Origin of the sequence: Achromobacter pulmonis (assembly GCF_002885955.2) — a bacterium.
Lineage (GTDB): Bacteria > Pseudomonadota > Gammaproteobacteria > Burkholderiales > Burkholderiaceae_B > Achromobacter > Achromobacter pulmonis_A.
The window spans coordinates 111,837-223,733 of sequence record NZ_POQS01000009.1; the positions used below are offsets into that span (position 1 = coordinate 111,837).

Below are 111,897 nucleotides of genomic sequence, written 5' to 3' on the forward strand. Positions count from 1 at the left end.
TGCCCGAATGGGCGCCGAAGCAGAACACCAGGTCGGCGTCGGCCAGGGCCTCGGGCAGGCGCGCCGCCATGGTGCCCAGCTTCATGGTGTTCGAGCGCGGCTCCAGCACCGCCAGGATGCGGGCCGCGCCGACCTGGCGGCGCAGCCCCTCGATGGTGGTGGCGATGGCGGTGGGGTGGTGCGCGAAATCGTCGTAGACCTTGATGCCGTTGACCGTGCCGCGCAGCTCCATGCGGCGCTTCACCCCGGCAAAGCGGGTGAGGGCCTCGATGCCCTGCGCCGCCGGCACGCCCACGTGCTCGGCGGCGGCCAGCGCGGCCAGCGCGTTCATCCGGTTGTGCTCGCCGCCGAGGTTCCAGCGCACCGTGCCAGCCGGCTCGCCGGCGCGCAGCACCTCGAAGGCGCCGTCCGCGTCCGGCGCGCTAGCCTGCCAGGCGCCATCGGCGCCGAACGTGACGGTTTCCGACCAGCATCCGCGCGCAATGACGCGGTCCAGCGCCTCGCAGTGCGTGGGCCGCACGATGCGCCCGGAGCCGGGAATGGTGCGCACCAGATGATGGAATTGGGTTTCGATCGCGGCCAGATCCGGGAAGATGTCGGCGTGATCGTATTCAAGATTGTTCAGGATGGCCGTGCGCGGACGGTAATGGACGAACTTGGAGCGCTTGTCGAAGAACGCCGTGTCGTACTCGTCCGCCTCGATCACGAAGGGCCGGCGGGCCGGATCGTAGCGGGCCGATACCTGCAGGTCCTGCGCCACGCCGCCGATCAGGAAGTTGGGCGCCAGGCCGGCAGCCTCCAGCACCCAGGCCAGCATGGAGCTGGTGGTGGTCTTGCCGTGGGTGCCGGCCACGGCCAGCACGTGCGCGCCGGGCAGGATGTTGTCGCCCAGCCATTGCGGGCCCGACACGTAGCGCGCGCCCGACTCCAGTATGGCCTCCATCAGCGGATTGCCGCGGCTGACCACGTTGCCGATCACGTACAGATCGGGCTTGAGCGCCATTTGTTCGGGGCCGAAGCCTTCGATCAGCTCGATGCCTTGTTCGGCCAGTTGCGTGCTCATGGGCGGGTACACGCCCGCATCGCAACCGGTGACCTTGTGGCCGGCCGCGCGCGCGATCAGCGCCAGGCCGCCCATGAACGTACCGCAGATGCCTAGTATGTGCAGGTGCATTGAAAACTCTCCTGCCCTGCATTGTATATATAGCGACCCGGCGCCTGCCGCGGCCTTGCGCGTGCGCAGCGACAAGAAAAGGCGCAAACGGTTATGATCGCGCCATGAATCGACGTCTACTCCTGTCCGCCGGCGTGGCCATCGCGGCCGCTGTCGCTGGCGGCTATACGTTCATGGGACGCAAGGCGCCGGCGCCCGCGGCAGGGCCTGCCGGCGGCGGCGACCCGGTAGCCGACCTGATGCAGCTGCAGCTGCCCGACCTGGCCGGGGCGTCCCATTCGCTGGCCGGCTGGAAGGGCCAGCCCATCGTGGTCAATTTCTGGGCGACCTGGTGCGCGCCCTGTGTGCGCGAGATGCCGGAACTGGACGCGCTGCAGAAAAAATACCCGGATATCCGCTTTGTCGGTATCGGTGTCGATTCCGCCGCGAACATTCAGAAATTCGTCGAGAAAGTGCAGGTTTCCTACCCCTTGTGGGTAATCGGCGCGGGGGCGATAGATACACTCCGCAAGCTGGGAAATCCCGCCGGAGGCCTGCCTTTTACTATTGTTTTCAATGCAGATGGCAGTATTAACCGGAAGATATTGGGTGAAATCCAGCCAGACGATCTGGACAAGACTTTATCTGGTTTAAAGGCGTAAGTCTGTTGGACAAATAGTAGGAATTGGCGTAAAAAGCTGGTTTATCGACTGTTTTGCCAACAATTGGCAAACCACTCTTGGTCAAGCGCATGGCGCAAAACATACTGGTATTGCATGGCCCGAACCTGAACCTGCTCGGCACCCGGGAACCTCATATCTACGGCAGCCTCACGCTGGCCCAGATCAATGAGGGACTGGAACTGCTGGCAGGCGAATTGGGCGCCACGCTGACAGCGTGGCAAGGCAACCACGAAGGCGCGCTGGTCGACCGTATCCAGGCGGCCCGGCAGGACGGCACTGACTTCATCATCATCAATGCGGCGGCCTATACGCATACCAGCGTTGCGATCCGCGATGCGCTGGCCGGGGTCGCGATCCCATTTATTGAAGTACATTTGTCCAATCTGTATAAGCGAGAGCCGTTCAGGCATCACTCTTATCTGTCCGATCTGGCGGTAGGCCTCATCAGCGGCCTCGGCGCGGACGGCTACGAGGCGGCGCTGCGTTACGCAGTGCGGCACTGATCTCGCACCAACTCACAGCAACTACATATCTTTACGGCGCGCGCCCGATGCAGGGACGTTGCCGACACTATCTCGGGAAGCAGCTTCTATGGACCTTCGAAAACTCAAAACCCTGATCGACCTGGTGGCTGAATCGGGCATCGCCGAGCTGGAAATCACCGAAGGCGAAGGCAAGGTAAGGATCGTCAAGTTCTCGCAAACCTTGCAGCCGGTCGCCTACCACCAGCCGGAAGCGGGCGTGCCCGCCGCGCCCGTGGCCCAGCAGCCCGCCGCCCCGGCCGCTCCCGCCGCCGAGGCCGCCCCGGTCATCCAGGGCCACGTGGTCAAGGCCCCCATGGTCGGCACCTTCTACCGCGCGCCGAACCCGGGCGCCGCGCCGTTCGTGGACGTGGGCGCCACCGTCAAGGAAGGCGACCCGCTGTGCATCATTGAAGCCATGAAGCTGCTCAATGAAATCGAGGCCGACAAGTCCGGCGTCATCAAAGAAATCCTGGTCGAGAACGGTGAGCCCGTCGAGTACGGCCAACCCCTGTTCGTCATTGGCTGATAGCTGAACATGTTCGAAAAAATCCTGATCGCCAACCGGGGCGAAATCGCCCTGCGCATTCAGCGCGCTTGTCGCGAGCTGGGCATCAAGACCGTGGTCGTGCACTCCGAGGCCGACCGCGAAGCCAAGTACGTGCGCCTGGCCGATGAATCCGTGTGCATCGGGCCCGCGCCGTCGCGCGAAAGCTACCTGAACATGCCGGCCATCATCTCGGCCGCCGAAGTCACGGATTCCGAGGCCATCCACCCCGGCTACGGTTTCCTGTCCGAGAACGCCGATTTCGCCGATCGCGTCGAGAAAAGCGGCTTCGTGTTCATCGGCCCGCGTCCCGACACCATCCGCCTGATGGGCGACAAGGTCAGCGCCAAGCGCGCCATGATCGAAGCCGGCGTGCCGGTGGTGCCGGGCTCGGAAGGCGCGTTGCCCGACGATCCGCAGGAAATCCTGCGCGTTGCGCGTGAAGTCGGCTATCCGGTCATCATCAAGGCCGCCGGCGGCGGCGGTGGCCGCGGCATGCGCGTGGTGTACACCGAGGCCGCGCTGCTCAACGCCGTCACCATGACGCGTTCGGAAGCGGGCGCCGCGTTCAACAACCCGGAAGTCTATATGGAGAAGTTCCTCGAGAACCCGCGCCATGTGGAAATCCAGGTGCTGGCCGACGGCGGACGCAACGCCGTGTGGCTGGGCGAGCGCGACTGCTCCATGCAGCGCCGCCACCAGAAGGTCATCGAAGAAGCGCCCGCGCCGGGCATCGCGCGCCGCTTGATCGAGCGCATCGGCGACCGCTGCGCCGACGCCTGCCGCAAGATGGGCTACCGCGGCGCCGGCACGTTCGAGTTCCTGTACGAAAACGGCGAGTTCTATTTCATCGAAATGAACACCCGCATCCAGGTCGAGCACCCGGTCACCGAGCTGATCACCGGCGTGGACCTGGTCCAGCAGCAGATCCTGATCGCCGCCGGCGAGAAGTTCACGCTGCGCCAGCGCGACATTTCGTTCAAGGGCCACGCCATCGAATGCCGCATCAACGCCGAAGATCCGTTCCGCTTCGTGCCCAGCCCGGGGCGCATCACCAACTGGCATACGCCGGGCGGCCCGGGCGTGCGCATCGATTCGCACGCGTTCAACGGCTATTTCGTGCCGCCGAACTATGATTCGATGATCGCCAAGGTCATTACCTACGGCGATACGCGCGACCAGGCGCTGGCGCGCATGCGCATCGCGCTGTCGGAAATGGTGGTGGAAGGCATCTCCACCAACATCCCGCTGCATCGCGAACTGTTGCAGGACGCCCGCTTCATCGAGGGCGGCACCAGCATCCACTACCTGGAAAACAAGTTGGCGCAGCGTCCCTGACCAACGATTCTGGGGCCTCACGGCCCCTTTTTGCGCCAAGGAACCCGTCTCTGCGGAGCCGCTCCAAAGCGATAGGGCCGACGGGCCGCGGCATGCGCCGCGGCCCGTCGGCCAGATGGAAGAACTATCATGCGTGAACTCGTGCTCCATTGCCTGGAGGCTCAGGCCGAGGCCCTGTCCGATGCGCTGCTCGAAGCGGGCGTGCTGTCGGTGTCGGTCGAAGACGCCGACCTGGGCACCGATGACGAGCGCCCCTTGTTCGGCGAGCCGGGCACCGAGCCCGACGTCCAGGCCTGGGACCGCAACCGCGTCGTCGCGCTGTTGCCCGATGGCGCCGATCCGGCCCAGATCATGGCCGAGGCCGCCGAGGCCGGCGAGCTCGACCCGGCGCTGTTCGCCGGCTGGAGCCTGCGCGAAGTCCCCGACGCGGACTGGGTGCGCCTGACGCAGTCGCAATTCGGCCCCATCCACATCGCCGAACGCCTGTGGATCGTGCCCAGCTGGCATCGCGACAATCCCGACGTGCCCGGTTTCGAGCCGGACGCGCCGGCGCAGGACGGCGCGATCCACATCGAACTCGATCCCGGCCTGGCCTTCGGCACCGGCAGCCATCCGACCACGCATCTGTGCCTGGCCTGGCTGGAAGCCGACATGCCGCAGGGCGCCACGCTGCTGGACTACGGCTGCGGCTCGGGCATCCTGGCCATCGCCGCGCGCAAGCTGGGCGCGGGTCCGACCCTGGCGGTCGACATCGACGCCCAGGCCGTGCAGAGCACGGCCTTCAACGCCGGGGTCAATCAAGTCGAACTCCAGGCCATGCTGCCCGACGCGCTGCCCGAAGGCACGTTCGGCGTGGTGGTGGCCAACATCCTGTCCAATCCGCTCAAGGTGCTGGCTCCCATGCTGGCCGGGCGCGTTGCCGCCGGCGGCCATCTGGTGCTGTCGGGCGTGCTCGAGCGCCAGGCCGAGGAAGTCGCCGCCGCGTACGCGCCCTGGATCGCCATGTCGGTCTGGCGCGCCCGCGACGGCTGGGTCTGCCTGCACGGCCGCAAGGCCTGAGCGCCCGCGCCGCGTGACCGCGTCATGGCACTGACCACCCGCTGCCCGCAGTGCGGCACCTCCTTCAAGGTGGTGCCCGACCAGCTTCGGGTGCGCAACGGCCTGGTGCGCTGCGGAGCCTGCGCGACCGTGTTCGACGGCCGCGCCTGCCTGCTGTCGGAGGCGGGCGCACCGCCCGTCGCGCCGCCGCCCGCGGCGCCGTCCGTGCCGCCCGCGCATGCCAACGCCGCGCCGGTGCTGACGCCGCCGGCCGCTCCCGTCGCCGCTCCCGCGGAAATCCCTCCCTGGGAAGACGAGCCGCACATTCCTGCCGTCGCGCCCGAGCCGCCGCCTGCCCCCGCGCCGTCGCCCGCCGTGCTGCGCGGCCGCGACGACATCCGCCGGCGCGCCGAACCCATGATCGGCCCGTATGCCGATCCGGACGGCCGCAGCCGGCACGTGGACGTGCGCGACGAAGCGCGCGACGACGAGTACGAGGACGAAGACGAATACGCGCAGGACCAACGCGAGGACTACGACGATCCGCGCGAGCCGGTGCTGGGCGACACGCGCACGCGCTATTCCAGCGCCACCGACGTGGGCCGCGCGCCGCCCGAGTTCCTGGACCAGGACCGCGAGGACCGCCGCAGCCTGATCGGCAAGCTGTGGGGCGCGGCCTGCCTGGCCGGCCTGATCGCGCTGGCTTTCCAGTTGCTGTACGTGTATCGCAGCGACATCGCCAACGCCGTGCCGGCCTTGCGGCCGGTGCTGGAAAGCGTGTGCCGGCCGCCCCAATGCACCGTGGGCTACGCGCGCCGCATCGAGCGCATCGCGATTTCGTCGTCGTCGCTGCAGCCGCCGGCCGGCGCCGCCGCCATCGACGACGGGCGCACCCGGCTGGTGCTGCGCCTGGTGCTGCGCAACCGCTACGACAAGCCGCAGCACTGGCCGGCGCTGGTGCTGGACCTGACCGACCTGTCGGACACGGTGGTCGTGCGCCGCGTGCTGATGCCCGAAAACTACCTGACTCCCGAGCAGCTGCGCGGCCCGTTCGCGCCGGCCGGCGAGCTGAAAGTCTCCGTACCCATTGAAGTGACCGGCGTGCAGGTCAATGGCTACCAAATCGATAAATTCTTTCCTTAAAGGATGACAAGCATGGCGACCCCCGTTCTGGTCTGCGGTTCGATGGCGTTCGACACCATCGCGGTGTTCGAAGGACGCTTCAAGGAACACATCCTGGCCGACCGCGTGCAATCCCTGAGCGTGTCGTTCCTGGTGCCCAGCATGCGCAAGGAATACGGCGGCTGCTCGGGCAATATCGCCTACAACATGCAGCTGCTGGGCGGCAAGCCGGTGCCGGTGGCCACCGTGGGCGAGGACGCCGGCGAATACCTGGAGCGCCTGTCCGGCCTGGGCATCGACGTCAGCCGCGTGAAGGTCGTGCCCGGCACCTTCACGGCGCAATGCTTTATCACCACCGACCTGGACGACAACCAGATCGCGGCCTTCCACCCGGGCGCCATGTCGCACTCGGCCGACAACGACCTGAGCGACGCCGACGCGGCCTGGGCCATCGTCGCGCCCGACGCCAAGGAGGGCATGTTCGCCCACGCCGAGCGCCTGAACAAACGCGGCATCCCGTTCATTTTCGACCTGGGCCAGGCCATGCCGCTGTTCGACGGCGCCGACCTGGAGCGCATGCTCGGACTGGCGCAGGCGCTGGCCGTCAACGATTACGAGGCCGGCGTGGTGGAGCAGCGCACCGGCCGCAGCATGGCCGATATCGCCCGCTCGCTGCAGGCCGTGGTGGTGACGCGCGGCGGCGAAGGCGCCACGCTGCTGACCGAAGGCAAGACCATCGAGATCGAGCCGGTGCGCGCCGCCGCCGTGGTGGACCCCACCGGCTGCGGCGACGCGCAGCGCGGCGGCCTGCTGTACGGCCTGACCAGCGGCTGGAGCTGGCAAGACAGCTGCCGCCTGGGCAACGTCATGGGCGCCATCAAGATCGCTTCGCGCGGGCCGCAGAACCATGCGCCGTCGCGCGCCGAGATCGACGCGGTGCTGCACGCCACGTACGGCATCCGCCTGCCGGCCTGAGCGGCCGGGAACCCGGCGGCGCGGGCCAGGTCGAATCATCGTCGGGACGGCCGCTGCGCGGGCTGCGCTGTTTGCAGCTTCTGGCCTTGAGTTTCAGTATGTTGCAGCAGCGTGAACCGTCCCTCGCGGGCAGAGTATGATCGAATAGTCGTCGGCCTTGCCGATCGAGGAGTCCAAATGAACCAAAGCAAATCCATTACCCTGGCCGCGCCGCGCACCGGCCGCTGGCTCGCCATCGCCGCCGTCGTCACCTCGCTGGCCGTGCTGGGCGGCTGCGCCAACCGCAGCGCTTCCAGCGGCGTCTACAGCTATGACCAGGCGCAGCGCGAACAGATCGTGCGCACCGGTACCGTCACCGGCGTGCGCCCCATCGTGATCCAGGACGACAAGTCCAGCGGCGTCGGCATGGTTGCCGGCGGCGCGCTCGGCGGCGTGGCGGGCAACGCCATCGGCGGCGGCACCGGCCGCACCATCGCCACCGTCGGCGGCGTCATCCTGGGCGCGCTGGCGGGCAACGCCGTTGAAAACCGCGTCGGCAAGAGCTCCGGCTACGAAATCACCGTGCGCCTGGACAACGGCGAAACCCGCGTGGTCGCCCAGGAAGCGGACGTGCCCATCAGCGTGGGCCAGCGCGTCCAGGTGATCAGCGGCTCCGGTCCCACCCGCGTCACGCCGATGTAAATTGCCGCCATCCCGGCGCCAAGCCCGCGCAAGCGGGCTTTTTTTCGGCCTGTCGCGGCGCCGCAACGCGGCGTCTCGGGACTTACCCGCAAGCGCCCGCCTACCGCAAAAGTTCAATGGCGGTCCGGCCTGCGTAGTGACATGATTGCGCCTGCGATCGACGCCGCCGCGCGTACATCATGTAACTATCTGCTTCGCGGCGTCGTTCATGGCGGGCTGGAATTTCAGTTCGGTTTCAGCATTTCCTCAGTAATCTCATCGTCCTCTATCCCAGGGCAGGGGACGTTCGCCCACAAGGCAACGCAACGCTGCACGAACCATGCATTCCGAGCAAGAACTCCACACCAGGATCGGCGAGATCGTCGAGTCGATCGTCATGAAGAAAGTCACTCCCGACACGCAGCTGATCGCCAGCGGCCTGGTCGACTCGCTGGCCGCCGTCGACATCACGCTGGCGGTCGAGTCGGAGTACGGTTGCAGCATCCCGGCTCCCGAGATCGCGGAGCATCTACAGTCGGTCCGCACGCTTGCCGGCTATGTCGCTGCCCATACTGCGTAATTCGCGCTTCTGTTCGCACGTCGCGGCCGCCGCGACGGCGGTGGCGCTGGCCATCGGCGCCTATTGCGGCGCCGACGAGCTGCTCAGCCGCATGGTGGTCCCCACGCAGCAGGCCGCGGTCGCGGCCGGCAGAAGCAACTACCTGCCCAACCTGGGGCCGGACTGGGGCACGCAGCACGTCAACCTGGAGCGCCTGGGCAACGCCCTGAGCGACGGCACGCTGGTCGTGCTGGGCTCGTCGGAATTGTCCAGCCATGACCTGCGCTTCGTGCCCTACCGCTTTTTCCCGCAAGAGCTGAAGGTGCCCACGCTGGCCTATGGCCACGCCATGTTCCAGTCCTACGGCATCGTCAGCGTGCTGGAGTCGGTGGCGGATTCGCTCACGCCCAACACGCGGCTGGCGATCATGCTCTCGCCGGCCTGGTTCGCCTCGGGCGGCCAGTTGCCGCGCAGCGCCTTCGCCGAGCACGTGACCGGCCCGGTCTGGGACCGCCTGTGGGACCGCCCCAGCACGCGCGAGCAGATGCAGAACTGGATCACCGACAACGCCAACTGGGGCCTGCTCTGGCTGATCGCCAACGGCCAGGTCGCCGAGCTCAAGGACAAGCTGGCGCTGTGGTGGCAGGCGCGCAAGGAGCCGGCGCCCGACCGTCCGCGCAGCAAGCTGTCGGTGCCGGCGCACCGCTACGTGGCCTGGCCGTCGGCGGCGCGCCTGGACGCGGGCCAATGGAGCCGGATCACGCACCAGGCCCGCGAAGTCGAGCGCAAGCTGGGCGGCCACAATCCCTACGACGTGCGCGACGATTATTACCAGCAGTACCTGGCGCCCCTGTATTCGCCGGCCCGCAACGAGTTCGCCGACGTCGATCCCATCACCCGGGCCGAACTGGGCGACCTGTCGCGCGTCATGGCCTTGCTGCAGAAGCGCAAGGTCCACGCCTATTTCGTCATCCAGCCGTTCAATCCCAAGCTCATCCTGGACGTCGAGCGCTTCGATCCGGTGGTGGCCGCCATCACCGGCATGTGCGCGCGCTACCAGATGGGCTGCCTGGACCTCTACAGCATCCCCTTCGAGCCGGGCATGCTGCGCGACGACATGCACCTGGCCGAGCTCGGCTGGGCGCTGGCCGACCAGGGCATTGCGGAGTACTTTTCCCGATGAACAAATTGTTCCACTGGGCCAGGCCCAAGACGGACGATCCCGCGCAAGAGCAGGCGGCCCGCAAGGCCGCCGCTGCATGGGGGCGGCGCTTCCTGTGGCACCTGTGCCTGTATCTCGGGGTGATCCTGGTGTTCGTGCTGCAGGCGCAGCCCACCACGGGCAGCGGCGGACCGATCAAGGTCGAATTCCAATACCAACAGTTCTGAGCCCGGCATGGAATTGTTCGCAAGCCTGAGTTTCTTCGGCGGCGCCCTGTGCGGCGGCCTGGGCCTGTTGGCGTACCGCTTCTTCGGCATGCCGATGCGCATCGGCTACCGGCACGTCATCGGCGTGGTCTGCCTGGGCGTCTGGATGGCGGTGTTCTGGGCGCGCCCCTACCAGCCCATCGCGCTGATGGCCATCGCCGGCGGCGCGCTGTGGGCGGTGCGGCGCGGCTACATCCCGACCTGGCTGGGCGTGATCGTGACGATGGCGCCGCTGCTGCTAGTGAAGACCGGCGTGTCGCACCTGGGCGCCATGCTGGGCCTGTCGTTCGCGACCTTCCGCGCCATCGACGTGCTGCTGTTCGCGCAGCGCAACGAGCGCGTCTCGCCGCTGGACTACTTTATCTACCTGTTCTTCCCGCTTACGCTGCTGGCCGGCCCCATGTACCGCTGGCGCAATTTCCAGGCGGATCTGAAGCGCGGCTACGAAGGCGTGAACCTCAACACCTGGCTGGCCGGGCTGGAGCTGATCATGCTGGGCGTGATCCAGAAGTTCGGCCTGGCCGAGCTGATCTGGCGCTACGGCCTGGCGACGCTGGACGCGCACGACTATTCGCTGACCGGCGTGGCGCTCAATGCCTCGCTGTACAGTACCTACCTGTTTTTCGATTTCGCCGGCTACTCGACCATGGCGATCGGCATCGGCATGCTGTTCGGCTTCACGCTGCCCATCAACTTCCGCAATCCGCTGGCGACGCTGAATCCGCAGGACTTCTGGCGGCGCTGGCACATCAGCCTGTCGGAATGGCTGCGCGACGTGGTCTTCATGCCCATCTACAAGGCGCTGAGCAAGACCGCGTACTTCTCGCGCCACCGCCTGGCCGCGCAGAACATCGGCATTTTCGCGACCCTGCTGGCCATGGGCGTGTGGAACGGCCTGTCGCTGCACTACATCGTCAGCGGCCTGATGTTCGGCGCCTATTCGGTGGGCCACAACCTGCTGGTCAACGCCGCGCGCACCCGTCCTGCATTGCAGGCCGCGCTGGCGCGCCCGTTCATGCGCCTGCTCGGGCGCGTGCTGACCCTGGCCCTGGCGGCGCTGGCGCTCTACGTGTTCAGCGGTCGCAGCCCTATTTGACGCCGGGAGCATCGGCATGCGTTTCGACCTGAAATCCTTCCGTTTCACGGATTCCGAACTCGCGCCCGAGGCGCTCGCCGTCGCCGGCGCCGACCGCAGCCTGAGCTGGGCGCAGCTGAGCGACGAAGCCACCGCCTGGGCAGAGCAGGCGCGCCGCCACGGGCTGGGGCCCGACGTGCCGGTGGCGATATACGGCCACAAGGAGGCGTCGTTCTTCGTCGCCATGGTCGGGGCGCTGTCCATGGGCGCGCCGTTCGTGCCGGTCGACACCATCTATCCCGCCGAGCGCCTGCGCCGCATCGTCGAGATCGTGCGCCCCGGCGCCGTTTACGACGCGGCTACCGGCGCGTTCGCGCCGCACGAGGGTGCCATGCTGCAGGAGCGCGGCCTGGCCTACGTCATGTTCACCTCGGGCAGCACGGGCGATCCGAAGGGCGTGCAGATCGGCCGCGAAAGCGTGGGGCTGCTGGGCGACTGGATGCTGGGCAGCTTCGGCCTGGGCGAGGCGCCGGTGTTCATGAACCAGGCGCCGTTCAGCTTCGATCTGTCGATGTACGAGGTGTTCGCCACTCTGGCCTCGGGCGGCAGCTGCGTGCTGAACGCGCGCGAGCAGATCGCGCAGGCCGCCGCCTGGGTGCCGCGCCTGGCCGCGCATGGCGTGACGGTCTGGGTGTCGACGCCGTCCTTCGCGCATCAACAGCTGGCCAACCGCGATTTCTCACCGGCCGCGCTGCCCACGCTGCGCACCTTCCTATTCTGCGGCGAGCCGCTGCCGGCGGCGCTGGCGCGCAAGCTGCGCCAGCGTTTCCCCGACGCGGTCATCCTGAACACCTACGGCCCGACCGAGGCCACCGTGGCCACCACCTGGATCGAAGTCACCGACGCCGTGCTGGCCGCGCACGACCCGCTGCCGGTGGGCCGCGCCAAGCCGGACAGCGTGCTGCTGGTCGACGAGGGCGGCGAGATCTGCATCGTGGGCGACCACGTCATGCGCGGCTATCTGAACCGCGCCGACCTGAACCAGGCCAAGCTCTACACCTATGCCGACGGCCGGCGGGCGTTTCGCACCGGCGACCTGGGGCAGATGGGGGAGGAGGGGCTGCTGTTCTGCCGCGGCCGCATGGACGATCAGATCAAGCTGAACGGCTATCGCATCGAACTGGCCGAGATCGACGAGGCGCTGCACGGCCTGCCGGGCGTGGAGGGCGGCGCCTGCGCCGTGCTGCGCCGGCCCGACGGCACGGCGGTGCGCCTGATCGGCTTCGTGGCCGGCGTGGCGCCGGCGGACCAGCCGGCGAGCCTGCTGGCGCCGCAGGCCCTGGATGACTGGAAGGCGCGGCTGGCGCAGCGCCTGCCGCCTTATATGGTGCCGTCCGAACTGGTGGCCTGCGCGGCGCTACCCATGTCGAACAACCACAAGATCGACCGCAAGAAGCTGGTCGAGATCTACAGCGCGATTCCGGTGTAGCTAGATGCCCATCATGCCGTAGCTCAGGCGGGCCAGGATCATCAGCAGGATCTGCGCGGCCACCAGCAGCACCAGCGGCGAGAAGTCGATCGAGGTGCGCGGCAGCACGCGGCGGATGGGGTTGAGCAGCGGGTCGGTCAGCGCCTGCAGCAGCGGCATCATGGGCGCCATCGGATTGACCCACGACAGCACCGCCTGGATCAGCGTCAGCCAGACCACCAGGTTGAGCGCCCATTTGGCCGCCAGGATCAGCGCCGAGCCCATGGCCGCGGGCAGCAGCTCGGCGGGAATCAGCGCGCCGATGGCCACCAGCCAGATCAGCACCAGGTAGACCAGCGCCGACAGCCACACGGCGACCAGGCTGGTCCAGTCGATCTTGTTGCCGGCGGGAATGATCTTGCGCAGCGGCGACACCAGCCAGTTGGTGGCCTGGTAGACCGCGCGGGCCAGGGGATTGAAGGGATGCAGCCGTATGGCGTGCATCCATGCGCGGGCGATTAGCGCCGCGCCGAACAGCGTGAACAGGATTTCGAGAAGGAAACGGAAGATTTCACCGAGCATGGACACGTTCACCCTGAAAAAGAGGAGTCAATTGTCGCACGCGCCACCGTGAAAAAAACCCCTCCATGCGGCCGGTGCAGACGGCCTCGCGACAAAAAAGCCGCCCGGCATGGGCCGGGCGGCTTCTGGCGAAGCTAGGGCTTCGAACCGTCCTGATTAGGGACGGCCACCGGTCGGGAACGGCCACGACGCGGCGGGGTTCAGCGCGGTCTTCGCGCCCGGGGCGGCAGCCGTGGACGGCGGCGTTACGGGCTTCTTCGGAGCGGCTTTCTTCGCGGCAGGCTTCTTGGCAGCGGCCGGCTTCTTGGCAGCAGCAGGCTTGGCGGCAGCGGGAGCCTTCTTGGCGGCGGGGGCCTTCTTGGCAACCGCCTTCTTGGCGACGGCCTTCTTGGCTACCGCTTTCTTGGCGACGGCCTTCTTGGCAGGCGCCTTCTTGGCGACGGCCTTCTTGGCTACCGCTTTCTTGGCGACGACCTTCTTGGCTACTGCCTTCTTGGCGACGGCTTTCTTGGCAACCGCCTTCTTGGCGACGGCCTTCTTGGCTACCGCTTTCTTGGCGACGGCCTTCTTGGCGGCAACCTTCTTGACTGCCGGCTTCTTGGCGGCAACCTTCTTCACTGCCGGTTTCTTGGCGGCGACTTTCTTGACGGCTACCTTCTTGACGGCAGCTTTCTTGGCCGGGGCGGCCTTCTTAGCTACTGCCTTCTTGGCGGCGGGCTTTTTCACCGCTTTCTTTACGGCTTTCTTGGCTGTTGCCATGGTCATGCTCCTTAGGTTCAGGGGTCCCAGAACTTAAACCCGTGCCCCGACCCACCCTTCGGCGGACCGTGCCCGGGCTATTCATCGGCGCATGCCGCTGTCCTGTGCGAGCAACAGCTACTACGGTTTGCGCTAATGAATTCGGCACAGCCATTTGATATGGCCCCCGCTCCTTTGGCGCGAGCCATTTCAAATGGCGCCGGCCGGCAGCCCGATCACGGGCCCCGACCGCTTGTTCTACGTGTTCGAAAACGATTCCGGAACACCCTGACCAGAGAGCGCATCATCGAGCCTGTCGCGAACGCGACGCCCCTGGTTCAGGGGCGTGCCCGCGCCGGGCCCGATGGCGTACTGCCTTACTCCCAGCTCAGCGTGCCACCGGTTTGGTATTCGATCACGCGAGTTTCAAAAAAGTTGCGTTCCTTTTTAAGGTCGATCATTTCCGCCATCCACGGGAAGGGATTCTCTTCCTGCGGGAACAGCGGCTCGATACCGATTTGCTGGCAACGGCGGTTGGCGATGAAGCGCAGGTAGGACTTGAACATGGGTGCGTTCAGGCCCAGCACGCCGCGCGGCATCGTGTCTTCGGCGTAAGCGTATTCGAGTTCGACCGCTTTGCGGAAGAGTTCTCGGATTTCTTCGCGGAATTCCGGCGTCCACAGATGCGGATTTTCCAGCTTGATGGTGTTGATGAGGTCGATGCCGAAGTTGCAGTGCATGGATTCATCGCGAAGGATGTACATGTACTGCTCGGCCGCGCCGGTCATCTTGTTCTGGCGGCCCAGCGCCAGGATCTGCGTGAAGCCAACGTAGAAGAACAGGCCTTCCATCAGGCAGGCGAAGACGATCAGCGACTTCAGCAGCGTCTGGTCGGCTTCGGGAGTGCCCGTCTTGAAGTTGGGGTCCGCGATCGCGTCGATGAACGGGATCAGGAATTCGTCCTTGGCGCGGATGGACGGGACTTCGTTGTAGGCGTTGAAGATCTCCGCCTCGTCCAGGTCCAGGCTTTCGACGATGTATTGATAGGCGTGCGTGTGGATCGCTTCCTCGAACGCCTGGCGCAGCAGGAACTGGCGGCACTCGGGCGCCGTGATGTGGCGGTAGGTGCCCAGCACGATGTTGTTCGCGGCCAGCGAGTCGGCCGTGACGAAAAAGCCCAGGTTGCGCTTGACGATGCGGCGCTCGTCCTCGGTGAGCCCGTTCGGGTTCTTCCAGAGGGCGATGTCGCGCGACATGTTGATCTCTTGCGGCATCCAGTGGTTGGCGCAAGTGGCCAGGTACTTCTCCCATGCCCACTTGTACTTGAAGGGCACGAGCTGGTTGACGTCCGTCTGGCCGTTGATGACGCGCTTGTCGGCAACCTTCACGCGTTGCGAGGTGGCGGAGCCGCTGACCGCCAGGCCGGCCGCGTGTTCAGGCGCGGCAGGCGTGGGCAGGGCGGCGTCGCCGAACACGCCGGTCGCGGCCCGCACGGCGGGCTCGGCCTGGCCGCCCGCCGCGGGAGCGGGCGATTGCGCAGGTTGCGTGGCGATGTTGTCGTCTTCCCAATTAATCATGATTCATTCTCCGGAGGCGGTTATTGGCAGGCTTCGCACTCTTCGAAGCCGGGGTCGCCCGGCCGCATGGTGCAAACCGCCCCGAGAACTTCGGGTTCCGGCAAAACAGTTGCGGCAGCCACGGCAGGCGCCGTGGATTGGACTCCCGCGCTGACGGCGTTCAGTTCGCCGCCGCGACCCGTGGACTTCTCGGCGCTGGTGGCGCCCAGGGTGCGCAGGTAGTAGGTCGTCTTCAGGCCACGCTTCCAGGCCAGCTTGTAGGTGTCGTCCAGCTTCTTGCCCGAAGCGCCGGCCATGTAGATGTTCAGCGACTGGGCCTGATCGATCCACTTCTGGCGACGCGAAGCGCATTCCACCAGCCAGCTCGGTTCGACTTCGAACGCGGTGGCGTAGAGTTCGCGGAGTTCGGAAGGTACGCGATCGATGCGGGACAGGCTGCCGTCGAAGTACTTGAGGTCGGCGACCATGACTTCGTCCCAGAGACCGAGTTTCTTCAGGTCACGCACGAGGTAATCGTTAACGACCGTGAACTCGCCGGAGAGATTCGATTTGACGTACAAGTTCTGGAAAGTGGGTTCGATGCACGCAGATACACCAATGATATTGGAAATAGTCGCGGTTGGGGCGATTGCGATGCAATTGGAGTTGCGCATGCCGTGTTCTTTGATGCGCGCGCGCAACGCATCCCAATCGAGCGTGCTCGACTCATCGACGTCGACGTGACCGCCGCGCTCATCGCGCAGCATCTTCAACGTGTCTTGCGGCAGGATGCCGCGCGACCACAGCGAGCCTTCATACGATTGATAGCGGCCGCGTTCTTCGGCCAGCAGGCTCGAAGCCCAGTACGCGTGATAGCACACGGCTTCCATCGAGGTGTCGGCGAATTCGACAGCGGCCTGCGAAGCGTAAGGCACGCGCATCATCTGCAGGCAGTCCTGGAAGCCCATGATGCCCATGCCCACCGGACGATGGCGCGCGTTCGAGTTGCGGGCCTTGTCGACGGCGTAATAGTTGATGTCGATCACGTTGTCGAGCATGCGCATAGCGATGCGCACCGTGCGCTTGATCTTCTCGTGGTCGAGTTCGAAACCGCCGCCGGCGGCCGGCTTCATGTGCGCGACCAGGTTCACCGAACCCAGGTTGCACACCGCGATTTCGGATTCGTTGGTGTTCAGCGTGATCTCGGTGCACAGGTTCGAGCTGTGGACCACGCCCACGTGCTGCTGCGGCGAACGGATGTTGCACGGATCCTTGAAGGTGATCCACGGGTGGCCGGTTTCGAACAGCATCGACAGCATCTTGCGCCACAGCGAGACGGCCGGCATCTTCTTGAAGAGCTTCAGTTCGCCGCTGGCGACGCGGGCTTCGTAGCCCAGGTAGGCGCGCTCGAATTCCTGGCCGACCTTGTCGTGCAGGTCAGGGCAGTCCGACGGCGAGAACAGGGTCCATTCGCCGTTTTCCATGACGCGCTTCATGAACAGGTCGGGAATCCAGTTCGCCGTGTTCATGTCGTGGGTGCGGCGGCGTTCGTCGCCGGTGTTCTTGCGCAGTTCGAGGAATTCCTCGATGTCCAGGTGCCACGTTTCCAGGTAGGTGCAGACGGCGCCCTTGCGCTTGCCGCCCTGGTTCACCGCGACCGCGGTGTCGTTGACGACCTTCAGGAACGGCACCACGCCCTGGCTTTCGCCGTTGGTGCCCTTGATGTGGCTGCGCAGCGCGCGCACCGGGGTCCAGTCGTTGCCCAGGCCGCCGGCGTACTTGGCCAGCAGCGCGTTTTCCTTGATGGCGTCGTAGATGCCTTCCAGGTCGTCGGAGACGGTGGTCAGGTAGCACGACGACAGCTGCGAGTGCAGGGTGCCCGAGTTGAACAGCGTCGGCGTCGAGCTCATGAAGTCGAACGAGGACAGGATCTCGTAGAACTCGATGGCGCGCGCTTCGCGGTCGGTCTCGCGCAGCGCCAGGCCCATGGCCACGCGCATGAAGAACACCTGCGGCAGTTCGATGCGGGTGCCGCGGATGTGCAGGAAGTAGCGGTCGTACAGCGTCTGCAGGCCCAGGTAGCTGAACTGCAGGTCGCGCTTGGCGTTCAGGGCCTGGCCCAGCTTGGCCAGGTCGAAGCTGGCCAGTTCGGGCGACAGCAGGCCGCCTTCGATGCCGCGGGCGATGAAGGTGGGGAAGTATTCGGCGTAGCGGGTGCTCATGCCGTCCTGCGAGACTTCTTCGCCCAGCACTTCCTTGCGGATCGTGTGCAGCAGCAGGCGCGCGGTGACCTGGCTGTAGGCCGGGTCTTTTTCGACCAGCGCGCGCGCCGACAGGATGGCGGACTTGAACACTTCGTCGACGGGGATGCCGTCATACAGGTTCTTGACCGTTTCCTTCAGGATCGCTTCGGTGTCGATGAATTCGGCCAGGCCTTCGCCAGCGGCGACGATGGTGGCGCGCAGTTCGGCCAGGTTCAGCGGACGGCGCACGCCGGCGTCGGTCACGTTCAGCGCGTGTTCCTGCGGCGCGGCGGCGGCCTTTTCCTGGCCTTCGGCGGCAGCGGCAGCGGCGCGTTCCTGGGTGCGCTTTTCGCGGTACAGCACGTAGGAGCGGGCGACGTCATGCTGGCCCGAGCGCATCAGCGCCAGTTCGACCTGGTCCTGCACGTCTTCGATGTGGAAGGTGCCGCCGCCGGGGCGGTTGCGCACCAGCGCGTTGACGACCTGCGAGGTCAGCGATTCCACCAGTTCGCGCACGCGCGCGGACGCGGCTCCCTGGCCGCCGTTGACCGCCAGGAAGGCCTTGGTCATGGCGATGGCGATCTTGTTGGGTTCGAACCCGACCACCGAGCCATTGCGGCGGATCAGGTTGTAGCTGGCCCATTGCCCGTTGTCGGCGGCGGGGGAGTCGGTTTGCGAGGGCGGCACGGCCGTGGGCCGGGTCACAGAGGCGATCGTAGTCTGCATGGAAGCTCCTGTGCGAAAAGCGCGTAGATGACGACATGACGGGGTCATGTCCGGTACGAAATCGGGTCTTTTTGAGGGGAATCGCGACGCTTGGACGCCTAGTCCAAATGGCGTGGCTGAAGGGAATCAGCGCATAAGCGACCACAATATGTAGTGTAGCATCCCTCGATGGACACTAATTCTAGTGATCGAGTGCGACAGCGACAAGAAGAAGATAAGACGGGATTCACAAAAGGTGTTACCAAATGCACTGGGCGCGCCCAGCAAGGCGCGCCCAGGAAGCTGCGGCTGAAAGCAAGCGTTTATGCGGTCTTGCGCAGGGGCATGTCGTGCGGGGCAGGCGCCGTATAGCTTTGCATCAACCGGCTTAACTCGGTCCGATACTTTTCGACGCTTGCCGCCTTCACGTGGCCGTACCCGCGTATGGTTTCCGCAAGGGCGGCGATTGTAGCCGCTTGGCCGATATTGTCCCGGTTCAGGCCCGCAAGCAGCTGCTGCACGGTCTGGCGGTACTCGCCGATCAGCGCCCGTTCCATCCTGCGTTCGGCGGTGCGGCCGAACGGATCGAACCAGGTGCCGCGCAAGCTCTTCAGGCGCGCCAGCGCCTTGAGCGCGGTCATGGTGCGCGGGCCCAGCGTGACCTTGCGCGGCACGCCGGTGCGCGGGTCCTTGCGGGCGAAGATCGGCGGCGCCATGTGAAAGCGCAGGCTGTAGTCGCCCTCGAACTGGCTGTCGAGCTGCGCCTGGAAGGCCGGGGCGGTGTAGAGCCGCGCGACTTCGTACTCGTCCTTGTAGGCCATGAGCTTGAACAGGCCGCGCGCCACCGCCAGCGCCAGGCGCGGGCTGCGGGCGTCGGGCGCCAGTTCGCGCTCGCGCGCGGCCACCGCCTCCACCGTCGCCTGGAACTCGCGCGCGTAGGCGGCGTTCTGGTAGGCGGTCAGGTCCTCGATGCGCCGCGCCACGGCGCGCTCGAAGGTCTCGGGCATGTGCAGCTGCACCACCTGGGCGCGCGGGCGCAGCGCGCCTTCCAGCGCGTCGGGCTGGTGCGCGGCCAGGCGGCCGTTGTCGAACGCGGCGCGGTTGGCGGCCACGGCCACGCCGTTCAGTTCGATGGCGCGGTAGATGGCGGCCTGCGACAGCGGCACGCCGCCGCGCTGCCAGGCATAGCCCAGCATGAACATATTGGACAGGATGCTGTCGCCGAACAGCGCCAGCGCGGCGGCGTGCGCGTCGATCTCGGCGGTGCAGGCCTCGCCGGCCGCGTGGCGGATCTTGGCCAGCAGCGCCTCGGGCCGCATGGCGACGTCCGGATTGCGCGTGAACTCGGACACCGGCGCCACATAGGTGTTGACGGTGACCTTGGTGTGGCCGCGGCGCAGCGCGCCCAGCGAATCCGGCGCCACCGAGGCCACCGGGTCGCACAGGATCGCGGCATCGGCCTGCTGCCAGTCCAGGCGCACCGGGCCGGCGGGCGCGCCCGCCGGGGCCAGCCGGATATGGCTGACCACCGTGCCGCCTTTCTGCGCCAGCCCGGTCAGGTCCAGCACGGCGGCCGACAGGCCTTCCAGGTGCGCCGCCATCGACACGATGGCGCCGATGGTGATGACGCCGGTGCCGCCCATGCCGGCCACCAGCAGGCGGTAGGGCTGCTCCAGCGCCGGCACGGCCGGCAGCGGCAGTTGCGCGATCAGCTGTTGCAGGCGGTCCTGGTCGGCCTTGGGCGCGGCGCTCTTTCTGGGCTTGCCGCCCATGACCGAGACGAAGCTGGGGCAGAAGCCCTCCACGCACGAGTAATCCTTGTTGCAGCTGGACTGGTCGATGGCGCGCTTGCGGCCGTAGGGCGTCTCCAGCGGCACCACCGACAGGCAGTTCGACTGCACGCCGCAGTCGCCGCAGCCTTCGCAGACCGCGCTGTTGATCAGCAGGCGGCGCGCCGGATCGGGGAACTGGTTCTTCTTGCGGCGGCGGCGCTTTTCGGCGGCGCAGGTCTGGTCGTGGATCAGCACGGTCACGCCGGGGATCTCGCGCAGTTCGCGCTGCAGCGCGTCGAGTTCGCGGCGGTGGTGCACCTTGATGCCGGGCCCCAGGTCCACGCCCTGGTACTTTTCCGGCTCGTCGCTGGTGACGACGATGCGGGCCACGTTCTCGCCGCGCAGCTGCTGGCAGATCTGCGGCACCGAGATCGGGCCGTCGACGGGCTGGCCGCCGGTCATCGCCACCGCGTCGTTGAAGAGGATCTTGTAGGTGATGTTGGCGCGCGCGGCCACGGCCTGGCGGATCGCCAGGTAGCCCGAGTGGTAATAGGTGCCTTCTCCCATGTTCTGGAAGATGTGCGGCATCTCGGTGTAGCGCGACAGGCCGATCCAGTCCACGCCTTCGCCGCCCATCTGGGTCAGGCCGCCGGTGTCGCGGTCCATCCAGGCGGCCATGTAGTGGCAGCCCACGCCGGACAGCGCCTGGCTGCCTTCGGGCACCTTGGTCGAGGTGCTGTGCGGACAGCCCGAACAGAAATAGGGGCGGCGGCGCATGCCGTCGGCGTCGTTGGACAGCGGCGCCTGGCATTCGAAGGCGGCCAGGTCCGCGGCCAGCGGCAGGCCGGCCGCGCGGCTGAGCCAGCCGGCCAGCGGGCGCGCCAGCAGCGAGGGGCGCAGCTGGCCAGCCGAGGGCACCATGGGTTCGCCGTCGAAGCCCTTTTTGCCGATGACCGTGGGGCGGTCCGGCAGATTGAACAGCAGGTCCTTGATCTGGCTTTCGACCACCGCGCCTTTTTCCTCGACCACCAGGATGTGCGAGAGGCCGCGCGCGAACGCCAGCAGGCGCTCCGCGTCCAGCGGCCAGGTCAGGCCGGGCTTGTAGATGCGCACCGGCGCGTTGGCGGTGACGGTGTCCACGCCCAGGCGCGACAGCGCCTCCATGGTGTCCAGGTGCGCCTTGCCCACCGTGACGATGCCGACGGCGGCCTTGGGCGCCGCGCAGACCAGGCGGTCGATGCTGTGGCGGCGCGCGAACGCGGCCACCGCCCGCATGCGCAGGTTCATGCGCGTCTCGACGGCCAGCGACAGGAAATCGCGCGCCGAATATTCCAGCGATTCGGGCGGCAGGTCCGGGTCGGCCGGCATGTCGTACGAGACCGGCTGCGCCGGCGTGAAGGAGTGGCCGCTCTCGATGGTCTCGGACACCGCCTTGAANCACGCCGGACAGCGCCTGGCTGCCTTCGGGCACCTTGGTCGAGGTGCTGTGCGGACAGCCCGAACAGAAATAGGGGCGGCGGCGCATGCCGTCGGCGTCGTTGGACAGCGGCGCCTGGCATTCGAAGGCGGCCAGGTCCGCGGCCAGCGGCAGGCCGGCCGCGCGGCTGAGCCAGCCGGCCAGCGGGCGCGCCAGCAGCGAGGGGCGCAGCTGGCCAGCCGAGGGCACCATGGGTTCGCCGTCGAAGCCCTTTTTGCCGATGACCGTGGGGCGGTCCGGCAGATTGAACAGCAGGTCCTTGATCTGGCTTTCGACCACCGCGCCTTTTTCCTCGACCACCAGGATGTGCGAGAGGCCGCGCGCGAACGCCAGCAGGCGCTCCGCGTCCAGCGGCCAGGTCAGGCCGGGCTTGTAGATGCGCACCGGCGCGTTGGCGGTGACGGTGTCCACGCCCAGGCGCGACAGCGCCTCCATGGTGTCCAGGTGCGCCTTGCCCACCGTGACGATGCCGACGGCGGCCTTGGGCGCCGCGCAGACCAGGCGGTCGATGCTGTGGCGGCGCGCGAACGCGGCCACCGCCCGCATGCGCAGGTTCATGCGCGTCTCGACGGCCAGCGACAGGAAATCGCGCGCCGAATATTCCAGCGATTCGGGCGGCAGGTCCGGGTCGGCCGGCATGTCGTACGAGACCGGCTGCGCCGGCGTGAAGGAGTGGCCGCTCTCGATGGTCTCGGACACCGCCTTGAACGCGACCCAGGTCCCCGAATGGCGCGACAGGGCCCAGCCCCACAGCGCGAAGGTTTCGTATTCGTCGATCGAGGCGGGATGCACGATGGGCATCTGCCAGCCGATCAGCGAGGCCTCGCTGGCGTGCGGGATCGAGGACGAGACGGCGGTGTGGTCGTCGCCCACCACCACCAGCACGCCGCCGTTGCGCGAGGCGCCCGCGGCGTTGCCGTGGTGCAGCGCGTCGCCGGCGCGGTCCACCCCCGGGCCCTTGCCGTACCACATCGCGAACACGCCATCGACCTTGCGGTCGGCGCGCATCCCGGCCTGCTGCGTGCCCATGACGGCGGTGGCCGCCATGTCTTCGTTGATGCCGGGCAGGAAGCTGATCTGGTTGTCGTCCAGCGCTTTCTTGGCTTTCCACATCGCCATGTCCACGCCGCCCAGCGGCGAGCCGCGGTAGCCCGAGACGAAACCGGCCGTGTTCAGGCCGCGCTCGCGGTCGAGCCGGCGCTGGGTGAGCATGATGCGCACCAGCGCCTGCGTGCCGGTCAGGAAGATGCGGCCGGAGCTGCGGGTGAGGTTGTCGGCCAGCTGGTAGTCGAGGTCCAGCTCGGGTTCGGCGGCGGGGGTACCGTCCATAGTGAATACTCCTGGTTTTCGGCACTATGATAGGTTCGCCCGGAAGCCGATTCATTGCGTTATCGGATCGTGCTATCCCTATAATTCGAAATAAACATTTCGTTTGTATAAAACCAGGAGACAACGCATGGACAAGACCGATATCGGCATACTCAAGGCCTTGCAGGAGGATGGCCGGGCCTCGGCGCAGCAACTGTCGGAAAAGGTCGGCCTGTCGGCCGCGCCGGTGTGGCGGCGGGTCAAGGCGATGGAGGCCAGCGGGGTGATCCAGGGCTACAGCGCCCAGGTGGACCGCAGCAAGGTCGGGCTGGGCTGCATGTTCGCGCAGATCAGCCTGGAGCGGCATTCCGCCAATACGGTCGAGAACTTCGAGCGCTCGGTGCGCGACGCGCCCGAGATCCTGGAATGCTATGCGGTCACGGGGGATTCGGATTTCCTGCTGAAGATCCTGGTGGAAAGCCCCGAGGCCTACGACCGCTTCCTGCACCGCTTCCTGTTCAACATGCCCGGCATCCGCCAGACGCGCACCATCGTGGCGCTGCGCGAGATCAAGCACGAGCAGCGCCTGCCGCTGTAGCGGCGCCGCCCTCTACTCTATATAGATAGATATAGAGGGCGGCGGCTTTATTGCGGCTGGATGCCGGAGATGCGGATCCATTCCTTCCAGCGCTGGGCGTCTTCCTTCACGAAGGCGTCGAAGCGCGCCACGTCCATCGATTCCGGCGTCAGGCCGAGCGCGCGCAGCTTGTCCGAAGTGGCCGGGTCCCGCACGGCGGCCTGCAGGTGGGCGTTCATCCGTTCCACGATGTCCGGCGGCGTGCCCTTGGGGGCGGACAGGCCGAGCCAGCCGGCCACCACGAAATCCGGATAGTAGGAAGCCATGGTCGGCACCTCGGGCCAGGCCGGCTGCGCCTGCGCGCCGGTGACGGCGATGGGGATCAGGCCCTTGCCGTCGATCTGGCCCATCGCGGTCAGGTAGTCGACGAAGGCGAAGCCGATCTGCTTGCCGCGCAGGTCGGTGATGATCTGCGTGATGTTCTTGTAGGCCGCGCCGGTGATCTCGATGCCGGCGCGCTGCTTGAACAGTTCGGACGGCACCTGCGACGACGAGCTGTAGTAACCGAAGAACACTTCGCCCGGATGCTTCCTGGCGTAGTCCACCAGCTCGGGCACGCTGCGGTACGGCGCGCCCGGCGCCACCACGCCCACGGTGCCGAAAGTCCCCAGCAGGCCGACCTGGCTGAAATCCTTTTGCGCGTCGTAGGGCAGGTTCTTGTACAGGTACTGGTTGGCGGCGTGGGTGGAATTGGTCGACAGCAGGAAGGTGTAGCCGTCGGGCGCGGCGTTGCGTGCGGCATTGGTGCCGACGATGCCGCCGGCGCCGGGACGATCCTCGACGACCACGGTCTGGCCGGTGCGCTCGCCCAGGAACTGGGCGAAGGTGCGCGCGGTGAGGTCGGCCGCGCCGCCGGCGGCCGACGGCACGATGAGGGTGACGGTCTTCTCGGGCCAGCCGGCGGCCTGCGCCGCCGAGGCCAGCAGCAGGCCGGCGCCGATCAGCGCCGGGCGTAGGAGTCGGGAAATGGGCATGGGGGTCTCCTGTTTATGAGCTTGCGCGTGTGGGCGCTGCCGTTGTCGTCATGGGCCGAAGGAATCAGCCGAATTGCGCGCGGTGCCATTGCAGGATGGCGCGGGCGCTGGTCTGCCAGTCGTCCGCGTACATCATGCAGTGCGGCTGGCCGGCAAGCACCGCGTGCGAAAAGCCATAGCGCCGCGCGATGGCGAGGTCCTGGCCGGGCGGATGCCGGTCGTGGGTGTCCAGCCCGGCTTCCAGGCACAGGCCGGGCGCGCCGAAGGGAGCGTCGCCGATCGCCACGCGCAGCAGATAGCGGTCATTGAGCACTTCGGGGCTTTCGGCGCACAGGCGCCGGATCACGGCGTCGACGTCGCGGTCCGGCGCCGTCGCCAGGAAGCGGGCGCGGATCTCGGCGGCCTGCGGCGCCGGGCGCGGCGCGGCCGGCGGCACCGGCGGCAGGGCCAGCGCGCCGGGCAGGTCGCCGGGCGGCGAGGGCGCCAGCAGCACCACGCCGGCCACCGCGCGCCGGCGCGCGGCCAGCAGCGCCGGCAGCGCGCCCATGCTGTGGCCCACCACCACCCAGGACCCGGCCAGCGCATCGAGCGCGTCGGCCACGTCCTGGCCCAGGTCGGCGATGGTGGCGGACGCGAACGCCGCGTCCTGCGCCAGCGCGCCGTGGCCGCGCAGGTCCAGCGCGGCGCAGCCCAGGCCGGCGGCGGCGAAATAGGCCAGGTAGTGCGCGTAGCACCAGGCGCCGTGATAGGCGCCCGGCACGAACAGCAGGCCGGGCCGGGCGTCGCCGGGCCGGGCGCCGATCACCAGCCGGCCGCGGCCGGCCTCGTGCGCCGGCAGCCGGTCGATGAGGCTGAAGTCCAGCGGGTCTGCGCCGGTGTCCGAGAGTAAGGGGGAGAGGGCTGCGATATTCATCTTGCGGCCATGTTAAGTGCCGGCTGGTGATGAGAAAACTTTATTTTTCCTATGCTTTGATAAGATTTTCAAATTACATCCCCGCCGCTGAACCATGCCCTCGCTGCCCGACCTGTCGATCACGCATTACCGGCATTTCCTGCTGGTGGCCGAACTGGGCAGCTTCCGCGCCGCGGCCGCCCGCGCGTTCCGCTCGCAACCGGCGCTGTCGCTGTCCATCCGCGAAATGGAGCAGCGCCTGGGCCAGCCGCTGTTCGAGCACGGCAACCGCGGCACGCTGACGCGCTTCGGCCAGGACTGCCTGCCGCTGGCGCGCGAACTGGTGGAACACCACGACCGCGTGGCTGGCGCGCTCGCCGGGCTGGCCACCAGCGGCGCGGGCACGCTGGCCATGGCCTCGGTCGCCACCGTGGCCACGCACTGGCTGCCCGAGCTGGTGGCCGCCTACCGCGAGCGCTATCCGGCGGTGGCGCTGCGCCTGTTCGATGACAACTCCGAAGGGGTCGAGCGCATGGTGCTGGCCGGCGAGGCCGAACTGGGCGTGTGCAGCCCGGTGTCGCGCGACCGCCGGCTGGCGTTCGAACCCTTGCTGCGCGACGCCTTCGGGCTGGTGTGCCACCGCGGCCATCCGCTGGCCGGGCGCAAGTCGGTGACCTGGCGCGAGATCGCCGACCTGCCGCTGGTGGGCACCATCGCGCATCGCCAGCTTGCCGGCTATCCGCAGGCGGCCTTCATGCTGGACCGGCAGGTGTTCGTGTCCAACATGATGTCGCTGCTGGCCATGCTGGAGCGCGGCGTGGGCGTGACGGTGCTGGCCCGGCTGGGCGTGCCGCCGGATTCGCCCGAACTGGCGTTCGTGCCGCTGGCGCGTCCGCGCATCGAACGCGAATTGGGCATTACCCGGCTGGCCGGGCGCAGCCTGTCTCCGGCGGCCGCGCGCATGGAGGAAATGCTGCGCGCGAAAGCGCGCCGCAGCGGCCGCGGTGTCGTTTGAAACCAACGCATTTTTGCGGATTCCGGCGCTAAAACCGGCTTGCCGCCGGCCGCACTGTTGCGCAATTGCACTAGGCGCGGATCGGCGTTGATTCTTGCCTGACGGCTCTTTAGAGTGCGGAGTGTTTGCTGCGCGAGGGTGGTGCCGGTGTGATCGGCGCGGCGCGTCGACAGACGTGTTGAGGAAGTCATGAGCAGTGTGTATTTGCGTTCGGCCGGCGTCGCTTGCGCNCAGCGCCGGGCGTAGGAGTCGGGAAATGGGCATGGGGGTCTCCTGTTTATGAGCTTGCGCGTGTGGGCGCTGCCGTTGTCGTCATGGGCCGAAGGAATCAGCCGAATTGCGCGCGGTGCCATTGCAGGATGGCGCGGGCGCTGGTCTGCCAGTCGTCCGCGTACATCATGCAGTGCGGCTGGCCGGCAAGCACCGCGTGCGAAAAGCCATAGCGCCGCGCGATGGCGAGGTCCTGGCCGGGCGGATGCCGGTCGTGGGTGTCCAGCCCGGCTTCCAGGCACAGGCCGGGCGCGCCGAAGGGAGCGTCGCCGATCGCCACGCGCAGCAGATAGCGGTCATTGAGCACTTCGGGGCTTTCGGCGCACAGGCGCCGGATCACGGCGTCGACGTCGCGGTCCGGCGCCGTCGCCAGGAAGCGGGCGCGGATCTCGGCGGCCTGCGGCGCCGGGCGCGGCGCGGCCGGCGGCACCGGCGGCAGGGCCAGCGCGCCGGGCAGGTCGCCGGGCGGCGAGGGCGCCAGCAGCACCACGCCGGCCACCGCGCGCCGGCGCGCGGCCAGCAGCGCCGGCAGCGCGCCCATGCTGTGGCCCACCACCACCCAGGACCCGGCCAGCGCATCGAGCGCGTCGGCCACGTCCTGGCCCAGGTCGGCGATGGTGGCGGACGCGAACGCCGCGTCCTGCGCCAGCGCGCCGTGGCCGCGCAGGTCCAGCGCGGCGCAGCCCAGGCCGGCGGCGGCGAAATAGGCCAGGTAGTGCGCGTAGCACCAGGCGCCGTGATAGGCGCCCGGCACGAACAGCAGGCCGGGCCGGGCGTCGCCGGGCCGGGCGCCGATCACCAGCCGGCCGCGGCCGGCCTCGTGCGCCGGCAGCCGGTCGATGAGGCTGAAGTCCAGCGGGTCTGCGCCGGTGTCCGAGAGTAAGGGGGAGAGGGCTGCGATATTCATCTTGCGGCCATGTTAAGTGCCGGCTGGTGATGAGAAAACTTTATTTTTCCTATGCTTTGATAAGATTTTCAAATTACATCCCCGCCGCTGAACCATGCCCTCGCTGCCCGACCTGTCGATCACGCATTACCGGCATTTCCTGCTGGTGGCCGAACTGGGCAGCTTCCGCGCCGCGGCCGCCCGCGCGTTCCGCTCGCAACCGGCGCTGTCGCTGTCCATCCGCGAAATGGAGCAGCGCCTGGGCCAGCCGCTGTTCGAGCACGGCAACCGCGGCACGCTGACGCGCTTCGGCCAGGACTGCCTGCCGCTGGCGCGCGAACTGGTGGAACACCACGACCGCGTGGCTGGCGCGCTCGCCGGGCTGGCCACCAGCGGCGCGGGCACGCTGGCCATGGCCTCGGTCGCCACCGTGGCCACGCACTGGCTGCCCGAGCTGGTGGCCGCCTACCGCGAGCGCTATCCGGCGGTGGCGCTGCGCCTGTTCGATGACAACTCCGAAGGGGTCGAGCGCATGGTGCTGGCCGGCGAGGCCGAACTGGGCGTGTGCAGCCCGGTGTCGCGCGACCGCCGGCTGGCGTTCGAACCCTTGCTGCGCGACGCCTTCGGGCTGGTGTGCCACCGCGGCCATCCGCTGGCCGGGCGCAAGTCGGTGACCTGGCGCGAGATCGCCGACCTGCCGCTGGTGGGCACCATCGCGCATCGCCAGCTTGCCGGCTATCCGCAGGCGGCCTTCATGCTGGACCGGCAGGTGTTCGTGTCCAACATGATGTCGCTGCTGGCCATGCTGGAGCGCGGCGTGGGCGTGACGGTGCTGGCCCGGCTGGGCGTGCCGCCGGATTCGCCCGAACTGGCGTTCGTGCCGCTGGCGCGTCCGCGCATCGAACGCGAATTGGGCATTACCCGGCTGGCCGGGCGCAGCCTGTCTCCGGCGGCCGCGCGCATGGAGGAAATGCTGCGCGCGAAAGCGCGCCGCAGCGGCCGCGGTGTCGTTTGAAACCAACGCATTTTTGCGGATTCCGGCGCTAAAACCGGCTTGCCGCCGGCCGCACTGTTGCGCAATTGCACTAGGCGCGGATCGGCGTTGATTCTTGCCTGACGGCTCTTTAGAGTGCGGAGTGTTTGCTGCGCGAGGGTGGTGCCGGTGTGATCGGCGCGGCGCGTCGACAGACGTGTTGAGGAAGTCATGAGCAGTGTGTATTTGCGTTCGGCCGGCGTCGCTTGCGCCGTCCTGATCCTGGCGGGCTGCGCCGCCAGGAAGCCCGCCGCCATCGCCGAGGCCCAGCCGGCGCAGGCCTCGAAACCGGTGGTTTGCACCCCCGCAAAAAGCGGCGATCCCATGATCGGAACCTGGCTGTCGAATTCGCGCCCGCGCGACGTCAGCGGCGAATTCCGGGCGCTGACGGTGCTGTCGGCCGACGGCACCATGTCGTACGAAACCCAGTTGAAGATCGGCCGCAAGACGCGTCCGGCCCTGCGCGAGACGGGCTGCTGGAGCGTGGCCGACGGCGTCTACACCATGCAGACCACGCGGTCCAACGGCGAGGACGTGGACACCAAGGACCCGATCTACCTGAACCGCTATCGCATCGAGCGCGTCGAGCAAGCGAAGCTGACGCTGCGCGAAATCAAGGCCGGCGGCCAGGTCGTGACCGCGCGCCGCATGCCGGCGGGCTACCGCCTGCCGTACTGAGGCATCGCAAGGCACGCCAGGCGGACACGGCGCCCGGCGTCTTCGCCAAGCCGGCCCGGCTGCGGTAAGGTGCGATCTTCGCCTTTTGCAGCAGCGCCGCCGATCCATGTCCGCCCCATCTTCCGAAACACGCGCCATCGCGCTGCTTGCGCTGGCCGCCTTCGTCAGCGCCAGCGCGTTCCGTATCTGCGATCCCATGCTGCCGCAGCTGGCGGCGGAGTTCGACACCACCACCGGCCAGGCCGCGCGCGCCGTGACCGCGTTCGCGGTGGCCTACGGCGTGCTGCAGATGTTCTTCGGCCCGCTGGGCGACCGCTACGGCAAGTACCGGGTCGTCAGCGTGGCGACCCTGGCCTGCGCGCTGGGCAGCGCAGGCGCCGTGATGGCGCGCTCGCTGGACGTGCTGGTGTTCTTCCGCGTGCTGTCCGGCGCGGCCGGGGCCGGCATCGTGCCGCTGTCCATGGCCTGGATCGGCGACAACGTGCCTTACGAGCGCCGCCAGGCGACCCTGGCGCGCTTTCTGACCGGCACCATCCTGGGCATGTCGGCCGGCCAGCTGGTCAGCGGGCTCTTCGCCGATACGGTGGGCTGGCGCTGGGCCTTCGCGGCGCTGGTCTGCGGCTATCTGATAGTGGGCCTGCTGCTGCTGGCGGAAGTGCGCCGCCAGCGCGCCGCTGGCCTGGGCCGCGTCGATCCGGGCGCGGCGCGGCTGAGCTTCGTGGCGCAGGCGCGGCTGGTGCTGGGCACGCCGTGGGCGCGCGTGGTGCTGGCCACCGTCTTCATCGAAGGCCTGCTGGTCTTCGGCGTGCTGGCCTTCGCGCCGGCCTATCTGCATGAACGTTTCGGCATTTCGCTGACCGCCGCCGGCGCGCTGGTGGCGGTCTACGCCGTGGGCGGCCTGGCCTACACGGTGGTGGCCGGACCGCTGCTCAAGCGCCTGGGCGAACGCGGCCTGGCCATCGCCGGCGGCCTGGTCCTGGGCGTGGCGTTCCTGTCCTATCTGCTGGGTCCGGTCTGGGCCTGGAGCCTGCTGGCCAGCGCGCTGGCCGGCTTCGGCTATTACCTGCTGCACGCCACCTTGCAGACCAACGCCACCCAGATGGTGCCGTCGGCCCGCGGCACGGCGGTGGCCTGGTTCGCGTCCTGCCTGTTCATGGGGCAGGCGGCCGGCGTGGCGCTGGCCGGCGCCTTGCTCGACCGCGTGGGCGCGGCCGCCCTGTTCGGCGGTTCGGCGCTGTTGCTGCCGATTCTGGGGATGGGGTTCGCGCGGGCGCTGCGGGGGCGGACGGCCGTGGCGGCCTGATGGGTTTCGCGCGTTCGATATTGGAGTTCTTGCGTTGAGGCGCTCGCGCTGCACCCATCCTACGGTCTTGCCATCGTAGGATGGGTGCAGCGCGGCACCATCAGCGCAAATAATCCAACGCCGACCGCGCGAAACCCATCAGGCGGCGAAATCAAAAACCGATCAGATCCCCGCCAGCCGCTTCAACACCGCCTGCTTGCCCAGCAGCGCAAGCACGGCGTCCACGGCCGGCGTCTGCGTCTGGCCGGTGACGGCCACGCGCAGCGGGATGGCGAGTTGCGGCATCTTCATGCCGCGGTCGGCCAGCACGGCCTTGATCAGCGCCGACAGGGCCTCGCGGGTCCAGTCGATGTCCTGGGCGCGGGCGGCGAAGTCGGCCAGCGCTTCGCGCGCGGCGGCGGTCAGGTGCTGTTCGGCGAGTTCGGCCGGCGCGCCCTTGAATTCGGCGCAGAACAGCATCGCGCCGTCGGCCAGCTGTTCCAGGGTTTCGGCGCGGTCCTTGAGCAGGCCCATGACGCCCGGCAGGTCGATCTTCTCCGGATGGCCGCCGCGGTTCGCCACGCGCGGGGCGACGCGCTCGGCCAGTTCGGCGTTGTCCATCTGCTTGATGTAGTGGGCGTTGACCCAGTTCAGCTTCTTCGGGTCCCACTGCGAGGCCGACTTGGACAGGTGTTTGGCGTCGAACCACGACACCAGCTGCTCGCGGCTGAACAGTTCGTCGTCGCCGTGGCTCCAGCCCAGGCGCGCCAGGTAGTTGACCATCGCCTCGGGCAGGTAACCCTCGTTGTCGTACTCCATCACGTTGACCGCGCCGTGGCGCTTGGACAGCTTTTCGCCGTCCGGGCCCAGGATCATGGGCACGTGGCCGTATTCGGGCAGCGTGGCGCCCAGCGCGCGCAGGATGTTGATCTGGCGCGGGGTGTTGTTGACGTGGTCGTCGCCGCGCAGCACGTGGGTGATGCCCATGTCCCAGTCGTCGACCACCACGCAGAAGTTATAGGTGGGCGTGCCGTCCGGGCGCGCGATGATCAGGTCGTCCAGCTCGGCATTGTCGAAGCTGATGGTGCCCTTGACCATGTCGTTCCAGGAGGTGGCGCCTTGCTGCGGGTTCTTGAAGCGCACGACCGGCTTGCGGCCTTCGGGGATGGCGGGCAGCGTCTTGCCGGGTTCCGGACGCCAGGTGCCGTCGTAGCGCGGCTTGTCGCCGCGCGCGCGGGCGGCCTCGCGCATGGCTTCCACTTCCTCGGGCGTGCTGTAGCAGTGGTAGGCGGTGCCGGCGGCCAGCATCTGCGCGACCACTTCGCGGTAGCGGTCCATGCGCTGCATCTGGTAGAACGGGCCTTCGTCGGGCTGCATGCCCAGCCACTCCATGCTGTCCAGGATGGCCTGCACCGCCTCCGGCGTGGAGCGCTCGACGTCCGTGTCTTCGATGCGCAGCACGAAGGTGCCCTTGTAGTGGCGCGCGAAGGCCCAGGAGAACAGCGCCGTGCGGGCGCCGCCCAGGTGCAGGAAACCCGTGGGCGAGGGCGCGAAACGGGTGCGAATGGGGGAAGAGGCGTTGGAAGTCATAGATGGCAATGATAGCGGCTGCGGCGCCACAATACGGCGTCAGGCTTGGCCCGGGTCAAGCGCAAGGCGGGCTGGTCTTGTTACGATGAACGGTATTTTAGATTAGGCCCTGGGCCCCGGCCCGCGACCCCTATGCTGCGACACGCTCTCGCCCCGATGTTCGAGCCCAGTTCGCTGGTGATCGTTGCCGACCGGCCCCTGCCGGCGGCCGCTTCGCTGTCGGCCGCGCTCAAGGCCAGGACCACGGTGGTGGCGTGCGAACCGGGCGCCGCGCCCGAGCTGCCGGCGGCCCTGCAGGGCCTGGCGGCGGGCGAGCGGCCCGATCTGGCCCTGGTTTGCGTATCGCCGGCCGTGCTGCCGGAGACGCTGCGGCGCCTGTCGCCGCTGGCGCCGCGCTCGGTGATCCTGCTGCCGCACGAGCTGCCCGATCCGTATCCGCGCGGCACGCTGGCGCTGTGCCGCGCCTGGGCCGAGGAAAACCGCTGCGAGCTGCTGGGCCCGCGCTCCTTCGGCGCGCAGCGTCCCCACGCCGGCTTCAACCTCAGCCAGCATCCGGTGCTGGCGCGCGCCGGCCGCGTGGCGCTCGCGGCGCAGTCGCGCTCCATCATGGCCGCGGTCATGGACTGGGCCGAGGACGTGCACATCGGCTTTTCCACCGTCGTGTCGCTGGGCGACGAGGCCGTGGTCGGCCTGCCCAAGGTGCTGGACTATCTGGCCAGCGACCCGCGCACCGACAGCATCGTGCTCTATCTGGAAGACGTGGGCCCGGCCCGCGAATTCATGAGCACGCTGCGCGCGGCCGCCTCNCTATCTGGCCAGCGACCCGCGCACCGACAGCATCGTGCTCTATCTGGAAGACGTGGGCCCGGCCCGCGAATTCATGAGCACGCTGCGCGCGGCCGCCTCGATCAAGCCGGTGATCGTGCTCAAGGCGGGCCGTTCCGACGCCGACGGCGGCGACGCCATTTTCGACGCCGCCCTGCGCCGCGCGGGCGCGGTGCGGGTGCGCTACTTCGTGCAGCTGTTCTCGGCGGTCAAGGTGCTGGGCTACACGCGCCGTCCCAAGGGCCGGCGCGTGGCGCTGATCTCCAACGGCAGCGGCCCGCCCCAGCTGGCCATGGACCTGATCGGCCCCGAGGCCGCGGTGCTGCGCGCCGAGTTCGCGCCCGCGACCCAGCGCGCGCTGGCCGCCATGCTGGAGCCGGACGCGGCCACCAGAAACCCCGTCATCACCTTCACCCCGCTGACGCCGGAGCGCATCCGCGCCATGCTGGACGCGGTGCTGGACGACAGCGGCGTGGACGGCGTGCTGGTGCTGCTGGCGCCCGACGCGCTGGCCGACATGCAGGCGGTGGCGCGCGAACTGGCGCAGATCGCGCCCAAGGCCAAGAAACCGGTGGTGACGTGCTTCATGGGCGACGCCGGCATGCGGCCGCTGCGGCGCATGCTGGACGACGCCGGCACCCCGGCGTTCCGCACGCCGGAGTCGGCCGCGGACGCCTTCGGCGTGCTGGCGACCCACCACTACAACCAGCAGCTGCTTCTGCAGACGCAGCCGCCGGAACCGGCCAGCCACGTGCCCGACCTGATCACCGCGCGCGAGGTGCTGGCGCGGGTGCGCGCCGACGGCCGGCGCGAACTCACCAGCTCCGAGATCCGCACGCTGCTGGCGCTGTTCTACGTGCCGCTGCGCGACATGCCCATGGACATCATGGCGGCCGAGCCCGAATCGCGTCCGATGGCGATCCGCGTGCGGCGCGATCCGCAGTTCGGCCCGGTCATCCGTTTCGGCGCGGGCGGGCCGGACGCGGCGCTGTCGCAGTCGGACCGCGGCGTGGACCTGCCGCCGCTCAACGGCTTCCTGGCGCGCCAGCTGATCGAGCGCAGCCGGCTCTGGCGCCGGGTGCTGGCGCCGCGCATCGGCCATATGGCGGCCGAGGCGCTGCAGCAGGCGCTGGTGCTGGTATCCGAAATGGTCTCGGAACTGCCCGACATCGAAACCCTGGACATCGATCCGCTGTACGCCGGCGAAACCCATCTGCGCGCCGGCGGCCTGCGCATGACGCTGACCGACAAGCCCGGCTGCGGTTCGCCCCAGGCCGAGGGCTATCCGCATATGGCGATCCACCCGTATCCGGCGCGGCTGGTGCAGGTGCGCCGCTTCGACGACGGCATCCCCTGGGTGCTGCGGCCGATCCGGCCCGAGGACGCCGAGCCGCTGCAGGAGTTCATCCGCGGCCTGTCCGAGCGTTCGCGATACATGCGTTTCGTGTCCATGATGCGCGAGCTGACCCCGCGCATGCTGTCGCGCTATACCCAGGTCGATTACCACCGCGAACTGGCGCTGGTGGCCGCCACGCAAGTGCCCAACCCGGCCAACCGCGGCCATCCGCGGGAGGTGCTGGTGGGCTTTGCGCACTACCTGCGCAACCCCGACGGGCGCGGCGCCGAGTACGCGCTGGTGATCGGCGACGACTGGCAGCGCCGCGGCCTGGGTCGTCAGCTCATGACGGCCCTGATCGACGCCGCCCGCGAACAGGGCCTGGAATACATCGACGGCCTGGTGCTTTCCAGCAACCGGCCCATGCTGGCGCTGATGACCAGCCTGGGCTTCACCAACGACGCGGACCCCGAGGACCCGACCATGCGCCGGGTCTGGCTCAACCTGGCCTGAGCCTGTCGGTGGCCTCGTCCACCGACAGCACGTCGCCGAAGAACATGATCCAGCCGTGTAGCGCGTGCTCGTGCTCGGCCGGCGTCACCGCCGCCAGCGCGTCGTCGATCATGATGCTGCGGAAGTCGCGCATCATCGCGTCGCGCCCGGTGGATTCGCAGCATACGTTGGTGACGGTGCCGGCGATCAGCAGGGTGTCCACGCCGCGCCCGCGCAGCAGCGGTTCCAGCTCGGAAGATCCCGGCGCCATGGCGCTGTAGAAGCGCTTGACCACCCGCAGGTCCGAGTCGTGGGCGCGCAGGTCCGGGTGCAGCGCGAAGCCGGGCGAGTCGCGGCGCAGCGTCTGCAGGCGCCTGGCGCTGCGTTCGGGCGTCAGCATCACGCCGTGGTGGTGCGACCAGAACGAATCGGCGTTGTCGGACGCGGTCTGCACCCAGACGATGGTGCCGCCGGCGGCGCGGACCGCTTCGCACAGGCGGTTGATGGGGCCGATGATTTCGCGCGCGGGCGCGCATTCGCCCTGGTAGCCGGGCAGCGTGAAGTACTGCTGCATGTCGATCACCACCACGGCCAGGCGCGAGGCCGGCAGCTCGTCGTAGGGATGCAGGCAGCCCTGGCGGGCCACCACGCGGTCGCGCACCCACTGCGGGAATTCCATGTCGGCTCCTTATCCGTAGCGCCGCGCGATGGCGGCTTCAATGCGGTAGACGGCCAGGTACATCAGGCTGGAGATCACGGCCAGCACGGCGATCGCGGTCATGACGATATTCAGCTTGAAGATCTGGCTGCCGTTCATGATGAGAAAGCCCAGCCCCGAATCGGCCGACTGGAATTCGCCCACGATCACGCCCACCAGCGCCAGGCCGATGTTCATCTTCACGGCCGCGATCAGCGTGGGCACGCTGCCGGGCAGCACCACCTTGGTCAGCACCTGCCAGCGGCTGGCGCCGAAGGTGTGGGCGAGCTTGACCTTGTTCAGGTCGATGCCGCGAAAGCCCGCGTAGACCACCATGATGGTCACGAACACCGCGATCGCCACGGCCATGCCGTACACCGCGTAGTCCGAGCCCAGCCACAGGTAGAAGATCGGCACGAACGCGATCTTGGGCATGGCGTTGGCCACCACCAGGAACGGGTCGAGCACCTTGTACAGGAAGTCCGACCACCACAGCGCCGCCGCCACCGCGATGCCGATCAGCATGCTCAGGCCGAAGCCCACCAGCGTGGCCGACAGCGTGGTCAGGATGTGCTTGCCCAGGTTGCCGTTGTTCCACAGTTCGATGAAGGTGGGCCACAGCGCGCTGGGATAGCTGGTCAGCATGGGGTTGAGCACGTGCATGCGCGGCAGGATCTCCCAGGCGCACAGGAACAGCGCCAGCAGCAGGACCTGCGCCACGCGGATGTGGCGGCGGCGCGCGCGGTCGCGCCGCAGGTAGTCCAGGTATTTCTCGCTGGGCGCGCGCACGGCGCGCAGCGGCACGGTATTGGCGACGGGGGCGTTCATGGGTCAACCCTCCACGTGGACGTCCAGCTCGTCCCAGAGCTGTTTGAAGTAGGCGTTGAATTCCGGACGCGAGCGCGCCTGGAACGGTGTCGGCCGCGTCTGGCCTTCGTAATGGATGCGGTACTGGCTCTTGAGCCGCCCGGGCCGGCGCGACAGCACGATGACGCGGTCGGTCATCGCGATGGCCTCGCCGATGTCGTGGGTGACCAGCACCACCGTCTTGCCTTCGCGGCGCAGGATGTCCACCACTTCGTCGGAGATCGCCAGCCGGGTCTGCGAATCCAGCGCGGAGAAGGGCTCGTCCAGCAGGATCACGTCGGGCTCGGTGACCAGCGTGCGGGCCAGCGCGGCGCGCTGGCGCATGCCGCCCGACAGCTGGCGCGGCGTGTGCGACAGGAACGCGCCCAGCCCGCATTTCTCCAGCAGGTGCACGGCGCGCGCTTCGCTGCGCGCGTCGCGCCGGCCCTGGATCTCGGCGCCGAGCATGACGTTGTCGAGGATGGTGCGCCACTCGAACAGATAGTCCTGCTGCAGCATGTAGCCGATGCGCGGATTGGGCTTGGTCACGGCCTGGCCGTCTATCGCCACCGAGCCGGAGGTGGGCGGGATCAGCCCGGCGATCAGCGACAGCAGGGTGCTCTTGCCGCAGCCGCTCTGCCCGATCAGGCTGACGAACTCGCCGGCGGCCAGCGTGAACGACACGTTCGACAGCGCCTCGGTTTCGCCTTCCTGCGTGAAGTACGACAGACAGACATCGCGCAGCTCGATCTTCGCGGTGGCCGCGCCGGGTTTCAGGTTGTGGACGACGGCTCCCATCATTGCGCCTTCCTTGCAAAGTCGGTCACCACCACGTCCTCGTACTTGACGCGCGCGCCGTCCTTCATGACCGCGCTGGCGACCAGCATGTCCTGAAGCTGGTTCATGGCCTCGGCCGTCACCAGCGGCGTGCGCTTCCAGATCTGGTACTTCTTGTAGCGCTCGATCGCCTCGGTCACCGCGGCCTGGTCCATGCCGGGGAAAAAGCTCATGATCTGCGGCGTCAGGGCGGCGGCCGGCGTGTCCTGGACGTATTTCTCGGCGCGCGCCACCACGTCGGTCCAGGCCTGTATCACCTTGGGGTTGTCGCGGATGTATTTGTCGGTGGCGGTGAACACGGTGTAGTCCACCTGGCCCACTTCATGGCCGACCGAGGCCACGATATAACCCTTGCCATTGCGCACCAGTTCCCCGGCCTCCGGCTCCAGGAAAATGCCGTACTCGCCCTGGCCCGCCATCCAGGCCCCGGCGCGCGCCGGAATGCCGATGTTGTTCAGCAGCTTGACGTCCTTCTGCGGGTCCACGCCATGCTTGCGCAGCGCCGTCTCCAGGAACACCAGCGGATTCGAGCCGGGCCGGAAACCGATGATCTCCTTGCCCTTGAGCATGGACCAGTCGAACTTCTCCACCGGCTTGCGCGACAGCAGGAAGAAGCCGTCGGTGGCGGTCAGCCCGGCGAAGATCCGCGGCTTGACCGGCGATTCGCTGTTCTGCACGTAGATGGAGGCTTCCGGACCGATCAGCACGATGTCGGCGCTGCCCGAGAGCAGGGCGGTCATGCCCTTGTCGGTGCCCTGCGAGGTCTTCATGGAGACCTCCAGGCCGGCGTCCTTGAAGTAGCCCTGCGACAGGGCCACGTACTTGGGCACGTAGAGGATGGAGCGCACCACCTCTTCGTAGCGCACCTTCACTGGGGGATTGAGGGCTTCGGCCTGGGCGGCCAGGGGGGCGAGCAGCGCGAGCAGCGCCGCGCCCGCCAGTCGGGGCGATGGCAAGGATTTCACGGGACTTTCTCCTGCGTCTTGAATGCCACGCCGCTACCCGGCGCAACACACGGCCAAGGGAATGGATCGACTGCAACAACAGGAAAGCCCGAACACCTGCAAGCTCGGGCCGATACGGCTTGGATCGAATACTATATTCAATACAAACAGGCGACAAGCCCTTTTGGTGTTGTGGTTTCTCTCTATGGACGAGCGGGGAGAAGCCCTGAAAAATTCAGGGTTGAATTGCAGTTGGTATACAGAATGGGAGGGCGCCGGCGTTTGCCGCTGGCCACGAAAGGCGGCGGCCGGGGCCGCCTGATGGGTTACGCGCGCTCGATATTTGGGTTCTTGCCCAAGAACTCTCGCGCTGCACCCATCCTACGCCAGCACTTCCTTCAAGAACCCCGAAATATCCCGCACTTCCTCGGCGCAGACCGAGTGCGGCATGGGGTAGGTGTGCCAGCGCACGTCGTAGCCCAGGCGCTGCAGTTCGGCCAGCGAAGCCTGGGCGCGGGCCAGCGGCACGACCGGGTCGTACTGGCCGTGGGCCAGGAAAATCGGGGTGTCCCGGTTGGCGCCGTCGCGCTCGGCCTCGGCCGTGTCGATGAGGGGCAGGTAGCCCGACAGGCCCATCATGCCCGCCAGCTTCTCGGGCAGGCGCAGGCCGGTGTGCAGGGTCATGGCGCAGCCTTGCGAGAAGCCGGCCAGCACGATCTTGGAGGTCGGGATGCCGCGGGCGTTCTCGCGCGCGATCAGCTTGCGGATCGCGGCTTCGGAGGCGCGGATGCCGCGGCCGTCCTCGACGCGCACCAGGTCCATGACCAGGATGTCGTACCACGACCGCATCGCCATGCCGTTGTTGATGGTCACGCGCTGCACCGGCGCGTTGGGGAACACGAAGCGCACGGCGGCGCCGGCCGGCAGGTCCAGTTCCGGCACGATGGGCGCGAAGTCGTTGCCGTCGGCGCCCAGGCCGTGCAGCCAGATCACGGCATGCGTGGGGTTGGGGGCGGTTTCGATCTCGATGCAATCGAGCAGGTCGGTCGGAGCGTTCATGGACGGCGGCGGAGGAATCAGGGGGTAAGGGTCTTGAGCGCCTGGAACAGCGCGCGGTAGTGCTTTTTCTGCGGTTCCTGGCCCTGCAGCAGCGAGGCGTTGGCCAGCCGCTCCTTGCGCGCGGCGCGGATCAGGGCGCGCAGCTGCTGCGCGTCGGCCTGCGGATTGTTGTTCAGCAGCCGGGTCAGGGCGTCGTCGTCGTCGAGCAGGCGGTCGCGCAGGGTTTCCAGCCGGTGCATGGCGGCGGTTTCCTCGCGCGAGCCGTTTTCCCAGATGTCGAGCTGGGCGCGGATTTCGTCGGCCGGCGCGTCGCGCATCAGCTTGCCCACGAAGTGCACCTGGCGGCGCTTGCCTTCGCGGCCGGTGGTGCGCTGGGCCATGCGGATCGCCTCGTAGAGGCGTTCTTCGAGGGGCAATTGCTTGAGGCGCTCGGGCGACAGTTCGATCAGCTGCTTGCCCAGGTCCAGCAAGGCGTGCATTTCGCGCTTGATCTGGGATTTGCTGGGGCGGTCGTAGCCGTTCTCGTCGTAGCCGTCGGCGGCGGATTCTTCTGCGGGGTGGGAATTCATGGAAAACTGCGCAATGACAGACTTGGCTATGATAACCGTCTCTGCAAATTGGACAGCAATGGTTAAAACTTCCTCATCCTTGCCGCTGGCGGCGAATCACGCGCGTTTTTCCGAACTCGTCGAACAAACCCTCGCCTACGCGCGCCAGATCGGCGCGTCGGACGCCGCGGCGGAAGTCTCGGAAAGCCTGGGCCTGTCGGTTTCCGTGCGCAAGAACGACATCGAAACCGTGGAGCAGACCCGCGACCGTTCGCTGGACCTCACGGTCTACGCCGGCCAGAGCCGCGGTTCGGCCTCGACTTCCGACTTTTCCGAAGCGGCGCTGCGCCAGACGGTGGAAGCCGCGTGGCACATCGCCCGCCATACCGCCGCCGACCCGGCCGCCGGCCTGCCCGACGCCGACCAGCTTGCCACCGAATTCCCCGACCTGGACCTGCACCACGCCTGGAGCGTGTCGACCGAAGAGGCGGCCGAACTGGCGCTGCGCGCCGAGCGCGCGGCCCGCGAGGTCGACGCCCGCATCACCAACACCGACGGCGCCACCGTGGGCACCTACGAAGGCCAGTTCGTCATGGGCAACACCCGTGGCTTCCTGGGCGGCTATCCGTACTCGCGCCACAGCCTGTCGGTGGCGCCCATCGCCGGCCGCGGCAACGGCATGCAGCGCGACTACTGGTATTCGTCCGAGCGCGACCCGGCCAAGCTGGCCTCGCCCGAGGCCGTCGGCCGCTACGCCGCCGAGCGCACGCTGTCGCGCCTGTCGGCCCGCCGCGTCCGCACCGGCAAGTTTCCCGTCCTGTTCGAGGCGCCGCTGGCGCTGGGCCTGGTCGGCGCGCTGACCCAGGCCGCCAATGGCGGCGCGCTGTACCGCAAGGCCAGCTTCCTGGTGGATGCGCTGGGCAAGCCCATCTTTCCCGAGCACATCAACCTGACCGAAGACCCGCACGTCCGCGGCGCCATGGGTAGCTCGCCCTTCGACGACGAAGGCGTGCGCACGCGCCGGCGCAACGTGGTGTCGGCCGGCGTGCTGGAAGGCTACTTCCTGTCGTCCTACACCGCCCGCAAGCTGGGCATGGCCACCACCGGCAACGCCGGCGGTTCGCACAACCTGGTGTTCAGCTCCACGCGCACCCGGCGCGGCGACGACTTCGAGGCCATGCTCAAGAAGATGGGCACGGGCTTCCTGGTGACCGAACTCATCGGCCAGGGCGTCAACTACGTGACCGGCGACTACTCGCGCGGCGCCTTCGGCTACTGGGTGGAAAACGGCCAGATCCAGCACGCGGTGCAGGAAGTCACCATCGCGGGCAACCTGGCCGACATGTTCAAGCAGATCGTCGCTGTGGGCGCGGACGCCATTTCGCGCGGCACCAAGACCACCGGCTCGATCCTGATCGAGGAAATGGCCATCGCCGGGATCTGACCGCCGCCGCAACTGCTTTGCCGCCTGTTCTTTGCAATCCCTTACCGGAACAGGCCTTCCTTTCTGTCCCCATCTCGGCGTGTAATATCCGGCGGGTATCGCTCGATGTCCCAGGTGTCGCTGTAAAGGAGCAAAGAGATGCAACGACGTTCGTTCTTGAAGCGCGCCGGCTTGGGCGCGGTCGCAAGCGGTGCCGCCATCAGCGCGCCCGCGTTCGCCCAGGACATGCCGTCCGTCAGCTGGCGCCTGGCGTCGGGGTTTCCCAAGGCCCTGGACCTGCGCATCGACACCGGCGAACGCTTCTGCAAGTACGTCTCCGAGGCCACCGCCGGCAAATTCAATATCCGCCACTTTCTCGAAGGCGAGGTCGTGGCCGCGCCGGACGTGATGGACGCCGTGTCCACCAAAAAGGTGGAATGCGGCCACGTCTCGTCGCGCGCCTATTACGCCAAGAACCCCGTATTCTGCTTCGACGCCGCCGTGCCCTTCGGGTTGAACGCGCGCCAGATGAACGCCTGGATGAGCGAAGGCGAGGGCCTGCGCCTGACCCGCGAGCTGTTCAAGCCCGAGAAGATCATCAACTTCCCGCTGGGCAACACCGGCGCCCAGATGGGCGGCTGGTTCGCCAAGGAAATCAAGCGTCCCGGCGACCTCAAGGACCTGAAAATGCAGGTCGGCGGCCTGGCCGGCATGGTGCTTGAGCGCATGGGCGTGGCGCCGCAGCAGCCGGCGCCGGGCGGGCTGGCCGAGGCCTTCGAAAAGAACGGACTGCAGGCCGTGGCGGGCGCCGGCGCCTACGACGACGAAAAGCTGGGCCTGAATAAAGTTGCCAAGTATTACTACGCACCCGGCTGGTGGGCCGGCGGCGAGCAGCTCTCGCTGTACGTCAACGAAGAGGCCTGGAACGCGCTGCCCAAGCATTACCAGGCGCTGCTCGAAGCCGCCGCGCAGGCCGCGCACGCCGCCGCCACCGCCCGCTACGACGCCCGCAACCCCGCCGCGCTGGCGCAGCTGGCCGCCAACGGCGCGCAAATCCGCGCATTTCCGCGCTCCATCATGGACGTGGCGTTCGAGACCACGCAGCAGGTCTACAAGGATTTAGGCGCCAAAGACCCCAGGTTCCAGGCGATGCACGATAGTTACATGGGCTTTCGCGACAGCGAGATGCCGTGGTTCCGCCTGACCGAAAGTGCCTACGGCCAGTACCTGGGCGTGGCGCTATCGGGCAGAATATAGGGCGCCCGCCGACGCTGAATGGCGTTCGGCAAGCGTTAGGGTTTTTGCTAGTAACCTCGCATTTTTTACAAAAAAATGGGCGGTTTGTAGGCTTTTGTTGAATGGCATTCGAGTTTCGGCCTGATACAAAGGAGTAATATCCCGGGTCTTGACGCGCAAACATGGCGCCTTTAGGCGGCATCCGACGTCAATCCGGCAGGATTACATCAGCCCGGATTACCAATATTCCGAGACAGACTTTAAGGTGGTACCAACCATGCAATCCAAGACCAAGAAGCTGCTGGCCGCGCTGATCGCCGCCGGTGTCGTTCCGGCCGCCTACGCTGCCGACATCAAGATCGGCGTGGCCGAAGCCCTGTCCGGCGGCGCCGCCCAGTACGGCGTGTCGATCCGCAACGGCTTCCAGCTCGCCGCCGATGAAATCAACGCCGCGGGCGGGATCAACGGCAACAAGATCGTGCTCGTGATCGAAGACGAGCAGGGCAAGAAAGAAGAAGCGATCAACGTCTTCAAGAAGCTGATCTTCAAGGACAACGTCCTGATGGTCTTCGGTCCCACCCTGTCGAACTCGGCCCAGGCCGCCGACCCGATCGCCCAGGCCGCCAAGACCGTGGTCTTCGGCACCTCCAACACCGCCGACGGCATCACCTCCATCGGCAACTACGTGTTCCGCAACTCGGTCACCGAAGCCGACGTGCTGCCGGCCACCATCTCCACCGTCAAGGCCAAGACCGGCCTGAAGAACGTCGCCGTCCTCTACGGCAACGACGACGTCTTCACCAAGAGCGGCTACGACAACTTCAAGAAGGCCCTGGAAGACCAGAAGATCCCGGTCACCACCACCGAAACCTTCGCCAAGGGCGACGTGGACTTCAAGGCCCAGCTGACCAAGATCAAGGGCACCAACCCCGACGCTATCGTGCTGTCCGCGCTGCTGGCCGAAGGCGCCCCGATCATGGTCCAGGCCCGCCAGCTCGGCCTGAACGTGCCGGTCATCGGCGGCAACGGCATGAACTCGGTCAAGATCTTCGACCTGGCCCCCGGCGGCGCGTCGAACAATCTGTGGATCGGCAGCCCGTGGTCGATCGAGAACAAGGCGCCCGAGAACGTCAAGTTCATCGACGCCTACAAGGCCAAGTTCAACGGCGCGCCCGACCAGTTCGCGGCCCAGTCGTACGACGCCATGTACATCGCCGCCCAGGCCCTGAAGAACGTCAAGATCAGCGGCGAACTGGCCAAGGACCGCGCCGCCGTGCGCGACGCCCTGCCGTCGGTGACCTGGACCGGCGCCACCGGCCCGTTCAAGTTCCGCCAGGCCAAGGACCGGGCCGGCAAGCCCGCCGGCTACGACGCCGACCAGGCTCCCATCGTCAGCGTGACCAAGGACGGCAAGTACGTCATCGAGAAGTAAGCTGACACGCATCCCCGCGCGGGGGATGTGCCTTGTGGACGGCCGCGGCCGTCCACAAGGCGTTTTTTGATCGCAAGGGCCCGTTCAGGACGAAGACCCCCTCAGGGGGCGGAAAGTCCACGCCAGGGGAGCGGCGTGCGGGTCCGGGTCCCCGGATGAAAGTGCGTCCCTGGAGCAGGGGCAGCCGGCCCACGCAGAGGACGTCGCGTGGACGCCTTTTATACAAAGGGCCGCCCCTCGGGGGCCTTATTTTTTGATTTGGAACGTCCCATCATGTTGGAACAACAATTCGTCAACGCCTTGTCGCTGGGCTGCGTGTATGCGCTGTTCGCGCTGGGCTTCACGCTGGTCTTCGGCGTGCTCGGGGTGATCAACCTGGCGCATGGCGCCGTGTTCATGGTCGGCGCCTACGCCGCGCTGACCGTGGTCCAGCACTTCAGCCTGCCCCTGTGGGCCGCGCTGATGGTCGCCTTCTTCGTCGCCGGCTTCACCGGCGTCATCATCGACTACCTGGTGCTCAAGCCGCTGCGCAAGCGCAACGCGCCCCACCTGATCCCCATGATCGCCACCATCGGCGTGGGCATCATCCTGAACAACGGCGCCCAGGGCATCTTCGGCGCCAGCAACCTGCGCTTCCCGCACGGCACCGTGCCGGAAGAGGTGATCGAAATCGCCGGCCTGCACCTGACGGTGATCGAGCTGGGCATCATCTTCCTGTCGTTCGCGCTGATGGCGGTGCTGATGTTCGTCATGCGCCGCACCCAGTTCGGCCGCGCGCTGCGCGCCATCGCCGAATCGCCCAAGGCCGCCTGGCTGCTGGGCATCAACGTCGAACGCCTGTTCGTCACCACCTCGTTCGCCGCCGCCGCGCTGGGCGGGGTGGCCGGCGTGCTGATCGGCCTGTACTCGAACGCGCTGTTCCCGCTGATGGGCCAGCCGATGCTGCACAAGGGCATCGCGGTCATCATCCTGGGAGGCATGGGCGACATACGCGGCGCCATGCTGGGCGGTCTTTTCCTGGGCTTCGCCGAGGTGCTGTCGGTGGCTTACATCGGCTCCACCATGCGCGACGCGGTGGCTTTCGGCCTGCTGTTCCTGATCCTGCTGGTGCGTCCGCAAGGTCTGTTCGGCAAAGTGGTTCAACGCAAGGCTTGAGTATGAGCGGATTCGAAAACTTCTGGGCCATCTATGGCAACCTGGTGCTCACGCTGGGCACCAACGCATTGTTGGCCCTCTCCATCTGGCTGACCCTGGCCTGCGGCATGCTGGCCATGGCCAACGCCGCCTTCATGGGCATCGGGGCGTACACCGCCGCGCTGCTCACCATGAACTACGACGCGCCGTTCACCGTCGCGCTGGCCGGCGGCATGGCCGCGCCCGCGCTGGTGGCGGCCCTGATCGGCCTGCCCACCCTGCGCCTGTCCGGGGTCTACCTCGCGATGGCCACGCTGGGCTTCGGCGAAGTGGTGCGCGTGACGGTGCTGAACACCGAATCCATCACCGGCGGCGCCCTGGGCCTCAACGGCATTCCGCAGCTGACGCAGTGGTGGCACGTGCTGCTGGCGGTCGTCATCGTGCTGCTGGTGCTGTGGCGCGTGCGCGCCTCCAAGGTCGGCCGCGCCTTCGACGCCATCCGCGGCGACGAAACCGCCGCCGGCCTGATGGGCATCGACGTGCGCGCCAACAAGATGCTGGCCTTCGTGGCCGGCGCCGTGATCGCGGGTCTGGCCGGCGCGCTCAACGCCCACCTGACCTTCTTCATCGGCCCCAACGAATACGGCTTCGACCGTGGCGTGGAAATCCTGACCATGGCCATCCTGGGCGGCATCGGCGGCCTGACCGGCCCCGTGCTGGGCAGCTTCATCATCACGGTGCTGCCCGAACTGCTGCGCGGATTCGCGGATTTCCGCCTGGTCCTCAACGGAGTGATTCTGGTGGTGATAGTGCTGTTCCTGCCGCAAGGCATCTGGGATCCGGCGCGCTTCAAGCGCTGGATGCGTCAAGGAGGCAAGCGCCATGCTTGAGCTCTCCTCCGTCTCCAAGAACTTCGGCGGCCTGCACGTGCTGCATGACGTCAGCCTGTCGGTGCCCGAAGGCGCCATCTTCGGCCTGATCGGCCCCAACGGCGCCGGCAAGACCACGGTGTTCAACCTGATCACCGGCCTGCTGCCGCCCAGCGGCGGCGCCATCACCTTCCAGGGCGAGAGCGTGCTGCGCAAGAAGCCGCACAGCATCACGCGCATGGGTATCGCCCGCACCTTCCAGAACATCCGTCTCTTCAAGGAGATGACGCTGCTGGAGAACGTGGTGGTGGGCGCCTACCGCCACATGAACTACGGCTTTCCCGGCCTGCTGCTGGGCTTGCCGGGTTACCGCGAGGCCGAGCAACGCGCCCGCGAGCGCGCCCACGAACTGCTGACCTGGATGCGCCTGGACCACAAGGCCAACGACCTGGCGGATAACCTGTCCTACGGCGAACAGCGCCGCCTGGAGCTGGCGCGCGCGCTGGCCACCGAGCCCAAGCTGCTGCTGCTGGACGAGCCCGTGGCCGGCATGAACACCGGCGAGCGCGCCGAACTCATGCGCGAGATCCTGGCGATCCGCGACCGCGGCTACACCATCCTCATGATCGAGCACGACATGCGCTTCGTCATGGGCCTGTGCGAACGCATCGCGGTGCTGAACTTCGGCAAGATCATCGCCTGCGGCGGTCCCGAGGAAATCCGCAACAATGAGCAGGTCATCGAGGCCTACCTGGGCCGCGAAGACGACGACGACACCGAACTGGCGGAGGGCGCGAAATGAGCGCAATGCTGGAAGTCCGCGGGCTCGAGGTCAATTACGGCCACATCGAAGCTGTCCGCGGCATAGACCTGGATCTGAACGCCAAGGAAATCACCGCGCTGGTCGGCGCCAACGGCGCCGGCAAATCGACCACGCTGCTGGCGCTGTCGGGCCTGCTGCCCAAGGCGCGCGGCCGCATCACGTTCGAAGGCGAGGACATCACCAACCTGGCGCCGCACCAGCTGGTGGCGCGCGGCATCGTGCAGGTGCCCGAAGGCCGCGCCATCCTCACCACCATGACGGTGCTGGAAAACCTGGAGCTGGGCGCCTACCGCCGCGGCCTGAAGAACGTCGGCGACGACCTGGAATACGTGTTCAACCTGTTCCCGCGCCTGAAGGAGCGGATCACGGGAATCGCCGGCAACCTGTCCGGCGGCGAACAGCAGATGCTGGCGATCGGCCGCGCCCTGATGGCCAAGCCGCGCCTGCTGCTGCTGGACGAACCGTCCATGGGCCTGGCGCCCATCGTGGTCCAGGAAATCTTCCGCTCGCTGCGCGCCATCAACGCCGACGGCCTGACCCTGTTCCTGGTGGAGCAGAACGTGCGCCAGGCGCTCAAGATCGCGCAGCAGGGCTACGTGCTGGAAAACGGCGCCATGGCGCTGACCGGCACCGGCCGCGAACTGCTGGGCCATCCCCGCGTGCTGGAAGCCTATCTCGGCGGCTGATACGGGGCAGGGGGGATGCGTCCCTCCTGCCGGATTCTTCCGTGTGCGCACGGGGTTGCCCATTTTTTGAGCAACTGTGCTAGAATCGTTGGCTTTCCCTCATTTTGGCCAGAAGCACGGGCGGGTAATAACGCTTAGGCAGACGCCGATATGGGCTGGAGTTGCCGGTTTTTTTCCGGCAATTCGGCTTAGTTGGGGAAAAAACCTGGTTGGATGGTCCAGCCAGAGAAAATTTTTACTAGGAACCATCATGAAGACCTTTGTGGCCAAGCCGCATGAAGTCCAACGTGACTGGTTTGTGATCGACGCCAAGGGCAAAGTCCTCGGTCGTGTGGCCAGCGAAGTCGCACGTCGTCTGCGTGGCAAGCACAAACCTGAATTCACGCCGCACGTTGATACCGGTGACTACATCGTCATCATCAACGCTGCCGATATCGTCGTTACGGGTAGCAAGGCGAAGGACAAGAAGTACTTCCGCCACACCACGTACCCGGGCGGTATCCGTGAAACGAACTTCGAGAAGCTCCAAGAGCGTTTCCCCGGCCGCGCCATCCAGAAGGCTGTCAAGGGCATGCTGCCCAAGGGTCCTCTGGGCTACGCCATGATCAAGAAACTGAAGGTGTACGCCGGTGCCGAGCACCCGCACACCGCCCAGCAGCCCAAGACGCTGGATATCTAAGGAAACGCCATGATCGGTAACTGGAACTACGGAACCGGCCGTCGCAAAACCTCGGTGGCTCGCGTTTTCATCAAGAAGGGCACGGGCAAGATCGTCGTCAACGGCAAGCCCGTCGACGAGTTCTTCGCTCGCGAAACCGGCCGCATGATCGTGCGCCAGCCGCTGGAACTGACCGGCCACCTGGAATCGTTCGACATCAAGGTCAACGTGCACGGCGGCGGTGAAACCGGCCAGGCCGGCGCAGTCCGTCACGGCATCACGCGTGCCCTGATCGACTACGACGCCACCCTGAAGTCCGCGCTGTCGCAAGCCGGCTTCGTGACCCGCGATGCCCGCGAAGTCGAACGCAAGAAGGTCGGCTTCCGCAAGGCGCGCCGTCGCAAGCAGTTCAGCAAGCGCTAAGGCGCTCTGCACCAAAAGCCCGCTTCGGCGGGCTTTTTTCATATGGCCGCCGCGGGCCGGCGCGGAACTCCGCGCCTCGGCCGCGGTCCGAACCTGGTGTTGCGGCGCCATCCCGGCCGCTGTGCCGCAACGCCGCTGTCCCGAGCGATACAATCTATCCTCGTTCTTCGAAGAGCACTTACCATGGCCCAAGCATCGAACACCCGCATCAAGGTCGGCATCGTCGGCGGCACCGGCTATACCGGCGTCGAACTGCTGCGCTTGCTGTCGCAGCACCCCAACGTGGAACTGACCGCAATCACCTCCCGCAAGGAAGACGGGCTGCCTGTCGCCGACATGTATCCGAACCTGCGCGGCCGCGTGAACATCGCCTTCTCGGCGCCGGAAAAGGCCACGCTGACCGATTGCGACGTGGTGTTCTTCGCGACGCCGCACGGCGTGGCCATGGCCCAGGCCCAGGAACTGATCGCCGCCGGCACCCGGGTCATCGACCTGGCCGCGGACTTCCGCCTGCAGGACATCCCCACCTTCGAACGCTGGTACAAGATTCCTCATACCTGCCCCGACATCCTGGCCGAATCGCAGTACGGCCTGGTCGAACTGAACCGCGAAGCCATCGCCAAGGCGCGCGTCATCGGCAACCCGGGCTGCTATCCCACCACCGTGCTGCTCGGCCTGGCGCCGCTGCTCGAAGGCGGCAAGAAGCTGGTCGACGCGCAGACCCTGATCGCCGACTGCAAGTCGGGCGTGTCGGGCGCCGGCCGCAAGGCCGAAGTGGGTTCGCTGTTCTCGGAGGCTTCCGACAACTTCAAGGCCTATGGCGTGGCCGGCCATCGCCACCACCCCGAAATCGTCGCCCAGCTGGAAAAAATCGCCGGCGGCAAGGTCGGCCTGACCTTCGTGCCCCACCTGGTGCCGATGATCCGCGGCATGTTCTCCACGATCTACGCGCGCATCCTGCCCGAGGCCCGCGACACCGACTTCCAGGCGCTGTTCGAAGAACGCTACGCGAACGAGCCCTTCGTCGACGTGATGCCGGCCGGCAGCCTGCCCGAGACGCGCTCGGTGCGCGCGTCCAACAACCTGCGCATCGCGCTCAGCCGTCCCGGCAACGGCGACCAGCTCATCGTGCTGGTGGTGCAGGACAACCTGGTCAAGGGCGCCGCCGGCCAGGCGGTGCAGAACATGAACCTGATGTTCGGCGTGCCCGAATCCACCGGCCTGGACCAGGTCGCCATCCTGCCCTGACGTAAACAAGGTCCGCGGCCCGGCCGCGGGCCGCCGTCCTTCATGCCTCCAGACCCCAACGCAACGCCCCAGACCCGCCCGGCCGGCGGGCTGCTGCGCGTGTTCGCGGGCCTGCTGGCGGGCGTGCTGCTGGGCGGCTCCGCGGGCTATTTCTACGCCCGCCAGCTCTACCGGCCGCAGGACGCCGTCGTCATCAGCGCCCGCCAGGCCGAGGCCCAGGAAGAGTCCATGCGCCAGCAGGCCACGCAGCTGCGCTACGTCCAGGGGCAGCTCGACGCCGCCGACGGCGAACTGGTCATCGAGCGCGCCGCGCGCCAGGAACTCGAAACCGAGCTGCGCGCCGTCCAGGCCGAAGTCGGCCGGGTCCGCGACCAGCTGGCGTTCTATGAGCAGCTGCTGCCGCCGGGCCCCGAAGGCGCCGTCGACATCCGCGGCGTGCAGATCGACCGCGGCGGCGGCGGCCTGCGCTACAAGGTCCTGCTCATGCGCAGCGGCCGCAATGGCGGTACGCCGTTTGCCGGGGCCTTGCGGTTCCAGGCCACCGGCACCCTCCAGGGCGAGACGGTCACCGTCGAGCTGGCGCCGCTGCAGGTCAAGGCCGAATCCGGCCCGGTGACCAATACCGGCGAAAGCACCGCCGCGGCCTCGCTGGCCCTGCAGTTCGACCAGTACCAGCGCAGCCAGGGCGTGCTGGCGCTGCCAGAGGGCTTTGTCCCCGAAAGCGTGACCGTCAGCGTGCTGGAAGGCGAAACCGTGCGCGCGTCGCGCAACGTCAAGCTGGAACTTTGAGTCTGCGCAAAGCGTGCGCTATAGTGACAACATACGGGCGGCGAGGCCGCTCACCGAAATATGGCCGAACCGGCCAGGAGTGAACCATGAATGCAGTGACCGAAACCGTCGACCTGCAGGCCGCCCCGCCTGCTCCCTTGCTCTTTACCGACTCGGCCGCGGCCAAAGTGAAGGATCTGTTGGCCGAAGAGGGCAATCCCGAGCTCAAGCTGCGCGTATTCGTGCAGGGCGGCGGCTGTTCGGGCTTCCAGTACGGCTTCACCTTCGATGAAGTCGTCAACGAAGACGACACCGTGCTGGACAAGGCCGGCGTGCAACTGCTGGTCGATCCGATGAGCTTCCAGTACCTGGTCGGCGCCGAAATCGACTACAAGGAAGACCTGGAAGGCGCGCAGTTCGTCATCCGCAATCCCAACGCCAGCACCACCTGCGGCTGCGGTTCCTCGTTCTCGGTGTAAACCGCCGGTTCCGAGTCGCCAAGAAAAGCCCTTCGGCATGCCGAAGGGCTTTTTTGCGTGTGAGGGGTTGATGCCAGCCCACAGCCCCCCTTTCCATCCCGCCTAAGCCGGATAAAGCCCCCCCAGAATACGCTCCCCCCGCGCTCCCGTGACCGCGGGCATGCCCGCCGGCCGCCGCTCCAGGAACGCCTGCGCCAGCCACGCAAACGCCAGCGCCTCGACTTCCTGCGCCGGCACGCCCAGCGCGTCGGTGGCCTGCACCGGCCGCTGCAGGCAGTACGCCAGCTCGCGCATCAGCCCCGGATTGCGCGCGCCGCCGCCGCAGACGTACACCTCCTGGGTGCCGGGCGCGGCGGCGTCGATGGCGTTGGCCACGCTGCGCGCCGTCAGCCGCTCCAGCGTGGCCTGCACGTCCTGCGGGGCCGGGCTGGGGCCGTCGTAGGCCGCCAGCCGGCTGTCCAGCCATTGCATGTTGAACAGGTCGCGGCCGGTGGACTTGGGCGGCGGCAGGGCGAACCAGGGCTCGCCGGCGATCAGCTGTTCCAGCAGCGGCGCCAGCACCCGGCCGGTGGCGGCCCAGCGGCCGTCGGCGTCGAACGGCGCGCCCAGGTGGCGCTGGCACCAGCCGTCGAGCAGCACGTTGGCCGGGCCGGTGTCGAAGCCGCGCGGGGGCTGGCCGGGCGCGAGCAGCGTCACGTTGGCGATGCCGCCCAGGTTGAGCACGGCGCGGCCGTGGGCGGCGCCGAAGACGGCCGCGTGAAAGGGGGGCACCAGCGGCGCGCCCTGGCCGCCGGCGGCCACGTCGCGGCTGCGGAAGTCGGCCACCACGTCGATGCCGGTCAGTTCGGCCAGCAGGGCGGGCGCGTTGAGCTGCACGGTATAGCCGCGGTCGGGGCGGTGCCGCACCGTCTGGCCGTGGGCGCCGATGGCCGCCACGTCCTGCGCCGCCACCGCGGCGTCCTGCAGCAGCGCGGCCACGGCCTGGACATACAGGCGGGCCAGCGCATTGGCGGCCAGCGCGCCACGCGCCAGTTCGTCCTCGCCGGGCTGGTTCAGCGCCAGCAGTTCCTGGCGCAGACCGACCGGCATGGGCAGGCTGGCGCTGGCCAGCACCTGGGGCGGCTGCCCGCCGCCCAGGCGAGCCAGCACGCCGTCGACGCCGTCGACGCTGGTGCCCGACATCAAGCCGATGTAGAGCCTGGAATCCTTGGAGACTCGGGAAGTCACGGGATGGCCTCTCGCAATAAAAAAAGCGGCCGCGCAGTGATCGTGCGAGGCCGCCTTCGGGGTGACGTCTTGCCTAGCGGCTGGCCACGTTGGTCAGCGCGTCGGGCAGGGTCTGCTGGAACTGGGTCAGCAGCTGGATCTGCTGCTTGTACGGCGCCACGGCCTGGTTGAACGCGCGCACTTCGGCGGGTTCCAGGCTGCGCGCCACGGGCAGGTCCACGGCCAGCGGGTCGACCGGCTGGTTGGCCACGCGGAACTCGTAGTGCAGGTGCGGGCCGGTGGCCCAGCCGGTGGAGCCGACGTAGCCCAGCAGCTGGCCTTGCGAGATCTTCGCGCCCTTGGTGATGCCCTGGGCGATACGGCTCTGGTGCGCGTACAGCGTCGAGTACTTGCCGTGGTGCTTGACGATGACCACGTTGCCGTAGCCGTTCTGCCAGCCGGCGAATTCGACCGTGCCGTCGGCGGTGGAGTGGATCGGGGTGCCGGACGGCGCCGCGTAGTCCACGCCCTTGTGTCCCGTCCAGGTTTTGTGGATGGGGTGCATGCGCATGCCGAAGGTGGAGCTGATGCGGCTGAACTTCAGCGCGGTGCGCAGGAAGGCGCCGCGCAGGCTGGTGCCGTCGAAGTCGTAGTACGAGCCGCTCTTGTCGTCGGGGCTGAACCAGACGGCGCTGTAGGTCTTGCCGCCGTTGATGAATTCCAGCGCCAGCACGCGGCCGGCGCCGGCGTAGCGCCCGTCGTGCGAGCGCACTTCGTAGACCACGCGGAACTGGTCGCCCTGGCGCAGGTCGCGCAGGAAGTCGATCTTGGCGCTGAGGATGTCGGCCATCTGCATGGTGACCGAATCCGGGATGCCGGCCTCGTCGGTGGCGCCGAACAGCGAGGAGCGGATCGTGCCCACGGCCACGCGGGTCTGGCGCTCGGTGTTTTCGGTGACTTCCTCGGCCTTGTAGCTGTCGCCCGACGGCGCCACGTGCAGCAGGCGCGTGACGATCTGGCCGTCGGCCTCGTTGCCGGGGGTGTGGATATAGCGCAGCCAGAGCAGCTTGCCGTCTTCGTCGGTCGCGGCCTGCACGGAGCGGCCGGGGTACAGCTTGTAGATGCTGCGGGCGCTGGCGTCGTGGGTCAGGAAGGCCTGCAGGTTGGGCGCGTCCAGGTCCAGGCGCTGCAGCACGGCCGACAGCGTGTCGCCCGGGCGGATGCGGGTCTCGCTGATGTAGGGCGCGGCGCTGGGGGCGCTGACTTCGACCTGCTCGGCGCTTAGCGGCAGGACGCTGCGGATGATGCGCGACGGGGGGAGTTCGGTGCGGTCGGGTTGCTGCACCATGCCGAGGGCGGCGGCGCCGGCAAACAGGCCGAGTGCGGTGACGAGAAGAGTGCGGCGGAAAAGTCCCGAGCGGTGCGGCTTGGGTTCTACGGGCGCAAACAGGGCAGCAACTTTGCGCTTGATGCTACTCGCCAGTTCGTGGAGGCCACGAGTCATCGTGAAGTTACCCTCTCAGGTGGCAGGAGCTCGCAGGGTGCGTATGCGGACATACCCTCGCGCGCCACGGTTTCCGGGGCAAGGGCAGGCGCGAGGCGCATCTTGTGAACAACGGGTGAGTGAAACGGAAAAACCGGGGTAAAGCGGCCGCAACTGCGTATAGCTGGCAATTGCGTATGATTAGGGCGGTATCCTAGCCGATTCGGCTAGAATTTTCGATAGTTTTCGTCACTTTTTACACCTTTTTGTCGGCCAAAGCCGCGTCAGTCCCCCTGCCATGTCATCCTCAGAAGCCCCCATCACTCCCGAAGTCGAAGCCGATCTGCGTATAGCCCAGCGTGGCTGCGACGAACTCCTGGTCGAATCCGAGTTCGTCCGCAAGCTGGCCCGCAGCCGCGCCACCGGCGTGCCGCTGCGCATCAAGCTGGGGCTGGACCCCACCGCGCCCGACATCCACCTGGGCCACACGGTGGTGCTGAACAAGATGCGCCAGCTGCAGGACATGGGGCACAACGTCATCTTCCTGATCGGCGATTTCACCTCGACCATCGGCGATCCCAGCGGCCGCAACAACACCCGCCCGCCGCTGACCCGCGAGCAGATCGAGGCCAACGCCCAGACCTATTACGCCCAGGCCAGCCTGGTGCTGGACCCGGCGCGCACCGAGATCCGCTACAACTCCGAGTGGTGCGATCCGCTGGGCGCGCGCGGCATGATCCAGCTGGCCTCGCGCTACACCGTGGCGCGCATGATGGAGCGCGAGGACTTCACCAAGCGCTTCAAGAACGGCGTGCCGATCTCGGTGCACGAATTCCTGTATCCGCTGATGCAGGGCTATGACTCGGTGGCGCTGAAGTCCGATCTGGAGCTGGGGGGCACCGATCAGAAGTTCAACCTGCTGGTCGGCCGCGAGCTGCAAAAGGAATATGGCCAGGAGCCCCAGTGCATCCTGACGATGCCGCTGCTGGTGGGCACCGACGGCGTCGAGAAGATGTCCAAGTCCAAGGGCAACTACATCGGCATTTCGGAGTCGCCCGACTCCATGTTCGGCAAGCTCATGTCGATTTCCGACACGCTGATGTGGCGCTACTTCGAGCTGCTGTCGTTCCTGTCGCTGGACGCGATCGCCGCGCTCAAGCAGGAAATCGACGGCGGGCGCAACCCGCGCGACGCCAAGGTCATGCTGGCCCAGGAAATCATCACGCGCTTCCACTCGGCCAAGGCCGCCGAAGAGGCGCTGGCCACGTTCGAGGCCCGCTTCCGCGACGGCGCCATTCCCGACGACATCCCCGAAGTGAACATCGGCGGCGCGCCGGTGGGCATACTCAAGCTGCTGCGCGAAGCCGGCCTGGTGGCGTCCGGCTCGGAGGCGCAGCGCAACGTGGAGCAGGGCGGCGTGCGCGTCAACGGCGACCGCGTGGAAGACAAATCGTTGCAATTGCCCGCGGGGTCTTACGTGGTCCAGGTGGGCAAGCGCAAGTTCGCGCGTGTTAATTTGAAGCCGTGACAATCAGGATTTGATACCCTGTGAGCGTACGGGCAGGGGCTGTGGGGCCTTTGCGGCAAATCTAGGAGCACGACATGGAACTCTCGAGTTTGTCCTTTTCCGATCACGAGTCGATTCCGGAGCGCTACGCTTTCGGCAAGATCGATGCGCAATCGCACGTCGCGCTGGCAGACAACTACAACCCGCAGTTTTCCTGGGACGACGTCCCGGCGGGTACGCAGTCGTTCGCCCTGATCTGCCACGATCCCGACGTCCCCTCCAGTCCCGACGACGTCAACCAGGAAGGCCGCGAAGTGCCGGCCGACCTGCCGCGCGTGGACTTCTTCCACTGGGTGCTGGTGGACCTGGCCGCCGACATGCGCGAAATCGACGAAGGGGCCTTCTCCAACGGCATCACGCCGCGCGGCAAAGGCGGCCCGCTGGCGCCCATGGACACGCGCCAGGGCATCAACTCGTATTCCTCGTGGTTCGCCAATGACCACGACATGAGCGGGGATTATTTCGGCTATGACGGCCCGTGCCCGCCCTGGAACGACGCGCTGGTGCACCGCTACGTGTTCACCCTGTACGCGCTGGACGTGCCGACCCTGAACCTGCAGGGTTCGTTCACCGGCGAGGACGCGCTGCGCGCCATGCAGAACCACGTGCTGGCCAAGGCCTCGCTGACCGGCACCTACACGCTCAATCCCAGGCTTGCGCCCAAGCAGATCGGCGCCACCTCGGCCTCCTGAGGCCGCGCCGCCGGAAAGGGGCCGCTTTATGCGGCCCTTTTTTTCTTGCCGGCTTGCATGAAAGTTCCTCAAGCCGGCTTGAGGCGTTTTGCCGTACGCGCCGCGATGCCGTGGTTTTCGCGCCCGTCGCGGCATTTTTGCCCGGGTTGCGCGCATTTTGGCGGCAATTTGCCCAGCCCGACGCGGTAAACTATCCGCCATTGTCCGGGTTTACCCCGTCCGACGCCGTTTTCCTCTCTTTCTTACCGTCTCAGGAACCCCCCGTCATGTTTGACCGCAACCTCACCCTGTCCAAGGCTGACCCGGACGTTTGGGCCGCCATCCAGAAGGAAGACGTGCGCCAGGAGCAGCACATCGAGCTGATCGCTTCGGAAAACTACGCCAGCCCGGCCGTCATGGAAGCCCAGGGCACGCAGTTCACGAACAAGTATGCCGAAGGCTACCCGGGCAAGCGCTACTACGGCGGTTGCGAGTACGTGGACGTGGTCGAACAGCTGGCCATCGACCGCCTGAAGCAGATCTTCGGCGCCGAAGCCGCCAACGTGCAGCCCAACTCGGGCTCGCAGGCCAACCAGGGCGTGTACATGGCCGTCCTCAAGCCGGGCGACACCGTGCTGGGCATGAGCCTGGCCGAAGGCGGCCACCTGACCCACGGCGCTTCCGTTAACGCCTCGGGCAAGCTGTACAACTTCATCTCGTACGGCCTGGACGAAAACGAAGTCCTGAACTACGCCCAGGTCGAGCAGCTGGCCAAGGAGCACAAGCCCAAGCTGATCGTCGCCGGCGCCTCGGCCTACGCCCTGCACATCGATTTCGAGCGCATGGCCCGCATCGCCCACGACAACGGTGCGCTGTTCATGGTCGACATCGCCCACTACGCCGGCCTGGTCGCCGGCGGCGTCTACCCCAACCCGGTGCCGCACGCCGACTTCGTCACCTCGACCACGCACAAGTCGCTGCGCGGCCCGCGCGGCGGCGTCATCATGATGAAGGCCGAGTACGAAAAGATCATCAACTCGGCGATCTTCCCCGGCATCCAGGGCGGCCCGCTGATGCACGTCATCGCCGGCAAGGCCGTGGCCTTCAAGGAAGCGCTGGAACCCGAGTTCAAGACCTACGCCGAGCAGGTCGTCAAGAACGCCAAGGTCCTGGCCGACACGCTGGTCAAGCGCGGCCTGCGCATCGTTTCCGGCCGCACCGAAAGCCACGTGATGCTGGTGGACCTGCGCTCCAAGGGCATCACCGGCAAGGAAGCCGAAGCCGTGCTGGGCCAGGCCCACATCACGGTCAACAAGAACGCCATCCCGAACGACCCGGAAAAGCCCTTCGTGACCAGCGGCATCCGCCTGGGCACGCCGGCCATGACCACCCGCGGCTTCAAGGAAGCGGAAGCCGAGCTGACCGCCAACCTGATCGCCGACGTGCTGGACAACCCGCGCGACGAGGCCAACATCGCCGCCGTGCGCGCCCGCGTCAATGAACTGACCGCGCGCCTGCCGGTCTACGGCAAGAAGTAAGCCCGCCTGCGGGCCGCGCGCCCGCACTGGCCTGGCTAAGGGACGGTCCCGCAAGGCGCCGTCCCTTCGCTTTTTTTGCGGGCCCCGGCCTTGCGGCCTGGCCTGTATGGATGGCTGCGGGTCGCCGTTACAATATGCTTAACTATTGCCTCCAGCGCCTTTAGGGATCACACATGCGGTGTCCATTTTGCGGCAATGCCGAAACGCAGGTCGTCGACAGCCGGGTCTCCGAAGAGGGCGACGCCATCCGGCGTCGCCGCCGCTGCCTGTCCTGCGACAAGCGGTTCACCACGTATGAACGGGTGGAGCTCGCCATGCCTTCGGTCGTCAAGCGCAACGGCAGCCGCAGCGATTACGATCCCGGCAAGCTGCGCGCCAGCCTGAGCCTGGCGCTGCGCAAGCGGCCGGTCAGCACCGAAGACGTGGACGCCGCGGTCGCCCGCATCGAAGAGCAGCTGCTGGCCAGCGGGCTGCGCGAGGTGCCCACCGAGCAGATCGGCGAACTGGTCATGAACGAGCTGCGCAAGCTCGACAAGGTGGCCTACGTGCGCTTCGCCTCGGTCTACAAGAGCTTCGAGGACATCGGCGAATTCGTCGAGGCCATCCGCGAGATGCAGGGCCCGCTGCTGCCGGGCAAGCTGCGCAAGGACTAAGCCCCGTCCCGTCAGTGTTCGGCCGCCGCGCGCGCCAGGCTGGGCGTGAGCGGCTGGAACTTGCGCCAGACCCGCCGCATGTGCTGGGCCGAGCCGAAACCCGATTTTTCGGCCACGCGCTCCAGGTCCAGCCGGGTGTCGCGCAGCAGGTCGCGCGCCAGCGCCACGCGTATCTGGTAGAGATAGTCCATCGGCGTGCAGCCCGCGTGCTCGCGGAACAGGCGGGTCAGATGGCGCGCGCTGGTATGCGCGTGGTCGGCCAGCGATTGCGCCGACCACGGCGCGGCCGGATCGCGGATCACGGCGTCCTGCACCCGGTGCACGCCCGGATGCAGGTGGCTGCGGTGGTCCAGCCAGGGCGACAGCGCCGAATCGGTGCCGGCGCGCCGCTGGTAGACCACCATGTCGCGCGCCACCTCGCTGGCCACCCGCGGCCCGCAATGGCGCGACACCATGTGCAGCGCCAGGTCGATGCCGGCGGTAATGCCGGCGCTGCTGACCAGTTTGCCGTCCTCGACGAAGATGCGGTTGTCGTGCAGCCGCGCGCTCGGGTCTATGGCCGCCAGCTGCTGCAGGCAGCTGTGGTGCGTGGTGCATTCGCGCTGCCGCGTCAGTCCGGCGCGGGCCGCGAACAGCGCGCCCGCGCACACGGTCATCAGCGTGAAGCCGTCGGCCGGGTGGCGCTGCGCGAGCCACTCGATGATGGCGCGGGCCTGCGGCTCGTCCAGGCGCGTGGGCTGGCCCACCACGCCCGATACGATGACCAGCGCGTGCGCCGGCAAGGCTGCCGGCAGCGGCTTGACCTGGGCCAGGTGCAGGCCGGGCAGGCCGCTCTCGACCTCGCGCGACGGGCCGCAGAAATGCAGTTCGAACGCGCCGGGGCAGAGTTTGTTGGCCACGCGGAACGCTTCGGCCGGGCCGGCCACGTCCAGCAGGACGACGCCTTGCGACAGCACGAAATACACCGGCACCATGCGCGGCTCCTAGCCCGCCAGCGCGTCGGCGGCCCGCGCGATGCGGGCGAAGCGCCCCTGCAGCACCAGTTCGGTGCGGTCGCGGATCTCGGCCGGCGTGTAGTTCTTGCCGGACGGACTCTGCATGGCGAAGGTCAGCGTGGCGTCGGTCGGGAATACGACCTTGAAACCGGCGTCGCTGGCGTGGCGGGCCGTGGTTTCGCAGCACTGCTCGGTGCGGATGCCGCAGACGATGACGCCCTCGATGCCGTGCTCGCGCAGCCAGTCGTGCAGGCTGGCGCCGTCGGCGTCGACCGCGTAGAGCGAGGAATGCACGGTTTTGTGGAACACGGCGGAGGGGGCGAGGTGCAGCTCCTTCAGCGTGCGCACGTGGCCGGAAGCCAGCGAGAACGGGTTGGCCGGGTCGTTGGCGGCGCTGGTGTGGAACACCTGCAGCACCGGCATGTCGCGGGCGACGGCGGCGTCGATCAGGGACTGGATCTGCCCGAGGAACGCCGGATATTCCGTTTCGTCCCAAAACGGACGCAGCCGGAAAGATTCTTGTACGTCGATGACGATCAGCGCTTGTTTCATGGACCGGCTCCAGGCAATGGAATAAAAAGGGGTGTAGCGACAGTTTTACTGCAATCCCGGCGCCGCCGGCGCGCCGCGAAAGACGCCTATCGGCCCAAAACGGACATTCACTGGCGGCCCCGTCGCAGGCGGCCGGCGCGGCATACAATCCTGGGCATGATGACCCCGAGCGACCCCGACGACGTTTTCTGGATGCGACGCGCGCTGGACCTGGCGCGCACCGTCATGTACTCCACCGCGCCCAACCCCCGGGTCGGCTGCGTGATCGTGCGCGACGGGCGCGTGCTGGGCGAAGGCGCGACCCAGCCCCCCGGCGGTCCCCATGCCGAAGTCTGCGCCCTGCGCGACGCGCAGGCGCGCGGCGAGTCGGTGGCCGGCGCCACGCTGTACGTGACGCTGGAACCCTGCAGCCATTACGGCCGCACGCCGCCCTGCGTGGACGCGGTGCTGGCGGCGCGTCCGGCGCGCGTGGTGGTGGCGCTGGGCGATCCGAATCCGCTGGTCAACGGGCAGGGCCTGGCGCGGCTGCGCGAGGCCGGCATTGCGGTCACCACCGGCGTGTGCCGGGAAGAAGCGCTGGCGGTCAACGCGGGCTTTATTTCCCGCATGAGCCGCGGGCTGCCCTGGGTGTGGATGAAAATGGCGGCCTCGCTGGACGGCCGCAGCGCCTTGCATAACGGCGTATCGCAATGGATCACCGGCGCGGACGCCCGCGCCGACGGCCATCGCTGGCGCGCGCGCAGCTGCGTGGTGCTGACCGGCATGGGCACCGTGCTGAAGGACGACCCGCAGCTGAACGTGCGCGGCGTGGATACGCCGCGCCAGCCGCGCAAGGCGGTGGTCGACGGCCGCTTCGAGATCCCCGAGCACGCCAGGCTTTTCGACGGCGCCGAAGTCATCGTCTTCACCGCCCGCGAGGACGCGGCCAAGGCCGCGCGGCTGCATGCCATGAACGCGCGCGTCGTGCCGCTGCCCGGCGCGACGCCGGACCGGGTGGACCTGCCGGCGATGATGCGCTGGCTGGCGGCCGAGCAGATCAACGAAGTGCACGTGGAGGCCGGCGCCGGCCTGAGCGGCGCGCTGGTCGCGGCAGACTGCGTCGACGAACTGCTGCTGTACATGGCGCCGGTGCTGCTGGGCGATGCCGCCGGCATGGTGCGGCTGCCGATGCTGGAGCACCTGGAAGCCGCCCGTCGCTACGAATTCATCGACGCCGAACGGGTGGGCGCGGACCTGCGCGTGCGCGCCCGGGTCGCCGAAACGTGGCGCCAGCTCATGCAGCGCGTGGAATTGCCCGCGCTGTCCTGAGGCGCATAAACCGCACTGGCGCAAGGGCTGCTAGCACTCGGCATGTGCGGCTGCCAGCCGCGCAACGCCGCGCGCGCGATGCGATGGCGCCAAATTCGCGAGCTTTTATCCGCATGTTTCGTGCCGCCGATGCGCGCCGCCGCGCATGCCAAGATACGGACTATTTTGGGCATTGCGCAAAATGAATTGCCACAAAACCTTCAATTGGCTATAGCATAGGCACATGACTAGGCGATACGTCCTGAAGGCTTAAACCGCTCAGTGCCACATGCCCTCGTCACCACGGATTCCCGTGCCGCGTTATCGGCGCTTTTTCACGACCGGAGCGGCACGCTGCTGAACGAAGACGCCACGCGCCGTTCAGACCGTCCGCTGCCATCGCATAGCGGGCGCATCGGGTTTGGCCCGAATCATAAGAATCCTCGGGATATCGCTCTTCCCTTCAAATCATTGCCGAGCATTTCATTGCAGGCGCGCTTATCGTGCGCGCATACGGCGATATGCTGACAGCGAATGAGCGAACATTCTTCACGTAAGTTGCAATCCCTGACGGAACTTGTGTCCGAAGGGTGCAGCCTAAACGGAAAGGGCCTGATCGTGCTCATGGTTGATGTGTGGCGAAAGCAACATACCTTCCGGCCAACAATGCATATCGCGAGATTGTCTAGTAATGCGCGAGCGCTGAGGCACAATGGGGACACGTAGGGACGTATTGGATTTTTCGCGTGTTGTAGGAGGTTTCCGTGCAAAACATCGTCGAAGGCTTCAAGTCGCAGTATGCAAAAGAGCAGGAATCAGAACTCTCCCTCGAGGAGTACCTGAATCTCGCGAAACGCGATCCCATGGCGTACGCCAGTCCCGCTGAGCGCATGCTGGCCGCGATCGGCGAACCCGAGATCGTGGATACGCGTAACGACCCACGTCTTTCCCGTTTGTTTTCCAACCGGACCATCCGGCGCTATCCGGCGTTCCAGGAGTTCTACGGCATGGAGGACGTGATCGGGCAGATCGTTGCGTTCTTCAAGCACGCGGCCCAGGGACTGGAGGAGCGCAAGCAAATCCTGTATCTGCTGGGGCCCGTGGGCGGCGGCAAGTCGTCCATCGCGGAGCGGCTCAAGGCCTTGATGGAGACCTATCCCATCTATGCCTTGAAGGGCTCGCCGGTCAACGAATCGCCGCTGGGCCTGTTCCATCCGGAACGGTTCGGCGACATGCTGGAAAAGGAATACGGCATTCCGCGCCGCTACCTGACCGGCATCATGTCGCCGTGGGCCGTCAAGCGCCTGAAGGATTACGACGGCGACATCTCGCAGTTCCGCGTGGTGCGCCTGAATCCGTCGGTGCTGCGCCAGACCGCCATCGCCAAGACCGAGCCGGGCGACGAGAACAACCAGGACATCTCCTCGCTGGTCGGCAAGGTCGACATCCGCAAGCTCGACCGCCATTCGCAGGACGACCCGGACGCCTACAGCTATTCCGGCGGCCTGTGCCTGGCCAACCAGGGCCTGCTCGAGTTCGTGGAGATGTTCAAGGCCCCGATCAAGATGCTGCACCCCTTGCTCACGGCCACCCAGGAAGGCAACTTTAAGGGCACCGAAGGCTTCTCCGCGATCCCGTTCAACGGCATGATCCTGGCCCACTCGAACGAATCGGAATGGCAGACCTTCCGCAATAACAAGCACAACGAGGCGTTCCTCGACCGTATCTACATCGTCAAGGTGCCGTACTGCCTGCAGGTGTCGGAAGAGGTCCGCATCTACGAGAAGCTGCTGCAGCACAGTTCGCTGTACTCGGCGCCGTGCGCCCCGGGAACGCTGGACATGATGGCGCAGTTCTCGGTGCTGACGCGCCTGAAGGAACCCGAGAACTCCAGCATCTACTCGAAGCTGCGCGTCTATGACGGCGAAAGCCTGAAGGACGTGGACCCGAAGGCCAAGGCCTTGCAGGAATACAAGGACTACGCGGGCACCGACGAAGGCATGGCCGGCGTCTCCACGCGTTTCGCCTACAAGATCCTGTCCAGCGTCTTCAACTACGACCAGACCGAAGTGGCCGCCAACCCGGTGCACCTGATGTACGTGCTGGAGCAGCGCATCGGCCGCGAGGACTATCCCGACGAAATCCGCCGGCGCTACCTTGAATTCATCAAGGGTTACCTGGCGCCGCGCTATGCGGAATTCATCGGCAAGGAGATCCAGACCGCCTACCTGGAGTCGTACTCCGAGTACGGCCAGAACATCTTCGACCGCTACGTGACCTTCGCCGACTGCTGGATCCAGGACGAGGAATTCCGCGACCCGGAAACCGGCGAAAGCTTCGACCGCAGCGCGCTCAACGACGAACTGGAAAAGATCGAAAAGCCGGCGGGCATCGCCAACCCCAAGGACTTCCGCAACGAGATCGTCAACTTCGTGCTGCGGGCGCGCGCCAACAACAACGGCCGCAACCCCACCTGGACCAGCTATGAAAAGCTGCGCGAAGTGATCGAGAAGAAGATGTTCTCGAACACCGAAGACCTGCTGCCGGTGATTTCGTTCAACGCCAAGGCCTCGGCCGAGGACAAGTCGAAACACCAGAGCTTCGTCGATCGCATGGTGGAAAAGGGCTACACGGAAAAGCAGGTCAGGCTGCTGTGCGAGTGGTATCTCCGTGTGAGGAAGTCCTCCTGAGCGAGGTGAATCATGAATTCACTGATCGATCGCCGTCTCAACGGGCGCAATAAAAGCGCCGTCAACCGGGAGCGTTTTCTCCGGCGCTACAAGGACCAGATCCGCAAGGCGGTGCACGGGATGATCCGCGACCGCTCGATCCAGGACATGGACCAGGGCGGTGAAATCAACCTGCCCGCCCGCGACATCTCCGAGCCGACCTTCCGGCACGGCACGGGCGGCGACCGCGAGATCGTGCACCCCGGCAACCGCGAGTTCGCCAAGGGCGACACCTTCGACCGGCCGCAGGGCGGGCAGGGCGAGGGCGGCTCCGAGCCGGGCGAAGGCGAATCGGTGGACCAGTTCACCTTCAGCCTGTCGCGGGCCGAGTTCCTCAACCTGTTCTTCGAGGACCTGGAGCTGCCCCACATGGCGCGCACGCAGCTGGGCGAGGTCAGCCAGAAGAAGTGGCAGCGCGCGGGCTACACCACCACCGGCTCGCCCAGCATGCTGAGTATCAGCCGCACGCTCAAGTCCTCGCTGGCGCGGCGCGTCGCGCTCGGCGTGAAGGCCCGCGCCGACCTCGAGGACGCCGAAGAACGCCTGGCCAAGGCGCGCGAGGCGGGCGCCTCCGCCGCCGAAATCCAGGTGCTCGAACAGGAAGTCGAGGACTGTCGCGAGCGCCTGGCGCGCGTGCCGTTCCTCGACGACCTGGACCTGCGCTACCGCAACCGGGTGTCGGTCGCCATCCCCATGGCGCGCGCCGTCATGTTCTGCCTGATGGACGTGTCGGGCTCCATGGACGAGGGCAAGAAAGACCTGGCCAAGCGCTTCTTCTCGCTGCTCTACCTGTTCCTGTCGCGCAAGTACGAGCACGTGGACCTGGTTTTCATCCGCCACACCGACAACGCCGAGGAAGTGGACGAGCAGACCTTCTTCTACGACCCCAAGAGCGGCGGCACCATCGTGCTGTCCGCGCTGGAGCTGATGCGCGACATCCTCGAAAAGCGCTATCCGCCGGGGTCCTGGAACGTCTATGCGGCACAGGCCAGCGACGGCGACTCGTTCGGCGCCGACGCGGGCAAGAGCGCGCGCTTTTTGGCCGAGCATCTGCTGCCGGCCACCCGTTACTTCGCCTACATCGAAGTGCCCGACTCGCAGGAGGCGCGCAAGAGCAGCCTGTGGGCCGAATACGAACAGAAACTGGAGCCGCATTTCGTGATGCGGCGCATCTGCGAACGCAGCGAAATCTTTCCTGTGTTCCATGATCTGTTCAAGAAGGAGACCGCATGAACACCCACGTCGGAGCACTCGTGGAGCCGGAGACCGCCGGCGGCGCCCGGCCGATCTCCCAAGGTTCCGAATGGACGTTCGAACTGATCCAGTCCTATGACGAGGCGATCTCCAAGGTCGCCGCCGAATACGGCCTGGACACCTATCCGAACCAGATCGAGGTAATCACCTCGGAGCAGATGCTGGACGCCTACGCCTCGGCCGGGCTGCCCATCGGCTATCCGCACTGGTCATACGGCAAGGAGTTCATCCGCAACGAGCAGTTCTACCGTCGCGGCATGCAGGGCCTGGCCTACGAGATCGTCATCAACTCCAACCCCTGCATCTCGTACCTCATGGAAGAGAACTCCATGACGATGCAGGCGCTGGTGATCGCGCACGCCTGCTACGGGCATAACTCCTTCTTCAAGGGCAATTACCTGTTCCGCCAGTGGACCGACGCCGACGGCGTGCTGGATTACCTCGTCTTCGCCCGCAAGTACGTGATGTCCTGCGAGGACCGCTACGGCATCGACGCCGTGGAGGCGGTGCTGGACTCGTGCCACGCGCTCTCGCACCACGGCGTGGACCGCTACAAGCGTCCCACCCCGATCTCCTACAAGGAAGAGGCCGCGCGCCAGGCCGAGCGCGCCGAGCACGCCCGTCTGCAGTACAACGACCTCTGGCGCACCCTGCCGCGGCTCGAGGACGAAAAGGACACCCGCGTCGAGGCCTCGGTGTTCCCGCCCGAGCCCGAGGAGAACCTGCTGTACTTCATCGAGAAGTACTCGCCCAAGCTCGCGCCCTGGCAGAAGGAACTGGTGCGCATCGTGCGCAAGATCGCCCAGTACTTCTACCCGCAGACCCAGACCAAGGTCATGAACGAGGGCTGGGCCACGTTCTGGCACTACACCATCCTTAACCGGCTGCATGAAAAAGGCCTGGTCAACGACGGCTTCATGATGGAGTTCCTGCAAAGCCACACCAATGTCGTCAGCCAGCGCGGCTTCGACGAACGCGGCTACGGCGGCATCAACCCGTACGCGCTGGGCTTCGCCATGATGTCGGACATCCGCCGCATCTGCGAAGCGCCCACGCCCGAAGACCGCCAGTGGTTCCCGGACATCGCCGGCGGCGACTGGCTGAAGACGCTGGACTTCGCCATGCGCAACTTCAAGGACGAGTCCTTCATCTCCCAGTACCTGTCGCCGCGCCTGATCCGCGAGTTCCGCTTCTTCGCCATCTCCGACCACCAGGCCAACCCCAAGCTCGAAGTCGCCGCCATCCACGACGACGAAGGCTACCGCGACATCCGCCGCCTGCTCGCCGCGCAGCACAACCGCGACAACCAGGTGCCGGACATCCAGGTGGTGCGCTTCAACCGCGACTCCGACCGCTCCCTGGTCCTGCGCCACCTCAAGACCCGCGGCCGCCCGCTGGCCGGCGAGGACGCCGAACAGGTCATGAAGCACCTGGCGCGCCTGTGGGGCTTTCGCGTGCGCCTGGAAGAGACCGAGACCGACGGCACCGTCAGCTCCTACCGCGAACAGGACCCGCCCGCCGCTACATAGAGGCCGAAGCGCAACGAGGGGGGACGCTACGGCGTCCCCCATTCTTGCAGCCCTTGCCGCGCCCGCGCGCAATCTGCTAGAATCGCGGATTCGCATTTTTCGCAGCGGCGAATGCCGCCCGCGCAAGACGCAGATAGGACAGGTGGCCGAGTGGTTGAAGGCGCACGCCTGGAAAGCGTGTATACGTGAATAGCGTATCGGGGGTTCGAATCCCCCTCTGTCCGCCAGGAATTCATCTAAGATGGTCTGAGATAGTGTGAAATGCCCCGGGAGATTGATCTCTTCGGGGCTTTTTGTTGTCCAGCGTTCTCTAAGGGGCTCTATGGACATACCCCCGTTTCAAGGGGTACCTTTGGGGGTACGGATGTACCCATACAGAGTTGATACCCCCACATGGCTCAGACACTGACAGACGTCGCCATCCGCCAGACGAAGCCGGGCACCAAGCCTAAGAAGCTCTCGGACGGCGGTGGGCTGTACCTGCTAGTTACCCCTTCTGACTCGCGTTACTGGCGCTGGAAGTACCGATTCGCTGACAAGGAAAAATTGTTGGCGCTGGGGGTCTACCCCGATGTAGGCCTAGCCCAAGCTCGCAAAGAGCATCAGAAAGCCCGAGAACTCCTGGCCTCCGGAATAGATCCCAGTGAGGCCCGCAAGCAAGCCAAAGTGGCTGCACGGGTTGCCGCTAGCCATTCCTTTGAAGTGGTAGCCCGCCAATGGTATGCCCATTGGGGGGCCGCCAAGAGTTCCCGTCACGCTGGGTACGTCATCCGCCGGCTGGAGTCTGACGCGTTTCCAGCGATAGGAAATGTTCCCGTGTCCGAGATTTCGGCCGGGGCATTTCGGGACATGGCGAAGCGCATCGAGCGGCGAGGGGCGCTGGATATCGCCAAGCGAGTATTGCAAACCTGCGGGCAGGTGATGCGCTATGCCGTGGCGCACGGGTTGGCGGAGCGCAACCCCGTAGCGGATATGAAACCCGGCGACTTCCTGCAACCCCGGAAGAAGAAAAATTATGCGCGCGTCGATGCGAAAGAGTTGCCCGAGTTGTTAAGGGCCGTAGACGGCTATGTGGGGCGCTTACGCACCCGATGGGCTATGCAACTACTCGCATTGACCTTTGTTCGTACTGGCGAGCTTATAGGGGCGCGGTGGAGCGAGTTCGATTTTGACGCTAAACGCTGGAACATCCCGGCGGAGCGTATGAAGATGGACGCTCCGCATATCGTGCCGTTGTCGCGTCAGGCTCTGGTTGTCCTGGAAATGCTGCGGGCGCTGAGCGGGGACAATGAATTGTTGTTCCGTGGTGACCGCGATCACGAGAAACCTATGAGCAACAACACCATCCTGAAGGCACTGGAGCGCATGGGTTACAAAGGACGCATGACCGGCCACGGTTTTCGAGGTGTAGCGTCCACCATCCTGCATGAGCAAGGTTACCCGCACGAGCACATTGAGCTACAGCTTGCGCATGCGGAACGCAACGAGGTGAGCGCGGCCTATAACCATGCGAACTACCTACTTCCCCGAGCGAAGATGATGCAGGAGTGGGCCGACTATCTAGATGCCATGAAGGCGGGCGGGAAAGTTATTCCTTTGATGCGCACGGCGTGATATTTCCATTGTTGAACAATGCGAGGGGAAGACGGATGGAGCAGGTGGATCACGGGTTATATGACTACCGAGATCAATTTGACGCATGGGAAGCTGCCTGTTTAATTGCGGGCTACGAGCCTGTAGGAATCGACCGGGGAGATCCGCTCCATATTCCCGGTAGGGTAAAAGTCCTGCTTTCCTTGATGGACGATGCGTACCAGACCGCCCTTTATTACTGCCGGGTTGCCTGCAATGGAGGCCATATCCATGAGGCTAACGGTGCGCCTGCGAAGTTTGATGTGTCCGCCGACCCGTCATCGCTGCCAAGCGCGGAGTTGCGCGAGGTCTACGCGCGCACGATCACAGAAGGTCGGAGAGATAGTGCGTATACGGACACAATGCTGGTCACGCGAAATCCGATGTTTCGGCGCGAGGACATAGAGAAATGGTTGGGCCTTATTGGCTGGAAAGAGGCACATTACTTCGTAACGCAAGAAGAGCGGCAGGAGAAGCCCCTAGCGTCGCGTGAGAGGGAGACCTTACTAAAACTCGTGATTAGTATGGCGGTAGTTGGCTATCGGTATGACTCTACCGGGAAAAGGTCGGGCGCGGTTTCTGAAATCACCAAGGATGTGGAGTCCCTCGGTTTGTCAGTCTCTGACGAGACCGTGCGCAAGTATCTCAAGGAAGCTTCGGGGCTCCTCTCCGGAAAGCCGCATAAAGACTAGCTTAAACCCAAGCTGGTTTTGATGACCGCTTGTTTGGCCTCCGCTGTGTGCAGCACAGTCAGACTGCATCCCTCTTCAACACATGGGAGCACATTGCAATGCCCGCCGATACAACAGTCCAAAATGAGAAACCTAGGCCGATAACGTTGCCCGCCGAAGGCTATTGCAGCATCAAGGCGCTGGCACAACCCGATGGGGTGACCCCTTGGGCAGAAAGCACGCTATGGCTTCGAGTCCGGCAAGGCCGTTTTCCTGCGCCCGAACGGTTTGGAGCGCGTTGCACACGCTGGCGCGTAGAGCTAATCCGCGAGTACCTTGCTGATCCTAACGCCTGGGAAGCTGCACACGCCCCCAATCGTCGCCTTGAGGCGGTACATGCATCTGCGAGGCATGCAAACAAGCGCACATCCTAGACATCCTGCAATCAATTGCAAAGTAGGCGATTCGCTTTGAGCGGGTAAGGGGGGCGTGGTCCTCCCGCTGTTCTATTAGCGAGTTTACTGAACACGGGACTAGGGATGGTGCATGGTTTCTCTTAGCCATCTATTCATCGACAAGATTGCATTGACCATACCTGTGCAATCTCGCACGCTTCAACACAACATTACAGACTGGCTTCAAACATGCGCGGATAGTGGCATCATCCGTCTCATCTCATATGGTGATTTGCTTGCCCGCTACCACCTTGCTTATGGCATTCCGCTGGCCTATGGGCGCAATATCATCGTCCAGGCCGCCCCTCGCGATGAAAGTCTGAACTTCCTGAGGCTGGAGTTCAATCCTAACAACAAAGGCCCCGCCCAGGAGCATCCGTTCTCGCTAGTCACAAGCATTCTATGTGAGGCTTGGCCCGCTTTTGTCCTTGCGCTAGAGAGGGCACGCCTCAATCGGTTGGACTTCGCCGTAGATATCTATGACATGCACATCGACAGGTTGGGCGTGCATCACAACACGCGTTCGACCTTTTCTAAGAATTTCGCGAGAAGCGGGCGTACCATGGCCTGACCCCATAGGGTGGTCCGGTTTCAATCTTAGTTCATGATCGGCCTTGGGGCTATTGCCTGGGCAGATGACGGTGCTGCTCCGCTTGCTGGCGCAGGCCAGATGATGGCCTCGGGTGCCGGTGGCTTGTATCCAAGCGACGAGTGTGGCCTCTCGGTGTTGTAGTACCGCCGCCAGGCTTCGATGATGATCTTGGCCTCGGCGAGGCTGTAGAAGATCTCACCGTCGAGCAGTTCGTCGCGGAGCTTCGAGTTGAAGCTCTCGCAGTAGCCGTTCTCCCAAGGGCTTCCAGGTTCGATGAACGCTGTCTTTGCGCCGACGGCTACGATCCACTCCCGTACAGCCTTGGCGATGAACTCCGGGCCGTTGTCGGAACGGACATGGCCGGGCACACCACGCAGGATGAACAGGTCCGACAGGGCGTCGATGACGTCGGTCGAGTTGAGCTTGCGATCGATGCGGATTGCAAGGCATTCCCTGGTGAACTCGTCGATGATGTTGAGCATGCGGAATCTCCTGCCATCGTGGGTCCGACCCTCGACGAAGTCATAGGACCAGACATGGTTTGGATGCTCGGGTCGAAGCCGGATGCACGATCCGTCATTCAACCAGAGCCGCCCCTTCTTCGGTTGCTTCTGGGGAACCTTCAGCCCCTCCCGCCGCCAGATCCGTTCGACACGCTTGGCGTTCACCGTCCAGCCTTCAGACCGCAGCATCGCCGTGATCCTGCGATAGCCATAACGGCCATAGCGGGAAGCGAGCCGGATGATGTCGGAGGTCAACGCCTCTTCATCGGGCCGGCCTTGCGGCTTTTTGCGCTGGGTCGAACGATGCTGGCCGAGAACCTTGCAGGCAAACCGCTCCGAGACGGAGAACTTCGCCATGACACGATCGACGCAACGGCGACGGCGAGCGGGGCTCAGAAGTTTCCCGAAGCAGCCTCTTTCAGGATCAGCTTCTCGAGTGTCAGGTCCGAGACCGCCTTGCGCAGCCGGTCATTCTCTTTCTCGAGCTCCTTCAGCCGCTTCACCTGGTCACCCTTCAGGCCACCGAACTCCTTGCGCCACCGGTAATACGTAAACTGCGTCACGCCGATCAAACGGACCGCTTCTCCGACAGAACGACCTTGCGACAACAGAACATCGACTTGGCGCAGCTTCGCCACGATCTCTTCGGGTTTGTGCTTCTTCTGGGGCATTCCAACGTCCTCCTACGGCTCAATAGCCTACTTCAGGGAGGACCACTTTTCAGGGGGCAGACCAACCACGGGGATGTACCTGGGGCAGCGAACGAGTAATCGTCATGTGGTGATCTACGACAAAAAGCGCGAGGCAAGGGAATGCCACAGTCGAATACTGCGCAGGGAATGCACTCGCGTGGAGTGCCGCTCTTCTGATATTGGGCCACTCAGCAATATCCACGATATGCCTAACCCTTTTGCATCGTTTGCGTTGTCGGTTTACCCGATGTGCGATGCTCTAGAGCACAACTATGCACACTTCCTGGATTCGTGTCGCTATAGAGGGGCGCAAGCAGCCTTGCATCTTATCCGGAATAGAAGAAAGCGGGCCGAATATCGGATGTGGTTGGCGGACAATTGCTGCCCATCTTGGTGGTGCCCTGAGACTATTTGGTCGCAACGCATCGAGGCTTTGCGAATGGCGTTGGGCGACTGTGACGTGCCGTAATAAGCACCATTAAGCCGTGATCTGCCGTAGGACCGCCGAATGATGAGGGTAAGGAGTCGAGAAAGTAAAAATCGCTAGTGAGACGTTGTGACTCCCTCCTCGTGCGGTGACTCTATGTTTTTTTTGCGCACCGAGAATCAAACTGAGCCCTATCATTTTTTTCGCCTCCAGGGCCGCGGTGGTATGCCGTGCTCTAGTCTTTATTGCCCCTGAAGAAGTTGCTTACTTTATCAAGAAAAGTTCTGTTGGCGTCACGATCTAGCCCGTCGAGAAGCTTCGTTGCAGAAACGATTTTTTCGCATTTGTCCAGAACGTTCAGAGCTTTTTCATATTCAGTTAGCTTGTAAACGTCGTCTACCATGCGGTCTAGTCGCTCCTTCGTCACGGGCGCTTTCAGATCGGACGTGTCTACAGGCGGCTTGGGCGGTTCTATGAGTGCGATTGCTCCAGCTTTGAAGGTATGGGACGTGGTATCAACCTCACCGCCTACCATGAAGCGCTTGAAGCCAACATAGCCTCCCATTCCATTTTTGGCGTTAATTTCCCCGCATACCATCAGAGCCCCTTCGCTTCCTTGCATGTTGCGAAATTGTGCGGATAGCGGATCTTTCAATTGGGTCGCGACGACTTGCTGGGCAGACTCGATTAGCAGCTCTTCGGGGGGCTTCCCCTTTTCGCAACCTGCTAGAAGGCCAATGGTGAGGCAACTCAACGCAGTCAACGGCTTACGCATTCGTTTCCCCATAGGAGCGAGTCCCTAATGGGCCGTTACGTCGGGTCCGGTTATATAGGAAACAGCTTTTTTTTCCGTAAGCGTCCGGTGATTCCATCTTCTCTCTAGCTTTGTAGTCGGTTATCCAAGTTGGCGCAGTTCTTGAAGAAGTTACAGGCATTCACGTACGGCGTCAGCCAGTTCCTTTCTTTGAGTTTTGCTCCAGAGATAGCGCTTGATGATCCAAAGGGATACCGCTATTTGATCATTGTTGGGTTTGAGATCTAACGAGGCATACAGGTGGCCGAGATCGCTGGTTTTATCTATTCGATACCCGCCTCCAGTCGGACGGACATAGACAAAATTATTTATTAACATGCCTTCCCAAGCGGGAACAACGCAGTCGATTACTTCGACAGCCTGTTTGGCCGTAGTGAATTGCATAGGCTCGACTTCGGCTCTTAGCTGGTCCGTGGGAGGGGCAGCGCAACCCGCCAGTAGTGCTATGGCAAGGGATATAGGCAACAGGCGGGAAGTTCGAGACGAGAAACGAGAGGTAGGGACGGGCGGGGGATTGTTGGTCATCGTCTATCTCTTGGGTCTCTGATGTTTAAAAAAGTACCTAGATGTTAATGGTGTCAGCGATCTTTGTCTGGGGGTATTTTTGGGGGTATCTAAAAAATGAGTAAAGAAGAGCCCTATAGTTTTTTAGGGTTTCAGATGATTATTTGAATCCCCCTCTGCGCCAGGAATTCATAAAAGCCCCTGATCTCATCGAGATCAGGGGCTTTTTGTTTGCATCCGCCGATCGATGGGTTACGCGCGACGGGCAGCGGTTATCCTGCGACGAGGGTGCCGCGCTGCACCCATCCTACGGCACCGGTTCGTAGGATGGGTGCAGCGCTAGCATCCTTAAGCAAGAACCCGAATAGTCAACGCGCGAAACCCATCAGGCGGGGCCTCAGCCGCCATCCGGGACTTAGGCGCCGACCGGCTTGCCGTCGGTGCGGCGCACGACGATCGTGGCCGAGCGGGCGTCGCCGCCGCCGGCGCGCAGCGTGTTCCAGCTGGCGTTGGGGTGCTGGATGTTGATGAAGAACGCCGTCAGGTCGGGCGTGTAGGCGATGCCGGTGATTTCGCAGCCCAGCGGGCCGACCAGGAAACGCTTGGATTCGCCGGTCTGCTGGTCGATGTAGTACATCGAGTTGTTGCCGAAGAAATCGGTGGTCGACGTGCCGGTGCCGGCGTCGGTCTGCACCCACAGGCGGCCCTTGGGGTCGACGCGGATGCCGTCCGGGCTGGAGAAGGTGTCGCCGTTGACGTTGCCGGTCAGGTTGGGCGCCGCGCCGTCGGCGGGGTCGCGGCCGGCCAGCAGCAGCAGGTCCCATTCGAAGGTCGTCGCCAGCGGCGAATCGCCGCGCTCGTGCCAGCGGATGATCTGGCCGTGCGAGTTGTTCACGCGCGGGTTGGCGGCGCTGGTGCGCTGGCGGCGGCTGTTGTTGGTCAGCGTGCAGTACACGGTCTTGTCCACGCCGACCGTGATCCACTCGGGGCGGTCCATCAGCGTGGCGCCGGCCACGCGGGCGGCGGCCTGGGTCTTGACCAGCACGTCGGCCTGCGTGTTGAAGTCGACCAGCGTGCCGGTGATGACGGTGCCGCTGGCGACCTGGGTGAAGTTGCCCGGATCGGTGGCGCCGGTCGTGAGGTTGTTCTTGCCCACGGTCAGCTCGACCCAGTTGCCGCTGCCGTCGTCGTTGAAGCGCGCGGCGTACAGCGTGCCTTCGTCGAGCAGGTTCATGTTGTTGGCGCGGTTGGCCGGGTCGTAGGGCTTGCTGGGCACGAACTTGTAGATGCAGCCGGGCGTGGTGTCGTCGCCCATGTAGAACGCGACGCGGTTGTTCTCGTCCAGCATGTAGGCCGTGTTCTCGTGGCTGAAGCGGCCCATGGCGGTGCGCTTGACGGCGGTCGAGCCGGGATTCTGCGGATCGATTTCCACCACCCAGCCATAGCCTTCGTCGGCCGGCTGGCCGGCGTCGCCGGACTTGTAGTGGTAGTTGTTCAGCGTTTCTTCACAGGTCAGGTACGTGCCCCACGGCGTGTTGCCGCTGGAGCAGTTGTTCAGGGTGCCGACGACGGTGGCGCCGACCACCGATTTGGCCGGGCCGCTGACGTTGTAGACCGTGTTGCCGGTGTAGCGCTTGTTGTAGCGCGAGTCGGTCTTGACCGACCACTTGCCGTCGGCGGCGCGGGCGATTTCGACGACGGATACGCCGACGTTCGACAGCCGGGTCTTCAGGCCTTCGACGCTCTGGTCCAGGGTGGCGTCGTCGAGGGCTTCGTGGTTCACCACCAGCAGGCCGCCCTGGTTGGGGTCCACGCCTTCGAGCGGGTAGAAGTGCATGCCATCGTGCTGGCCGCCGGACTGGGTTTCGGTGGCGGGGTAGGACTGCGGAATGCCGGTGTAGCCGACCGAACCGATCACGCACTTGTCGCCGGCCGAGTACAGCACCTCGGCCACGTAGCCTTCGGGCACCGTGACGGTGTCGGCGACGATCTTGTCTTCCAGGGGCTTGAACGTGACGGAGTAGTCGGGGCCTGCCGGCTCCGGTTCCGGCGTCGGGGTGGGCGTGGTGCCTTCGCCGGTGTCGCCGCCGCCGTCGCCGCCGTTGGAGGGCGCGTCGTCGTCATCGTCATCGCCGCCACAGGCCGTCAGCAGCGAGGAGGCGCCGAATACCGACAGCATCGACAGGCCGAAGCTGTTCTTCAACAATGTGCGGCGTTCCGGGTTCGCGGCGACGATGTCTTCCAGCATCTGGCCCGGAACCGTGACTTCTCCCTGGGCTTCACGGTGGGGGGCGCGCAGTTTGTCGGTCAAGTAGGACATTCCAACCTCAATAGAGTAGCGAACAATTCGCTAAGTTATTTGTCAGGATTGCGGCAGCGAGGTTAGAAGCTGCGCATGACACCGGGGTGACGGATGGATGAATTCCAGATGCCGCGTTCACATTCTGGCGGGAGGCTCGGCCCGCGAGTAGCGGGCCGGTGGGATTACATCGTTTGGAGAGACTGGCCGACGATGGGAGCGACGTCCAGCACGTACATCTGGCGTTCGCCTTCATGCACGGAGTCGATGCAGACCTGGGTGCCGTCGCGGCTCCAGCGGGGATGCAGGTCGCAGCGGTTTTCCTTGGACAGCGCGGGATCGGCGTAGAAGCTGCCCAGGGCGTGGCGCTGGCCGCTGTGCATGTCGTAGAGGAACAGCACGCGCTCGTGGGTGCGCGAGTCGGGATAGGTGTCGCTGAGCAGCCAGCGCGGGTTCACCGGCGAGAAGGTCATGTGGCCGTTCTCGGTCAGCACGCCGTCGCCCACGACCTCGACGCGGCCGTCGGGCGCGTCCTCGTAGAGATGGTAGTGGATGCTGCCGGCGTGCGGGCCCCAGACGATGATGCTGCGGTCGTCGCGCCACAGCGGATGCGAGATCTGGTATTCGGACTTTTCGTAGTCGAAGGTGCCGACCGCGGTGGGGTCGAAGTCGTCGGCCAGTTGCGGCAGCGGATGGTCGGAGCATTCCAGCAGGCGCATGTCGCTGCCGTCGGCGTTCATGGTGATCAGCCGGTGCAGAAAGCAGGTCTCGTCCTCGACGCGTTCGGTCCAGCGGTGCAGGAACAGGATGCGGGTGGAGGACGGGTTGACCTCGATGTGGCTGACCCAGTGGATGGCGCGCGCCATCGAATCGCGCGGATGGAAGTTGCGCAGGTCGGCGTAGCTGACCAGGAGCCGGTGCTCGCCGCTGTCCAGGTCGAGGCGGCGGATGCCGTCGTCGGCCGGCGCGTTGGCCACCGGGCCGGGCGCGTGTTCGCTGTAGCCGATGGTCTGGTGCGTGATGTAGAGCCGGCGGTAGTCCACGCAAAGCGCGTAGCGGCTGTCGGGCGCGGCCACGTAGATGGGTAGCGGCAGGATGCGCGTCTGGCCGGTGGCGAGGTTGTGGATGGCCGAGCGGAAGCCGGGATACACGCCGCTGTCGTCGCCGCTGCGGCAGTTGTAGATCAGCTGCGGTTCGGCCAGGCCGTCTAGCCATTGCAGCTGGCAGCCCATCTGCCAGTTCCATGCCGTGGTGGTCCCCACGGCATGGTAGCGGTCGCCGTCGTGCAGGTCGAAGTAGCCCACTTCGGCGCTCAGTTCGGGCGTGAGCCGGGCGTCCTTGAAGGCGGTGCGATTGGCCAGCAGATAGCGGCCGTCTCGGTGCCAGACGGTTTTGTTGTAGTAGCCGAAGAAATGGTGGTGCGGCGTGGCGCCCAGGCGGCGGCAGGCGGTGGACGTGGCAAGCATGCGGTTCATGAGAATCAAGGGTGCGGCGCTCAGCCGGCGGTGATGTGTTCGGTTTCGATGACTTTGTTCCAGCGGGCGCGCTCGCGTTCGACGAACTCGCGCGCTTCGGCCGGGCTGTTGCCCACCGGCGTCATGCCCAGGCGTTCCAGGCCGGCGCGGAAGGCCGGGTCGGCGTAGACGCGGCGCAGGTCCGCGCTGATTTTTTCGATGAGGGCGTCGGGCACGTCCTTGCTGGCGGCCAGCGTGGTCCACGAGGTCGCCGTCAGGCCGGGCAGGCCGGCTTCGGCGGCCGTGGGCACGTCGGGCAGGGCGGGCGAGCGCGTCGCGCCCGTGATGGCCAGGGCCTTGAGCTTCTTGGCCTCGATATAGCCGATGGTGGTGGGCACGTTCTCGAAGAGCAGCTGGATCTGGCCGCCCAGCAGGTCATTGGTGGCGGCGGAGCTGCCGCGGTACGGAATGTGCACGGTGGGCGCCTGCGCGGCCATTTTGTAGAGTTCGCCGACCATGTGCACCGACGAGCCCACGCCCGCCGAACCGAAGTGCAGTGTCTCCGGCTGGGCGCGCGCCAGCGCGGTCAGTTCGGCCAGGGTATTGGCCTGCAGCGAGGGGTTGGCCACCACCACGTGCGGCATTTCGGCCACGACGGTGATGAGCTTCAGGTCCTGCGCCGGGCGGTAGTTGAGGCTTTAGTAGACGCCGTAGGTGGCGTGCAGGCCGATGGAGCCCAGCAGCAGGGTGTAGCCGTCCGGGCCGGAGTCGGCCACGAACTTGCCGCCGATGTGCCCGCCGGCGCCGGGCCGGTTCTCCACCACCACGGACTGTCCATAGAGCTTGCCCAGGTGCTCGGCCAGCAGCCGGCCCTGGATGTCGGAGCTGCCGCCCGCGGTGAACGGCACGATGATGCGGATCGGGTGGTCGGGATAGTTGGCCTGGGCCTGCGCGGCCAGCGGCGCGGCGGCGGCGCTGGCCAGGCACAGTGTTTGAACGAGCTTGCGCCAGTAGCGGCTGGGATTCATGGGGCTTCCCCTGGAAAGTTGGGATCGCGGGCGCGTCTGCCGGCGCCCTGGGAAGCCCAGTGTAGGAGGCTGCATGTATTTGAAAAAATTCTTTTTTTTGCATAGGCTATGCAGAATTGCCATACTCTATGCCGCCCATGAGCCGACCGCTGAATTTCCGCCAGATCGAAGCCTTCCACGCGGTGATGCTGGCCGGCACCACCACCGGCGCGGCGCAGATGCTGCGCACCACGCAGCCGTCCATCAGCCGCCTGCTGGGCCAGGTGCAGCAGGCCAGCGGCCTGAAGCTGTTCGACATGGAGCGCGGCCGCCTGCGGCCCACGCGCGAGGCCAAGGACCTGTTCGATACGGTCAAGCGCCATTTCGTGGGCCTGGAACGCATCGAGGACCGCCTGGCCGCCATGCGGCGCAGCGGCAGCGGCGTGCTGCGGCTGGCCTGCACGCCGGCGCTGGGCCTGGGCGTGCTGCCCGGCGCGGTCGAGGCGTTCGCGCAGCGCTATCCCGAGGTCCACATCAATATGCAGACCATGGGCAGCCAGTACCTGCGCGAGGGGCTGCTGCACGGCACTTACGACGTGGTGGTGACGGCGGCGCCGCTGGACGGCGCGCTGTTGGACCTGCACGTGCTGCACGAGAGCGAGGCGGTCTGCGTGATGCGCCCGGACCACGCGCTGGCCGCGCAGGACGGCATCGACATCCTGGACCTGAACGCGCGCCGGCTGCTGGTGCTGAACGCGGACGACGACGTCTACCTGCAGTTGCGCGGCGCGATGCAGGCCCACCGCGTGCAGCCGGCCTCGGAGATCGAGACCACGTATTCCTCGACCATCTGCGCGCTGGCGGCCGCCGGCCACGGGCTGGGCGTGGTCAACCCGTACATTGCGGCGGTGTTCGCCGACCGGCTGGCGATACGTCCGTTCACGCCGCGCCTGCCGGTCCGCGTGTGCATGGCCTATCCGGCGCAGACGGCGGTATCGACGGTGACCGAGGCGTTCGTCGAGATCCTGGCGCAGCGCTTTCGCGACCCGGGTATCATCTCGCCATCCTGACGGGCTCAGCCCTTGCGCTGTTCGTACGAGGTGTCGAGCAGGTCGTCCTCGGGCGTGATGATGCCGGGTTCGCCGGGCTCCACGATGGCGCGTCCGCGCCGCGGCATGCCGGCGACCAGCGGGTTGCGTTCGTCGGGCATGGGCATGATTTCAGTGCCTTTGCGCGGATCGGCGGGGACCGGTTTCTCGGCTTCGGCGGGTTTGGCGAGGTTGGGATCTGGGGCAGTTTTCAACATGACGATTGCTCCGCTTGCGGGCGCCCCGGGATGGCGGCGCGCCTGATTCCACATCCATCTTAGGCCCGCGCGGCGCCGCCGTGGCGCGTCAGGCTGTCACGTTTGCAAGGGGCTGTTGCAGCGCCCGAACCTTATAATTTGCCGCGCCGCCCGGACACCGGGCTTCACTCTTTTCCACACGCCTACTTTGACCGAATCCGCCGAACGCTCCCTTCATGCAGAACTCGTCGCCGTGCTGGTTGCCGTCACCAACGGCGAGCCGCGGGTGCTGACGACCGAGGATGCGCGCGCGTTGCCGGCCGGGCCGTTCGAACTGTCGCACCGTTCGCTGCAGGCCGGCCTGCGCGCCTGGGTCGAAGCGCAGACCCATCATCCGCTGGGCTATGTGGAGCAGCTCTATACCTTCGCCGACGGCGACCGTTCCGACGAATCGGGCGCGCGCGTCATGTCGGTGAGCTACCTGGGCCTGACGCGCGAGGCCGGCGAGACCGGCGTGGCGCAGGTGGGCTGGCAGGACTGGTATCGCTATTTTCCGTGGGAGGACCGGCGCGCCGGCACGCCCGCGCTGGTCGAGCAACTGATCGTGCCGCGGCTGGCCGCCTGGTGCGAGGACAGCGCCGACGCGGCCCTGCGCAAGCGCCGCCGCCAGCGCGCGGCGGTCACCTTCGGGCTGGATGGCGCGTCCTGGAACGAGGACATGGTGTTGCAGCGCTACGAACTGCTGTTCGAGGCCGGGCTGGTGCCCGAGGCGGCGCGGCGCGGCCGCGGCAGCGGCGCCGTGGTGCCGGGCGAGCCCATGCGCCACGATCACCGCCGCATCCTGGCCACCGGCATCGCGCGGCTGCGCGCCAAGATCAAGTACCGGCCGGTGGTGTTCGAACTGATGCCCGAACAGTTCACCCTGTTGCAGCTGCAGCTGGCGGTGGAGGCCCTGGCCGGACGCGGCCTGCACAAGCAGAATTTCCGCCGCCTGATCGAGCAGCAGGCGCTGGTCGAGGAAACCGGCGAGATGGCCACCGGCACGGCAGGGCGGCCCGCCAAGCTGTTCCGCTTCCGGCGCGACGTGCTGATCGAACGCGCCATCGCCGGCAGCAAACTGCCGCTGTCGCGCGCGCTCTGAGGCTTGACACGGTTTATGCTCGGTCTTAGCATAAGTGCTGCGCAATCGTTGCGCGCCTTTTTTTACTCTCAAAATACTCAAAATGAGCATTAAAGCCGCAGCCTCCTCGACCGTCTCCCGACTGGCCGTTCCCCCCTTGCCGGAAGTCATGCTGGAGCCGCTGGTGCGCGCGGCGCTGCTCGAAGACCTGGGCCGCGCGGGCGACCTGACCACCGACGCCATCGTCCCGGCCGACGCCCTCGCCGAGACCCGGCTGGTGGCGCGCCAGGACGGCGTGCTGGCCGGGCTGGACCTGGCGCGCCTGGCGTTTCGCGCGATGGACCCGGGCATCGAATTCGCGGTGTCCCAGCGCGACGGCGCGGACCTGCGGCCCGGCACGGAAATCGCGCGCATCCGCGGCAACGCCCGCGCCATGCTGAGCGCCGAGCGCGTGGCGCTGAATTTTCTTTGCCACCTGAGCGGCGTGGCCAGCGCCACGGCCTCGATCGCGCGCGCCATCGCGGGCTACGGCGCGCGCGTGACCTGCACGCGCAAGACCATGCCGGGCCTGCGCGCGGTGCAGAAGTACGCGGTGCGCGTGGGCGGCGGCAGCAACCATCGCCACGGCCTGGACGACGCGGTGCTGATCAAGGACAACCACATCGCCCTGGCCGGGGGCGTCGCCATCGCGGTCGAGCGCGCCCGCGCCGGCGTCGGCCACATGGTGAAGATCGAGCTGGAAGTGGACACGCTGGAGCAGCTGGAAGTGGCGCTTTCGCTGGGCGTGGACGTGGTGCTGCTGGACAACATGAGCCTGGACGACCTGCGCCGCGCCGTCGCCATGGCGCGCGGCCGCGCCATCACCGAGGCCTCGGGCCGCATCACGCCCGAAACCGNCCATCGCGGTCGAGCGCGCCCGCGCCGGCGTCGGCCACATGGTGAAGATCGAGCTGGAAGTGGACACGCTGGAGCAGCTGGAAGTGGCGCTTTCGCTGGGCGTGGACGTGGTGCTGCTGGACAACATGAGCCTGGACGACCTGCGCCGCGCCGTCGCCATGGCGCGCGGCCGCGCCATCACCGAGGCCTCGGGCCGCATCACGCCCGAAACCGCGGCGGCGGTGGCCGCCACCGGCGTGGACCAGATCGCCGTGGGCTGGATCACGCACAGCGCCAAGGTGCTGGACATCGGCCTGGACGCCTGAGCCTCGCAACCAACCGGTCCGCAAGATGAAACGCCTGCTGCGCGCCCTGGCGCCGATGCTCGTCCTGTCGCTGGCCGCCTGCGGCAACCCGCCGTCCGGCGAAGCGCCCAAGGACGCCGCCTATCCTGCCCATCCCATCACCATCGTCGTGACCTTTCCGCCCGGCGGCGGCACCGACCTGCTGGCGCGCCGCATCGGCGCCGAGCTGCAGGAGACGCTGGGCCAGCCGGTGGTGGTGGAAAACCGCCCCGGCGCCAGCGGCAATATCGGCGCGCGCGTCGTGGCCGAGTCGCCGCCCGATGGCTATACGCTGCTGATGGTCAACAGTTCCTTCGCCATCAACCCCGGGGTCTACCGCCATCTGGGTTTCGATCCGGCGCGTGACTTTGCGGCCGTCATCAACGTGGCCTTCGTGCCTTCGGTTTTCGTGGCGCCGGCGCATTCCGGCCTGCGCGGCCTGGACGACGCGCTGGCCGCCGCCCGCGCCGGCCAGCCGCTGCCGTTCGCGTCCTGCGGCAACGGCACGCCGCAGCACCTGGCCGGCGAGATGCTGGCGCGCGCGGCCGGCGCGTCGTTGCAGCACGTGCCCTACAANGCCAGCCGCTGCCGTTCGCGTCCTGCGGCAACGGCACGCCGCAGCACCTGGCCGGCGAGATGCTGGCGCGCGCGGCCGGCGCGTCGTTGCAGCACGTGCCCTACAAGGGCTGCGGGCCGGCGCTGACCGACGTCACGGCGGGTCAGGTCGCAATGGGCGTGGTCACCGCGTCCAGCGCGGCCCCGCTGATCGCGGCCGGCAAGCTGCGGGCCCTGGCCGTCACGTCGCCGGCGCGCTCGCCGCTGATGCCGACCGTGCCCACGGTGGCGGAGCAGGGCGTGCAGGGCTACGCGCTGGACCAGTGGCATGGGCTGCTGGCGCCGGCGGCCACGCCGCCCGCGGTGGTGGCCAAGCTGAATGCGGCGGTGGCGCAGATCGTGCAGCGCCCGGCCATGCAGGCGGCGCTGCGCGAGCAGGGTTTCACGCCCGCCACCAGCACGCCGCGCGAGTTCCACGACATGATCGCCGCGGACATGCGGCGCTACGGCGCGCTGACCGCCGCGATCGGGCTGCGCGCGGACTAGGCGGCCGCCGTCCGGGCGTGCTGCTCCAGCTGTTCCTTGAGGCCGGGCTGCAGCTTGAGCTGGCGCGCCAGTTCGTCCAGGTAGGCGCGCTCCATATAGCTTTCCTCGTCCACCACCAGCAGGCTGGCCAGGTACATTTCGGCGGCCATTTCGGGGGTCTGGGCCGACCGGGCCACGGTGGCCGGGTCCAGCGGACGCGAGAGTTCGGTTTCCAGCCATTGCCGGTCCTGCGCGTCGGAGGACAGCTTGGCCAGCTCGGTTTCGAGCAGGGCGCGTTCTTCCGGGCCGATGTGGCCGTCGGCCTTGGCCGCGCCGATCATGGCGGTGAGCACGGCGGTGCTGTGCTGCTCGGCCTGCGGGGCGGGCAGGCGGTCCAGCGTCTGGGGGGCGGGGGCAGCCGCGCCGCCGGCCTGGCTGCGCTGCCAGTCGCCATAGGCGCGGTAGGCCAGCGCGCCCAGCGCCGCCATGCCGCCGTACATGGCGACCTTGCCGCCGATCTTGCGGGCCTTCTTGCTGCCCAGTAGCAGCCCCAGCGCGCCCGCGCCGAGCGCGCCGCCGCCCAGGCCGGTCAGGAAGGACGAGCCCTTGCCGCCCGTGGCGTTCTGCACGCGGCTGGTGGTGTCGGAAAGCAGGCCTTGCCCGGACTGCAGCAGTTGATCGAGGAGTTGTCTGGCGCTCATGCGGCCCCCTATAGGTGTATTCCGGATAGAAATATCCGACCGTGTCCGCATCAGGAAGTTCAGCGTCCAGTCAGGTGTGGCGCAGCGCCGCCTGGTGTTACAACGTCGATTGGGGCCGCCGCGGCGGCCATCCACCGAACCCCAGCCAGGAGACTTCACCCATGAGCAGCATCCGCTTGCGCCAGAACGCGCCCAATACCCTGCAGTTCACCGCCACGGCCGAAGGCCATGAGCTTCCGCTGGCGATGCCGCAGCCGCAGGGCGAGGGCCCCGATCCGCACGATTACTTCGATACTGCGCTGGGCGGCTGCAAGGCGCTGACCCTGATGGTGTATTCGCAGCGCAAGGGGCTGCCGCTGGAATCGGTGGGCGTGGAGGTGGTGCGCGACGACAGCGAAGAGCGCAAGGGGATCTACCGCCTGACCGCCAAGCTGACGCTGCATGGCGAGCTGTCCGATGCGCAGATCGACGAGCTGCTGGCGGTGGCCGAGAAATGCCCGGTCCACAAACTCATGACCGCGGTGGACGTGCAGGTTTCGACGCTGGTGGTGCGTCCGGCCTGAGCGGCCGGACGCGCCGCCGGTTTCAGTCTTCCATGCCCGGGACGACGGTGGAGAAGCCGCCGTCCACGTGGGTGATTTCGCCCGTCACGCCGGCGGCCAGGTCCGACAGCATGAAGGCGGCGACGTTGCCCACGTCTTCGATGGTGATGTTTCGGCGCAGGGGCGCCTGGGCCTCGACGAACTTCAGGATGGCCGAGAAGTCCTTGATGCCGCTGGCGGCCAGCGTCTTGATCGGGCCGGCGGAAATGCCGTTGGCGCGGATGCCGCGCGGGCCCAGCGCCGTGGCCAGGTAGCGTACGCTGGCTTCGAGCGAGGCCTTGGCCAGGCCCATGGTGTTGTAGTTGGGAACCACGCGCTCGGCGCCCAGGTAGGTCAGCGTCAGCACCGAGCCGTTGCGGCCTTCCATGAGCGGCAGGGCGGCCTTGGCCATGGCGGGGAAGCTGTAGGCCGAGATGTCGTGCGCCACGCGGAAGGCTTCGCGCGACAGGCCGTCGAGGAAGTTGCCGGCGATGGCTTCGCGCGGGGCGAAGCCGATGGAATGCACCAGGCCGTCCAGGCCGTCCCAGTGCTGGCCGAGTTCGGCGAAGGCGGCTTCGATCTGGCTGTCCTCGGCCACGTCGCAGGGCAGCACGATCTTGCTGCCGAATTCGGCGGCGAATTCGCTCACGCGGTCCTTGAAGCGGTCGCCCACGTAGGTGAACGCCAGTTCGGCGCCTTGCTGGTGACAGGCGCGCGCGATGCCGTAGGCGATGGAGCGGTTGGAAAGCACCCCGGTGACCAGGATGCGCTTGCCGGCGAGAAAGCCCATATTTCTATCCTTTGATTTTTTCCCTTCTGGAGACCGCCTATTTTAAAGAGTTTGGCGGCCCCTCCATTAAAAAGAAAAGGGCGCGCCCGTCGGGGTGCGCCCTTTTGCCGTGCCGTTGCGCTCAGCCCCGCGCGTTGGTGCCGGGGACCCGCAGCGGCGTGCCGACCTTCAGCGCGCTGCCCTTGAGGTTGTTCAGCGCGCGCAGCGCGTCGATCGAGGTGCCGTATTGCTTGGCCAGCGAGTACAGCGTGTCGCCCTGGCGCACCTTGTGGGTGCGCACGTTGGGTCGGGCGCTGGCGACGCGGGCGCTTGCCACGCGCGCGGCGGGCGCCTGCTGGGCGCGGCCGCGCGTGGCCGGGGCCTTCTCGGCGGCGGGCGCCGCGTCCAGCACCGGCGGCGCCAGCGAGGCCAGCTGCACGTTGCCGGCGCTGTCGCCCGGCACCAGCAGGGACTGGCCGGAAGCGGATTTCTGGCGCGAACCGATGTCGTTGATCTGGCGCAGCCGGCTTTCGGTCACGCCGAAACGCTTGGCGATCGAGGCGTAGGATTCGCCGCGGCGCGTGTGGTAGACCTTCCAGGCGCTCAGGTCGCCCTTGTAGTTGGTCAGGTTGGCGTTGAAGATTTCGACGCGGTCGGCCGGCAGCAGCAGGGTGGGGCCGTGGTCGCCGCGGATCAGCGGACGGTTGAACGAAGGGTTGAGCGCCTTGAATTCGTCCAGCGGCATTTCGGCCAGCTTGGCGGCGATTTCGAGGTCGATGTCGCTGTTCTTCTGCACCGTCACGAAGTAGGGCGTGTTGCCCACCGGCGGCAGGGCCACCGCATAGCGCTGCGGGTCGGCGATGATGTTCTTGATGGCCTGCAGCTTGGGCACGTAGTTGCGGGTCTCGTCGGGCATGCTCAGCGACAGGTAGTCGGTGCGCAGGCCGGCGGCCTCGTTCTTGGCCATGGCGCGCTGCACCGAGCCTTCGCCCCAGTTATACGAGGCCAGGGCCAGATACCAGTCGCCCTGCATTTCGAACAGTTTTTCCAGGTAGTCCAGCGCCGCGTTGGTCGAGGCGATGGGGTCGCGCCGCTCGTCGCGCCACCAGTCCTGCTTGAGGTTGAAATGCTGGCCGGTGGCCGGCACGAACTGCCACAGGCCCGAGGCCTGCGAGCGCGACAGCGCGGTGGGGTTGTAGGCGCTTTCGACGAAGGGCAGCAGCGCCAGCTCGGTGGGCAGGCCGCGGCGGTTGATCTCGTCGACGATGAAATACAGGTACTTGCCGGCGCGTTCCGCCATGCGCTGCACCGACTCGGGGTGGGCCGCGTAGTAGTCGGTCCACTGCTGCGAGAGGTCGGTGTTCAGGTTGGGGATGGCGAAACCGCGGCGGATGCGGTCCCAGGCGTCGGCGGGAGGATTGGTGAGGTCCACCGTCCGGGAAGTGTCGCGGGCGATGTAGCGCCCTTGGGAATTGGTGGTGAGATTCTTGCTATCGGGGGATTTGGTTCCTGCGCAACCGGCGAGGACTGCCAGCATCAGCGGCAGAAGGAGTCGGGATAGATTCATCGGGCTGTCACTTGAATTCGTTCTTCCATTCGCGAAGGGAGGCAAATACCTCTACCGGCGTGGCAAGGCTGTGGCCGGCCCAGCGCTCTGCGGCGCGGACGACCTCGGGTTGTTGCGTGCGCAAAAACGGGTTCGTCGCGCGTTCCTGACCGATGGTCGACGGAAGCGTGGGAAGGCCTGCTGCTCTTAATTGCCGGGCCCGCTGATGCCATTGCTGCAGGTTGCGGTTGGCCGGTACGACTGCCGACGCCCAGCGCAAGTTCGCTAGAGTGTACTCGTGTGCGCAAAAAACCTGTGTATCCGCCGGTAAAACAGAAAATTTTTCCAAGGAATCAAGCATTTGCGCGGGGGTGCCTTCGAACAGCCGGCCACAGCCGCCGGCAAACAGGGTGTCGCCGCAGAAAAGAACCGGCTCCACGCCGGCCGCCCGGCCGGTGTAGGCGATGTGGCCGGCCGTGTGGCCGGGCACGTCCAGCACGGCCAGGTCCAGGTCCAGTTCGGGTATCAGTACGCGGTCGCCCTGCGCCAGCGGCACGTCGCAGCGCGGCAGGCGTTCTTGCGCCGGGCCATATACGGTAAGGCCTTCGATGCGGGACAATTCGGATACGCCGCCGACGTGGTCGCCGTGGTGGTGCGTGAGTAGAATGGCGCGCAGTCTCAGGCCTTGCTGCTCGAGCAGCCGCAGCACCGGGCCGGCCTCGCCCGGATCGACCACGGCGGCCTGGCTGTCGCGCACGATCGCCCAGATGTAGTTGTCGGTGAAAGCGGGTAGCGGCAAGACCGCGGCGTTGCGCTCGCGGCCGCCGTCGGAGGCGGTCAGGGCTTGCATGGGATTCGAAGGATAGAACGTGGCAGAAGAAGATACTCCGCCGATTGTAGAACTGGCCGAATGGTTCCAGACGCCGCCGGGACAATACGTTCTGGCCTGGGAGCGGGCGCAGTTCGACGCGGCTGTCGCGGACGTATTCGGATATTACGCCTGGCAGGTCGGCCTGGCCGACATGAACCTGCTGGGCGCCAACCGCATGCCGTTCAAGGGATACGTGGGCACCGAGGCGCCCTCGGCCGAGAGCGCGGCCGGCTGGCAGTCGCGGGTGGTGATCGCCCAGCCCGAAGCCCTGCCGTTCGAATCGCAGAGCGTGGACCTGCTGATCCTGCCGCACGCCTTCGAATGCACGCAGGAACCCCACAACGTGCTGCGCGAGGTCGAGCGCGTGCTGGTGCCGGAAGGGCGCGTGGTGATCTCGGGCTTCAATCCCTGGAGCATGTGGGGGGCGCGCACGCGCATGCCGGGCATGGAGCCGTGGCTGCCGCAGCCGCCCTCGTCGCAGGTGTCGCTGCCGCGCCTGAAAGACTGGTTCAAGCTGCTGTCGCTGGAGGTCGAGCAAAGCCATTTCGGCTGCTATGCGCCGGCCTGCCGCAGCGAAAAATGGCTGCAGCGCTGGGCTTTCCTGGAGTCCGCCGGCGCGCGCTGGTGGAGCGTGGGCGGGGCCGTCTATCTGGTGTCCGCCGTCAAGCGCGTGGCCGGCATGCGTATCATAGGCCCCGCCTGGAAGACCAAGCCCAAGCGCGCGCGCGCCGCGTCGGTGGTGGTCAACCGCCAGGCGGACGACGGCTACGACCGCTCCTGAGCGGCCGGCCGGCAACGAATCAAGCACGAAGGAACTCCGGGCAGCACCATGCAGGACAGCAAAGCGAACGAACAGAAAGTGGAAATGTGGACCGACGGCGCCTGCAAGGGCAATCCGGGGCCGGGCGGCTGGGGCGTGCTGATGCGCGCCGGCAGCCACGAAAAAACCCTGCACGGCGGCGAACTCCAGACCACCAACAATCGCATGGAGCTGCTGGCGGTCATCCAGGGGCTGCGCGCGCTCAAGCGCCCCTGCGCGGTCACCATCCACACCGATTCGCAGTACGTCATGAAGGGCATGACCGAGTGGCTGGCCAACTGGAAGCGGCGCGGCTGGATGACGGCCGACAAAAAACCGGTCAAGAACGCCGAACTGTGGCAGCTGCTGGACGAGCAGGTGGGCCGCCATACCGTGTCCTGGCGCTGGGTCCGCGGACACGCCGGCGACCCGGGCAACGAACGCGCCGACCAGCTCGCCAACCAGGGCGTGGAAGCGGCCCGCCGCGCCTGAACGCCCGGGCGCCGGCCCGCAGGGCATTGGGATATACCCTTAAATCGCTTCATCGGGCGAATTTAGTTCTTTCATCCGGCTTCTGGATTGTTCCAGTATGTAAATCCGGGTGCTAAAGTGCCAACCCTCATTCTCCCTTCCTGCGGCGCCCGGCCCGCGCCGCGCGACCGCCACATTCGCGCATGAAAAAAGCAGTATTGCTGGCCGCCGTAGCGGCGGGATTGGCTGCGGGAGCGGCGCTCGGCGTGCTGGTGCCGCGCTGGCTCGCGCCTGCGCCGCCCGCCGTCCAGGCCGCCGCCCAGGCTCCCGTCGCGCCTGCCGCGCCGGTGCGGGTCGAGGTGGCCGCCGTCAAGGAAATCCCGTTCGCGCGCGGCCTGTCGGCCGTGGGCAGCCTGCGGTCCGACGAATCGGTGGTGCTGCGCCCGGAAGTCGCCGGCCGCATCCAGTCCATCGGCTTCAAGGAAGGCCAGCCGGTCAGGCAGGGCGAGGTGCTGATCCGCCTGGACGATTCGGTGCCGCGGGCCGAGCTGGCCCAGGCGCGGGCCAATCTCACGCTGGCGCAAAGCCATTTCCGGCGCTCGGTGGAGCTGCAGGGCAAGGGCTTCGTCAGCCAGCAGGCGCGCGACGAGGCCGCCAGCAACCTGAAGGTGCAGGAAGCGGCCGTGGCGCTGGCGCAGGCGCGGCTGGACAAAATGACGATCAGCGCGCCGTTCGGCGGCATCGTGGGCCTGCGCAGCGTGTCGGTGGGCGACTACGTGAACCAGGGCCAGGACCTGGCGCCGCTGGAGGCGATCGACCCGCTCAAGGTGGATTTCCGCGTGCCCGAAATGTATTTGAGCAAGGTGGGCGTGGGCCAGCAGCTGACCCTGCGCCTGGACGCGCTGCCGGGCCAGGAGCGCCAGGGCATGGTCTACGCCGTCAGCCCGCTGGTCGACGCCGGCGGCCGTTCGATCCTGCTGCGCGCCACCGTCGCCAACAAGGACGCGGTGCTGCGCCCGGGCATGTTCGCCCGCGTGCAGTTGCTGTTCAGCCAGGACAAGGCGCTGGTGGCGCCGGAAGCCGCGCTTTCGCCCTCGGGCGAGACGCAGTACGTTTACCGGGTCAGGGACGGCGTGGCCGAGCGGCGCGAGGTCACCATCGGCGAGCGCCGCGAAGGCCGCGTGGAGATCCTGACCGGCGTGGCCGCGGGCGACCAGCTGGTGGTCTCGGGCCTGCAGCGGGTGACGGACGGCGCGGCCGTGACCGTGCTGGGCAACGGCGCCTGAAGCCGGCCTTTTTCTCTTTTGGGCGGTGGCGCAATGCGTATCTCGGAAACCTGTATCAAGCGGCCGGTATTCGCGTCGGTCCTGTCGCTGATCATCGTGCTGATCGGCCTGATCTCGTATTCGCGCCTGACCGTGCGCGAGTATCCGAAGATCGACGAGCCCATCGTCTCGGTGGACACCACCTACAAGGGCGCCTCGCCCGAGGTGATCGAATCCCAGGTGACCAAGCCGCTGGAGGACCAGCTCGCCGGCATCGAGGGCGTGGACGTGATGACTTCGCGCAGCCGCTCCGAACGCAGCCTCATCAACATCAAGTTCAACCTGTCGCGCGATCCCGACGCGGCCGCGGCCGAAGTGCGCGACAAGGTCTCGCGCGCCCGCCGCTTCCTGCCCGACGAGATCGACGAGCCCATCATCGGCAAGGTCGAGGCGGACTCCCAGCCCATCATCTACATCGCGGTGGAGTCCGGCACGTACTCGGCGATCCAGACTTCCGACTACATCAACCGCTACATCAAGACCCGGCTGTCGGTGCTGCCGGGGGCGGCGGAAGTGCGCGTGTTCGGCGAGCGCCTGCCGTCCATGCGCATCTACGTGGACCGCGACAAGCTTGCCGCCTACGGCCTGACCGTGCAGGACGTGGAGGCGGCGCTGCGCAGCCAGAACGTGGAAATCCCGGCCGGGCGCATCGAGTCCCGGGCGCGCGAATTCTCGGTCGTGTCCTCGACCGACCTGCAGACGCCGGCGCAGTTCGAGGACGTGATCGTCGCCAACGTCAAGGGCTATCCCGTGCGCCTGCGCGACGTGTCCAAGGTGGAAATCGCCGCGGCCAACGACCGCATCCTGTCGCGCTTCAACGGCAAGCCGGCGATCAACATCGGCCTGACGCGGCAGTCCACCGCCAACCCGCTGGAGCTGTCCAAGGCGGCCCGCGAGGAGGTCGAGCGCCTGAACGAGAACCTGCCGGCGGGGATGCGGCTGAACATCGCCTACGACTCGTCGGTGTTCATCGAACGCTCGATCGACTCGGTGTTCAACACCATCGGCGAGGCCATCGTGCTGGTGGTGCTGGTGATCTTCTTCTTCCTGCGCAACCTGCGCGCCAGCATCATTCCCATCGTCACCATCCCGGTATCGCTGGTGGGCGCCTGCGCGCTCATGTACCTGTTCGGCTTTTCCATCAATACGCTGACCCTGCTGGCGATGGTGCTGGCCATCGGCCTGGTGGTGGATGACGCCATCGTGGTGCTGGAGAACATCTTCCGCCACATCGAGGACGGCATGCCGCGCAAGGAGGCCGCGCTGCGCGGCTCGCGCGAGATCGGCTTCGCGGTGGTGGCGATGACGATGACGCTGGTCACCGTGTACGCGCCGCTGGCGTTCGCCACGGGCCGCACCGGGCGGCTGTTCATCGAATTCGCGCTGGCGCTGGCCGGCGCGGTGCTGGTGTCCGGCTTCGTGGCGCTGACGCTCACCCCGATGATGTGTTCGGTGCTGCTGCGCCACCAGAGCAGCCACAGCCGCTGGTACAACCTGATCGAAGGCTGGCTCGACGCCCTGAGCAATGGCTACCGGCGGGTGCTGGCGGCCTCGCTGCGCCATCGCTGGATCGTGGTGGCGGTGGGCCTGGCGGTGGCGGCCGCCAGCGGCGTGCTGTTCAAGGTGGTCAAGAGCGAACTGGCCCCCGTCGAGGACCGCGGCGTGGTGTTCGGCATCGTCAGCTCGCCCGAGGGCGCCACGCTGAACTACACGCTGGAAAGCATGCTGGGCATCGAAAAGTTCTACGCCGATATCCCGGAGGCCAGCGGCAGCCAGGTGACCGTGGGCTTTCCCACCGTGACCGACGGCACCGCCATCCTGCGCCTCAAGCCCTGGGAAGAGCGCGGCCGCCGTCAGCAGGCCATCACCCAGGAGCTGCAGCCGCTGTTCGCCTCGCTGCCGGGCGTGCGGGCGTTCCCCACCAATCCGCCGTCGCTGGGCCAGTCCGCGCGTTCCAAGCCGGTGCAGTTCATCATCATGAGCCAGGCCTCGTACGTGGAGCTGGCGCGCCTGACCGACGTATTCATGGCCGAGCTGCGCAAGTATCCCGGCCTCATCAACCTGGACACCGACCTGCGCCTGAACACGCCCGAGCTGCGCGTGCGCGTGGACCGAGACAAGATGGCCGACGTGGGCGCCAACGTGGACACGGTGGGGCGCACGCTGGAATCCATGCTGGGCGGACGCCAGGTGACCCGCTACAAGGACGAGGGCGAGCAGTACGACGTCATCGTCCAGGTCACGCCGCGCGACCGCGCCAATCCCACCGACATTTCCGGCATCTACGTGCGCGCGCGCGACGGCAGCATGGTGCAGCTGGACAACCTGCTGGGCGTGCACGAAGGCGTTTCGCCGCAGTCGCTGAACCACTTCAACCGGCTGCGCGCGGTCAAGATCGACGGCGCCGTGGCGCCGGGCTACGCGCTGGGCGAGGTGCTGGCGCACATGCACCAGGTGGCGCGCGACGTGCTGCCCAACACCATCGTCACCGACCTCGACGGCCAGTCGCGCGAGTTCCGCGACTCTTCGGGCAGCATCTACCTGGTCTTCGCGATGGCGCTGGCCTTCATCTACCTGGTGCTGGCCGCGCAGTTCGAGAGCTGGCGCAACCCGTTCATCATCATGCTGTCGGTGCCGCTGTCCATGACCGGCGCGCTGCTGGCGCTGTGGCTGACCGGCGGCACCCTGTCCATCTACAGCCAGATCGGCCTGATCACCCTGGTCGGGCTGATCACCAAGCACGGCATCCTGATCGTCGAATTCACCAACCAGCTGCGCGACGAGGGCAGGGAACTGTTCGAGGCCGTCATCGAGGCCAGCGTGCTGCGGCTGCGCCCCATCCTGATGACCACCGGCGCCATGGTGCTGGGCACCGTGCCGCTGGCGCTGTCCTCGGGCGCGGGCGCGGAATCGCGCCAGCAGATCGGCTGGGTCCTGGTGGGCGGGCTGATGCTGGGTACACTACTGACCTTGTTCGTCGTGCCGGTGGCCTACACGCTCATCGCCACCGCACGCAAGAAACCCGGCCAGGCCGGCAGCGCAGCGCATTCCGCGGATTCCGTTCCGTCCCCGCATACGCCGCCGGCCGCGCCCGCCCAAGCGTCGGAATAGTTTTATGCGCCAGATCATCTTTGACACCGAAACCACGGGACTGGATCCCGCCCAGGGCCACCGCATCGTCGAAATCGGCTGCGTGGAGCTGGTCAACCGGATGGCCACGGGCAACAACCTGCACATCTACCTGAACCCGGACCGCGACAGCGACCCCGAGGCGCTGGCGGTGCACGGCCTGACCACCGAATTCCTGTCCGACAAGCCGCGCTTTGCCGACATCGCCGATGAATTCGTGCAGTTCATCCAGGGTGCCGAGCTGATCGCGCACAACGCCGCGTTCGACGTGAAATTCTTCAACGCCGAACTGGCCAGGACCGGCCGCGGCCCGATCAGCGATTTCTGCGAGACGGTCACCGACTCGCTGCTGCACGCGCGTTCGCTGTTCCCCGGCAAGCGCAACTCGCTGGATGCGCTGTGCGACCGTTTCGGCATTTCCAACGCCCACCGCACGCTGCACGGCGCCTTGCTCGACTCGCAGCTGCTGGCGGAAGTCTGGCTGGCCATGACGCGCGGCCAGGACGCGCTGCTGATCGACGTCGAGGAGGGCGACTCGGCGGGCGCCGACGGCCTGGTGCTGGGCAGGTTCGACGCCTCCGGCCTGCCGGTGATCAAGGCCGGCGACGAAGACCTGGCCGAGCACGAAGCCTATCTGGCCGCGCTGGACAAGGCCGTGGGCGGCGAATGCATCTGGCGTAAACTGGACGCGCCGGCGCCGGCCGCATGAAGTTTTTCGGGGTGACTTGCACACGTTCAAAAAAACGTGCTAATATTTCGCCTCTTTCGGGGTGGTTAGCTCAGTGGTAGAGCACTGCCTTCACACGGCAGGGGTCACTGGTTCGAACCCAGTACTACCCACCAAAGACCCTTGAGAGACAACGCCAGGCCACCAGCCGGCCGTTGTCGGCGTCCAAGGTAAAACGACGCAGCAAAAATAGCCAACCCTTGCGGTTGGCTTTTTTGTTTTTCGCGCGGTCTTGGGGATAGTGGAAACCGCGAAGGCGACAAGAACCGGGACGGGTGGATGTATTCAGGCGCATCAGGTCCCGGTACGATTTTTCACATTGCAGTGAGGCGGGGAAAACGGTTTCAGCGACCCGGAATAGGGACCAGAAAGAGGACTGAACAAGGGGCCGAAAAGGGAAAGCGCCCTGGTAAGGGCGCTTTCGGGGTACTGCATAAGGGAAGCCGGATGTCCGCTCTTGGAGACTACGTCTCGTACTAGGCTAGCCAACGATTCGCGGCTTTTCACTTCCGATTATAGGGGCGGGGAACTCGCATGTCTAATGACGCAGATTTTGCCGATTTGGTCCGGTTTCTGTCGCTTGAGCGGCTGGCTACGTTCCAGGCTATTACGGGGTCTACGGGAGAGGCGATCTCGCTGCATCAGCAGACCTTGCGCCTCGGGTCGCAATTAATGATGGTCACGGCCGTCATCGAGGTGGCTTTACGCAATGCCGTCTATGAAAGATTGGAGGGCTACTACGGACAGCCCGATTGGCTTATAGCCCCACCCGCCACCCTGGTATGGGTCCCATCCGAGTCCGCCAAGATCAAGCAGGCGATAAAGAGTGCGCGGCGGGAAAAATACGCAAAGATGACTCTGCCCCAGAAGCGTCATCTCGACTCTCTTATCCCTGGCGGCGCCCCTGCCGGCCCAGGAAAAATGGCGTATCAGCGTCTAGTGGCGGCGAGGCAGGCACAGATCGCTGTCCCGGTAGGCCAAGTCATGGCGCAACTGACTTTTTTCTTTTGGAAGCGCCTATATTCGAAAGACTATGCCAACGTGCTCTGGACTCCCCTGAAAAACATCTTCCCGGATAAGCGGCTGACGCGCGCCGACATCGCAACGCAGCTTGAACGCCTGTATCAGAGCCGTAACCGTGTGGCCCATCATGAGCCGATATTCGGGCGCCGCTTGCAGGAAACACTGGAGGCCATCGAGTTTTTTCTGAACCATTTCGACGGTAAAGACGCCAATGGCATTCCGCATATCAGCAAGTTGCTGAGCGACGACCTGGAACGTCTGAAGAAATCAGCCGCCGAACTGGATGGCCGCATCAAGTCATTCAAAGTGCCTGGCGAGAGCTGATTTTGGGCTGGCCCGGGCTTCTACGGGCTCAATTGTTGATATTGCACAACCCCGCGCGCGCCGATTGAGCCGCGCGGCCTGCCAGCTGTCTATGATGGATACCGCGGGGACATATCCACAATAAACCCGCGCAAACTGGAGATGGCGATGTTCGCGAATACCAATACCATGATCATCATCATCGTCACGGCCGTGGCCCTCATGCTGGTGGGCTTCGGGCTGCGTGACCGCAATATCGGCATGGGGCTGATGGGGCTGGGCCTGGTGACGGCGCTGGGCACCATTATCTACAAGGCGTACATCACGTTTTATTGAGCTGGCGCGCCGCGCGCGACAGCAGGGCGTCGAGCTGGTTGGCGAAGGCCTTGCGGTCGGCGTGGCTGAACGAGGCGGGGCCGCCGGTGTCCACGCCGCCGGCGCGCAGTTCTTCCATCATGTCGCGCAGCGCCAGCCGTTCACGGATGGTGTCGGGCGTATAGCGTTCCCCGCGCGGGTTCAGCGCCATCGCGCCTTTTTCCAGGACTTGCGCGGCCAGCGGGATGTCGCCGGTGATCACCAGGTCGCCGGGCGCGGCGCGTTCGGCGATGTGCGCGTCGGCCACGTCGAAGCCGCGCGGCACCTGCACGGCGCGGATCAGCGGCGAGGGCGGGGTGCGCAGCGGCTGGTTGGCCACCAGGGTCAGCGGCCGCTGCCAGCGTTGCGCGGCGCGGAACAGGATGTCCTTGATGACCGCGGGGCAGGCGTCCGCATCGACCCAGATGTGCATCGCGTTACGCGCCCAGCGCCTTGCGCAGCGCCTCGGCCACGATCTCGTTGGTGGACACGCCGCGCTCGGCGGCCGCGGCGCGCAGCCGGTCGGCGTCGGCCTGCGACAGCTTCAGCGGGAACGGCACCAGGCCGGCGGCCTGGTCCAGCTTGCGCTGCTCGCGCCGGTCGGGCGCGTTCGAGGCGCTGCCGTAGCGGTCCGGCGTGCCGGCCTGCTTGAGCTGGCCGGCCAGTTTCAAGGCCTGGTTTTTCTGCAGATCGAATTTATTCATGGGGTTTCCTGATGAGGAGCGCCATCATAAGCGCAACGGCCTCATCGCGGCTTGGCCTTCTCCAGTTCCGTCAGACCCTCCTGGGCGCCGTCGTGCAGCGGCACGGTCAGTCCGCGCCGCGCGGTGGCGATGGAGACCTGGCTGCCCTGGGTCGATCCCGCGGCCAGCAGGTCCTGTCCGGTCGAATAGACGGCGCGCACGATCACCAGGGCTTCGTCGCGGGTCAGGTCCGCGGTGGTGAGCAGCAGGGCGGCCATGCCGACGGTGGGGATCGCTTCGACCTGGTTGGGATAGGTGCCGGCGACGATGTCCAGCGGCATCAGCGAACTGTCGGCCGCCGTCAGCGCCTTGATGGCGGCGGGATCGAGCGGCAGCAGCTTCAGCCGGGCCTGGGTCAGCGCGTCGCGCAGCGGCGTGGCCGGCACGCCGATCACCTGGGCGGCGGCGTCGACCGCGCCGGAATTCAGCGCCGGCAGCGAGGCCGCGAACGGGGTGTCTGCGACCTTGTAGTCGCGTCCGGCCTGCAGCCCGTGCGCGGCCAGTACCGCCTCCAGCGTGGCCCGCACGGCCGAGCCCTCCGGACCCAGCGCGACGGTCTTGCCCTTCAGGTCGCGCACGCCGCGCACCGAGGCGTCGTCGCGCACCACGATGTGGACCAGTTCCGGATACAGGCTGCCCAGCGCCCGCAGGCCGGTGAACGGCCCCTGGGCCGCGAACGGGCCCTTGCCGTCATAGGCCAGCCGCGCCGTATCGGCCTGGGCCAGTCCGACCACCGCGTCGCCGCTGCGCAGCAGCGCGATGTTCTCGGCGCCGCCGCCGGTGATGAGCGGGGCGACGCGGACCTGCCGCGAGCGGGCCACGTCGCGCAGCGCGCGCGCGAACGCCACGTATTCGCCGCGGTCGGGGCCGCCGGCCAGCGGATAGCCCTGCTGCATGCGGGCCAGCCGGCCGTTGATGCGCGCCACCGATCGTTCCAGTTCCTGTTGCACCACGTGCTGGGCGGTGCTGGAGCCGGTGTAGGCGACGGAATGGGTGATCTGGTCCAGCGAGTCGAGCAGCTGACGCGTGACCGGCGGCGGCGCGCCGGTGTCCAGGCTGGGGGCCTGGGCCGCCTTGAAGCCGGCCGGCGTCACCAGCTTCCAGTCCTGGCCGTCCTGCCGGTAGATCGCGCTGGCGTGCGCCACGATGCGGTCGCCGGCCTGGTTGCCGCCGGATTTCACGCCGCTGATGCTGCGCGGACCTGCGCCCAGCAGCGTGACCAGCGAGGCCGCGCCCGGCTGGTCCCAGGCGCCCAGCGAGACGTCGCGGGCCAGGTCCAGCGCGACGTCGTAATAGACCACGCGGCGGGTTTCGCCGGCGGGCGCGCCGTTGTCGACGGCCGATCCCATGCGCTTGAGTTCGGCGATCCGGAACAGCCCTTCGCCATAGGCGGCGTTCAGGCTGCGCTCGACGTCGCCGCGCAGCGCGTCGGCGTCCGGCGCGCGGCCGCAGGCGGCCAGCGTCAGGCACAGCAATACGAGGATGAGACGTTTGAACATGCTTACATCCCTCCCACGAACGGCAAGGAGATCAGCGAGGTCAGCACGATCACGTTGAGGATGTCGACCAGGAACGCGCCGGTGACCGGCACCACGATGAAGGACTCCGGCGCGGGGCCGTGGCGGCGCGTGAGCGCCTGCATATTGGCGATGGCGGTGGCGGTGGCGCCCAGCGAGAAGCCGCAGAAGGCGGCCGACATGACGGCCGCTTCGTAGTCGCGCTTGAGCAGGCGGAACACCACCCAGGCCGCGTACAGCGCGCAGAACGCCGTCTGCACCACCAGCATCAGGGCCAGCGGGCCGGCCAGGCGCGCCACGCTGGACAGGTCCAGCGTCATCATGGTCATGCCCAGGAACAGCGACAGCGAGATGGTGCCGATGATGTCGGTGACGCGGTCGTCCAGTTTCAGTCCCAGGCGCTCGCCGCCGTTGCGGATCACCACGCCCGTGGCCAGGCACCATAGGAAATTGGGCAGGCTGACCGGGGCGTCCTCGACCAGCGCGGCCAGGTAGCCGCCCACCACCAGCGCGACGAAGGCGGCCGTCAGCGACACGATGAAGGAGCCGGCGGTGGTCGGGCCCTGGTCTTCGGTCAGGTCGGGGGCGTCATGCTTGTCGCCGGGCGCGTGGTCCAGGCTGCCGGCCAGCTTGTGGCGCCGCATGATCCATTCCGCGACCGGGCCGCCCACCACGCCGCCCAGCACCAGGCCCAGCGTGGCCGAGGTCATGGCCAGCGCCATCACGTCCTGGATGTTGTTGAAGTCGGCGAAGCGGGTGGCGTAGGCCGCGCCCGTGCCGTGCCCGCCCACCAGCGTGATGGTGCCGCCCAGCAGGCCCATCAGCGGATGCATGTCCAGCAGCCAAGCCATGCCCAGTCCCACGGCATTCTGCAGGACCAGGAACGGGATCAAGGCCAGCAGGAACGCGATCAGCCTGGGGCCGCCCTTGGCCAGCAGCTTGAGGTTGGCGGTCAGGCCGATGCAGCCGAAGAACAGCAGCAGCAGGGTGGGTTTGATGCTGGTTTCGAGCGAGACGGAGATTCCGCCCCAGGTCGACAGCAGGTAGGCGATCACCGCGAAAAGCAGGCCGCCCACGATGGGATCGGGAATGCTGTAGCGGGCAAGAAACCCGATGCGGGTGGTGAGCACCCGTCCGACGACGAGCACCAGGCAGCAGGCCAGGAGTGATTGAACGGGCGAAAGCGAGATCATAGATACCTTTGCGCCCTGTCGGGGCGCAGTTAGATTTCCGGCTTCGGGAACCCTGCCGCCTCACACACGTGCGGCTTATGTTACGTCCGCGGCGGCAACGTTGTACATGGGGGGACGGAAGCGGCGCTACAGCGGCAGCGCGCGGGACATGTAAAGCGCTTGCGGGCCGTAGCCGGCAAGCTTTTCGGCCAGGCCGGCCGCGGCGACGTCCATCGGCGCGTAGCCGTGGCGCCGCCAATAGCCGGTCGCCGATTCCAGCGATACCAGGCTGGCCCGGCGCAGGCCAGCCTGCCCGGCGGCCGCCGCGGCGGCGCGCAGCAGCGCCTGGCCGACTCCCAGGCCCTGGGCCTGCGGCACCACCGCGCAATCATGCAGGAACCAGTGATCGGCCTTCGACGGCAGCGCTGTCAGCGCGACGTCGAGGGCCGGCGGCAGGCCCGCGTCCCAGGGATAGGAGATCAGATAGCCCAGGAGGTCGCCGCCTTCGGCGCGCGCGACCCAGCAGTGGGCAGGCGCGAGCGCCAGGCGGTTGAGGAAGAACGCCGCGCTCTCCAGCAGGAAATCGGGATAGGCCAGGGTCTGGGCGGCGAGGATGCCGTCCACGTCGCCGGCAAGCATGGGCCTGACTCGGTATTGCATGACTAACGGGAAAAACTGGAATCGGGCGCATTGTAGCGATGCCAACCTGTCCCCGCTTTGCTTGCGGCATTTCATGAAAATTCGACGAGCCCCTGCGCATACTGCCCGCCATAGTGTCCTGCAATCCGAGTTCAGCATTCCATGCATATCCAATTCCGGTCCGATCCCATAGCCGCCCAGGTGCTGGCCAAATCGTTTCCCGTGGAAGCGTTCTGGTCGACGCAGGCGGCCAACGTGCCGTACGACACCTGCGTGACCTGCGTCATCCCCTGCCTGAATGAATGCGACAACCTGCGGGTGCTGCTGCCCCTGCTGCGCAGCCGCCTCACGGCGCTGTGCTCCAGCTGGGAAGTGATCGTGGCCGACGACGGCAGCACCGACGGCACCGAGGCGCTGATGGCGCAATGGACCGAGCACGCCGGCTTTCGCTACGTGCAGCTGTCGCGCAATTTCGGCAAGGAGGCCGCGCTCAGCGCCGGCCTCGAGGCCGCCGCCGGCAATGTGGTGATCTGCCTGGACGCCGACCTGCAGCATCCGCCGGCCCTGATCGAGCAGATGCTGGCGCGCTGGGCCGCTGGCGCCGAAATGGTCTATGCCGTGCGCGAAAGCCGCGCCGACGAATCCTGGCTCAAGCGCTGCGGCGCGCGCTGGTTCTACAAGCTGCTCAGCGGCGCGCGCGGCGTGGACGTGCCGCCGCATGCCGGCGATTTCCGGCTAATGGACCGTAGCGTGGTGGACGCGCTCAACGCGCTGCCCGAACGCACGCGCTTCATGAAGGGCCTGTACGCCTGGGTCGGCTTCAAGGGCGAGGCGCTGGCCTATACACCCGACGAACGCATGCACGGCGACAGCCGCTTCAGCGGCATGCGCCTGTTCCGCCTGGCGCTGGACGGGCTTACCGCCTTCACCACCTGGCCGCTGCGCCTGGTGAGCCTGGTGGGCGTGGCGTTCGCCCTGATGGCGCTGGCCTACGCGGCCTATCTCGTGGCCGACTACCTGCTGTCCGGCAATCCGGTATCGGGCTGGACCACCATCGTCACCGCCGTGCTGTTCTTCGCCGGCGTGAACCTGATTTCCCTGGGCGTGGTGGGCGAGTACGTCGCCCGCATCTTCGACGAGGTCAAGGGCCGCCCCTTGTTCGTGGTGCGCCGCCGCCAGGGCCGCACCTGCCATCCGGACCAGGACCCGCACTGACATGTCCGCCATGACGCAACCGGGGCGTTCCAACTGGACCCCGCCGGCAGGACGCTTCCTGCTCGCCGTCGGCGCCTGGCTGGCGTGGCTGGCCTGGCTCAGGCCCCTGACGCTGCCCGACGAAGGCCGCTACGCCGGCGTCGCCTGGGACATGCTGCGCAGCGGCTCGCATGCCGTGCCGCTGCTGGACGGCATGCCGTACTTCCACAAGCCGCCGCTCTATTACTGGCTGACCGAGCTGTCCTTTTCCGTCTTCGGCGTGCATCCGTGGGCGGCGCGGGTGCCGTCCTGGCTGGCGGCCTGGGCCACGGCGGCGGCGCTGTACGGTTTCGTGCGCCGCTACCGCGACGCGGCGGCCGCCACGCTGACCGTGCTGATCCTCGCCACCATGCCGTTCTTCTACGGCGGGGCGCAGTTCGCCAACCTGGACATGCTGGTCGCCGGCATGATCGCGCTATGCCTGCTGGCCGCGGCCGACGCGGTGCTGCGCGCCGAGCGCGGCCAGGCCTGGCGCCGGATGTCGCTGGCCGCCGCCGCGCTGGCGGCGCTGGCGGTGCTGGCCAAGGGCCTGATCGGCGTGGTGCTGCCGGGCGCGATCCTGTTTCTCTGGCTGGCGTGGAGGCGGTACTGGCGCGGCCTGGCCGTGCTGCTGTGGCCGCCGTCGATACTGCTTTTCATCGCGCTGGCCGCGCCGTGGTTCGTGCTGATGCAGCTGCGCTATCCCGGCTTCTACGATTACTTCTTCGTCTACCAGCATTTCCAGCGCTTCGCCGCCGGCGGCTTCAACAACGCCCAGCCATTCTGGTTCTATCTGCCGGTGGTCGCCGGGCTGAGCCTGCCCTGGTCCTTGTGGGGCGGCGCCATCCTGCGCAAGTCGTTCTGGGCCGACGGCCCGGCGCGCGACCTGAGGCGCTTCGCGCTGTTGTGGCTGGGCGTCGTGATCGTGTTTTTCTCGCTGCCGCATTCCAAGCTGGTGGGCTACGTGCTGCCGGTGCTGGCGCCGCTGGCCTTTTTGCTGTCGGAAGCCATTCTGGCGGCCTGGCGCCGCGAGACCGAGCCCGTCACGCAGCGTCTGGTCCGCCTGAGCGCGGCCGTGGCCGCCGGCATCTGCGTCATCGCGGTGGGCATCGCCGCGCACAATGCGCGCGGCAGCGCCAGCCCGCTGGCCAAGGTGGTGCGCGAGCAGGCCAGGCCGGGCGACACCTTCGTGTCCCTGCACTCCTATCCGTTCGACCTGGCCTTGTACGCCCGGGCGCCGCGGCCGATGTGGGTGGTGGACGACTGGCTCAATCCCGAGGTGCCGGTGCGCGACAACTGGCGCAAGGAACTGTACGACGCCGCCAAGTTCGATCCGCAGACCGGCGAGCAGGTATTGCTTGGCGCGGCCGAATTCAACCAGCGGCTGTGCCGCGCGCCGGATGGAGCGCGCTACTGGGTATGGGGCACCGCGTCGGACAATCAGGCCTATCTGCCGCTGCAAGGCCTGGCGCCCGCGGTCACCAGCGCGAAGTACATGATGTGGCGGGTGGAAGTGGACGCGGCCCTCAGGCAGCGGGTCTGTGGCGGAATGCCCAGAGCCGGCCTGCAATAAAGGTCGCGACGGCAAGCCCGGCCAGTATCAGGGCGAGCAGGACATCGTAGCGGATGGCCGTGCTGTGCAGCAGCCACGCGTAAGCGGCTTCGTTGATGGCGAAGCCGGCGGCTGACACGAGAAAGAAACGGCGCGCTGCTACTGTCCAGGGAATAGTCGAATGTCGGAACGTCAGACGATAGTGGCCCAGGAAGGAAACCACGAAGGCGATCAGCCAGCCGATCAGGTTGGCGGCCAGCGGCGGCATCCCGAAGGCCTCCACGCAGCCCACGGCGACAGCCCAATGGGTGGCGGCGGCGGCGCATCCGACGGCAATGAAGGTGCTTACTTGTTGCAGCAGGGCGCGCATGGAAAGCGTGGCGAAATGGAAGTAAGGGGTATTGCGATGAGCAAACGTATCGTGGTCTGCGGGGACGATTTTGGCATGAATGCCGATATCGATGAAGGCATGATCGAACTGGCCGGCATGGGCCGCCTGAGCGCGGTCAGCTGCCTGTCGCAAGGGCCGTCGTTCGCCGCCCACGTGCGGCGGCTCGCGCCGCTGGACGTGGACGTCGGCCTGCACGTGAACTTCACCGAACAACTCGACCCGAACGCCGAAGCGCTGCCCGCGCTGGGCCGCCTGATCCTCAACGCCTACGCCGGACGCCTGGACGCCGCCTGGATCGACGCCCGCCTGCAGCGCCAGTTCGACGCCTTCGAGGCCGCCACCGGCCGCGCGCCCGATTACGTCGACGGCCATCAGCACGTGCACCAGCTGCCGGGCATCCGCGCGCGCCTGTTGCTGCTGCTCAAGCGCCGCTATGGCGAGAACCGGCCGTGGCTGCGTCAGACCGCGCCCGGCATGCAAAGCGGCATCCCGCTGCGTGAAGCGTTCAAGGCCCGCATCATCGGCGCGCTGGGCGCGGCCGCGCTGGCGCGCGAGGCGCGCGCCGACGGCCTGCGCACCAATCGCCGGCTGCTGGGCGTCTACGGCTTCGAAGGCGGCAAGCGGCACTACGCCGGCCTGCTACAGAACTGGCTGTTCAACGCGCGCGACTGCGACCTGCTGATGTGCCATCCGGCCGCGGCCAGCCAGGACGGCTGCGCCATGTCGCGCCAGCGCCGCGCCGAATTCGATGTGCTGGCCAGCCCCAAGCTGGGTGATTGGCTCAACGTCAACGGCGTGCATATTTCGCGGTTGCCGGCTGGGGCGTGATGGCTGCAGCGCGCAAATTCCTTGGCAAGAACACGAATATCGAGCGCGCGAAACCCATCACGCCCCACAAAGAAAAAACCTACTCACTAGTCAGGCTCTGCAGCAGCCACGCCCCGGCCGGCCCCAGCGCCCGGCGCCGCGACCAGACCGCATCGACCCGGATGTGGCGCGGCCAGCCCGGCGCCTTCAGCTCGGTCAGCTGGTCCTGCCCGAACCGCTGGATCATCCAGCGCGGCAGCTCGGTCCAGCCGAAACCCCGGCTGGCCATTTCCAGAAGCATCAGATAACCCGGCGCCGACCAGGTCGAATAGGCCGGCTCGGTGTCCTTGTCGCCCAGCTCGAAGGTGCTCAGGCGCAGCGCGCGCTCGGACTTCAGCTGGTCTTCGGTGACGCTGGGCAGCTTGGCCAGCGGATGGTTGCGGCCCACGCACAGCACGATCTCCGACAGTTCCGCCAGCGTGGCGTGGGCCACGTCGGGCGGATAGGTATCCTGCGCGGCCATCAGGCCCAGGTGCGCGCGCCCCTGCTGCACCAGGGCCACCACGTCCTCGTATTCCGCGATCAGGCATTCGAAGCGCAGCGCCGGATAGCGCTGGTCGATCTGGCTGAGCATGGTCTCGAAGGTTTCCGACTGGAACGTATCGGACAGCACCAGGGTGAGCCGGGGCTCCAGGCCCTCGGCCAGCTGGCTGGCGCTGCGGTTCAGGCGATCGTTGGCGGCCAGCACCTGCAAGGCCTGCCCCAGCAGCACCTGGCCTGCCTCGGTCAGGGTGGGCTGGCGCTGGCTGCGGTCGAACAGGGCCACGTTCAGGTCCACCTCCAGGTTGGCGATGGTTTCGCTGATGGTGCTCTGGCTTTTGCCCAGCTTGCGGGCCGCGGCGGAAAACGTGCCTTCCGAGGCGACCTGGGCGAAAGCGGCCAGGGATTCCAGTGAATGGCGCATGGGATGTCCGGCAAAATGGATATCGGTTTTTCCGATGAAAACCATCTTTATCGTACCGGAAATATCGTAGAAAATCCCTTCCGTTCTGTAGTAACGACCTCAGGTGGGTCATGACGCAAGCCAAGAAATCCCTCAAAGAACGCTTTTTCCACGCCTTTCTGTTCGAAGTCCTGGCCATTGGCCTGTGCGCGCCGGCGGCCGCCTGGGCCATGGGCAAATCCCTGTTCGAGATGGGCGTGCTGACGGCCGTGATCGCCTGGATCGCGCTGGTCTGGAACATGATCTACAACGCTGGATTCGACCGAGTCGAGAACCACTACGGCTGGACCCGCAACCTGCGGGTCCGGGTGCTGCACGCCTGCGGCTTCGAGATCGGCCTGATCCTGATCGTGATCCCGCTGGCCGCCTGGTGGCTGAGCATCAGCCTGTGGCAGGCCTTCGTGCTCGACATCGCGCTGGTGCTGTTCTATCTGCCGTACGGTTTTCTGTACAACCTGGCCTACGACCGCTCGCGTCCCTACGTCATGAAATGGCTGAGCCGCAACGAGCCGGCCGCGGTCGCGCGCCAGACGCCCTGCGCGTAAGCGCGCCGGCGCGGCTTCAGCCCGCGCGGCTGCGGTAGGCGCGGCTGGCGTCGCGCATGAAACTGCCGACGGCGGTCTCGTACTGCGCGCCGCTGCGGAAGGCGCCCGAATGCGAGGCGCCTTCGATCTTCACCAGGCGCTTGAGGTCCGGCGCCACGTTGCGCGCGGCGGCGTAGAGCTCGTCGCTCATCGTATGCGGTACGACGCGGTCGGCGGTGCCGTGCATGAACAGCATGGGCGTGTGCAGGCTGGCCAGTTTCTCCACCGAATCGAAGGGCTGGGTGACCAGCAGGCCGGCGCCCGGCATCTTGCCCCAGCGCAGCGTGGCCAGCATCGCGCCGATGCTGGTGAAGCTGGATTCCACGATCAGGCCGGCGAAGTCCGGCTGTTCCGGACGCGCGGCCAGGTCGATGGCGATCGCGCCGCCCAGACTGTGGCCATAGATGAAGCGGCGCGCCGGGTCCGGCTGCAGCCGGGCCAATTCCTTGAGACCCGCGATGGCGTCTTCCTGGGCGGTGCGCTCGGAAGGCAGCAACGCGGTCGAGGCCCCGAAGCCGCGGTAGTCGATGGCCAGTACGGAATAGCCCATGCGCGTCCAGCCCTCGATGCGAAAGGCGCTGCCGTTCAGATTCCAGCGCGCGCCATGCAGGTACAGCACGGTGGGGGCGTCGGCCCGCGGGCTCTGCCAGTACCAGGCGCGCACGTGATCGCCGCCGGCCAGCGGCAGGTCATATACCTGGGTGCCGGCGGCCGGCTCGCGCCACCAGGTCTGGGGTTCGGCCTGGGGCGAGAAAATCGTCTGGCGTTGCCAGGAGTCGAGCTGGGTGCAGCCTACCACGCCGGCGCCCGTGAGCAGGGCGGCGGCCAGCAGTCGGCGCAGGGCGGGGCGGGATAGTGCGGGCATGAACGATATGACCCGGGCAGGGCGGCGGGGTTCCGGCATCAGCATACTAGCGGGTCAGCGCCAGCCAGGCCTGGGCGGCGTGCGACAGATAGCCGCCGCGGCGCCAGACCAGCACCATTTCCCAGTCCGTGCCAGCGTCGCGCAGCGGCACGCGGGCCACGCCGGCATGCAGTTCCTCGCGCGCCTTCAGGCGCGGCAGAAAGGCCACGCCCAGGCCGGCCGCCACCAGCGCCACGATGAAATCCACCTGGCTGCTGCGCGCCGCGATCGTGGGGGCGAAGCCGGCGCGCTGGCAGGCGTCATGCAGGATGCGGTTGAGTGCGAAGCCGGTCTCGAACAGGATGAAAGGCGAGTCCCGCAGCTCGCGCAGGCTGACCGACGCGGCGCCCGCCCTGGGATGGTCGGCGGGCATCAGCGCCACCAGCGGCTCGCGCGCCACGGGCTGCCATTCGAAATGCTCGGGCACCGGCTTGAGCGAGGCCGCCAGCTCGATTTCGCCGGCCATCACCATTTCCTCCAGGCGCCGGCTGCCGTGTTCCACCAGGCTGATTTCCACCTGCGGATAGCGGCTGCGAAAGCGCGCGAAAAGCGGCGCGAACAGCGTGCTGCTGCCCAGCGGCGGCAGGCCCAGCCGCAGCACGCCGCGCTTGAGGCCCTTCAGTTCGTCCAGCTCCGCGTACAGGTCGTCGCGCTGGGCCAGCATGGCCTGCGCGCGGCGGTAGACGATTTCGCCGGCGGCCGTCAGCCGCGGCGGCTGGGCGTGGCGGTCCAGCAACGGCATGCCCAGCTCGTCCTCGAGCTGGCGCACCGCCTTGCTGACGGTGGGCTGGGTGGCGTAGACGGCCTTGGCCGCCTGGGAAAAACCGCCCTGGCGGACCACCTCGACCAGCGCGCGCAGGGGGCGCAGTTCCATGGTTATGCCTGATTGGAATACGGTGGATTCAATGAATTCATTTTATCTATGGCGCGCGCTGGCGTAAAACATAGGCATGCCGCTGGAAGTCCTGCCGATGTTTTTGTCCCGTTATTCCATCCTCGCGCGCAGCGCCCTGCGCCGCAGCCGCGTCCTCCAAATCTGCCTGATCGTCCTGTTTTCCTGGCTGGGCCAGGCGCTCGCCGGGTGGCTGGGGCTGCCCATACCGGGCGCGGTCATCGGCATGGCCATCGTGCTGCTCCTGCTGGCCACGCGCCGCCTGCCGGTGCGCAGCGTGCACCGCGGCGCCAGCTGGCTGCTGGGCGAAATGCTGCTGTTCTTCGTTCCCGCCGTCATGTCGCTGCTGGACCACCGCGAATTCCTCGGGCTGCTGGGGCTGAAGCTGCTGGCCGTCATCGTGCTGGGCACCGTGCTGGTGATGGCGGGCACGGCGCTGACCATAGACCTCTGCTACCGCTGGATGAACCGCCATGCCGGTTGATTTCAATCTGCTGTTCTGGCCGGCGGCGACGGTGCTGGCCTACGCCGGCGCCCGGCTGTTCTACCGCCGTTACGCCTATTGGTGCACCTCGACGCTGGTGGTGGCGCCGGCCCTGCTGCTGGCGCTGGCGATCGCGCTGCACACCGGCTATCGCGACTACATGGCCGGCTCGCACTGGCTGATGGCGATGCTGGGCCCGGTGATCGTGGCGTTCGCGCTGCCGCTCTACCAGCAGCGCGTGCTGATCCGCCGCTACTGGCCGGTGCTGGCCGCCGGCGTCGCGGTCGGCAGCCTGGTGGCCGGTGCCAGCGCGTGGATGCTGGGCAGCCTGCTGGACCTGCCGCCCGACCTCCGGCTGAGCCTGCTGCCGCGTTCGGTGGCCACGCCTTTCGCCGTGGAAGTGTCCACGCACGTGGGCGGCATGCCCGACCTGACCGCGGTGTTCGTGATCGTGACCGGCGTGTTCGGCGCGGCCATCGGCCAGCTGATGCGCCGCTGGCTGCCGCTGCGCTCGGCCCTGGCGCGCGGCGCGCTGTTCGGCATGGGCGCCCACGGCGCGGGCACCGCCAAGGCCCGCGAACTGGCGGCCGACGAGGGCGCGGTGGCCGGCCTGGTCATGGTGATGGCGGGCCTGTTCAACGTGCTGGTCACGCCGGCCGTGGTGGTGGCTTTGCGGGCCTAGTCCGGCAGGGTTAGTGCACCAGTTCGAGGGCCACCGGATACAGCGAGGCCACCAGCAGCAGCGCCATGCTGATGTTGAAGGCGCGGATCGCCCAGGGCCGGTGCAGCACGCGGCGCAGCGCCGTGCCGAAGGTGACCCAGATGCCGATGCTGGGCAGGTTGACGATGCCGCAGACCAGCGTGGCGATGACCAGGTTGGCGAAAAAGCTGTTCTGCGGCGTGTAGGTGGCCACCACGCCCACGGCCATCACCCATGCCTTGGGGTTGACCCACTGGAAGGCCGCGGCCTGCAGGAACGTGAAAGGCTTGCCGCGCACCTCGCCGTCCTCCATGGCGCCCGAATTGGCGATCTTCCAGGCCAGGTACAGCAGATAGGCCGCGCCCACGTACTTCAGCACGGTGTACAGCTGCGGCATCTGCTGGAACACCGAGCCCAGCCCGACGCCCACCAGGAAGATCATCAGCGTGAAGCCGAGGTTCACGCCCAGCAGGTGCGGCATGCTGCGGCGAAAGCCGAAGTTCAGGCCCGAGGACGCCAGCATCACGTTGTTGGGGCCGGGCGTGATCGAGCTGACCAGCGCGAACATGGCCAGCGGACCGAGCAGGGACAGCGACATCAGGGGCACGTCGGCCCATTGGGAAGGGAGCAGATTCATTTAGGGGTCCTGACTATGGCGCGGCGTCCGCCGGCGATCACGACGATCACGGCGGCGGCGAAGAAGAAGGTCGCCGTTTCCACGGATTCGTCAAACAGCGCTGCCGCGGCCACCACCGTAAGAAAGGGCTGCAGCAACTGAACTTGTCCCACGCGGGCGATCCCGCCCACGGCCAGGCCGCGATACCAGGCGAAGAATCCCAGGAACATCGAGCCGAACGCCAGGTAGGCGCAGGCCAGCACGACCGACGGGCTGGGCCAGCTGGCCTGCGCGGCCATCCAGCCTACGGGGGCCGCCACGACCGGGGCGCTGATCACCAGCGCCCAGCATATTGTGCGCCCGCCGCCCAGCGTGCGCGAGGCCCGCGCGCCTTCGGCATAGCCCATGCCGCCCAGCACCACCGCCACCAGCAGCCACAGATCGCCCAGCGACAGCGTGCCGTGGCCCTGGCGCAGGGCGTAGGCGGTGACCAGCGCGGCGCCCAGCAGGGCCCAGGCCCAGAATGCCGGCGACGGGCGCTCGCCGCTGCGCAGCGCCGCGAAGGCCGCCGTCGACAGCGGCAGCAGGCCGTTGAACACTGCGCCGTGCGACGAAGGCACGGTCTGCATGGCGAAGGAGGAGGCCAGCGGCCAGCCCACCACGATGCCCAGCGCGGCCAGGATCACGCCGGGCCATTCCTCGCGGTTCGGCCGCCGCGCGCGCGTCAGCCACAGCAGCGCCACGGCCGGCACCGCCGCCACCAGCGCCCGGCCCAGCCCGATCAGCAGCGGGTCCAGTTCGGCCACGGCCAGCCGCGTCATGGGCAGCGTCAGGGAAAAGACCAGCACGCCCAGGAAGCCATAGGCGTAGCCCTCCCAGACGGGGCCGGCCGCCTTGGCGGCGGCCGGGGAGGAGGGATAGAACGCAGGACGGGTCATGGGCGCCACCAGTTGCAGGTTTTCGTGATTGCTGCCACTCTACGCATAGTCATCGGTACAGTACCGGTACACTTTGGCATATCACTTTAATCACTGGCCTGGTGAAATCTCCATGACAGTTGCCCCCGCGCTCTCATCCTCCCCGCCCTGGCAGCCCGTGCGCCAGGCCGACGCCACCCTGGTGACGCAGCTGGCCGACGGCCTGGCCCGCCGCATCGACGAGCAGGGCCTGCGGCCCGGCACCCGGCTGCCGTCCATCCGCAAGATGGCCGAACAGTCCGGCGTCAGCCGCTTTACGGTGGTGGAAGCCTACGACCGGCTGGTGGCGCGTGGCCTGGTGCAGTCGCGCCGGGGCGCGGGGTTTTTCGTGCGGGCGCGCAGCGGCCCGCTGGCGGCGTCCGCCACGGCGCCGTCCGCCGCTTCGCTGGCGCCGCCGGCGCGCATCGACGTGGCCTGGCTGCTGCGCAGCATGTTCCGCGAAACCGCCGCGCTCGGCATGCCGGGCGGCGCGGGCCTGCTGCCGCCGGACTGGCTGGACCCCGAAATGGTGGCCGGCGCGGTGCGCGCGGTCGGGCGCTCGGTGCGCGGCCACCTGGTCAGCTACGGTCATCCCCAGGGCTTCGCGCCGCTGCGCCAGCAGATCGCCGCCTCGCTGCAGAACGACGGCGTGCCGGCGCATCCGGAGCTGAACCTGCTCACGACCAACGGCGTCACGCACGGCCTGGATCTGATCGCGCGGCACCTGGTCAAGCCGGGCGACACCGTGCTGGTCGAAGACCCGGCCTGGTTCGTCATTTTCGGCCGCCTGGCGGCCTTCGGCGCGCGCCCCATCGGCGTGCCGCGCGGCCCCGACGGCCCCGACATCGCGCTGCTCGAACAGCTGGCCGCGCAGCACAAGCCCAAGCTCTTCATCGTCAACAGCGCGGTGCACAACCCCACCGGCCATACCCTGTCGGCTGGGGCGGCCTACGACATCCTGCGCATCGCCGAGCGCCACGATTTCATGGTGGTCGAAGACGACACCTACGGCGAACTGCATCCCGGCGGGGCCATGAAGCTGGCGGTGCTGGACCGCCTGAAACGCGTGATCCTGGTGGGCGGCTATTCCAAGATGCTGGCGGCCAGCCTGCGCGTGGGCTATCTGGCGGCCAATCCCGACATCCTGCAGAAGCTGGCCGACCTGAAGATGCTGGCCGGCCTGACCTCCCCCGAACTGGGCGAACGGGTCGTGCACCGGGTGCTGATGGAAGGGCAGTACCGGCGCCATATCGAACGGGTGCGCGCGCGCGTGGACGAGGCCCGCCAGCGCTGCCTGAAGGGCCTGCTCAAGCTGGGAATGACGGTGCATCACGAACCGAATGCGGGCATGTTCGTCTGGGCCGATTGCGGCCGTGACAGCGAGGAGCTGGCGCGGGTGGCGGCCGACCACGGCATGCTGCTGGCGCCGGGCACGCTGTTCTCGCCGTCGCAGGCGCCCTCCAGCATGCTGCGTTTTTCGGTCACCATCGCCGATCACCGGGGAATCTGGGCGGACCTGGAAAAAATCTTCGCGCAAACCGGCGCGGGCATTCAATAATATAAAAAGCCCTCATTACCAAGCCATATAAGGAATCGTCATGTCCGCACCCATCAAACCCCTGACCCAGAATTTCGCCGTCGCCCCGCAGCTCGGCCCGGACGACATGGCGGACGTCGCCGCCGCCGGCTACAAGAGCGTCATCATCAACCGTCCCGATTTCGAAGGCGGCCCCGACCAGCCCACCGCCGCCGACGTGTCCAAGGCCGCGCAGGCCGCCGGCCTGCAGATCGAATACCAGCCCGTGGTGGGCAGCGCCATGACCGCCGCCGACGTCCAGCGCTTCGCCGAACTGCTGCGCACGCTGCCCGGTCCGGTACTGGCGTATTGCCGCACCGGCACCCGCTGCACCAACCTGTTCGCCGCCGCGCAGCAACTGGGCTGAGGCCGCGCTTGACGCGCATCAAGCACATCGGGTTCACATTGATGTACGCGTAGCGGGTTTCCGGTAGCATGGAGACTCCTCTCAAACAGGAGCAGGCAGATGTTCAAGAAGATCCTGATTCCCACCGACGGCTCGCCGCTGTCGGCGCAAGCCGCCAACGCGGGTATTTGTTTTGCGCGTTCCGTAGGCGCTGAAGTCGTCGCGCTGTACGTCACGCAGCCGTTCGCGGCCACCATCGGCTTCGACGGCATGGCCGCGGCCTATGCCATCACCGACGAAGACTACGAAAAGGCCTCGGCCGAACAGGCCGACAAGTACCTCAAGCAGATCACCGACCGCGCCGACACCGCCGGCGTGAAGTCCGAGGCGCGCGCCGTGTCCAACTTCAACGTGGCCGACGGCATCGTGCAGGCCGCCGCCGACGCCGGCTGCGACCTGATCTTCATCGGCAGCCACGGCCGCAGCGGCCTGTCGCGCCTGCTGCTGGGCAGCGTCACGGCCAAGGTGCTGTCGCTGGCCAGCACCGCCGTGCTGGTCTACCGCGTCAAGGAAGACAAGAAGTAAGTCCTTCCGCGCAGGTCGCCCCGAACCCCTCCGCAGCGAGGGGTTTTTTTTGCGCCCGGCGCGGCGCGCAAGCGGGCCGCGCGCGTCTTTGTATCTTGCGGCGGCGGGCGTAATATTCATGCATCAGCGCGGGCGCGGCCTCGCCACTACGCAGTCCTTCACGCGGCCTCGCGCCCGCCGCGGCAAGGCCCGGTCGGGCCTGCCGTCTTTGCCTGGCGACTTCAAAGGAAGAGGCCATGACTCGCAAGACGCGTATCGAGCTATACCGCAACATCGGCATCAGCGCCCACATCGACGCGGGCAAAACGACGACCACCGAGCGCATCCTCTTCTATACCGGCATCACCCACAAGATCGGCGAGGTGCACGATGGCGCCGCGGTGATGGACTGGATGGAGCAGGAGCAGGAGC

The 111,897-nt window shown here is 66.7% G+C and carries 101 protein-coding genes, 2 tRNA genes and 7 pseudogenes (2 of these 110 running past the window's edge); 67 read left to right on the forward strand and 43 right to left on the reverse strand.

The features are described 5' to 3' along the window. A protein-coding gene (gene mpl / locus C1I89_RS29120; RefSeq protein WP_102775764.1) for a UDP-N-acetylmuramate:L-alanyl-gamma-D-glutamyl-meso-diaminopimelate ligase crosses the window boundary here: on the reverse strand, positions 1-1,174 show its 5' portion. It extends 197 nt beyond the left edge of the window; the window shows 1,174 of its 1,371 coding nt (coding positions 1-1,174); its start codon is at positions 1,172-1,174; the stop codon falls past the left edge of the window. Between the two features lie 104 nt (positions 1,175-1,278). Between mpl and C1I89_RS29125 the strand changes: the two genes are divergently transcribed. The 13 genes from C1I89_RS29125 (at position 1,279) to C1I89_RS29185 (ending at position 12,588) form a co-directional block, all read left to right on the forward strand. Next, positions 1,279-1,815, forward strand: coding sequence for a TlpA family protein disulfide reductase (locus tag C1I89_RS29125; protein WP_102775765.1), 537 nt, complete (start codon positions 1,279-1,281; stop codon positions 1,813-1,815). Positions 1,816-1,904: 89 nt separating this feature from the next. Beyond that, positions 1,905-2,339 carry a type II 3-dehydroquinate dehydratase gene (gene aroQ, locus C1I89_RS29130; RefSeq protein ID WP_102775880.1) on the forward strand — a complete coding sequence of 145 codons (435 nt, stop codon included), beginning with the start codon at positions 1,905-1,907 and terminating at the stop codon, positions 2,337-2,339. Between the two features lie 88 nt (positions 2,340-2,427). After that, the gene (gene accB, locus C1I89_RS29135) at positions 2,428-2,886 is read left to right on the forward strand and encodes an acetyl-CoA carboxylase biotin carboxyl carrier protein (RefSeq protein ID WP_102775766.1); all 459 of its coding nucleotides are present in this window, start codon (positions 2,428-2,430) and stop codon (positions 2,884-2,886) included. Positions 2,887-2,895: 9 nt separating this feature from the next. Then, the gene (gene accC, locus C1I89_RS29140; RefSeq protein ID WP_102775767.1) at positions 2,896-4,242 is read left to right on the forward strand and encodes an acetyl-CoA carboxylase biotin carboxylase subunit; all 1,347 of its coding nucleotides are present in this window, start codon (positions 2,896-2,898) and stop codon (positions 4,240-4,242) included. A gap of 129 nt (positions 4,243-4,371) precedes the next feature. Beyond that, positions 4,372-5,301 carry a 50S ribosomal protein L11 methyltransferase gene (prmA, locus tag C1I89_RS29145; RefSeq protein ID WP_102775768.1) on the forward strand — a complete coding sequence of 310 codons (930 nt, stop codon included), beginning with the start codon at positions 4,372-4,374 and terminating at the stop codon, positions 5,299-5,301. Between the two features lie 24 nt (positions 5,302-5,325). After that, on the forward strand, positions 5,326-6,423 hold the full coding sequence (locus C1I89_RS29150) for a DUF3426 domain-containing protein (protein ID WP_102775769.1): 1,098 nt from the start codon (positions 5,326-5,328) through the stop codon (positions 6,421-6,423). 12 nt (positions 6,424-6,435) lie between these two features. Continuing rightward, positions 6,436-7,377 carry a carbohydrate kinase family protein gene (locus C1I89_RS29155; protein WP_102775770.1) on the forward strand — a complete coding sequence of 314 codons (942 nt, stop codon included), beginning with the start codon at positions 6,436-6,438 and terminating at the stop codon, positions 7,375-7,377. Between the two features lie 177 nt (positions 7,378-7,554). After that, on the forward strand, positions 7,555-8,058 hold the full coding sequence (locus tag C1I89_RS29160) for a glycine zipper 2TM domain-containing protein (protein ID WP_102775771.1): 504 nt from the start codon (positions 7,555-7,557) through the stop codon (positions 8,056-8,058). A 319-nt stretch (positions 8,059-8,377) separates the two neighbouring features. Next, the gene (locus C1I89_RS29165) at positions 8,378-8,617 is read left to right on the forward strand and encodes an acyl carrier protein (RefSeq protein ID WP_102775772.1); all 240 of its coding nucleotides are present in this window, start codon (positions 8,378-8,380) and stop codon (positions 8,615-8,617) included. After that, positions 8,595-9,779, forward strand: a complete 1,185-nt coding sequence (locus C1I89_RS29170) for a D-alanyl-lipoteichoic acid biosynthesis protein DltD (RefSeq protein WP_102775773.1) — start codon at positions 8,595-8,597, stop codon at positions 9,777-9,779. Before C1I89_RS29165 ends, C1I89_RS29170 begins: the two co-directional genes overlap by 23 nt. Then, complete coding sequence (locus C1I89_RS34700) at positions 9,776-9,985, forward strand: hypothetical protein (protein ID WP_181391085.1); 210 nt, start codon at positions 9,776-9,778, stop codon at positions 9,983-9,985. The genes C1I89_RS29170 and C1I89_RS34700 overlap by 4 nt, the downstream gene beginning before the upstream one ends. Positions 9,986-9,992: 7 nt before the next feature. Next, positions 9,993-11,120, forward strand: coding sequence for an MBOAT family O-acyltransferase (locus C1I89_RS29180; RefSeq protein WP_102775774.1), 1,128 nt, complete (start codon positions 9,993-9,995; stop codon positions 11,118-11,120). A gap of 16 nt (positions 11,121-11,136) precedes the next feature. Further along, positions 11,137-12,588 (forward strand): D-alanine--poly(phosphoribitol) ligase, encoded by a 1,452-nt coding sequence (locus C1I89_RS29185; protein WP_102775775.1) that lies wholly within the window; start codon positions 11,137-11,139, stop codon positions 12,586-12,588. Here C1I89_RS29185 and C1I89_RS29190 read toward each other — a convergent pair whose 3' ends face one another. The 6 genes and pseudogenes from C1I89_RS29190 to C1I89_RS35475 form a co-directional block, all read right to left on the reverse strand. Continuing rightward, entirely contained in the window at positions 12,589-13,149 is a 561-nt protein-coding gene (locus C1I89_RS29190; protein WP_102775776.1) for a YggT family protein, read from the reverse strand. A gap of 156 nt (positions 13,150-13,305) precedes the next feature. Further along, positions 13,306-13,908: a histone H1-like DNA-binding protein gene (locus C1I89_RS29195; protein WP_102775777.1), complete on the reverse strand. Its 603-nt coding sequence runs from the start codon at positions 13,906-13,908 to the stop codon at positions 13,306-13,308. 356 nt (positions 13,909-14,264) lie between these two features. After that, the gene (locus tag C1I89_RS29200) at positions 14,265-15,464 is read right to left on the reverse strand and encodes a ribonucleotide-diphosphate reductase subunit beta (RefSeq protein ID WP_102775778.1); all 1,200 of its coding nucleotides are present in this window, start codon (positions 15,462-15,464) and stop codon (positions 14,265-14,267) included. A 20-nt stretch (positions 15,465-15,484) separates the two neighbouring features. Next, positions 15,485-18,412, reverse strand: a complete 2,928-nt coding sequence (locus C1I89_RS29205) for a ribonucleoside-diphosphate reductase subunit alpha (protein ID WP_102775779.1) — start codon at positions 18,410-18,412, stop codon at positions 15,485-15,487. Between the two features lie 302 nt (positions 18,413-18,714). Continuing rightward, positions 18,715-21,600: pseudogene (locus C1I89_RS29210) on the reverse strand (indolepyruvate ferredoxin oxidoreductase family protein); the annotation flags it as partial. Between the two features lies 1 nt (position 21,601). Beyond that, positions 21,602-22,969: pseudogene (locus tag C1I89_RS35475) on the reverse strand (indolepyruvate ferredoxin oxidoreductase family protein); the annotation flags it as partial. 127 nt (positions 22,970-23,096) lie between these two features. Between C1I89_RS35475 and C1I89_RS29220 the strand changes: the two are divergent. Beyond that, entirely contained in the window at positions 23,097-23,546 is a 450-nt protein-coding gene (locus C1I89_RS29220) for an Lrp/AsnC family transcriptional regulator (RefSeq protein WP_008159001.1), read from the forward strand. Positions 23,547-23,593: 47 nt separating this feature from the next. On the opposite strand, the gene C1I89_RS29225 is transcribed toward C1I89_RS29220, so the two are convergent. Both C1I89_RS29225 and C1I89_RS29230 read right to left on the reverse strand, forming a co-directional pair. Next, the gene (locus C1I89_RS29225; protein ID WP_102775780.1) at positions 23,594-24,559 is read right to left on the reverse strand and encodes a Bug family tripartite tricarboxylate transporter substrate binding protein; all 966 of its coding nucleotides are present in this window, start codon (positions 24,557-24,559) and stop codon (positions 23,594-23,596) included. Between the two features lie 64 nt (positions 24,560-24,623). Then, a complete protein-coding gene (locus C1I89_RS29230) occupies positions 24,624-25,472 on the reverse strand; it encodes an alpha/beta hydrolase (RefSeq protein ID WP_102775781.1) in 849 nt (282 codons plus the stop codon). A gap of 94 nt (positions 25,473-25,566) precedes the next feature. On the opposite strand from C1I89_RS29230, the gene C1I89_RS29235 reads away from it, so the two are divergent. After that, positions 25,567-26,466 (forward strand): LysR family transcriptional regulator, encoded by a 900-nt coding sequence (locus C1I89_RS29235; protein ID WP_102775782.1) that lies wholly within the window; start codon positions 25,567-25,569, stop codon positions 26,464-26,466. Positions 26,467-26,794: 328 nt separating this feature from the next. Here the strand turns inward: C1I89_RS29235 and C1I89_RS29240 are convergent, their stop codons facing one another. Next, complete coding sequence (locus tag C1I89_RS29240) at positions 26,795-27,643, reverse strand: alpha/beta hydrolase (protein WP_102775781.1); 849 nt, start codon at positions 27,641-27,643, stop codon at positions 26,795-26,797. Positions 27,644-27,737: 94 nt separating this feature from the next. Here C1I89_RS29240 and C1I89_RS29245 point away from each other — a divergent pair, with 94 nt between their 5' ends. The 3 genes from C1I89_RS29245 (at position 27,738) to C1I89_RS29255 (ending at position 30,636) form a co-directional block, all read left to right on the forward strand. After that, positions 27,738-28,637, forward strand: a complete 900-nt coding sequence (locus C1I89_RS29245; protein ID WP_102775782.1) for a LysR family transcriptional regulator — start codon at positions 27,738-27,740, stop codon at positions 28,635-28,637. Between the two features lie 189 nt (positions 28,638-28,826). Next, on the forward strand, positions 28,827-29,333 hold the full coding sequence (locus tag C1I89_RS29250; RefSeq protein WP_102775783.1) for a hypothetical protein: 507 nt from the start codon (positions 28,827-28,829) through the stop codon (positions 29,331-29,333). A gap of 106 nt (positions 29,334-29,439) precedes the next feature. Then, entirely contained in the window at positions 29,440-30,636 is a 1,197-nt protein-coding gene (locus tag C1I89_RS29255) for an MFS transporter (protein ID WP_102775784.1), read from the forward strand. Between the two features lie 162 nt (positions 30,637-30,798). Here C1I89_RS29255 and gltX read toward each other — a convergent pair whose 3' ends face one another. Beyond that, entirely contained in the window at positions 30,799-32,205 is a 1,407-nt protein-coding gene (gene gltX / locus C1I89_RS29260; protein ID WP_102775785.1) for a glutamate--tRNA ligase, read from the reverse strand. A gap of 132 nt (positions 32,206-32,337) precedes the next feature. Here gltX and C1I89_RS29265 point away from each other — a divergent pair. After that, positions 32,338-34,879 (forward strand): annotated as a pseudogene (locus C1I89_RS29265) (GNAT family N-acetyltransferase). On the opposite strand, the gene C1I89_RS29270 reads toward C1I89_RS29265, so the two are convergent. The 6 genes from C1I89_RS29270 to yjgA form a co-directional block, all read right to left on the reverse strand. Continuing rightward, complete coding sequence (locus C1I89_RS29270) at positions 34,866-35,537, reverse strand: cysteine hydrolase family protein (RefSeq protein ID WP_102775786.1); 672 nt, start codon at positions 35,535-35,537, stop codon at positions 34,866-34,868. The pseudogene C1I89_RS29265 and the gene C1I89_RS29270 overlap by 14 nt on opposite strands. A gap of 9 nt (positions 35,538-35,546) precedes the next feature. Further along, a complete protein-coding gene (locus C1I89_RS29275) occupies positions 35,547-36,383 on the reverse strand; it encodes an ABC transporter permease (protein ID WP_102775787.1) in 837 nt (278 codons plus the stop codon). A 3-nt stretch (positions 36,384-36,386) separates the two neighbouring features. Next, entirely contained in the window at positions 36,387-37,199 is an 813-nt protein-coding gene (locus C1I89_RS29280; RefSeq protein WP_102775882.1) for an ABC transporter ATP-binding protein, read from the reverse strand. Next, positions 37,199-38,203: an ABC transporter substrate-binding protein gene (locus tag C1I89_RS29285; protein ID WP_181391081.1), complete on the reverse strand. Its 1,005-nt coding sequence runs from the start codon at positions 38,201-38,203 to the stop codon at positions 37,199-37,201. Before C1I89_RS29285 ends, C1I89_RS29280 begins: the two co-directional genes overlap by 1 nt. Positions 38,204-38,563: 360 nt before the next feature. Next, on the reverse strand, positions 38,564-39,241 hold the full coding sequence (locus C1I89_RS29290; RefSeq protein ID WP_102775789.1) for an alpha/beta hydrolase: 678 nt from the start codon (positions 39,239-39,241) through the stop codon (positions 38,564-38,566). A 17-nt stretch (positions 39,242-39,258) separates the two neighbouring features. Then, positions 39,259-39,810 carry a ribosome biogenesis factor YjgA gene (gene yjgA / locus C1I89_RS29295; protein ID WP_102775790.1) on the reverse strand — a complete coding sequence of 184 codons (552 nt, stop codon included), beginning with the start codon at positions 39,808-39,810 and terminating at the stop codon, positions 39,259-39,261. Positions 39,811-39,868: 58 nt separating this feature from the next. Between yjgA and pmbA the strand changes: the two genes are divergently transcribed. The 12 genes from pmbA (at position 39,869) to erpA (ending at position 50,968) form a co-directional block, all read left to right on the forward strand. Then, a complete protein-coding gene (pmbA, locus tag C1I89_RS29300; protein WP_102775791.1) occupies positions 39,869-41,233 on the forward strand; it encodes a metalloprotease PmbA in 1,365 nt (454 codons plus the stop codon). Between the two features lie 138 nt (positions 41,234-41,371). Next, a complete protein-coding gene (locus C1I89_RS29305; protein WP_102775792.1) occupies positions 41,372-42,469 on the forward strand; it encodes a TRAP transporter substrate-binding protein in 1,098 nt (365 codons plus the stop codon). Between the two features lie 256 nt (positions 42,470-42,725). Next, positions 42,726-43,880 carry an ABC transporter substrate-binding protein gene (locus C1I89_RS29310; protein WP_102775793.1) on the forward strand — a complete coding sequence of 385 codons (1,155 nt, stop codon included), beginning with the start codon at positions 42,726-42,728 and terminating at the stop codon, positions 43,878-43,880. Between the two features lie 273 nt (positions 43,881-44,153). After that, the gene (locus tag C1I89_RS29315; protein ID WP_102775794.1) at positions 44,154-45,035 is read left to right on the forward strand and encodes a branched-chain amino acid ABC transporter permease; all 882 of its coding nucleotides are present in this window, start codon (positions 44,154-44,156) and stop codon (positions 45,033-45,035) included. A 2-nt stretch (positions 45,036-45,037) separates the two neighbouring features. Beyond that, a complete protein-coding gene (locus C1I89_RS29320; RefSeq protein WP_102775795.1) occupies positions 45,038-45,904 on the forward strand; it encodes a branched-chain amino acid ABC transporter permease in 867 nt (288 codons plus the stop codon). Further along, a complete protein-coding gene (locus tag C1I89_RS29325; RefSeq protein ID WP_102775796.1) occupies positions 45,897-46,685 on the forward strand; it encodes an ABC transporter ATP-binding protein in 789 nt (262 codons plus the stop codon). Before C1I89_RS29320 ends, C1I89_RS29325 begins: the two co-directional genes overlap by 8 nt. Beyond that, positions 46,682-47,392, forward strand: coding sequence for an ABC transporter ATP-binding protein (locus C1I89_RS29330; protein WP_102775797.1), 711 nt, complete (start codon positions 46,682-46,684; stop codon positions 47,390-47,392). The genes C1I89_RS29325 and C1I89_RS29330 overlap by 4 nt, the downstream gene beginning before the upstream one ends. A 250-nt stretch (positions 47,393-47,642) precedes the next feature. Further along, positions 47,643-48,071, forward strand: a complete 429-nt coding sequence (gene rplM, locus C1I89_RS29335; protein WP_043544818.1) for a 50S ribosomal protein L13 — start codon at positions 47,643-47,645, stop codon at positions 48,069-48,071. A 9-nt stretch (positions 48,072-48,080) separates the two neighbouring features. After that, positions 48,081-48,473: a 30S ribosomal protein S9 gene (gene rpsI / locus C1I89_RS29340; RefSeq protein WP_042796334.1), complete on the forward strand. Its 393-nt coding sequence runs from the start codon at positions 48,081-48,083 to the stop codon at positions 48,471-48,473. Positions 48,474-48,656: 183 nt separating this feature from the next. Beyond that, entirely contained in the window at positions 48,657-49,721 is a 1,065-nt protein-coding gene (gene argC / locus C1I89_RS29345; protein ID WP_102775798.1) for an N-acetyl-gamma-glutamyl-phosphate reductase, read from the forward strand. A gap of 42 nt (positions 49,722-49,763) precedes the next feature. Further along, complete coding sequence (locus C1I89_RS29350; protein WP_102775799.1) at positions 49,764-50,510, forward strand: DUF6776 family protein; 747 nt, start codon at positions 49,764-49,766, stop codon at positions 50,508-50,510. 86 nt (positions 50,511-50,596) lie between these two features. Then, positions 50,597-50,968, forward strand: coding sequence for an iron-sulfur cluster insertion protein ErpA (gene erpA / locus C1I89_RS29355; protein ID WP_102775800.1), 372 nt, complete (start codon positions 50,597-50,599; stop codon positions 50,966-50,968). Between the two features lie 102 nt (positions 50,969-51,070). Here the strand turns inward: erpA and C1I89_RS29360 are convergent, their stop codons facing one another. Next, positions 51,071-52,195, reverse strand: a complete 1,125-nt coding sequence (locus C1I89_RS29360) for an anhydro-N-acetylmuramic acid kinase (protein ID WP_308810293.1) — start codon at positions 52,193-52,195, stop codon at positions 51,071-51,073. A 73-nt stretch (positions 52,196-52,268) separates the two neighbouring features. Then, a complete protein-coding gene (locus C1I89_RS29365; RefSeq protein WP_102775802.1) occupies positions 52,269-53,678 on the reverse strand; it encodes a M23 family metallopeptidase in 1,410 nt (469 codons plus the stop codon). Between the two features lie 277 nt (positions 53,679-53,955). Here C1I89_RS29365 and tyrS point away from each other — a divergent pair, with 277 nt between their 5' ends. From tyrS to nrdR, 4 genes are all read left to right on the forward strand, one after another. Beyond that, positions 53,956-55,185, forward strand: a complete 1,230-nt coding sequence (tyrS, locus tag C1I89_RS29370) for a tyrosine--tRNA ligase (RefSeq protein ID WP_102775803.1) — start codon at positions 53,956-53,958, stop codon at positions 55,183-55,185. Positions 55,186-55,259: 74 nt separating this feature from the next. Beyond that, positions 55,260-55,916, forward strand: coding sequence for a YbhB/YbcL family Raf kinase inhibitor-like protein (locus tag C1I89_RS29375; RefSeq protein ID WP_102775804.1), 657 nt, complete (start codon positions 55,260-55,262; stop codon positions 55,914-55,916). 266 nt (positions 55,917-56,182) lie between these two features. Beyond that, complete coding sequence (glyA, locus tag C1I89_RS29380; protein ID WP_102775805.1) at positions 56,183-57,433, forward strand: serine hydroxymethyltransferase; 1,251 nt, start codon at positions 56,183-56,185, stop codon at positions 57,431-57,433. A gap of 173 nt (positions 57,434-57,606) precedes the next feature. After that, on the forward strand, positions 57,607-58,086 hold the full coding sequence (gene nrdR, locus C1I89_RS29385; RefSeq protein WP_102775806.1) for a transcriptional regulator NrdR: 480 nt from the start codon (positions 57,607-57,609) through the stop codon (positions 58,084-58,086). Positions 58,087-58,097: 11 nt separating this feature from the next. Here the strand turns inward: nrdR and C1I89_RS29390 are convergent, their stop codons facing one another. Both C1I89_RS29390 and C1I89_RS29395 read right to left on the reverse strand, forming a co-directional pair. Further along, entirely contained in the window at positions 58,098-59,060 is a 963-nt protein-coding gene (locus C1I89_RS29390) for a GlxA family transcriptional regulator (RefSeq protein ID WP_102775807.1), read from the reverse strand. 9 nt (positions 59,061-59,069) lie between these two features. After that, complete coding sequence (locus tag C1I89_RS29395) at positions 59,070-59,633, reverse strand: cysteine hydrolase family protein (RefSeq protein ID WP_102775808.1); 564 nt, start codon at positions 59,631-59,633, stop codon at positions 59,070-59,072. A gap of 192 nt (positions 59,634-59,825) precedes the next feature. Here C1I89_RS29395 and ribD point away from each other — a divergent pair, with 192 nt between their 5' ends. The 8 genes from ribD to C1I89_RS29440 all read left to right on the forward strand — a co-directional run bounded on the left by ribD (position 59,826) and on the right by C1I89_RS29440 (position 69,761). Then, on the forward strand, positions 59,826-60,941 hold the full coding sequence (ribD, locus tag C1I89_RS29400) for a bifunctional diaminohydroxyphosphoribosylaminopyrimidine deaminase/5-amino-6-(5-phosphoribosylamino)uracil reductase RibD (RefSeq protein ID WP_102775883.1): 1,116 nt from the start codon (positions 59,826-59,828) through the stop codon (positions 60,939-60,941). Positions 60,942-61,693: 752 nt separating this feature from the next. Further along, positions 61,694-63,610 (forward strand): PrkA family serine protein kinase, encoded by a 1,917-nt coding sequence (locus tag C1I89_RS29405; RefSeq protein ID WP_440130672.1) that lies wholly within the window; start codon positions 61,694-61,696, stop codon positions 63,608-63,610. 12 nt (positions 63,611-63,622) lie between these two features. Next, complete coding sequence (locus C1I89_RS29410) at positions 63,623-64,882, forward strand: YeaH/YhbH family protein (RefSeq protein ID WP_102775810.1); 1,260 nt, start codon at positions 63,623-63,625, stop codon at positions 64,880-64,882. Beyond that, complete coding sequence (locus C1I89_RS29415; protein WP_102775811.1) at positions 64,879-66,432, forward strand: SpoVR family protein; 1,554 nt, start codon at positions 64,879-64,881, stop codon at positions 66,430-66,432. Before C1I89_RS29410 ends, C1I89_RS29415 begins: the two co-directional genes overlap by 4 nt. A 136-nt stretch (positions 66,433-66,568) precedes the next feature. Continuing rightward, positions 66,569-66,659, forward strand: a tRNA-Ser gene (locus C1I89_RS29420). 166 nt (positions 66,660-66,825) lie between these two features. Continuing rightward, a complete protein-coding gene (locus tag C1I89_RS29425) occupies positions 66,826-68,046 on the forward strand; it encodes a tyrosine-type recombinase/integrase (protein WP_102775812.1) in 1,221 nt (406 codons plus the stop codon). 35 nt (positions 68,047-68,081) lie between these two features. Beyond that, positions 68,082-68,756, forward strand: a complete 675-nt coding sequence (locus C1I89_RS29430) for a hypothetical protein (protein WP_102775813.1) — start codon at positions 68,082-68,084, stop codon at positions 68,754-68,756. A 525-nt stretch (positions 68,757-69,281) separates the two neighbouring features. Next, on the forward strand, positions 69,282-69,761 hold the full coding sequence (locus tag C1I89_RS29440; RefSeq protein ID WP_146196953.1) for a hypothetical protein: 480 nt from the start codon (positions 69,282-69,284) through the stop codon (positions 69,759-69,761). Between the two features lie 26 nt (positions 69,762-69,787). On the opposite strand, the gene C1I89_RS29445 is transcribed toward C1I89_RS29440, so the two are convergent. The 6 genes and pseudogenes from C1I89_RS29445 to C1I89_RS29460 form a co-directional block, all read right to left on the reverse strand. Further along, a protein-coding gene (locus C1I89_RS29445) for an IS3 family transposase (protein ID WP_102770881.1) occupies positions 69,788-70,956 on the reverse strand; the annotation gives its coding sequence in 2 pieces (ribosomal slippage) (positions 69,788-70,692 and positions 70,692-70,956; 1,170 coding nt in all). A gap of 683 nt (positions 70,957-71,639) precedes the next feature. Next, the gene (locus tag C1I89_RS34210; protein WP_146196954.1) at positions 71,640-72,179 is read right to left on the reverse strand and encodes a hypothetical protein; all 540 of its coding nucleotides are present in this window, start codon (positions 72,177-72,179) and stop codon (positions 71,640-71,642) included. 150 nt (positions 72,180-72,329) lie between these two features. Next, positions 72,330-72,602 (reverse strand): hypothetical protein, encoded by a 273-nt coding sequence (locus C1I89_RS34215; RefSeq protein ID WP_146196955.1) that lies wholly within the window; start codon positions 72,600-72,602, stop codon positions 72,330-72,332. Between the two features lie 535 nt (positions 72,603-73,137). Beyond that, entirely contained in the window at positions 73,138-75,042 is a 1,905-nt protein-coding gene (locus tag C1I89_RS29450; protein WP_102775815.1) for a PhoX family protein, read from the reverse strand. Positions 75,043-75,206: 164 nt separating this feature from the next. Then, positions 75,207-76,496 (reverse strand): hypothetical protein, encoded by a 1,290-nt coding sequence (locus tag C1I89_RS29455; protein WP_102775816.1) that lies wholly within the window; start codon positions 76,494-76,496, stop codon positions 75,207-75,209. Between the two features lie 20 nt (positions 76,497-76,516). After that, a pseudogene (locus tag C1I89_RS29460) lies at positions 76,517-77,503 on the reverse strand (Bug family tripartite tricarboxylate transporter substrate binding protein). Between the two features lie 137 nt (positions 77,504-77,640). Between C1I89_RS29460 and C1I89_RS29465 the strand changes: the two are divergent. Next, positions 77,641-78,552 (forward strand): LysR substrate-binding domain-containing protein, encoded by a 912-nt coding sequence (locus C1I89_RS29465; protein ID WP_102775817.1) that lies wholly within the window; start codon positions 77,641-77,643, stop codon positions 78,550-78,552. Positions 78,553-78,557: 5 nt separating this feature from the next. Here C1I89_RS29465 and C1I89_RS29470 read toward each other — a convergent pair whose 3' ends face one another. Further along, on the reverse strand, positions 78,558-78,788 hold the full coding sequence (locus tag C1I89_RS29470; protein ID WP_102775818.1) for a hypothetical protein: 231 nt from the start codon (positions 78,786-78,788) through the stop codon (positions 78,558-78,560). A 187-nt stretch (positions 78,789-78,975) separates the two neighbouring features. Here C1I89_RS29470 and C1I89_RS29475 point away from each other — a divergent pair, with 187 nt between their 5' ends. The 4 genes and pseudogenes from C1I89_RS29475 (at position 78,976) to C1I89_RS34710 (ending at position 82,208) form a co-directional block, all read left to right on the forward strand. Then, on the forward strand, positions 78,976-79,908 hold the full coding sequence (locus tag C1I89_RS29475) for an NUDIX hydrolase (protein WP_102775819.1): 933 nt from the start codon (positions 78,976-78,978) through the stop codon (positions 79,906-79,908). 82 nt (positions 79,909-79,990) lie between these two features. Next, positions 79,991-80,782 (forward strand): annotated as a pseudogene (gene nadC / locus C1I89_RS29480) (carboxylating nicotinate-nucleotide diphosphorylase); the annotation flags it as partial. A gap of 7 nt (positions 80,783-80,789) precedes the next feature. Then, a pseudogene (locus C1I89_RS29485) lies at positions 80,790-81,089 on the forward strand (carboxylating nicotinate-nucleotide diphosphorylase); the annotation flags it as partial. A 25-nt stretch (positions 81,090-81,114) separates the two neighbouring features. Continuing rightward, positions 81,115-82,208 (forward strand): annotated as a pseudogene (locus C1I89_RS34710) (tripartite tricarboxylate transporter substrate-binding protein). Here the strand turns inward: C1I89_RS34710 and C1I89_RS29500 are convergent. After that, positions 82,205-82,888, reverse strand: a complete 684-nt coding sequence (locus C1I89_RS29500; protein WP_102775820.1) for a tellurite resistance TerB family protein — start codon at positions 82,886-82,888, stop codon at positions 82,205-82,207. The pseudogene C1I89_RS34710 and the gene C1I89_RS29500 overlap by 4 nt on opposite strands. Before the next feature lie 161 nt (positions 82,889-83,049). Between C1I89_RS29500 and C1I89_RS29505 the strand changes: the two genes are divergently transcribed. Continuing rightward, complete coding sequence (locus C1I89_RS29505) at positions 83,050-83,451, forward strand: OsmC family protein (RefSeq protein WP_102775821.1); 402 nt, start codon at positions 83,050-83,052, stop codon at positions 83,449-83,451. A gap of 22 nt (positions 83,452-83,473) precedes the next feature. On the opposite strand, the gene fabI is transcribed toward C1I89_RS29505, so the two are convergent. From fabI to gloB, 3 genes are all read right to left on the reverse strand, one after another. Then, positions 83,474-84,259 (reverse strand): enoyl-ACP reductase FabI, encoded by a 786-nt coding sequence (fabI, locus tag C1I89_RS29510; RefSeq protein WP_102775822.1) that lies wholly within the window; start codon positions 84,257-84,259, stop codon positions 83,474-83,476. A 121-nt stretch (positions 84,260-84,380) separates the two neighbouring features. Further along, positions 84,381-85,805 (reverse strand): transglycosylase SLT domain-containing protein, encoded by a 1,425-nt coding sequence (locus tag C1I89_RS29515; protein WP_102775823.1) that lies wholly within the window; start codon positions 85,803-85,805, stop codon positions 84,381-84,383. A gap of 7 nt (positions 85,806-85,812) precedes the next feature. Further along, positions 85,813-86,634 carry a hydroxyacylglutathione hydrolase gene (gene gloB / locus C1I89_RS29520; RefSeq protein ID WP_102775824.1) on the reverse strand — a complete coding sequence of 274 codons (822 nt, stop codon included), beginning with the start codon at positions 86,632-86,634 and terminating at the stop codon, positions 85,813-85,815. Positions 86,635-86,653: 19 nt separating this feature from the next. Here gloB and C1I89_RS29525 point away from each other — a divergent pair, with 19 nt between their 5' ends. The 8 genes from C1I89_RS29525 to C1I89_RS34715 all read left to right on the forward strand — a co-directional run bounded on the left by C1I89_RS29525 (position 86,654) and on the right by C1I89_RS34715 (position 94,768). Continuing rightward, positions 86,654-87,436 carry a class I SAM-dependent methyltransferase gene (locus tag C1I89_RS29525; RefSeq protein ID WP_102775825.1) on the forward strand — a complete coding sequence of 261 codons (783 nt, stop codon included), beginning with the start codon at positions 86,654-86,656 and terminating at the stop codon, positions 87,434-87,436. Positions 87,437-87,484: 48 nt separating this feature from the next. Beyond that, complete coding sequence (gene rnhA / locus C1I89_RS29530; RefSeq protein WP_102775826.1) at positions 87,485-87,946, forward strand: ribonuclease HI; 462 nt, start codon at positions 87,485-87,487, stop codon at positions 87,944-87,946. Between the two features lie 182 nt (positions 87,947-88,128). Next, positions 88,129-89,211 carry an efflux RND transporter periplasmic adaptor subunit gene (locus C1I89_RS29535; RefSeq protein WP_102775827.1) on the forward strand — a complete coding sequence of 361 codons (1,083 nt, stop codon included), beginning with the start codon at positions 88,129-88,131 and terminating at the stop codon, positions 89,209-89,211. 33 nt (positions 89,212-89,244) lie between these two features. Further along, entirely contained in the window at positions 89,245-92,361 is a 3,117-nt protein-coding gene (locus C1I89_RS29540; RefSeq protein ID WP_102775828.1) for an efflux RND transporter permease subunit, read from the forward strand. Between the two features lie 4 nt (positions 92,362-92,365). Next, a complete protein-coding gene (gene dnaQ, locus C1I89_RS29545) occupies positions 92,366-93,088 on the forward strand; it encodes a DNA polymerase III subunit epsilon (RefSeq protein WP_102775829.1) in 723 nt (240 codons plus the stop codon). A 59-nt stretch (positions 93,089-93,147) separates the two neighbouring features. Continuing rightward, positions 93,148-93,222 (forward strand) — tRNA-Val (locus tag C1I89_RS29550). 418 nt (positions 93,223-93,640) lie between these two features. Next, on the forward strand, positions 93,641-94,453 hold the full coding sequence (locus C1I89_RS29555; protein WP_102775830.1) for a hypothetical protein: 813 nt from the start codon (positions 93,641-93,643) through the stop codon (positions 94,451-94,453). A gap of 147 nt (positions 94,454-94,600) precedes the next feature. Then, a complete protein-coding gene (locus C1I89_RS34715; protein WP_168202271.1) occupies positions 94,601-94,768 on the forward strand; it encodes a hypothetical protein in 168 nt (55 codons plus the stop codon). On the opposite strand, the gene C1I89_RS29560 is transcribed toward C1I89_RS34715, so the two are convergent. From C1I89_RS29560 to C1I89_RS29580, 5 genes are all read right to left on the reverse strand, one after another. Beyond that, positions 94,755-95,219 carry a YaiI/YqxD family protein gene (locus tag C1I89_RS29560; RefSeq protein ID WP_102775831.1) on the reverse strand — a complete coding sequence of 155 codons (465 nt, stop codon included), beginning with the start codon at positions 95,217-95,219 and terminating at the stop codon, positions 94,755-94,757. The two genes, C1I89_RS34715 and C1I89_RS29560, sit on opposite strands and share 14 nt — an antisense overlap. A 4-nt stretch (positions 95,220-95,223) precedes the next feature. Further along, positions 95,224-95,490 carry a ribbon-helix-helix protein, CopG family gene (locus tag C1I89_RS29565; RefSeq protein WP_102775832.1) on the reverse strand — a complete coding sequence of 89 codons (267 nt, stop codon included), beginning with the start codon at positions 95,488-95,490 and terminating at the stop codon, positions 95,224-95,226. 41 nt (positions 95,491-95,531) lie between these two features. Next, complete coding sequence (locus tag C1I89_RS29570) at positions 95,532-97,028, reverse strand: TAXI family TRAP transporter solute-binding subunit (protein WP_102775833.1); 1,497 nt, start codon at positions 97,026-97,028, stop codon at positions 95,532-95,534. Positions 97,029-97,030: 2 nt separating this feature from the next. Further along, positions 97,031-98,239 carry a sodium/glutamate symporter gene (gene gltS, locus C1I89_RS29575; protein WP_102775834.1) on the reverse strand — a complete coding sequence of 403 codons (1,209 nt, stop codon included), beginning with the start codon at positions 98,237-98,239 and terminating at the stop codon, positions 97,031-97,033. A 126-nt stretch (positions 98,240-98,365) separates the two neighbouring features. Then, positions 98,366-98,857 (reverse strand): GNAT family N-acetyltransferase, encoded by a 492-nt coding sequence (locus C1I89_RS29580; protein ID WP_102775835.1) that lies wholly within the window; start codon positions 98,855-98,857, stop codon positions 98,366-98,368. 162 nt (positions 98,858-99,019) lie between these two features. Here C1I89_RS29580 and C1I89_RS29585 point away from each other — a divergent pair, with 162 nt between their 5' ends. Then, on the forward strand, positions 99,020-100,072 hold the full coding sequence (locus C1I89_RS29585; RefSeq protein ID WP_102775836.1) for a glycosyltransferase family 2 protein: 1,053 nt from the start codon (positions 99,020-99,022) through the stop codon (positions 100,070-100,072). 1 nt (position 100,073) lies between these two features. Then, positions 100,074-101,663, forward strand: coding sequence for an ArnT family glycosyltransferase (locus C1I89_RS29590; RefSeq protein ID WP_102775837.1), 1,590 nt, complete (start codon positions 100,074-100,076; stop codon positions 101,661-101,663). Here C1I89_RS29590 and C1I89_RS29595 read toward each other — a convergent pair. Next, positions 101,617-102,012, reverse strand: a complete 396-nt coding sequence (locus C1I89_RS29595) for a GtrA family protein (RefSeq protein WP_102775838.1) — start codon at positions 102,010-102,012, stop codon at positions 101,617-101,619. The genes C1I89_RS29590 and C1I89_RS29595 overlap by 47 nt on opposite strands. 36 nt (positions 102,013-102,048) lie before the next feature. On the opposite strand from C1I89_RS29595, the gene C1I89_RS29600 reads away from it, so the two are divergent. Continuing rightward, positions 102,049-102,861, forward strand: coding sequence for a ChbG/HpnK family deacetylase (locus C1I89_RS29600; RefSeq protein WP_102775839.1), 813 nt, complete (start codon positions 102,049-102,051; stop codon positions 102,859-102,861). Between the two features lie 79 nt (positions 102,862-102,940). On the opposite strand, the gene C1I89_RS29605 is transcribed toward C1I89_RS29600, so the two are convergent. Further along, positions 102,941-103,804 (reverse strand): LysR family transcriptional regulator, encoded by an 864-nt coding sequence (locus C1I89_RS29605; protein WP_102775884.1) that lies wholly within the window; start codon positions 103,802-103,804, stop codon positions 102,941-102,943. 110 nt (positions 103,805-103,914) lie between these two features. Between C1I89_RS29605 and C1I89_RS29610 the strand changes: the two genes are divergently transcribed. Further along, positions 103,915-104,388, forward strand: a complete 474-nt coding sequence (locus C1I89_RS29610; protein ID WP_102775840.1) for a multidrug/biocide efflux PACE transporter — start codon at positions 103,915-103,917, stop codon at positions 104,386-104,388. Between the two features lie 16 nt (positions 104,389-104,404). Here C1I89_RS29610 and C1I89_RS29615 read toward each other — a convergent pair whose 3' ends face one another. Both C1I89_RS29615 and C1I89_RS29620 read right to left on the reverse strand, forming a co-directional pair. Continuing rightward, the gene (locus C1I89_RS29615) at positions 104,405-105,292 is read right to left on the reverse strand and encodes an alpha/beta hydrolase (protein WP_102775885.1); all 888 of its coding nucleotides are present in this window, start codon (positions 105,290-105,292) and stop codon (positions 104,405-104,407) included. Positions 105,293-105,338: 46 nt separating this feature from the next. Beyond that, a complete protein-coding gene (locus C1I89_RS29620) occupies positions 105,339-106,205 on the reverse strand; it encodes a LysR family transcriptional regulator (protein ID WP_102775841.1) in 867 nt (288 codons plus the stop codon). Positions 106,206-106,302: 97 nt separating this feature from the next. Between C1I89_RS29620 and C1I89_RS29625 the strand changes: the two genes are divergently transcribed. Together C1I89_RS29625 and C1I89_RS29630 are read left to right on the forward strand one after the other, a co-directional pair. Then, positions 106,303-106,707, forward strand: a complete 405-nt coding sequence (locus C1I89_RS29625) for a CidA/LrgA family protein (protein ID WP_102775886.1) — start codon at positions 106,303-106,305, stop codon at positions 106,705-106,707. Continuing rightward, positions 106,697-107,389, forward strand: a complete 693-nt coding sequence (locus tag C1I89_RS29630) for an LrgB family protein (RefSeq protein WP_102775842.1) — start codon at positions 106,697-106,699, stop codon at positions 107,387-107,389. The genes C1I89_RS29625 and C1I89_RS29630 overlap by 11 nt, the downstream gene beginning before the upstream one ends. A gap of 10 nt (positions 107,390-107,399) precedes the next feature. On the opposite strand, the gene C1I89_RS29635 is transcribed toward C1I89_RS29630, so the two are convergent. Together C1I89_RS29635 and C1I89_RS29640 are read right to left on the reverse strand one after the other, a co-directional pair. After that, positions 107,400-108,044: a LysE family translocator gene (locus C1I89_RS29635; RefSeq protein ID WP_102775843.1), complete on the reverse strand. Its 645-nt coding sequence runs from the start codon at positions 108,042-108,044 to the stop codon at positions 107,400-107,402. Then, positions 108,041-108,961 carry a DMT family transporter gene (locus C1I89_RS29640; protein ID WP_102775844.1) on the reverse strand — a complete coding sequence of 307 codons (921 nt, stop codon included), beginning with the start codon at positions 108,959-108,961 and terminating at the stop codon, positions 108,041-108,043. Before C1I89_RS29640 ends, C1I89_RS29635 begins: the two co-directional genes overlap by 4 nt. Positions 108,962-109,073: 112 nt before the next feature. Here C1I89_RS29640 and C1I89_RS29645 point away from each other — a divergent pair, with 112 nt between their 5' ends. From C1I89_RS29645 to fusA, 4 genes are all read left to right on the forward strand, one after another. Next, positions 109,074-110,537 (forward strand): aminotransferase-like domain-containing protein, encoded by a 1,464-nt coding sequence (locus tag C1I89_RS29645; protein WP_168202270.1) that lies wholly within the window; start codon positions 109,074-109,076, stop codon positions 110,535-110,537. A 40-nt stretch (positions 110,538-110,577) separates the two neighbouring features. Next, on the forward strand, positions 110,578-110,922 hold the full coding sequence (locus tag C1I89_RS29650; RefSeq protein ID WP_043544931.1) for a TIGR01244 family sulfur transferase: 345 nt from the start codon (positions 110,578-110,580) through the stop codon (positions 110,920-110,922). A 99-nt stretch (positions 110,923-111,021) separates the two neighbouring features. Then, the gene (locus C1I89_RS29655; RefSeq protein ID WP_102775846.1) at positions 111,022-111,486 is read left to right on the forward strand and encodes a universal stress protein; all 465 of its coding nucleotides are present in this window, start codon (positions 111,022-111,024) and stop codon (positions 111,484-111,486) included. A gap of 236 nt (positions 111,487-111,722) precedes the next feature. Further along, positions 111,723-111,897, forward strand: partial view of an elongation factor G gene (gene fusA / locus C1I89_RS29660; RefSeq protein ID WP_102775847.1) — the 5' end (the start) only. The gene runs 1,937 nt beyond the window's last position; the window shows 175 of its 2,112 coding nt (coding positions 1-175); it begins with the start codon at positions 111,723-111,725; its stop codon lies beyond the right edge, outside the window.

Bases quoted from the DNA above. Each gene is read 5' to 3' on its own strand.
- C1I89_RS29165 (WP_102775772.1), top strand. From the start codon at position 8,378: ATGCATTCCGAGCAAGAACTCCACACCAGGATCGGCGAGATCGTCGAG.
- C1I89_RS29365 (WP_102775802.1), bottom strand. From the start codon at position 53,678: ATGACTCGTGGCCTCCACGAACTGGCGAGTAGCATCAAGCGCAAAGTT.
- C1I89_RS34715 (WP_168202271.1), top strand. From the start codon at position 94,601: ATGTTCGCGAATACCAATACCATGATCATCATCATCGTCACGGCCGTG.
- C1I89_RS29620 (WP_102775841.1), bottom strand. From the start codon at position 106,205: ATGGAACTGCGCCCCCTGCGCGCGCTGGTCGAGGTGGTCCGCCAGGGC.
- C1I89_RS29450 (WP_102775815.1), bottom strand. From the start codon at position 75,042: ATGTCCTACTTGACCGACAAACTGCGCGCCCCCCACCGTGAAGCCCAG.
- C1I89_RS29205 (WP_102775779.1), bottom strand. From the start codon at position 18,412: ATGCAGACTACGATCGCCTCTGTGACCCGGCCCACGGCCGTGCCGCCC.
- C1I89_RS29555 (WP_102775830.1), top strand. From the start codon at position 93,641: ATGTCTAATGACGCAGATTTTGCCGATTTGGTCCGGTTTCTGTCGCTT.
- C1I89_RS29240 (WP_102775781.1), bottom strand. From the start codon at position 27,643: ATGAATATCGCAGCCCTCTCCCCCTTACTCTCGGACACCGGCGCAGAC.
- argC (WP_102775798.1), top strand. From the start codon at position 48,657: ATGGCCCAAGCATCGAACACCCGCATCAAGGTCGGCATCGTCGGCGGC.
- C1I89_RS29220 (WP_008159001.1), top strand. From the start codon at position 23,097: ATGGACAAGACCGATATCGGCATACTCAAGGCCTTGCAGGAGGATGGC.
- C1I89_RS29395 (WP_102775808.1), bottom strand. From the start codon at position 59,633: ATGAAACAAGCGCTGATCGTCATCGACGTACAAGAATCTTTCCGGCTG.
- C1I89_RS29580 (WP_102775835.1), bottom strand. From the start codon at position 98,857: ATGCTTGCCGGCGACGTGGACGGCATCCTCGCCGCCCAGACCCTGGCC.
- yjgA (WP_102775790.1), bottom strand. From the start codon at position 39,810: ATGAATTCCCACCCCGCAGAAGAATCCGCCGCCGACGGCTACGACGAG.
- C1I89_RS29535 (WP_102775827.1), top strand. From the start codon at position 88,129: ATGAAAAAAGCAGTATTGCTGGCCGCCGTAGCGGCGGGATTGGCTGCG.
- C1I89_RS29325 (WP_102775796.1), top strand. From the start codon at position 45,897: ATGCTTGAGCTCTCCTCCGTCTCCAAGAACTTCGGCGGCCTGCACGTG.
- fabI (WP_102775822.1), bottom strand. From the start codon at position 84,259: ATGGGCTTTCTCGCCGGCAAGCGCATCCTGGTCACCGGGGTGCTTTCC.
- C1I89_RS29505 (WP_102775821.1), top strand. From the start codon at position 83,050: ATGAGCAGCATCCGCTTGCGCCAGAACGCGCCCAATACCCTGCAGTTC.
- C1I89_RS29185 (WP_102775775.1), top strand. From the start codon at position 11,137: ATGCGTTTCGACCTGAAATCCTTCCGTTTCACGGATTCCGAACTCGCG.
- C1I89_RS34215 (WP_146196955.1), bottom strand. From the start codon at position 72,602: ATGCAATTCACTACGGCCAAACAGGCTGTCGAAGTAATCGACTGCGTT.
- rnhA (WP_102775826.1), top strand. From the start codon at position 87,485: ATGCAGGACAGCAAAGCGAACGAACAGAAAGTGGAAATGTGGACCGAC.
- C1I89_RS29310 (WP_102775793.1), top strand. From the start codon at position 42,726: ATGCAATCCAAGACCAAGAAGCTGCTGGCCGCGCTGATCGCCGCCGGT.
- C1I89_RS29595 (WP_102775838.1), bottom strand. From the start codon at position 102,012: ATGCGCGCCCTGCTGCAACAAGTAAGCACCTTCATTGCCGTCGGATGC.
- C1I89_RS29225 (WP_102775780.1), bottom strand. From the start codon at position 24,559: ATGCCCATTTCCCGACTCCTACGCCCGGCGCTGATCGGCGCCGGCCTG.
- C1I89_RS29290 (WP_102775789.1), bottom strand. From the start codon at position 39,241: ATGAACGCTCCGACCGACCTGCTCGATTGCATCGAGATCGAAACCGCC.
- C1I89_RS29610 (WP_102775840.1), top strand. From the start codon at position 103,915: ATGACGCAAGCCAAGAAATCCCTCAAAGAACGCTTTTTCCACGCCTTT.
- gltS (WP_102775834.1), bottom strand. From the start codon at position 98,239: ATGATCTCGCTTTCGCCCGTTCAATCACTCCTGGCCTGCTGCCTGGTG.
- C1I89_RS29655 (WP_102775846.1), top strand. From the start codon at position 111,022: ATGTTCAAGAAGATCCTGATTCCCACCGACGGCTCGCCGCTGTCGGCG.
- C1I89_RS29350 (WP_102775799.1), top strand. From the start codon at position 49,764: ATGCCTCCAGACCCCAACGCAACGCCCCAGACCCGCCCGGCCGGCGGG.
- C1I89_RS29590 (WP_102775837.1), top strand. From the start codon at position 100,074: ATGTCCGCCATGACGCAACCGGGGCGTTCCAACTGGACCCCGCCGGCA.
- C1I89_RS29270 (WP_102775786.1), bottom strand. From the start codon at position 35,537: ATGGAATTCCCGCAGTGGGTGCGCGACCGCGTGGTGGCCCGCCAGGGC.
- erpA (WP_102775800.1), top strand. From the start codon at position 50,597: ATGAATGCAGTGACCGAAACCGTCGACCTGCAGGCCGCCCCGCCTGCT.
- C1I89_RS29245 (WP_102775782.1), top strand. From the start codon at position 27,738: ATGCCCTCGCTGCCCGACCTGTCGATCACGCATTACCGGCATTTCCTG.
- pmbA (WP_102775791.1), top strand. From the start codon at position 39,869: ATGGTTAAAACTTCCTCATCCTTGCCGCTGGCGGCGAATCACGCGCGT.
- C1I89_RS29570 (WP_102775833.1), bottom strand. From the start codon at position 97,028: ATGTTCAAACGTCTCATCCTCGTATTGCTGTGCCTGACGCTGGCCGCC.
- C1I89_RS29635 (WP_102775843.1), bottom strand. From the start codon at position 108,044: ATGAATCTGCTCCCTTCCCAATGGGCCGACGTGCCCCTGATGTCGCTG.
- C1I89_RS29330 (WP_102775797.1), top strand. From the start codon at position 46,682: ATGAGCGCAATGCTGGAAGTCCGCGGGCTCGAGGTCAATTACGGCCAC.
- prmA (WP_102775768.1), top strand. From the start codon at position 4,372: ATGCGTGAACTCGTGCTCCATTGCCTGGAGGCTCAGGCCGAGGCCCTG.
- C1I89_RS29565 (WP_102775832.1), bottom strand. From the start codon at position 95,490: ATGAATAAATTCGATCTGCAGAAAAACCAGGCCTTGAAACTGGCCGGC.
- C1I89_RS29235 (WP_102775782.1), top strand. From the start codon at position 25,567: ATGCCCTCGCTGCCCGACCTGTCGATCACGCATTACCGGCATTTCCTG.
- C1I89_RS29560 (WP_102775831.1), bottom strand. From the start codon at position 95,219: ATGCACATCTGGGTCGATGCGGACGCCTGCCCCGCGGTCATCAAGGAC.
- C1I89_RS34210 (WP_146196954.1), bottom strand. From the start codon at position 72,179: ATGCGTAAGCCGTTGACTGCGTTGAGTTGCCTCACCATTGGCCTTCTA.
- C1I89_RS29605 (WP_102775884.1), bottom strand. From the start codon at position 103,804: ATGCGCCATTCACTGGAATCCCTGGCCGCTTTCGCCCAGGTCGCCTCG.
- C1I89_RS34700 (WP_181391085.1), top strand. From the start codon at position 9,776: ATGAACAAATTGTTCCACTGGGCCAGGCCCAAGACGGACGATCCCGCG.
- aroQ (WP_102775880.1), top strand. From the start codon at position 1,905: ATGGCGCAAAACATACTGGTATTGCATGGCCCGAACCTGAACCTGCTC.
- C1I89_RS29315 (WP_102775794.1), top strand. From the start codon at position 44,154: ATGTTGGAACAACAATTCGTCAACGCCTTGTCGCTGGGCTGCGTGTAT.
- C1I89_RS29410 (WP_102775810.1), top strand. From the start codon at position 63,623: ATGAATTCACTGATCGATCGCCGTCTCAACGGGCGCAATAAAAGCGCC.
- C1I89_RS29155 (WP_102775770.1), top strand. From the start codon at position 6,436: ATGGCGACCCCCGTTCTGGTCTGCGGTTCGATGGCGTTCGACACCATC.
- C1I89_RS29455 (WP_102775816.1), bottom strand. From the start codon at position 76,496: ATGAACCGCATGCTTGCCACGTCCACCGCCTGCCGCCGCCTGGGCGCC.
- C1I89_RS29275 (WP_102775787.1), bottom strand. From the start codon at position 36,383: ATGAACGCCCCCGTCGCCAATACCGTGCCGCTGCGCGCCGTGCGCGCG.
- C1I89_RS29195 (WP_102775777.1), bottom strand. From the start codon at position 13,908: ATGGCAACAGCCAAGAAAGCCGTAAAGAAAGCGGTGAAAAAGCCCGCC.
- C1I89_RS29625 (WP_102775886.1), top strand. From the start codon at position 106,303: ATGTTTTTGTCCCGTTATTCCATCCTCGCGCGCAGCGCCCTGCGCCGC.
- C1I89_RS29585 (WP_102775836.1), top strand. From the start codon at position 99,020: ATGCATATCCAATTCCGGTCCGATCCCATAGCCGCCCAGGTGCTGGCC.
- C1I89_RS29630 (WP_102775842.1), top strand. From the start codon at position 106,697: ATGCCGGTTGATTTCAATCTGCTGTTCTGGCCGGCGGCGACGGTGCTG.
- C1I89_RS29250 (WP_102775783.1), top strand. From the start codon at position 28,827: ATGAGCAGTGTGTATTTGCGTTCGGCCGGCGTCGCTTGCGCCGTCCTG.
- accB (WP_102775766.1), top strand. From the start codon at position 2,428: ATGGACCTTCGAAAACTCAAAACCCTGATCGACCTGGTGGCTGAATCG.
- C1I89_RS29440 (WP_146196953.1), top strand. From the start codon at position 69,282: ATGGTTTCTCTTAGCCATCTATTCATCGACAAGATTGCATTGACCATA.
- C1I89_RS29125 (WP_102775765.1), top strand. From the start codon at position 1,279: ATGAATCGACGTCTACTCCTGTCCGCCGGCGTGGCCATCGCGGCCGCT.
- accC (WP_102775767.1), top strand. From the start codon at position 2,896: ATGTTCGAAAAAATCCTGATCGCCAACCGGGGCGAAATCGCCCTGCGC.
- C1I89_RS29390 (WP_102775807.1), bottom strand. From the start codon at position 59,060: ATGGTGCCGGTGTATTTCGTGCTGTCGCAAGGCGTCGTCCTGCTGGAC.
- C1I89_RS29230 (WP_102775781.1), bottom strand. From the start codon at position 25,472: ATGAATATCGCAGCCCTCTCCCCCTTACTCTCGGACACCGGCGCAGAC.
- C1I89_RS29470 (WP_102775818.1), bottom strand. From the start codon at position 78,788: ATGTTGAAAACTGCCCCAGATCCCAACCTCGCCAAACCCGCCGAAGCC.
- C1I89_RS29320 (WP_102775795.1), top strand. From the start codon at position 45,038: ATGAGCGGATTCGAAAACTTCTGGGCCATCTATGGCAACCTGGTGCTC.
- C1I89_RS29305 (WP_102775792.1), top strand. From the start codon at position 41,372: ATGCAACGACGTTCGTTCTTGAAGCGCGCCGGCTTGGGCGCGGTCGCA.
- gltX (WP_102775785.1), bottom strand. From the start codon at position 32,205: ATGACTTCCAACGCCTCTTCCCCCATTCGCACCCGTTTCGCGCCCTCG.
- C1I89_RS29645 (WP_168202270.1), top strand. From the start codon at position 109,074: ATGACAGTTGCCCCCGCGCTCTCATCCTCCCCGCCCTGGCAGCCCGTG.
- rplM (WP_043544818.1), top strand. From the start codon at position 47,643: ATGAAGACCTTTGTGGCCAAGCCGCATGAAGTCCAACGTGACTGGTTT.
- C1I89_RS29425 (WP_102775812.1), top strand. From the start codon at position 66,826: ATGGCTCAGACACTGACAGACGTCGCCATCCGCCAGACGAAGCCGGGC.
- gloB (WP_102775824.1), bottom strand. From the start codon at position 86,634: ATGCAAGCCCTGACCGCCTCCGACGGCGGCCGCGAGCGCAACGCCGCG.
- C1I89_RS29150 (WP_102775769.1), top strand. From the start codon at position 5,326: ATGGCACTGACCACCCGCTGCCCGCAGTGCGGCACCTCCTTCAAGGTG.
- C1I89_RS29650 (WP_043544931.1), top strand. From the start codon at position 110,578: ATGTCCGCACCCATCAAACCCCTGACCCAGAATTTCGCCGTCGCCCCG.
- C1I89_RS29600 (WP_102775839.1), top strand. From the start codon at position 102,049: ATGAGCAAACGTATCGTGGTCTGCGGGGACGATTTTGGCATGAATGCC.
- C1I89_RS29160 (WP_102775771.1), top strand. From the start codon at position 7,555: ATGAACCAAAGCAAATCCATTACCCTGGCCGCGCCGCGCACCGGCCGC.
- rpsI (WP_042796334.1), top strand. From the start codon at position 48,081: ATGATCGGTAACTGGAACTACGGAACCGGCCGTCGCAAAACCTCGGTG.
- C1I89_RS29430 (WP_102775813.1), top strand. From the start codon at position 68,082: ATGGAGCAGGTGGATCACGGGTTATATGACTACCGAGATCAATTTGAC.
- C1I89_RS29640 (WP_102775844.1), bottom strand. From the start codon at position 108,961: ATGACCCGTCCTGCGTTCTATCCCTCCTCCCCGGCCGCCGCCAAGGCG.
- glyA (WP_102775805.1), top strand. From the start codon at position 56,183: ATGTTTGACCGCAACCTCACCCTGTCCAAGGCTGACCCGGACGTTTGG.
- C1I89_RS29415 (WP_102775811.1), top strand. From the start codon at position 64,879: ATGAACACCCACGTCGGAGCACTCGTGGAGCCGGAGACCGCCGGCGGC.
- C1I89_RS29615 (WP_102775885.1), bottom strand. From the start codon at position 105,292: ATGCCCGCACTATCCCGCCCCGCCCTGCGCCGACTGCTGGCCGCCGCC.
- nrdR (WP_102775806.1), top strand. From the start codon at position 57,607: ATGCGGTGTCCATTTTGCGGCAATGCCGAAACGCAGGTCGTCGACAGC.
- C1I89_RS29515 (WP_102775823.1), bottom strand. From the start codon at position 85,805: ATGAATCTATCCCGACTCCTTCTGCCGCTGATGCTGGCAGTCCTCGCC.
- C1I89_RS29540 (WP_102775828.1), top strand. From the start codon at position 89,245: ATGCGTATCTCGGAAACCTGTATCAAGCGGCCGGTATTCGCGTCGGTC.
- C1I89_RS29200 (WP_102775778.1), bottom strand. From the start codon at position 15,464: ATGATTAATTGGGAAGACGACAACATCGCCACGCAACCTGCGCAATCG.
- dnaQ (WP_102775829.1), top strand. From the start codon at position 92,366: ATGCGCCAGATCATCTTTGACACCGAAACCACGGGACTGGATCCCGCC.
- C1I89_RS29255 (WP_102775784.1), top strand. From the start codon at position 29,440: ATGTCCGCCCCATCTTCCGAAACACGCGCCATCGCGCTGCTTGCGCTG.
- C1I89_RS29280 (WP_102775882.1), bottom strand. From the start codon at position 37,199: ATGGGAGCCGTCGTCCACAACCTGAAACCCGGCGCGGCCACCGCGAAG.
- C1I89_RS29170 (WP_102775773.1), top strand. From the start codon at position 8,595: ATGTCGCTGCCCATACTGCGTAATTCGCGCTTCTGTTCGCACGTCGCG.
- C1I89_RS29375 (WP_102775804.1), top strand. From the start codon at position 55,260: ATGGAACTCTCGAGTTTGTCCTTTTCCGATCACGAGTCGATTCCGGAG.
- ribD (WP_102775883.1), top strand. From the start codon at position 59,826: ATGCGACGCGCGCTGGACCTGGCGCGCACCGTCATGTACTCCACCGCG.
- C1I89_RS29190 (WP_102775776.1), bottom strand. From the start codon at position 13,149: ATGCTCGGTGAAATCTTCCGTTTCCTTCTCGAAATCCTGTTCACGCTG.
- C1I89_RS29465 (WP_102775817.1), top strand. From the start codon at position 77,641: ATGAGCCGACCGCTGAATTTCCGCCAGATCGAAGCCTTCCACGCGGTG.
- C1I89_RS29180 (WP_102775774.1), top strand. From the start codon at position 9,993: ATGGAATTGTTCGCAAGCCTGAGTTTCTTCGGCGGCGCCCTGTGCGGC.
- tyrS (WP_102775803.1), top strand. From the start codon at position 53,956: ATGTCATCCTCAGAAGCCCCCATCACTCCCGAAGTCGAAGCCGATCTG.
- C1I89_RS29500 (WP_102775820.1), bottom strand. From the start codon at position 82,888: ATGAGCGCCAGACAACTCCTCGATCAACTGCTGCAGTCCGGGCAAGGC.